At 60.1% G+C, this 115,343-nt stretch carries 99 protein-coding genes, 3 tRNA genes, 3 pseudogenes and 2 riboswitches (2 of these 107 only partly in view); of the genes and pseudogenes, 47 read left to right on the top strand and 58 right to left on the bottom strand.

Annotated features, from left to right (window positions below):
- Both KUA11_RS01735 and KUA11_RS01730 read left to right on the top strand, forming a co-directional pair.
- Positions 1-3,309, top strand: partial view of a hybrid sensor histidine kinase/response regulator gene (locus KUA11_RS01735; protein ID WP_217408886.1) — the 3' portion only. It extends 6 nt beyond the left edge of the window; the window shows 3,309 of its 3,315 coding nt (coding positions 7-3,315); its start codon lies beyond the left edge, outside the window; its stop codon occupies positions 3,307-3,309.
- Positions 3,306-4,190: a response regulator transcription factor gene (locus tag KUA11_RS01730; RefSeq protein ID WP_217408826.1), complete on the top strand. Its 885-nt coding sequence runs from the start codon at positions 3,306-3,308 to the stop codon at positions 4,188-4,190. The genes KUA11_RS01735 and KUA11_RS01730 overlap by 4 nt, the downstream gene beginning before the upstream one ends.
- On the opposite strand, the gene KUA11_RS01725 is transcribed toward KUA11_RS01730, so the two are convergent.
- The 11 genes from KUA11_RS01725 to KUA11_RS01670 all read right to left on the bottom strand — a co-directional run bounded on the left by KUA11_RS01725 (position 4,191) and on the right by KUA11_RS01670 (position 13,256).
- Positions 4,191-4,631, bottom strand: a complete 441-nt coding sequence (locus KUA11_RS01725) for a hypothetical protein (RefSeq protein WP_254454592.1) — start codon at positions 4,629-4,631, stop codon at positions 4,191-4,193. It lies immediately after the preceding gene.
- A gap of 67 nt (positions 4,632-4,698) precedes the next feature.
- On the bottom strand, positions 4,699-5,901 hold the full coding sequence (locus KUA11_RS01720; protein WP_254454593.1) for a porin: 1,203 nt from the start codon (positions 5,899-5,901) through the stop codon (positions 4,699-4,701).
- 147 nt (positions 5,902-6,048) lie between these two features.
- The gene (gene ureG / locus KUA11_RS01710) at positions 6,049-6,663 is read right to left on the bottom strand and encodes an urease accessory protein UreG (RefSeq protein ID WP_217408827.1); all 615 of its coding nucleotides are present in this window, start codon (positions 6,661-6,663) and stop codon (positions 6,049-6,051) included.
- On the bottom strand, positions 6,660-7,355 hold the full coding sequence (locus tag KUA11_RS01705; RefSeq protein WP_217408889.1) for an urease accessory protein UreF: 696 nt from the start codon (positions 7,353-7,355) through the stop codon (positions 6,660-6,662). The genes ureG and KUA11_RS01705 overlap by 4 nt, the downstream gene beginning before the upstream one ends.
- Positions 7,348-7,860: an urease accessory protein UreE gene (locus KUA11_RS01700; RefSeq protein ID WP_217408828.1), complete on the bottom strand. Its 513-nt coding sequence runs from the start codon at positions 7,858-7,860 to the stop codon at positions 7,348-7,350. The genes KUA11_RS01705 and KUA11_RS01700 overlap by 8 nt, the downstream gene beginning before the upstream one ends.
- The gene (gene ureC / locus KUA11_RS01695; protein ID WP_217408829.1) at positions 7,860-9,566 is read right to left on the bottom strand and encodes an urease subunit alpha; all 1,707 of its coding nucleotides are present in this window, start codon (positions 9,564-9,566) and stop codon (positions 7,860-7,862) included. Before ureC ends, KUA11_RS01700 begins: the two co-directional genes overlap by 1 nt.
- Positions 9,563-9,907: an urease subunit beta gene (locus KUA11_RS01690; RefSeq protein WP_217408830.1), complete on the bottom strand. Its 345-nt coding sequence runs from the start codon at positions 9,905-9,907 to the stop codon at positions 9,563-9,565. Before KUA11_RS01690 ends, ureC begins: the two co-directional genes overlap by 4 nt.
- Complete coding sequence (locus KUA11_RS01685) at positions 9,891-10,193, bottom strand: urease subunit gamma (RefSeq protein ID WP_166313397.1); 303 nt, start codon at positions 10,191-10,193, stop codon at positions 9,891-9,893. The genes KUA11_RS01690 and KUA11_RS01685 overlap by 17 nt, the downstream gene beginning before the upstream one ends.
- Positions 10,194-10,238: 45 nt before the next feature.
- Positions 10,239-11,063 carry an urease accessory protein UreD gene (locus KUA11_RS01680; protein ID WP_368040901.1) on the bottom strand — a complete coding sequence of 275 codons (825 nt, stop codon included), beginning with the start codon at positions 11,061-11,063 and terminating at the stop codon, positions 10,239-10,241.
- A 72-nt stretch (positions 11,064-11,135) separates the two neighbouring features.
- Positions 11,136-12,203, bottom strand: coding sequence for an agmatinase (gene speB, locus KUA11_RS01675; protein WP_217408831.1), 1,068 nt, complete (start codon positions 12,201-12,203; stop codon positions 11,136-11,138).
- A 132-nt stretch (positions 12,204-12,335) separates the two neighbouring features.
- Positions 12,336-13,256: a LysR family transcriptional regulator gene (locus KUA11_RS01670; protein WP_217408832.1), complete on the bottom strand. Its 921-nt coding sequence runs from the start codon at positions 13,254-13,256 to the stop codon at positions 12,336-12,338.
- A 195-nt stretch (positions 13,257-13,451) separates the two neighbouring features.
- Here KUA11_RS01670 and KUA11_RS01665 point away from each other — a divergent pair, with 195 nt between their 5' ends.
- Positions 13,452-15,107, top strand: coding sequence for a purine-cytosine permease family protein (locus KUA11_RS01665; protein ID WP_254454594.1), 1,656 nt, complete (start codon positions 13,452-13,454; stop codon positions 15,105-15,107).
- 344 nt (positions 15,108-15,451) lie between these two features.
- Here the strand turns inward: KUA11_RS01665 and KUA11_RS01660 are convergent, their stop codons facing one another.
- The 3 genes from KUA11_RS01660 to KUA11_RS01650 all read right to left on the bottom strand — a co-directional run bounded on the left by KUA11_RS01660 (position 15,452) and on the right by KUA11_RS01650 (position 18,985).
- On the bottom strand, positions 15,452-18,052 hold the full coding sequence (locus KUA11_RS01660; protein ID WP_217408833.1) for a cation:proton antiporter: 2,601 nt from the start codon (positions 18,050-18,052) through the stop codon (positions 15,452-15,454).
- A 289-nt stretch (positions 18,053-18,341) separates the two neighbouring features.
- Entirely contained in the window at positions 18,342-18,734 is a 393-nt protein-coding gene (locus tag KUA11_RS01655; RefSeq protein WP_217408834.1) for a hypothetical protein, read from the bottom strand.
- 50 nt (positions 18,735-18,784) lie between these two features.
- The gene (locus KUA11_RS01650; RefSeq protein ID WP_254454595.1) at positions 18,785-18,985 is read right to left on the bottom strand and encodes an entericidin A/B family lipoprotein; all 201 of its coding nucleotides are present in this window, start codon (positions 18,983-18,985) and stop codon (positions 18,785-18,787) included.
- A gap of 211 nt (positions 18,986-19,196) precedes the next feature.
- On the opposite strand from KUA11_RS01650, the gene KUA11_RS01645 reads away from it, so the two are divergent.
- The 4 genes from KUA11_RS01645 to KUA11_RS01630 are packed head-to-tail and all read left to right on the top strand — an operon-like array spanning position 19,197 to position 22,221.
- The gene (locus KUA11_RS01645; protein WP_166313391.1) at positions 19,197-19,409 is read left to right on the top strand and encodes a hypothetical protein; all 213 of its coding nucleotides are present in this window, start codon (positions 19,197-19,199) and stop codon (positions 19,407-19,409) included.
- The gene (gene dcd / locus KUA11_RS01640; protein WP_217408835.1) at positions 19,409-19,963 is read left to right on the top strand and encodes a dCTP deaminase; all 555 of its coding nucleotides are present in this window, start codon (positions 19,409-19,411) and stop codon (positions 19,961-19,963) included. Before KUA11_RS01645 ends, dcd begins: the two co-directional genes overlap by 1 nt.
- A 3-nt stretch (positions 19,964-19,966) precedes the next feature.
- Entirely contained in the window at positions 19,967-21,229 is a 1,263-nt protein-coding gene (murA, locus tag KUA11_RS01635) for a UDP-N-acetylglucosamine 1-carboxyvinyltransferase (protein WP_217408836.1), read from the top strand.
- A 32-nt stretch (positions 21,230-21,261) separates the two neighbouring features.
- A complete protein-coding gene (locus KUA11_RS01630; RefSeq protein ID WP_254454596.1) occupies positions 21,262-22,221 on the top strand; it encodes an alpha/beta hydrolase in 960 nt (319 codons plus the stop codon).
- A 16-nt stretch (positions 22,222-22,237) separates the two neighbouring features.
- Here the strand turns inward: KUA11_RS01630 and KUA11_RS01625 are convergent, their stop codons facing one another.
- Positions 22,238-22,813, bottom strand: coding sequence for a hypothetical protein (locus KUA11_RS01625; protein WP_408744132.1), 576 nt, complete (start codon positions 22,811-22,813; stop codon positions 22,238-22,240).
- 145 nt (positions 22,814-22,958) lie between these two features.
- Between KUA11_RS01625 and KUA11_RS01620 the strand changes: the two genes are divergently transcribed.
- Positions 22,959-23,174: a DUF1653 domain-containing protein gene (locus KUA11_RS01620; RefSeq protein ID WP_254454598.1), complete on the top strand. Its 216-nt coding sequence runs from the start codon at positions 22,959-22,961 to the stop codon at positions 23,172-23,174.
- Positions 23,175-23,249: 75 nt separating this feature from the next.
- Here the strand turns inward: KUA11_RS01620 and KUA11_RS01615 are convergent, their stop codons facing one another.
- The 5 genes from KUA11_RS01615 to KUA11_RS01595 form a co-directional block, all read right to left on the bottom strand.
- Positions 23,250-23,669, bottom strand: a complete 420-nt coding sequence (locus tag KUA11_RS01615; RefSeq protein ID WP_217408839.1) for an alcohol dehydrogenase — start codon at positions 23,667-23,669, stop codon at positions 23,250-23,252.
- 133 nt (positions 23,670-23,802) lie between these two features.
- A tRNA-Gly gene (locus tag KUA11_RS01610) sits at positions 23,803-23,876 on the bottom strand.
- Between the two features lie 72 nt (positions 23,877-23,948).
- A complete protein-coding gene (locus tag KUA11_RS01605; RefSeq protein ID WP_254454599.1) occupies positions 23,949-25,460 on the bottom strand; it encodes an efflux transporter outer membrane subunit in 1,512 nt (503 codons plus the stop codon).
- The gene (locus tag KUA11_RS01600) at positions 25,460-28,618 is read right to left on the bottom strand and encodes an efflux RND transporter permease subunit (protein WP_217408840.1); all 3,159 of its coding nucleotides are present in this window, start codon (positions 28,616-28,618) and stop codon (positions 25,460-25,462) included. The genes KUA11_RS01605 and KUA11_RS01600 overlap by 1 nt, the downstream gene beginning before the upstream one ends.
- A gap of 5 nt (positions 28,619-28,623) precedes the next feature.
- On the bottom strand, positions 28,624-29,793 hold the full coding sequence (locus tag KUA11_RS01595; protein WP_408744129.1) for an efflux RND transporter periplasmic adaptor subunit: 1,170 nt from the start codon (positions 29,791-29,793) through the stop codon (positions 28,624-28,626).
- 195 nt (positions 29,794-29,988) lie between these two features.
- Here KUA11_RS01595 and KUA11_RS01590 point away from each other — a divergent pair, with 195 nt between their 5' ends.
- The 8 genes from KUA11_RS01590 to KUA11_RS01555 all read left to right on the top strand — a co-directional run bounded on the left by KUA11_RS01590 (position 29,989) and on the right by KUA11_RS01555 (position 38,136).
- Positions 29,989-30,663: a TetR/AcrR family transcriptional regulator gene (locus KUA11_RS01590; RefSeq protein ID WP_217408841.1), complete on the top strand. Its 675-nt coding sequence runs from the start codon at positions 29,989-29,991 to the stop codon at positions 30,661-30,663.
- A gap of 65 nt (positions 30,664-30,728) precedes the next feature.
- On the top strand, positions 30,729-32,588 hold the full coding sequence (locus tag KUA11_RS17800) for an AsmA family protein (RefSeq protein ID WP_217408842.1): 1,860 nt from the start codon (positions 30,729-30,731) through the stop codon (positions 32,586-32,588).
- Between the two features lie 77 nt (positions 32,589-32,665).
- Positions 32,666-32,745, top strand: a riboswitch (SAM riboswitch).
- 108 nt (positions 32,746-32,853) lie between these two features.
- Positions 32,854-34,095, top strand: a complete 1,242-nt coding sequence (metZ, locus tag KUA11_RS01580) for an O-succinylhomoserine sulfhydrylase (RefSeq protein ID WP_217408843.1) — start codon at positions 32,854-32,856, stop codon at positions 34,093-34,095.
- A gap of 33 nt (positions 34,096-34,128) precedes the next feature.
- Positions 34,129-34,605: a Co2+/Mg2+ efflux protein ApaG gene (gene apaG, locus KUA11_RS01575; RefSeq protein WP_166313380.1), complete on the top strand. Its 477-nt coding sequence runs from the start codon at positions 34,129-34,131 to the stop codon at positions 34,603-34,605.
- A gap of 41 nt (positions 34,606-34,646) precedes the next feature.
- Positions 34,647-35,258 (top strand): GTP cyclohydrolase I FolE, encoded by a 612-nt coding sequence (gene folE / locus KUA11_RS01570; protein ID WP_217408844.1) that lies wholly within the window; start codon positions 34,647-34,649, stop codon positions 35,256-35,258.
- A gap of 46 nt (positions 35,259-35,304) precedes the next feature.
- Positions 35,305-36,714 carry a tetratricopeptide repeat protein gene (locus KUA11_RS01565; RefSeq protein WP_217408845.1) on the top strand — a complete coding sequence of 470 codons (1,410 nt, stop codon included), beginning with the start codon at positions 35,305-35,307 and terminating at the stop codon, positions 36,712-36,714.
- Positions 36,715-36,736: 22 nt separating this feature from the next.
- Positions 36,737-37,177: a glycosyltransferase family 61 protein gene (locus KUA11_RS01560; protein WP_217408846.1), complete on the top strand. Its 441-nt coding sequence runs from the start codon at positions 36,737-36,739 to the stop codon at positions 37,175-37,177.
- A complete protein-coding gene (locus KUA11_RS01555) occupies positions 37,162-38,136 on the top strand; it encodes a glycosyltransferase family 61 protein (RefSeq protein WP_217408896.1) in 975 nt (324 codons plus the stop codon). Before KUA11_RS01560 ends, KUA11_RS01555 begins: the two co-directional genes overlap by 16 nt.
- Positions 38,137-38,249: 113 nt before the next feature.
- Here the strand turns inward: KUA11_RS01555 and KUA11_RS01550 are convergent.
- From KUA11_RS01550 to KUA11_RS01540, 3 genes and pseudogenes are all read right to left on the bottom strand, one after another.
- Positions 38,250-38,863: pseudogene (locus KUA11_RS01550) on the bottom strand (IS5 family transposase).
- A gap of 391 nt (positions 38,864-39,254) precedes the next feature.
- A complete protein-coding gene (gene parE / locus KUA11_RS01545) occupies positions 39,255-41,279 on the bottom strand; it encodes a DNA topoisomerase IV subunit B (protein WP_217408847.1) in 2,025 nt (674 codons plus the stop codon).
- Positions 41,280-41,357: 78 nt separating this feature from the next.
- Positions 41,358-41,888, bottom strand: coding sequence for a hypothetical protein (locus KUA11_RS01540; RefSeq protein WP_217408848.1), 531 nt, complete (start codon positions 41,886-41,888; stop codon positions 41,358-41,360).
- 347 nt (positions 41,889-42,235) lie between these two features.
- Between KUA11_RS01540 and KUA11_RS01535 the strand changes: the two genes are divergently transcribed.
- Positions 42,236-42,784, top strand: coding sequence for a hypothetical protein (locus tag KUA11_RS01535; protein WP_217408897.1), 549 nt, complete (start codon positions 42,236-42,238; stop codon positions 42,782-42,784).
- A gap of 66 nt (positions 42,785-42,850) precedes the next feature.
- On the opposite strand, the gene KUA11_RS01530 is transcribed toward KUA11_RS01535, so the two are convergent.
- The gene (locus KUA11_RS01530) at positions 42,851-43,300 is read right to left on the bottom strand and encodes an RrF2 family transcriptional regulator (RefSeq protein WP_217408849.1); all 450 of its coding nucleotides are present in this window, start codon (positions 43,298-43,300) and stop codon (positions 42,851-42,853) included.
- Positions 43,301-43,490: 190 nt separating this feature from the next.
- Here KUA11_RS01530 and cysK (KUA11_RS01525) point away from each other — a divergent pair, with 190 nt between their 5' ends.
- On the top strand, positions 43,491-44,480 hold the full coding sequence (gene cysK / locus KUA11_RS01525; protein ID WP_302480860.1) for a cysteine synthase A: 990 nt from the start codon (positions 43,491-43,493) through the stop codon (positions 44,478-44,480).
- 69 nt (positions 44,481-44,549) lie between these two features.
- On the opposite strand, the gene KUA11_RS01520 is transcribed toward cysK (KUA11_RS01525), so the two are convergent.
- The 12 genes from KUA11_RS01520 to KUA11_RS01465 all read right to left on the bottom strand — a co-directional run bounded on the left by KUA11_RS01520 (position 44,550) and on the right by KUA11_RS01465 (position 59,982).
- Positions 44,550-45,698, bottom strand: a complete 1,149-nt coding sequence (locus tag KUA11_RS01520; RefSeq protein ID WP_217408899.1) for an OmpA family protein — start codon at positions 45,696-45,698, stop codon at positions 44,550-44,552.
- 254 nt (positions 45,699-45,952) lie between these two features.
- Positions 45,953-46,306 (bottom strand): DUF1491 family protein, encoded by a 354-nt coding sequence (locus KUA11_RS01515; RefSeq protein ID WP_217408850.1) that lies wholly within the window; start codon positions 46,304-46,306, stop codon positions 45,953-45,955.
- On the bottom strand, positions 46,303-48,006 hold the full coding sequence (locus tag KUA11_RS01510; RefSeq protein WP_254454600.1) for a S41 family peptidase: 1,704 nt from the start codon (positions 48,004-48,006) through the stop codon (positions 46,303-46,305). The genes KUA11_RS01515 and KUA11_RS01510 overlap by 4 nt, the downstream gene beginning before the upstream one ends.
- A gap of 228 nt (positions 48,007-48,234) precedes the next feature.
- The gene (locus tag KUA11_RS01505) at positions 48,235-49,944 is read right to left on the bottom strand and encodes an RNB domain-containing ribonuclease (protein ID WP_217408852.1); all 1,710 of its coding nucleotides are present in this window, start codon (positions 49,942-49,944) and stop codon (positions 48,235-48,237) included.
- Between the two features lie 18 nt (positions 49,945-49,962).
- The gene (topA, locus tag KUA11_RS01500; RefSeq protein ID WP_217408853.1) at positions 49,963-52,674 is read right to left on the bottom strand and encodes a type I DNA topoisomerase; all 2,712 of its coding nucleotides are present in this window, start codon (positions 52,672-52,674) and stop codon (positions 49,963-49,965) included.
- 36 nt (positions 52,675-52,710) lie between these two features.
- On the bottom strand, positions 52,711-53,856 hold the full coding sequence (gene dprA, locus KUA11_RS01495) for a DNA-processing protein DprA (protein WP_368040902.1): 1,146 nt from the start codon (positions 53,854-53,856) through the stop codon (positions 52,711-52,713).
- A gap of 25 nt (positions 53,857-53,881) precedes the next feature.
- Positions 53,882-54,520 (bottom strand): glycerol-3-phosphate 1-O-acyltransferase PlsY, encoded by a 639-nt coding sequence (gene plsY, locus KUA11_RS01490; protein ID WP_217408854.1) that lies wholly within the window; start codon positions 54,518-54,520, stop codon positions 53,882-53,884.
- Complete coding sequence (locus KUA11_RS01485) at positions 54,517-55,812, bottom strand: dihydroorotase (protein ID WP_217408855.1); 1,296 nt, start codon at positions 55,810-55,812, stop codon at positions 54,517-54,519. The genes plsY (KUA11_RS01490) and KUA11_RS01485 overlap by 4 nt, the downstream gene beginning before the upstream one ends.
- Positions 55,809-56,777, bottom strand: coding sequence for an aspartate carbamoyltransferase catalytic subunit (locus tag KUA11_RS01480; protein WP_217408856.1), 969 nt, complete (start codon positions 56,775-56,777; stop codon positions 55,809-55,811). The genes KUA11_RS01485 and KUA11_RS01480 overlap by 4 nt, the downstream gene beginning before the upstream one ends.
- Entirely contained in the window at positions 56,770-58,173 is a 1,404-nt protein-coding gene (gene gltX, locus KUA11_RS01475; protein WP_217408857.1) for a glutamate--tRNA ligase, read from the bottom strand. Before gltX (KUA11_RS01475) ends, KUA11_RS01480 begins: the two co-directional genes overlap by 8 nt.
- A 142-nt stretch (positions 58,174-58,315) precedes the next feature.
- The gene (locus KUA11_RS01470; protein WP_217408858.1) at positions 58,316-59,806 is read right to left on the bottom strand and encodes a sodium:solute symporter family protein; all 1,491 of its coding nucleotides are present in this window, start codon (positions 59,804-59,806) and stop codon (positions 58,316-58,318) included.
- Positions 59,803-59,982, bottom strand: coding sequence for a DUF3311 domain-containing protein (locus KUA11_RS01465; protein ID WP_166313363.1), 180 nt, complete (start codon positions 59,980-59,982; stop codon positions 59,803-59,805). The genes KUA11_RS01470 and KUA11_RS01465 overlap by 4 nt, the downstream gene beginning before the upstream one ends.
- Positions 59,983-60,081: 99 nt before the next feature.
- Between KUA11_RS01465 and KUA11_RS01460 the strand changes: the two genes are divergently transcribed.
- The 3 genes from KUA11_RS01460 to KUA11_RS01450 all read left to right on the top strand — a co-directional run bounded on the left by KUA11_RS01460 (position 60,082) and on the right by KUA11_RS01450 (position 65,306).
- A complete protein-coding gene (locus KUA11_RS01460; protein ID WP_217408859.1) occupies positions 60,082-61,521 on the top strand; it encodes a protein adenylyltransferase SelO in 1,440 nt (479 codons plus the stop codon).
- Positions 61,522-61,703: 182 nt separating this feature from the next.
- Positions 61,704-64,550, top strand: coding sequence for a DNA translocase FtsK (locus KUA11_RS01455; RefSeq protein WP_217408860.1), 2,847 nt, complete (start codon positions 61,704-61,706; stop codon positions 64,548-64,550).
- Positions 64,551-64,556: 6 nt separating this feature from the next.
- Positions 64,557-65,306, top strand: a complete 750-nt coding sequence (locus KUA11_RS01450) for an RluA family pseudouridine synthase (protein WP_217408861.1) — start codon at positions 64,557-64,559, stop codon at positions 65,304-65,306.
- Positions 65,307-65,319: 13 nt separating this feature from the next.
- Here the strand turns inward: KUA11_RS01450 and KUA11_RS01445 are convergent, their stop codons facing one another.
- Positions 65,320-66,459, bottom strand: a complete 1,140-nt coding sequence (locus tag KUA11_RS01445) for a glycosyltransferase family 32 protein (RefSeq protein ID WP_217408862.1) — start codon at positions 66,457-66,459, stop codon at positions 65,320-65,322.
- A 160-nt stretch (positions 66,460-66,619) separates the two neighbouring features.
- Between KUA11_RS01445 and thiO (KUA11_RS01440) the strand changes: the two genes are divergently transcribed.
- The 5 genes from thiO (KUA11_RS01440) to KUA11_RS01420 all read left to right on the top strand — a co-directional run bounded on the left by thiO (KUA11_RS01440) (position 66,620) and on the right by KUA11_RS01420 (position 69,887).
- Positions 66,620-67,582, top strand: coding sequence for a glycine oxidase ThiO (gene thiO, locus KUA11_RS01440; RefSeq protein WP_217408863.1), 963 nt, complete (start codon positions 66,620-66,622; stop codon positions 67,580-67,582).
- An 84-nt stretch (positions 67,583-67,666) separates the two neighbouring features.
- Positions 67,667-67,864 carry a sulfur carrier protein ThiS gene (thiS, locus tag KUA11_RS01435; RefSeq protein ID WP_166313357.1) on the top strand — a complete coding sequence of 66 codons (198 nt, stop codon included), beginning with the start codon at positions 67,667-67,669 and terminating at the stop codon, positions 67,862-67,864.
- Positions 67,865-67,871: 7 nt separating this feature from the next.
- Positions 67,872-68,642: a thiazole synthase gene (locus KUA11_RS01430; protein WP_217408864.1), complete on the top strand. Its 771-nt coding sequence runs from the start codon at positions 67,872-67,874 to the stop codon at positions 68,640-68,642.
- Positions 68,639-69,256 (top strand): thiamine phosphate synthase, encoded by a 618-nt coding sequence (locus KUA11_RS01425; protein WP_217408865.1) that lies wholly within the window; start codon positions 68,639-68,641, stop codon positions 69,254-69,256. Before KUA11_RS01430 ends, KUA11_RS01425 begins: the two co-directional genes overlap by 4 nt.
- Positions 69,257-69,371: 115 nt before the next feature.
- Positions 69,372-69,887, top strand: coding sequence for a hypothetical protein (locus KUA11_RS01420; protein ID WP_217408866.1), 516 nt, complete (start codon positions 69,372-69,374; stop codon positions 69,885-69,887).
- On the opposite strand, the gene KUA11_RS01415 is transcribed toward KUA11_RS01420, so the two are convergent.
- Entirely contained in the window at positions 69,888-70,706 is an 819-nt protein-coding gene (locus KUA11_RS01415; RefSeq protein WP_217408867.1) for an N-formylglutamate amidohydrolase, read from the bottom strand.
- A gap of 176 nt (positions 70,707-70,882) precedes the next feature.
- On the opposite strand from KUA11_RS01415, the gene KUA11_RS01410 reads away from it, so the two are divergent.
- A tRNA-Val gene (locus tag KUA11_RS01410) sits at positions 70,883-70,957 on the top strand.
- A 610-nt stretch (positions 70,958-71,567) separates the two neighbouring features.
- Here the strand turns inward: KUA11_RS01410 and KUA11_RS01400 are convergent.
- A pseudogene (locus KUA11_RS01400) lies at positions 71,568-72,110 on the bottom strand (transposase); the annotation flags it as partial.
- A 269-nt stretch (positions 72,111-72,379) separates the two neighbouring features.
- Positions 72,380-72,454 (bottom strand) — tRNA-Val (locus tag KUA11_RS01395).
- A gap of 176 nt (positions 72,455-72,630) precedes the next feature.
- Here KUA11_RS01395 and KUA11_RS01390 point away from each other — a divergent pair.
- A complete protein-coding gene (locus tag KUA11_RS01390) occupies positions 72,631-73,449 on the top strand; it encodes an N-formylglutamate amidohydrolase (protein ID WP_217408867.1) in 819 nt (272 codons plus the stop codon).
- On the opposite strand, the gene KUA11_RS01385 is transcribed toward KUA11_RS01390, so the two are convergent.
- The 5 genes from KUA11_RS01385 to thiO (KUA11_RS01365) form a co-directional block, all read right to left on the bottom strand.
- Positions 73,450-73,965 (bottom strand): hypothetical protein, encoded by a 516-nt coding sequence (locus tag KUA11_RS01385; RefSeq protein WP_217408866.1) that lies wholly within the window; start codon positions 73,963-73,965, stop codon positions 73,450-73,452.
- Positions 73,966-74,080: 115 nt separating this feature from the next.
- Complete coding sequence (locus KUA11_RS01380; protein ID WP_217408865.1) at positions 74,081-74,698, bottom strand: thiamine phosphate synthase; 618 nt, start codon at positions 74,696-74,698, stop codon at positions 74,081-74,083.
- Positions 74,695-75,465, bottom strand: coding sequence for a thiazole synthase (locus tag KUA11_RS01375; protein ID WP_217408864.1), 771 nt, complete (start codon positions 75,463-75,465; stop codon positions 74,695-74,697). The genes KUA11_RS01380 and KUA11_RS01375 overlap by 4 nt, the downstream gene beginning before the upstream one ends.
- Positions 75,466-75,472: 7 nt before the next feature.
- Positions 75,473-75,670: a sulfur carrier protein ThiS gene (thiS, locus tag KUA11_RS01370; protein WP_166313357.1), complete on the bottom strand. Its 198-nt coding sequence runs from the start codon at positions 75,668-75,670 to the stop codon at positions 75,473-75,475.
- Between the two features lie 84 nt (positions 75,671-75,754).
- A complete protein-coding gene (thiO, locus tag KUA11_RS01365; protein ID WP_217408863.1) occupies positions 75,755-76,717 on the bottom strand; it encodes a glycine oxidase ThiO in 963 nt (320 codons plus the stop codon).
- A 160-nt stretch (positions 76,718-76,877) separates the two neighbouring features.
- Here thiO (KUA11_RS01365) and KUA11_RS01360 point away from each other — a divergent pair, with 160 nt between their 5' ends.
- Complete coding sequence (locus KUA11_RS01360; RefSeq protein ID WP_217408862.1) at positions 76,878-78,017, top strand: glycosyltransferase family 32 protein; 1,140 nt, start codon at positions 76,878-76,880, stop codon at positions 78,015-78,017.
- Between the two features lie 13 nt (positions 78,018-78,030).
- Here KUA11_RS01360 and KUA11_RS01355 read toward each other — a convergent pair whose 3' ends face one another.
- The 3 genes from KUA11_RS01355 to KUA11_RS01345 all read right to left on the bottom strand — a co-directional run bounded on the left by KUA11_RS01355 (position 78,031) and on the right by KUA11_RS01345 (position 83,255).
- The gene (locus KUA11_RS01355) at positions 78,031-78,780 is read right to left on the bottom strand and encodes an RluA family pseudouridine synthase (RefSeq protein WP_217408861.1); all 750 of its coding nucleotides are present in this window, start codon (positions 78,778-78,780) and stop codon (positions 78,031-78,033) included.
- A gap of 6 nt (positions 78,781-78,786) precedes the next feature.
- Complete coding sequence (locus KUA11_RS01350; RefSeq protein ID WP_217408860.1) at positions 78,787-81,633, bottom strand: DNA translocase FtsK; 2,847 nt, start codon at positions 81,631-81,633, stop codon at positions 78,787-78,789.
- Positions 81,634-81,815: 182 nt separating this feature from the next.
- The gene (locus KUA11_RS01345) at positions 81,816-83,255 is read right to left on the bottom strand and encodes a protein adenylyltransferase SelO (protein WP_217408859.1); all 1,440 of its coding nucleotides are present in this window, start codon (positions 83,253-83,255) and stop codon (positions 81,816-81,818) included.
- 99 nt (positions 83,256-83,354) lie between these two features.
- Between KUA11_RS01345 and KUA11_RS01340 the strand changes: the two genes are divergently transcribed.
- The 12 genes from KUA11_RS01340 (at position 83,355) to KUA11_RS01285 (ending at position 98,787) form a co-directional block, all read left to right on the top strand.
- Positions 83,355-83,534 carry a DUF3311 domain-containing protein gene (locus KUA11_RS01340; protein ID WP_166313363.1) on the top strand — a complete coding sequence of 60 codons (180 nt, stop codon included), beginning with the start codon at positions 83,355-83,357 and terminating at the stop codon, positions 83,532-83,534.
- The gene (locus KUA11_RS01335; protein WP_217408858.1) at positions 83,531-85,021 is read left to right on the top strand and encodes a sodium:solute symporter family protein; all 1,491 of its coding nucleotides are present in this window, start codon (positions 83,531-83,533) and stop codon (positions 85,019-85,021) included. The genes KUA11_RS01340 and KUA11_RS01335 overlap by 4 nt, the downstream gene beginning before the upstream one ends.
- 142 nt (positions 85,022-85,163) lie before the next feature.
- On the top strand, positions 85,164-86,567 hold the full coding sequence (gene gltX / locus KUA11_RS01330; RefSeq protein WP_217408857.1) for a glutamate--tRNA ligase: 1,404 nt from the start codon (positions 85,164-85,166) through the stop codon (positions 86,565-86,567).
- A complete protein-coding gene (locus tag KUA11_RS01325) occupies positions 86,560-87,528 on the top strand; it encodes an aspartate carbamoyltransferase catalytic subunit (RefSeq protein WP_217408856.1) in 969 nt (322 codons plus the stop codon). Before gltX (KUA11_RS01330) ends, KUA11_RS01325 begins: the two co-directional genes overlap by 8 nt.
- A complete protein-coding gene (locus tag KUA11_RS01320; RefSeq protein WP_217408855.1) occupies positions 87,525-88,820 on the top strand; it encodes a dihydroorotase in 1,296 nt (431 codons plus the stop codon). Before KUA11_RS01325 ends, KUA11_RS01320 begins: the two co-directional genes overlap by 4 nt.
- Positions 88,817-89,455 carry a glycerol-3-phosphate 1-O-acyltransferase PlsY gene (gene plsY / locus KUA11_RS01315; RefSeq protein WP_217408854.1) on the top strand — a complete coding sequence of 213 codons (639 nt, stop codon included), beginning with the start codon at positions 88,817-88,819 and terminating at the stop codon, positions 89,453-89,455. The genes KUA11_RS01320 and plsY (KUA11_RS01315) overlap by 4 nt, the downstream gene beginning before the upstream one ends.
- 25 nt (positions 89,456-89,480) lie before the next feature.
- Positions 89,481-90,626, top strand: coding sequence for a DNA-processing protein DprA (gene dprA, locus KUA11_RS01310; RefSeq protein ID WP_368040902.1), 1,146 nt, complete (start codon positions 89,481-89,483; stop codon positions 90,624-90,626).
- A gap of 36 nt (positions 90,627-90,662) precedes the next feature.
- Positions 90,663-93,374, top strand: coding sequence for a type I DNA topoisomerase (topA, locus tag KUA11_RS01305; RefSeq protein ID WP_217408853.1), 2,712 nt, complete (start codon positions 90,663-90,665; stop codon positions 93,372-93,374).
- A gap of 18 nt (positions 93,375-93,392) precedes the next feature.
- Positions 93,393-95,102 (top strand): RNB domain-containing ribonuclease, encoded by a 1,710-nt coding sequence (locus KUA11_RS01300; RefSeq protein ID WP_217408852.1) that lies wholly within the window; start codon positions 93,393-93,395, stop codon positions 95,100-95,102.
- Between the two features lie 228 nt (positions 95,103-95,330).
- A complete protein-coding gene (locus KUA11_RS01295; protein ID WP_254454600.1) occupies positions 95,331-97,034 on the top strand; it encodes a S41 family peptidase in 1,704 nt (567 codons plus the stop codon).
- A complete protein-coding gene (locus KUA11_RS01290; protein ID WP_217408850.1) occupies positions 97,031-97,384 on the top strand; it encodes a DUF1491 family protein in 354 nt (117 codons plus the stop codon). The genes KUA11_RS01295 and KUA11_RS01290 overlap by 4 nt, the downstream gene beginning before the upstream one ends.
- A 254-nt stretch (positions 97,385-97,638) precedes the next feature.
- Complete coding sequence (locus KUA11_RS01285; RefSeq protein WP_217408899.1) at positions 97,639-98,787, top strand: OmpA family protein; 1,149 nt, start codon at positions 97,639-97,641, stop codon at positions 98,785-98,787.
- 69 nt (positions 98,788-98,856) lie between these two features.
- Here KUA11_RS01285 and cysK (KUA11_RS01280) read toward each other — a convergent pair whose 3' ends face one another.
- On the bottom strand, positions 98,857-99,846 hold the full coding sequence (cysK, locus tag KUA11_RS01280) for a cysteine synthase A (RefSeq protein ID WP_302480860.1): 990 nt from the start codon (positions 99,844-99,846) through the stop codon (positions 98,857-98,859).
- 190 nt (positions 99,847-100,036) lie between these two features.
- Between cysK (KUA11_RS01280) and KUA11_RS01275 the strand changes: the two genes are divergently transcribed.
- Positions 100,037-100,486 (top strand): RrF2 family transcriptional regulator, encoded by a 450-nt coding sequence (locus KUA11_RS01275; RefSeq protein WP_217408849.1) that lies wholly within the window; start codon positions 100,037-100,039, stop codon positions 100,484-100,486.
- Between the two features lie 66 nt (positions 100,487-100,552).
- On the opposite strand, the gene KUA11_RS01270 is transcribed toward KUA11_RS01275, so the two are convergent.
- Complete coding sequence (locus KUA11_RS01270) at positions 100,553-101,101, bottom strand: hypothetical protein (protein ID WP_217408897.1); 549 nt, start codon at positions 101,099-101,101, stop codon at positions 100,553-100,555.
- 347 nt (positions 101,102-101,448) lie between these two features.
- Here KUA11_RS01270 and KUA11_RS01265 point away from each other — a divergent pair, with 347 nt between their 5' ends.
- The 3 genes and pseudogenes from KUA11_RS01265 (at position 101,449) to KUA11_RS01255 (ending at position 105,087) form a co-directional block, all read left to right on the top strand.
- Positions 101,449-101,979 (top strand): hypothetical protein, encoded by a 531-nt coding sequence (locus KUA11_RS01265; RefSeq protein WP_217408848.1) that lies wholly within the window; start codon positions 101,449-101,451, stop codon positions 101,977-101,979.
- Positions 101,980-102,057: 78 nt separating this feature from the next.
- The gene (gene parE, locus KUA11_RS01260) at positions 102,058-104,082 is read left to right on the top strand and encodes a DNA topoisomerase IV subunit B (protein WP_217408847.1); all 2,025 of its coding nucleotides are present in this window, start codon (positions 102,058-102,060) and stop codon (positions 104,080-104,082) included.
- 391 nt (positions 104,083-104,473) lie between these two features.
- Positions 104,474-105,087 (top strand): annotated as a pseudogene (locus KUA11_RS01255) (IS5 family transposase).
- 113 nt (positions 105,088-105,200) lie between these two features.
- Here the strand turns inward: KUA11_RS01255 and KUA11_RS01250 are convergent.
- The 8 genes from KUA11_RS01250 to KUA11_RS01215 all read right to left on the bottom strand — a co-directional run bounded on the left by KUA11_RS01250 (position 105,201) and on the right by KUA11_RS01215 (position 113,348).
- Positions 105,201-106,103 (bottom strand): glycosyltransferase 61 family protein, encoded by a 903-nt coding sequence (locus KUA11_RS01250; protein ID WP_368040906.1) that lies wholly within the window; start codon positions 106,101-106,103, stop codon positions 105,201-105,203.
- Between the two features lie 56 nt (positions 106,104-106,159).
- Positions 106,160-106,600, bottom strand: coding sequence for a glycosyltransferase family 61 protein (locus KUA11_RS01245; protein WP_217408846.1), 441 nt, complete (start codon positions 106,598-106,600; stop codon positions 106,160-106,162).
- A gap of 22 nt (positions 106,601-106,622) precedes the next feature.
- Positions 106,623-108,032 (bottom strand): tetratricopeptide repeat protein, encoded by a 1,410-nt coding sequence (locus tag KUA11_RS01240; protein WP_217408845.1) that lies wholly within the window; start codon positions 108,030-108,032, stop codon positions 106,623-106,625.
- 46 nt (positions 108,033-108,078) lie between these two features.
- Positions 108,079-108,690: a GTP cyclohydrolase I FolE gene (folE, locus tag KUA11_RS01235; protein ID WP_217408844.1), complete on the bottom strand. Its 612-nt coding sequence runs from the start codon at positions 108,688-108,690 to the stop codon at positions 108,079-108,081.
- Positions 108,691-108,731: 41 nt separating this feature from the next.
- On the bottom strand, positions 108,732-109,208 hold the full coding sequence (apaG, locus tag KUA11_RS01230; RefSeq protein ID WP_166313380.1) for a Co2+/Mg2+ efflux protein ApaG: 477 nt from the start codon (positions 109,206-109,208) through the stop codon (positions 108,732-108,734).
- Between the two features lie 33 nt (positions 109,209-109,241).
- Positions 109,242-110,483 carry an O-succinylhomoserine sulfhydrylase gene (gene metZ / locus KUA11_RS01225; protein ID WP_217408843.1) on the bottom strand — a complete coding sequence of 414 codons (1,242 nt, stop codon included), beginning with the start codon at positions 110,481-110,483 and terminating at the stop codon, positions 109,242-109,244.
- A 108-nt stretch (positions 110,484-110,591) separates the two neighbouring features.
- Positions 110,592-110,671, bottom strand: a riboswitch (SAM riboswitch).
- Between the two features lie 77 nt (positions 110,672-110,748).
- On the bottom strand, positions 110,749-112,608 hold the full coding sequence (locus tag KUA11_RS17795; RefSeq protein WP_217408842.1) for an AsmA family protein: 1,860 nt from the start codon (positions 112,606-112,608) through the stop codon (positions 110,749-110,751).
- Positions 112,609-112,673: 65 nt separating this feature from the next.
- Positions 112,674-113,348 (bottom strand): TetR/AcrR family transcriptional regulator, encoded by a 675-nt coding sequence (locus KUA11_RS01215; protein WP_217408841.1) that lies wholly within the window; start codon positions 113,346-113,348, stop codon positions 112,674-112,676.
- A gap of 195 nt (positions 113,349-113,543) precedes the next feature.
- Here KUA11_RS01215 and KUA11_RS01210 point away from each other — a divergent pair, with 195 nt between their 5' ends.
- Together KUA11_RS01210 and KUA11_RS01205 are read left to right on the top strand one after the other, a co-directional pair.
- Positions 113,544-114,713, top strand: coding sequence for an efflux RND transporter periplasmic adaptor subunit (locus KUA11_RS01210; RefSeq protein WP_408744129.1), 1,170 nt, complete (start codon positions 113,544-113,546; stop codon positions 114,711-114,713).
- A gap of 5 nt (positions 114,714-114,718) precedes the next feature.
- A protein-coding gene (locus KUA11_RS01205) for an efflux RND transporter permease subunit (protein WP_217408840.1) crosses the window boundary here: on the top strand, positions 114,719-115,343 show its start. The gene runs 2,534 nt beyond the window's last position; 625 of the gene's 3,159 nt are visible here — the first part of the coding sequence; its start codon is at positions 114,719-114,721; the stop codon falls past the right edge of the window.

Genomic DNA, 115,343 nt, shown 5'->3' with positions numbered 1-115,343 from the left:
ACCGACACCAGCCGTCTGCGCATCGTGCGCACCCGCCGGGCCTACAGCCGCTGGGCCGCCGACCAGACCTTCGAAGACTACGCCCTGCGCTTCACGGCACGGCGTGCCCGTACGGTCACCCCCATGCGGGCCGCCCTGACCGCGCTGGGGTCCATCTCTTTTCTGGCGCTCGAAGCGATGGGCGGCACGCTGACTCTCGCCTTCGGTTTCACCAACACGGCACTGGCCATTCTTCTCGTCACCATCGTCATTTTCTGCGTGAGCCTTCCTCTCTCCGCCACAGCAGCCCGCGCGGGACTGGATATCGACCTCCTTACGCGGGGCACGGGTTTCGGCTATATCGGCTCAACCATTACCTCCCTGCTCTACGCCAGCTTCACTTTCATTTTCTTCGGACTTGAAGCCGCCATATTGGCCGGCACGCTCCACGCTCTGTTGGGTGTTCCGCTCTGGCTGGCCTATCTCCTCTGCGCCGCCATCATCATTCCGCTGGTGACGTGGGGCATCACCTTCATCGCCCGCTTCCAGATCGCGACCCAGCCGCTCTGGCTCTTCCTCAATCTGGTGCCCCTTGCCGTGCTCCTGATCCTTCATCCGGACGCTCTCCCTGCATGGACGCATTTTCCGGGTCTGGAGCCGCTTTTTCCGCACATCGATCCCATCGCCATCGGAAGCGCCGCATCCGTCATGGTCGTGCTGGTCTGCCAGAGCGCGGAACAGATCGACTTTCTGCGTTTTCTTCCTCCACTCACCGCGGCCAATCGACGACAATGGTGGACCGCCCTCGTGCTTGGCGGCCCGGGCTGGGTGCTGTTCGATGCGTTTAAGCTGCTGGCAGGCTCCTTTCTCGCGTGGATGGTCTTGAACGCAGGATTCACGCCGGCACAGGCGGTGCAACCGGGACTGATGTACTGGCTGGCGTGGGGAACCTTCGCACCGACACCCGTCGCAACCTTTCTGACCGTCATGCTGGTCGCGCTGGCACAGGTGAAGATCAACATCACCAACGCCTATGCCGGCTCTTTAGCGTGGTCGAACTTCTTTTCCCGCCTGACACACACGCATCCAGGACGTGTGTTCTACGTTATCTTCAATGTCACCATAGCACTTTTACTGATGGAAGCCGGTCTGGTCAGCACGATCCAGACGGGCCTGACGCTCTATGCCGTACTGGCCTGTGCATGGATCGGGGCCATTCTGGGTGACATCGTCTTTTGCAAGCCGCTGGGCTTCAGTCCCCCTTTCGTGGAGTTCAAACGCGCCCTGTTGCCAGACCTCAACATCGTGGGACTGGGCGCGTGGGGGCTTGCCGCAACCTTGGGCATTGCAGCACTGTGGGGCGCACTTGGCGAACACACCGCAGCCTTCGCGCCTTTCATGACATTGGGAGTGGCCTGTTTGACGGCCCCGATCCTTGCGTGGATCACAGGCGGACGCACCTATCTTGCCCGCCAGCAGCCCGCTGGATGGAATGCGCGTCCCGCCATGGCATGCGTAATCTGCGAACACAGTTTCGAGGCCGAAGACATGGCTGAATGCCCGGCCTATGGCGGCACCATCTGCTCGCTGTGCTGCTCTCTCGACGGGCGCTGCCGGGATCGCTGCAAACCCGTTTCCACGCGCATGGCGTCTCAACTCGCCACGCCGTTGCGTGCATTGCCTACACGCATCCGCCGCCTTCTGCTCACACCCGGAGGCCGCTTTGTGCTCATTATGACGGGTGTCACCGTTGTACTGGCCGTTCTGTCATGGCAAACGGGGCGCGCATGGAACGGTCTGTTCCTGATAGTGTTCCTTGCCTGCGCGGTGGGCGCGTGGCTGCTGGTGATGGCGCAGGAAGGGCGCCGGACCGCCACACGCGAGACGCTGCACCAGACCCGGCTACTGATGAACGAAATCCGCGCTCGCCGCCGCACCGACCGCGCGCTGAAAATCGCCCGTGAGAAGGCTGAAGCCGCAAGTCTTGCCAAGACACGCTACATCAGCGGCATCAGCCACGAAATCCGCTCTCCGCTGAATGCCATCATGGGCTACATCCAGCTTCTCCAGCACGACCCGCGCGTTCCGTCCGAACGACACCGTGCTCTCGACATCATGCGCGAAAGTGGTGAGCACATCACGAGCATTCTCTCCGGTCTGCTCGACATATCCCGCATCGAAGCGGGACGGATCGAACTGCATTCGGACATCGTAGCGCTGCCCATCTTTCTGGAATCCGTCGCTCAGATGATCCGCCCGCAGGCATTGGCCAAAGGGCTACGCTTCGTCTGGAAACCCGGTCATCTGCCCGCCGTCGTCACATGCGACGAGCATCGCCTGCGTCAGATCCTGCTCAACCTGCTCTCCAATGCCGTGAAGTTCACGTCCCGCGGCAGCGTGACTTTCTCAGCACGCTGGCAGGGACAGATCGCCGAATTCGTCATTGAGGACACTGGTGCAGGGATCGCACCGGAAGATCACAACCGTATCTTCGAGCCGTTCGAACGTGCCGCCGCCACATCCAGCGTGCCGGGAACGGGACTGGGACTGACCATTACAAAACTGCTCACCGAAATCCTCGGCGGCGAACTGACATTTACCAGCACACCCGGACAAGGCTCTCGCTTTAGAGTGAGGCTGATGCTGCCGGACCGGCAGGTGGAACTCCTACCGCGTCTGCCCGCCTTTCCCTGTGGATATGAGGGACCACATCGCACAATCCTCGTCGTAGACGACGACAGACAGCACCGTCAGATCATGCGCGAGATTCTGGAACGATGCAGCTTCACCGTCGAAGAAGCCGAAAACGCCGTAACATGTCTCGACACGCTACCTCATGTTCAGCCGGACCTGCTGCTGCTCGATCTTTCAATGCCCGGCATGGACGGGCGCGATCTTGCTTTGCGCATACGACAGGGACCGTTTGCTTATCTACCGCTGATGTTTCTCACAGGAAATCTGGTGGAAAGCGCAAACCGACATGTGCCCTCGCTCGATGACTGCCCGGTTCTGGGAAAACCGGTGAACCTGACGCTTCTGATTGAAGAAATCGGGCGTATACTGAAGTTGGAGTGGGTCTTTCCCGAGACTGTCAGTCCTTCCCTCATCCCAACACCTGTGAGTCCATCCACCGCCGAACTTTCTGCTGCGGAACGGAAGACGCTTCTCTCCTCTCTGAATGGCGGCAACCTCAAACAGCTTCGCGAACACTTGGCGACCATGCAGCAAAACCGGCCGGAACTGGAACCGGCTCTTGCTCCGCTCCTGAAACTGGTCACGTCCTATCAACTTGAAGCCCTGCGCCACCATCTGGAGGCTCCCCTTCCATGACAAACGCTCCCACTCGCAAGACCGTCCTTGTCATTGATGACGACCCCGCTGTTCTTGGCCTGATGGATGAACATCTTACCCATGGCGGTTATGACGTGCTGCTCGCGCAGTCGGGACCGGCCGCGCTTGAAGTTGTGGCCCGATGTGTGCCCGATCTGGTTCTGGTGGACGCGCTGATGCCCGGCATGACAGGGTGGGACGTGTGTGAGGCTCTGCGCCACGACACACGGCTGGTCCACACGCCCATCATTTTCATGACCGGCCTGACCGAGACCGAACACGTGATCCGCGCTTTCGAGCTGGGGGCTGCGGACTACGTCACAAAACCCCTGCGGCTGGAAGAAGTTCTGGCGCGCATCGGCGTGCGGATCGAAGCAGCCTCCCGCATCCGTGCGGCCCATGGCGCTCTGGACAGCGCGGGGCGTTTTCTTCTCGCTGTCAGCCGCGCGGGCGATATGCTGTGGACCACGCCCCATGCCGCACAGCTTTTGGACAAAATCCCCGATGGAGCGCTTGCCGCCCTCCTGCGAGGAACGAGCCTGCCGCCCCCCGGCTCGGTAATGCTACGCGAAAGCACGAGCGAGGACGAACTGACACTCACTTTTGTCGGCGCCATTAATGACGACGAACTGCTCCTGCGTCTGGCCAGTCACTCCCTCCATCCGGAGCGACTGCTTCAGGCGCGACTGGGACTGAGCGGGCGGGAAGCCGAAGTGCTGCTGTGGATCTCACGGGGCAAGACCAGCCGCGACATCGCGGACATCCTCACCGTCAGCCCGCGCACGATCGATAAACACATCGAACAAATCTACAACAAGACCGGTCTTAGCTCGCGGGCCGCAGCAGCGGCCACGGCCTCGCGCCTGCTTGGAGAAAGGTAATTACTGCCCGCGCACCTGATCGTCGAGGATGGTGGTGCGTTTCTCCGCAGGAGAGCCCACTTCCGGGCACAACTTGTTCTGCTCCACATGGCGCACCGAGAGCAACCGCGCCTGCAGGGCGTCGCGTCCCATCTCGTTGGTATCCTGACGGATGGGCTTGCCCGCTGGAGAGAGGGTCATTCCCTTCATGATGCCGACACCCGGCACGGGATCGAACTTTACGTAAAATCCCTGATCTTCCTCAGCCGTGCCGGCCGCCACATCCGCCGCCTCTTTCCGTTTTACCACGTCCAACTGATCGGATAACCGCACGTCCTCGACAAACAGATGGCGGCAATCGAGAGTGTCGAGAGGAGGTTCCACCGCATGCGCCGCGCTTCCGGCGACACCGCAGGTGAGAAAAACCAGTCCGCACATGATCCGGGGCTTCAAGATCAACATTCCAATGTCTCCCGGCGGCTGTCCGCATCAGCACGCCTGTCAAGTGATGTCCTCGGGTCGGTTGGCGTCAGTACTGGAACTGCATGCCCAGAAGAAAGGCGTTCGAGGCCCGCGTGCCCATCGGCTTGTAGCGCACGTAATCGAAGGTAAAGCGCAGATTGTGACCATCCATCACATAGTTCGCGCCGGCATCGAACTGTGTGGTTTTCGGATGCCCCGCCCCGTACATATCCTTCTTGAAACGGAACTGCTGATAACGCACCAGCGGCTGGATGCGCCCCCAGCCAAGCTTGTAGGGGATCAGGTAGGCCGTACTGGCCAGAAACGCCGTGCCGTCGTTAATGCCGCCGACATTGCCATAATCGGGAGAACGCTGCCCGTGGCCCGCCGCGATGTCTTTCACGCCGTCGGTGTAATACTGGTAATACGCACCTTCCAGAGTATAGACACCGTAGCGCGCGTCAGGACCGATTTTCTTCTCGAACAGACCGTCGATGTTCCAGGCTTTGTAGTCACCCTTCTGCTGCGCCGTACCTACGCCATCGGTTTCGTACTGACCGGCCAGACCGATCGCAAGAATGTCGGCTTTTCCGTAATAGGTGCTGGCCGTGTAATAGGCAGGTGACGGTTCGGGATCGAGAAAATTGTATTCCAGACGGGCTGCAAACAAAGGATGCTCGCCTCGGTTGGACGCATCGCGCTGCCAGTTATGGCCCCGATAGACACCCGCAACGTAGCGAAAATGATCCTTCATCAGCTTGCCCCACACCGCAAGACCATCGTCACGGCCGGACCATGCGCCGGGATACTGGGACACGATGGGAAAAGCATAGGTGCTGAGAAAGTATGGCCCGTCGAGATTGGAGCGATCACTCGGAGTCAGCATCCGACCGCCCCAGACATTGAAAGCTTTCCACGGTTCGACCTGAAGGATGCCGTCGAGCACGTTCCAGTTGCCATCGCGCAGCCGCTCGAGATTGAGCGTCGCCTTGACGTATTTGTGGAACTGCGCACCCATATAGACACGAAAATCGCTTGCGCTCGCAGCGCTCGAATTACTCGGCGTCGCGGCCGGATCCTTGCTGAGATACTGGGCTCTCACACCGACACCCAGTGTGAAGAACTGGTCCTTGCCAAAATTGACCGTCACAGCAGCGCGTGACTCTGTGGGAGCCAACGCGCTGAACGCGGCACAAATCGACAGAATACTTCCGCACCTGAGCAGGTTTTCTTTTCGGCTCATCGAGAACCGCGACGCAAGCGCAATCATGAACATCCTCCCGTGGCCGCAGTCACCAGTTGGCGACAGGAGAAACATTACGAAAACGAATCGTAATCGCGGGATGCGTGAAATTACTTAGAGACGGACATTTCTCCGCTGACGTGATGAAAACACCCCATCACTCCAACGAATGTTTCAGAGCCCGCCTTGCTCAATGATGAACTGGGCAATGTCTTCCACGCCCTCACCTGCGCGGATGTTGGAGAACACGAAGGGCCGCTCCCCACGCATGCGGCGGCTGTCACGGTCCATCACGCCAAGATCGGCCCCGACATAGGGCGCAAGATCGATCTTGTTGATGACCAGAAGATCGCTGCGCGTAATCCCCGGTCCACCCTTGCGCGGGATTTTGTCGCCTGCCGAAACATCTATGACATAAATGGTTAGATCGGCAAGTTCGGGGCTGAAAGTGGCCGCAAGATTATCACCGCCGCTCTCCACCAGCACGATATCCAGCCCCTCGAACCGATCCGTCAGTTCCGCAATACCCGCAAGGTTGATGCTTGCATCCTCACGGATCGCCGTGTGCGGACATCCTCCCGTCTCGATGCCCATGATGCGCTCGGGCGGCAGCGACCCGGCGCGTGTGAGGAACTCCGCGTCCTCACGTGTGTAAATATCGTTGGTGATGGCCGCAATATTGTAATCATCGCGGAACCGGCGACACAGCGCATCCATCAGCGCCGTCTTTCCGGTGCCTACTGGTCCCCCAATACCCACACGCAGTGGACCGTGCTTTGCCTTTGTCATGTCCTGAACAGCCTCGTTTCCTGAGTTTCATGATGCATGGCCGCGAGATCGGAACAAAAGCACGCGCTTCCCACGTCTTCCAATGTCCGGGTCAGCGCGTCCTGTGCCGCTTCCAGCAGCACATCTTCCAACCGCGCAAGTGCGCGCAATCCATCCGTCTGCCCCAGCGGCACCAGTCGCACGGCGGCAGAAACAAGGGCCGCCACTGCGGCATACCCACCCGACAGCAGCGCCTGCTTACACGCCACCGCCCCACGACGAAACACGAGCCCCTGCACGACCGGCAACGGCCACCGTACACCGGCAAGTTCGGCTTTTGTCGGGACTACGTCCCACACATCCGACGCCTTCAGAAAAGCCTCACCCTGATAAACCGTCTCTTCATAGCGTTCCCGCGAAGACGCACAGGCGCAGGCAAAATCGGCAATAGGACGCAACGCCGTCATGTCATGCGCCGCCTCCCACGCCACACGCAGGAAAATCAGGTCATTACCGATACTTCCATGCCGAAGCAGCGCACTCACCCACGCAATCAGCGTGTCCACATCGCGCACATCGCCCTGCTCAACCGCCCATTCCAGCCCATGGCTATAGGCATACCCCCCTGTGGGAAAAGCAGGAGAAACCCATGACAGAAGACGCAGGAAATCCGCCCCGTCCGTCGAACCGGTCCCGCCATGTCTGTCAGTCATGGGAATGCGAATGACCGTGCCCATGATGGTGATAATGCTCTCCACCATGAGTGTGATCGTGGGAAGCCGCACGCGCCGTATAAGCCCCGCTTTCTGGATCGAACGGCGCCTCGACCTCATGCACATGGCCACCCAGTCCACGGATCATGTCGGCGATCACATGATCCTGCCGCACGAGGATACGATGCGCATAGATCGCCGCCGGAAGATGCCGGTTTCCCAGATGCCATGCCAATCGCATCAGATGCAGCGGATCATGCGCCGTCACTTCCATCAGCTTTTCCGGCAACGCTTCCACCCGCACGATGCGTCCATCGTCGAGCTTCAATCCGTCACCGGCCTGAAGCAGGCGCGCATGTTCAAGCTCCAGCAGCACCTTCTCGCCTGAACGCAAACCCAGCATCATGCGCCTACGATGCCGTCCTTCGTAATCGGCGGCGAACACATCCACCGCCTGCGCAACATCCCAGCTTCCTGCTGGTAGAATCTCGATCACACGGGTCATCAAAACAGGAAATACCTCTGGGCCATGGGCAGGATTTCGGCAGGTTCGCAGGTCAGCAGCACGCCGTCCGCACGGACTTCGTACGTCTCGGGATCGACCTCGATATGCGGCATCGCGTCGTTGTGGATCATGCTGCGTTTGCCAATGCCGCCACGCACGTTGGACACGGCCGACAGAGGCTTTCTCAGCCCAAGCTTCTGCCCAATGTCATCTTCAAGTGCCGCCTGTGAGACAAAAGTCAGACTGGTGTGCGTCAGCGCCCCGCCATAACCCCCGAACATCATGCGCCCATGCACAGGCTGCGGCGTCGGAATGGAGGCGTTCGGATCGCCCATCATGGCATAGACAATAGCCCCTCCCTTGATGACCAGATCGGGCTTTACACCGAAAAACGCGGGTTCCCACAAGACAAGATCAGCAAGCTTGCCCACTTCGATCGAACCGACCTCATGCGACAGGCCATGCGAGATGGCCGGATTGATCGTGTATTTCGCGATGTAGCGTTTCACGCGGGCGTTATCCGCCGCGCCATCGCCCGGCAACGCGCCGCGCTGAAGCTTCATCTTGTGCGCCGTCTGCCACGTTCGCAACGGCACCTCACCCACACGCCCCATGGCCTGACTGTCTGAGGACATCATCGACAGCACGCCCATGTCGTGAAAGATGTCCTCCGCCGCGATGGTCTCGCGCCGGATGCGGCTCTCCGCAAACGCAATGTCCTCAGGCACCTGTGGGTCAAGATGATGACACACCATGAGCATGTCGAGATGCTCATCCAGCGTGTTGATCGTATAGGGCCGCGTCGGGTTGGTGGAGGACGGCAGCACGTTCGGTAGCCCCGCCACACGGATGATGTCGGGCGCATGACCACCGCCCGCGCCCTCCGTGTGAAACGCATGGATTGTGCGCCCCTTGAACGCGGCGATGGTGTCCTCCACGAAGCCACTCTCGTTGAGCGTGTCGGTGTGGATCATCACCTGCACATCCATGCGATCCGCCACGCTCAGACAATTGTCGATGGCCGCAGGGGTCGAGCCCCAGTCCTCATGCAGTTTCAGGCAGCACGCTCCCGCGCGCACCATTTCCTCCAGCCCATCCGGGCGCGAAGCATTGCCCTTGCCCGCAAACGCCAGATTGACCGGAAACGCCTCCACTGCCTGCAACATCCGCGCCAAATGCCAAGGGCCCGGCGTGCAGGTGGTCGCCGCCGTGCCGGTGGCCGGCCCCGTGCCGCCGCCCAGCATGGTGGTGACGCCTGAAGCCAGCGCCTCCTCGATCTGTTGAGGGCAGATGAAATGAATGTGGCTGTCGATACCCCCCGCCGTAAGGATCTTCCCCTCACCCGCGATGATTTCCGTGCCCGGCCCGATGATGATGTCCACACCCGGCTGAATATCCGGATTGCCCGCCTTGCCAATGGCCGCGATCCGCCCGTCCCGCAACGCCACGTCCGCCTTGACGATACCCCAGTGGTCAATGATCAGCGCATTGGTGACGACAGTGTCCGCCGCCCCATCCGCGCGCGTGACCTGCGATTGCCCCATGCCGTCACGGATGGTCTTTCCGCCACCAAAGCGCACTTCTTCTCCATAAATGGTGAAATCTTTCTCCACCTCCACCAGAAGCGCCGTATCGGCCAGACGCACCCGATCTCCGGTCGTGGGGCCGAACTGGCCTGCGTAATCATGCCGGGAAAGCCGCGTCATTTATCCACACTCCCCATGACATCACCCCGAAAGCCGACCGCCCGCCGCAAGCCCCGGAACGGCACCAGCGTGACCTCACGTTCCTGTCCCGGCTCGAAACGAATGGCCCCACCGGAGGGCACATCCAGACGCCAGCCCAGCGCCTGCTCACGGTCGAACAGAAGCGCTGGATTCACCTCGGCGAAATGATAGTGGCTGCCCACCTGCACAGGCCGGTCACCCGAATTGACCACGCGCAACGTGCGGCGTGGCTGGCCTTCGTTGAGAGCGATATCGCCCTCTGCCACGAGGATTTCCCCCGGCACCGCGCCATCGGGAAGAGGATCAGCGTATCGGGTCATGCACCGTCACCAGCTTTGTGCCATCGGGAAACGTCGCTTCCACCTGCACATCGTGAATCATCTCGGCCACACCGGCCATGACCTGCTCGCGTGTCAGCACACGACCACCGCTGGCCATGAGTTCCGCCACGCTCAATCCGTCACGCGCACCTTCCACAACATGATCGGTGATGAGCGCCACGGCTTCGGGGTAGTTCAGGCGGACACCGCGCTCCAGTCTCCGACGCGCCACCATCGCCGCCATGGAGATAAGCAGCTTGTCCTTTTCCCGGGGAGTAAGCTTCATGACCCGATACAATCCCTTCCGCTCAGTTTCATTGTGCCTATACCCTCACGACCGCCATGTGGAAGGCGGGGCGCGTCCTTCCCGCAAAAGCGGCAGAATATGACGCAACGCCACGTCCAACGCCCAGCCACCGGCCGCAAGTCCGCGCAGCACCAGCATCCCGTTCCAGGCGGAGGCCGCGAAACCGGCACATTCCGGTTCGCGAAGTCGCGCGCGTACGGCATCAAGAAGCGTCATGGCGTCTGGCGCGATTAGCACGACCGTCGCCACGGCCACATTACCGCCCGCGACCGCCGCCTGCTTCAGCAGCGCGGTGACATCATCACTCTCCAGCTTGAGCGTATCTTCAAGAATCAACCGCCCATCTCTGCGCACGGAAAGACGGTCACGCACCGACAGTCGCGTGAGATGCTCACCCGAACCCGTACGACCAAAAATGCGGCTTTCCAGAAAGAGGAATGAGGAAGAGGGCGCCATCTCCACCGTCATGTGGCGGTGCAACTGGCTGCCATCGAAAAAGATGGTACCATGCGGCAGCCATTCCAGCCGCGCGTCCGGCGCGATGCGACAGGCAACCTCAACTTCCGAAGACCCGTCATCGGGGCGGGCGCGATAAATCCGCTCTGCTGCCTGTGATGTGACCAGAAGGTCCGTCCCCTCACCACATATGAGACGACCTTCAATGCGATCCCCCGCCGCCATGCCGCCGGAAATGTTGACGGTGGCGGCTTCCATGCCCGCGCCCGTGATGCGCGGAAACAGCAGGCGACAGCAGCCTCTCTGCTCCAGATCGGCCATGCGCGTACGGCTGCCGTCAGCCTTGACCTCCAGCCCGAACCGTCCTCGTGCGCGCTGGAGTGTTGTCGTCACTGGTTCAGATGTCCTGTCTGCGGTGGCCGCACCCAGCCTACAACCGGAAGCGGCTGCCACCGTTGCGTAAAATCACGTAGTGGGCGCGTGATCCCTACGGGCCGCCGGGAAACGTCCGGCAACCAGGCTGAAGAGTTCAAACAGCACCTGCGCGCCCGCCTGCGCTGTGTTCGTTGTGGTGTCGTATTGCGGTGCGACTTCCACCACATCTCCACCCACAATGTTCAGCCCATCCAGACCGCGCAGAAGCTCCAGCGCCTCCCGGGTGGTGAGGCCGCCCACTTCCGGCGTGCCTGTACCGGGCGCGAAAGCGGGGTCCAGACAGTCTACATCGAAGGTGACATAGACCGGCCCTTCGCCCACCACGCGACGCACCGTCTCAATGATCGCCTTTGGCCCGAGATGCGGCACCTCTTCGCCATGGATCACGGTCATGCCGGAATCTTTGGAAAACTCCCATAGATATTCCGAAGACCCGCGTATGCCGATCTGCACACATCGCGCCGGATCCAGCACACCTTCCAGCACGGCATGACGGAACGGGCCGCCATGATGGAATTTCGCGCCTTCGTAATCTCCACTCGTGTCGCAATGGGCATCGAAATGCACCATGCCAACCGGACGCTCTGCGCCCACAGCCCTGAGAATGGAATAGCTGATGGAATGATCGCCACCGACGGACAGCGGAATGACGCCCGCCTGCACAAGCGGCTTATAGAACGCCTGAATATCCTCATGGGACTGTTCCAGACTGAAGCGGCTGCGGAATGGCACATCGCCAATATCCGCCGCCTTGCACAGCGCGGCAGGCTGGCGGTGCAGCACATGCTCGTACGGACCGATCCGCTCGATATCGCGAACAGCGCGTGGTCCGAAGCGTGAACCGGAACGGTTGGTCACGCCCAGATCCATCGGCACACCCACCACGGCCACATCCAACCCGTCGAAGTCCGGCGAGGACGCAGCGTTGGGCATATAAGGCAACCCAAGAAAGGTCTGCACGCCGGAATAGGGCTTGGAGCGCCCGCGGCCAGCAGAGAACTGCCCTTCCGCTACGGCGCGGAACTCGGGATCGAAGATCTGGCTACCGGACGCTCCACCATACTTCCTGCGCAGTTCGGCAAGTTTCGTCTCGTTCATAGCACCGTATCTCCAGATGAGAGGTGAGCGGATGAGCGTCGGGAAACGCCCTCATTCTTATTCATTCCACCACAGCAACACATCGGGAAAAATCCGCACGTATGGAAGTTCAGTTCGATTCCGATCAACGTATCAGGCGGAAACCACAGGTGGGGTCTCTAGATGCACCATGGCGAGATCATCCAGAAAGGCACGCGCGATCTCGCTGACATGTCGCCTCTGACGAGTCACCACCGAAAACGTCACTTCATAATGCAACTGCCGAGGTGCCAGAGGCGCCATCAATCCCTGCCGAACATAGGTCTGCGCGAAATGCTGAGGCAGGAACGCAAGATGATGCCCTGAGAGCACCAGCATCGCCAGTGCCTCCATATTGTCCGCAATCGCCGTGACGTGACGCGGAGGCGCGGAAAACAATGAGTCTGGCAATGGGTAACTGCGCCAGGCCCACTCACACTCCCACGCTTCGTCCATTGTCACGCTGTCTGCCCGCCCAAACAGTGGGTGCTTACTGCCGCAATAGGCCACCTGCCGCTCCAAAAACAGCGGCGTGAAATGCAGATTGGCGCTCCGGTTCCAGAAATAGCCGATGGCGATGTCCAGTTCGCCATTCATCAATTGCTCTTCCATCGCACCGGGTGAGCACACGGTCACGATCATCCGCACAGCCTGATCGCGCTTGCGGAAACGGGCGATGGCATGGCTGATGCGGCTGTTTTCACTGAACGGCGTGTGCCCGATCATGCCGATGCGCAGATTGCCCACCAGCTTGCGGTCCATGTTGCGGGCCTGCATCCCGAACTCTTCCACCGCACCGATCAGATCCCGCGCCAGCGCCTCGAACCGCTCCCCCTTGGCAGTAAGTCGAAAGCCGCTGCGCCCCCGCTCGCACAACCGGAATCCCAGCCGTGTTTCCAGCGTGGCAAGCTGAGTGCTGATTGTGGATTGCCCAACATTGAGTGTGCCTTGCGCCATGGAGATGCCACCAGCGTCCACAATGGCCAGAAAAACGCGGATCAGCCGCAGATCAAGATCGCTCAGAGCGCCCAGCATTGGCCTTCAACATCGATTGAGATCAATGCAAGGATCATAGATTCGACATTCTTTCTGTCAACGCGAAGCCCCTACCGTCGCACGACACAAGGAACACGTTCTCGGATTATGACACATCAGCGCCAGTATGCCCGATTTGTCGTTGCGACATCGCAATATGGTGAGGCATCATGATGCTTTCTCCACGGACATGTCATGACACGGGAGATGACCATGGGCCGCCCGCTCGCTTTTCACATGACACAGCGCAACCTGGGCACCCCCGCACGCCCCGAAACATCGATCCGGGTCGATCCGTTGTCACCCGATGCGGGTGATCCGTTCCTTTTTCATGACGCGCCAACCGCGGAGACCCTTAGTATGACCACCGCCAGCGCAGAGCGTGACCGCAGCGCTTCCCTCGGATTGAGCAGCATAGAAGCCCGCTCCATCGATTATGTCCCCGAAAGCGAGCGGCATGGTCGTGTCGCCGATCAGGGGCCTTTCTGGTTTCTCGGCAACTTTCAGTTCTTCACCATTGCCATCGGTTTTGTCGGTCCCAGCATGGGCCTATCACTGGGCTACACCGCACTGGCGGCGGTCATCGGCATTTTGTTCGGCACGCTGTTCATGGCGTTCCATGCCTCGCAGGGCGCGGAACTCGGCCTGCCCCAGATGATCCAGTCCCGCGCCCAGTTCGGCTATCGTGGTGTGACGCTGGTGCTTTTGGGCACACTCGTCACGTTCCTTGGCTTCAACGTGGTGGATGTCGTGCTCGTTTCAGGCGGGCTGCACGGCATTTTCGGATGGAACGCAACCGTTGTGGGTCTTGTCCTGACCGTGACCGCCACACTTCTCGCCATCTACGGTCATGACTGGCTGCACCGGATCTTCAAGCTCTGCTTCATCGCCTGTCTGCCGCTCTACACCATTCTTACCATCGCCATCCTCACCGGCCACGCAGGCGGCACGACACCCACTCTGGGCGGATTTTCATGGGTGGCGTTCGTCGGCCAGATCGCCGCCAGTGCAAGCTACAACATCACCTACGCGCCCTATGTTTCGGACTATTCGCGTTATCTCCCACGCAACACACGGCCTGCTTCCATCATCATGGCGGTGATGTTCGGCGCTTCCAGTTCCGCCATCTGGCTCATCATTCTTGGCGCTTGGCTGGCCACCCGCATGGGCGCGTCCGACGGTCTGGTGGCTCTGCACGATGCCGGAAACGCCATCCTGCCCGGTTTTGGCGCACTCATGGCGCTCGGCTCCATCAGTGCAATGATCGCAACGATGGGCCTGAACGCCTATAGCTGCATGCTGACCGTGCTGACGGGCGTGGATGCCTTTTTCCCGCTGCGCCCCACACGCAGCGCGCGCATCGTCACCCTTGTGATCCTTGCCGTGGCATGGACGTGGATTTCGCTGCTCTGTCCGGACAATGCCATCGACCTTCTCTTCGCCACACTGACCATCATGCTCTACCTGCTGGTGCCGTGGACAGCCGTGAATCTCGTGGACTATTTCCTGGTCCGTCGCGGGCATTACGCCATCACCAACCTGTTCATTCCCGGCGGCATTTACGGAAACTGGGAATGGCGCGGGATTGCGGCCTATGTGCTCGGCTTTCTCGCCACTGTGCCGTTCTTTGTGCTGCCCGGTCTCTACACAGGTCCAATCGCCAAAGCCCTTGGGGACGTGGATATCGGCTGGCTGGTCGGACTGGTCGTGGCGGGCACCGCCTATGCGCTGATGAGCCGCTCCATTGACTTGCAAGCCGAGAAAACTGCCATCGTCCAAAGTGAGGCCGATCTACGCACTCTGCCATTACACGAGGCTCTTCCCGAAGAGATGGCTCTACCTGTCGGGTAAACCGGACACGAGATCTGTGGCGCTTTACCTTATGAAGAGCGTCACAGATGCTTTGCTTCTTTTTGTCTAAGACAATCAGCGTGGCTCGGTGAGGCTTGTGCCAACCAGTCGGTCGCTCCCACCATCTCTTTCCGACTAACCGTCAATGCGTGGCACGTTACTCACCTGCGGGTTGGAAGCGCGTCTTGCACTTCCGCCCGTGGCCTCATGTTTTTCATCGGCACATGGTCATGAAGGAAGACGTATTATCTTCCCTCTGCTCACAAATTTTCAGAAAAATCTGAAATCCAGTGATGCGACATTTTCACCTAAATGATCCCCCCATCCCTCACCACACAGGGAGCTTACTCTCTCCCAACCTGTGACAGGTTGCTGTCGAGCATGATGGAAGCATCCGCAGCCTCCTCATCGGTCCCGTCCATATTCTCCGGATCGGGTTCCTTTTCCTCCGCCTGAAAACGCAGCTTTTGCAGGTTTGCGCGGACAACCGGATAATCCTCGATCAATCGGGCAAAGCGCGCCGCCGAGATCACCAGCATATGGCTGAAACGCAGAGCGCGCACGCTCCCCGGCATGGGACGATTTTCCATCGCCTCGGTCGCACCGATCAGATCGCCCGCCCCATATCGGATGTCCTGTTCGGGCAGATGCATCTCCGCCAGACCGGCGCTCACAAAAAAGACCGAATGAACTTTGTGCCCGCGTTTGAGAATGACCTGCCCCGGCGAAGGAAAACGCAACGAGGTGGTCATCGCAAGATCGTGCAGGGCCGCAGTCGGCAGCCCCTCGAAAACCGCAGCATGGCGAAGACGTGCCTCGACATTGTTGCGCAGATTGAACGTCATCGGGCGATCCAGCCGCTGACGACGACGCTCCACATCACGATGCAGTTCTCGGAACAACTCATCACTGATGAGAGATTCCGAGTGCAACGTGTCGAACTCCTGATTCTCCAGCCGCAGCACAATCTGGCGAAAAATCCGGTTCTCAAGCGCTTCGGCATAACCCGGATAATGCAGACGCAAGGTGGACAGTGCCTCGTTGAGCATCTTGCGCTGCCGAGCTAGAATCTCAACCACGATCTCGCTCACACGGGAACCGAGCATCGGCTCCATCCGTTCCTGCAGAAAACGGTTGAGCGAGATGGACACGAGATGCGCCACCATCAGCATTTCGAACCGTTCCGCCATGCAACTCATCAGCGGACGGTCGTAATGGAAGCGATTGTGGATTTCCTGCGCGATACGGAACTTCAGCGACGGCTGAAGGCGGCGACGCAAAGCCTTCGTGTAACCGAACCGCCCTTCCAGCCGCGCGCCATCTACCATCGCATCCGCCGTGCGCAGAAGGTTTTCCATCACCGCTCGCGACAGTCCCTGAATCCGGAACAGATCCAGCAGGATCGAGCGCTCCTGATTGGCAATCGTGATGAGCGCGAGCGTGATGCGCTGGCGGTCCCCCAGATCGGTGTCGAAGGTGTTGACCGACTGCTCCTCGTGACTGCGCACTTCCAGCGCATCCACCACCGAGCGCGTCGCATCCGCAGAAAAGCCGAGTTCCTCACCCGCTTCCTTCGCCTTTCCCGCCACCTTCTCAAGCGCGATGCTGAGAATCTGATGACGCTGGGCCTGATCCATGGGCGAAAGCTGGTCGAGCCGGAAGAACAGAACCACCGAGCGCAGCGTCGTGCCGTTGACCAGCAGCGTGATGAGCACGAATCCCGTCGCGATGATGCCGATGAAGTGCGCGACCGGGGTGGAAACGTGCTGGTTCTCGGTCACGGCCAGAGCCAGAGCGAGCGTGATCGCGCCGCGCAAACCACCCCACACCATTGTCACCTTGAAGGGCGTGGGCACCGGCGGGGCAAGCCGCGTCATGGCGAGGATAGGAAGCAGGCCGAACACGACCATGCCACGCGCCACAAGCCCGGCCACGCTGGCGATCAAGATCAGCACGATGTCCCAGCGCGTCATGCCCACCAGCAGACGCGGAATCAGCATCGACGCCAACACGAACACCAGCGACCCGGCCCAGAACACCAGTTGCTGCCACAGTTCATTGAGGAACCGCCATGTTTGCGGCCGAAACGTGGAGGGGCCGTAAAGAGACAGCGTCAGACCGGCCGCTGCTGTCGCCACGACGCCGGAAATGCCGATCACCTCGTCACAGAGAATGTACACAATGTAGGGCAGCGCCACTGTCAGCGTGGTTTCGGCGGCGGGAGCATTTCCCAGCACAGCGATCATGTAGAGCATCAGCCGCGCGCCTGCGATGCCCACCAGAATCGCACCCACGAAGGAAATGACGAAAGACAACGCCACGCTGCCGACATGGATGGTCTGGTGCGATGTCACCGCATCCAGCAGCACCGCGAAAATGGAAATGGCAGCGGCATCGTTCAGAAGGGCTTCGCCTTCCACCAGACGGGTCAGGCGAGCCGACGCCCCGATATCGCGGAAGATGCCCGCCACCGCGGACGGATCGGTCGTCGCCACGATGGAGCCGAGAAGCAGACATACGATCAGCGGCATCTGGGCAAAGGGCAGCAGCGCCAGCCCGATAGTGGCGGTCGAGACAATGACCGCCACGACTGCGAGCAGAAGCACGGTTGCCGCCTCATCCGCCAGACGGCGCACGTCAATGACCAGCGCCCCCTGAAAGACAAGGACAGGCAGGAACACCAGAAGGAAGACTTCGCTGCTGACAGGAAAATCGAGCAGCGTCTCCGCTACACCGTTGATTGCGCTGCCTGCCACCCCGGCCAGCCGATCCGTGTAGGTGCTGCGGATGACAAGATCCGCGCCGCCGCCGATCACGATGCCGACAAGCGCCAGAAGAACCGTTTCCGAGACCTCCAGCCGGCGGGCCACCGGCTGGACAGCACTGACGATCACCAGCAGCAGCGCTGTCGCAAGCAGTACTGCCGCCAGACCCGTCACTTCCATTCGGTCGCCCCTTTCCGTCTCCCACCGCGATTCGCCATTACGAAACCGCAACGCCCGCCTTTGAGCATATCATTCTGAAGATATGGATTCATTCAGGCAGTCTTGTGGCATTTCCCCCTTTGAGAAACCAGCCCGGAAAGCCGGAAAACCCCGCTTTCATGCCATTCTCAAAAGTCAGAAATGGGTGACCGCTCTCCTCACCGCTCCAATGCCCGAACGTCACCCCCATGCGACAAAACAGACAGCACCGACGTCCCGCAAAAACAGCATTCGCTGCATATCCGATGGCTTACCGGACGGAAGGAAGAGCGGGATAAGCCTGAGAAGGATAATACAGCGCCCCGTGATAGGAATTGCTTCCAGCGACCGGTTTCGGAGCGACTGTGGGTGACTGCGCAGGCAGACTGCCGATCGAAGCCGGTTGCCCCTGATTTTCCAGTTGCACGGGATGAGCTGGAGGAATGGGCTGCCCCGGATAATACACCGGCCCCTTATAGGCAGTGCCGATCTGGGCGGTATTCAGACGATCGACTTCCGCTTCCTCTGCGTCCTGAGCGGCAACAGTGTGCACCGAAAACGGCGGAGCCGCCTGTGCAGAGGTCGTCTGGACAAAAAAGCCTCCCAAGACCGCCACAGTTGGCATCAAGCTCTTGATCCACCCGCGCATTCCACTTTCTCCCACACCGTCCACTCCTTCATTCAAAAAATGGCTGAGCGGAAGCGTTAAGCCCCTCAGTGCGTCGAACTACCTGTGGCATTCGAAATACCCTGCTGCGTCGCCGTTGCGCCACGCGACACGTTATGACCGACGGAACTCACATCCCGTCCGGCTCCGGCGACAGTGTTGCAGCCCGCCAACCCCAGCATCATGGCGGATGCCAGCATCGCTCCTGCAACCCGCTTGATGCCACGCATACCTGAACCGTTCCCCATGTCACTCTTACCTTTTACAAACTCGATACGCAGTCCAAACGCATGTATCTGTTCAGAGTTTCACGCCTCACACCCTTCTGGCCGCGCGTTCAGGAAGCAATTGCGCCGAGCATGCTGGCAGTCCTGCCGCGGGTGTTATAAGAACCGCCTCCACTGATGACATGTTTCGGAGCGGCTCTCCCAACGCCGCCCTCTCACACGGGAATCTGGAATGCCGCCCGCCGGTGACGACCGCACAGCCCAAGACCGCACCCATTCGCCTTCCCTGACGCCTGCGGCCGAAGCTGCACTGCAACAGAGACGAGCGGATGAGGCCGCCGCTCTGCGGGCCAACCTGAAACGCCGCAAGGAACAGGCCCGCGCGCGTCAAGCCGACACAGCACCTTCCCCTACGCCAGCCTCTCACGCCCCGGAGACACCCTGATGCCCATCATGCCTGACACATGGATCCGTGAGAGAGCACTCAAAGACAACATGATCGAACCGTTTGTGGAGTGCCAGAAACGCGACGGCGTAATCTCCTATGGCCTGTCTTCTTATGGCTACGACGCCCGCGTGGCGGATGATTTCCGCATCTTCACCGACGTCAACGGCGCGATCGTGGACCCCAAATGCTTCAGTCCCGACAGCTTCGTGTCGCGCAAGGGCGATGTCTGCGTCATCCCACCCAACAGCTTCGTACTGGCACACACCATCGAATATTTCCGCATTCCGCGCGATACGCTGGTCGTCTGCCTTGGCAAGTCCACCTATGCCCGCTGCGGCATCATCGTGAACGTGACGCCGCTGGAGCCGGAATGGGAAGGACAGGTGACGATCGAAATCAGCAACACCACTCCTTTGCCCGCGCGCATTTACGCAAATGAAGGTATCTGTCAGTTCCTCTTCTTTCAGGGCGCATCGCCCTGCGAAACCAGCTACGCCGACCGCGCGGGCAAATATATGCGCCAGCACGGCGTGACGACACCGAGGCTCTGACGCATGGACCGTTTCATCATTCGGGGTGGAAAGCCCCTTCACGGCGAGATCACCATTGGCGGCGCGAAGAACGCGGGCCTAAAGCTCATGGTGGCGGGCCTGCTCACCAATGACCGCCTGATCCTGACCAACGTCCCACGCATTGCCGACATTGTCACCATGCGGGCCCTGCTCCTCAAGCTCGGCATAAACGTGGAAGACCTCAACGGCGACGGCAGCGCCTATGCCATTGGCGGCTCTATCACCAGTACGGAGGCGCCCTACGACATCGTCTCCAAGATGCGTGCGTCCATCCTCGTCCTCGGCCCCTTGCTCGCCCGATGCGGAGAAGCTCGCGTCTCGCTGCCCGGAGGCTGCGCCATCGGCACGCGCCCGGTGGACATGCACCTCAAGGGGCTGGAGGCTCTGGGAGCGAAAATCCGGCTGGAAGGTGGCTACATCAACGCCACAGCCCCCAAGGGGCTGACAGGCGATCGCATTGTCCTGCCATTCGCGTCCGTGGGCGCCACTGAAAATCTGCTCATGGCCGCGACACTGGCCAAGGGGCGCACCGAGATCGTCAACGCGGCCCGCGAACCGGAAATCGGTGATCTGGTGGCGTGTCTCAACAGCATGGGCGCACGCATTACAGGCTCGGGCACCGGTACCCTCGTCATCGATGGCGTGGAAGCGCTGCACGGTGCGGAACACCGGATCATGCCGGACCGCATCGAATGCGGCACCTATGCCTGCGCCGCCGGCATCACGGGGGGCGACCTGAAACTCCTCGGCGGCCGCGTGGACGATCTGGGCGCCGTGGTGCGCGCGCTGGAGGAAACCGGCGTGGAAGTCACGCAGGAATCCTACGGCATGCGTGTGCGCCGTACGGGTGCGCTGCGCGGTATCGACATCATGACCGAGCCGTATCCGGGTTTCCCAACCGACATGCAGGCACAGTTCATGGCGCTTCTTGCCGTGGCCGAAGGCGCGTCGATGATCACCGAGACCATCTTCGAGAACCGCTTCATGCACGTGCCGGAACTCAACCGCATGGGCGCACGCATCAATGTTCATGGCTCGTCGGCCATCATTCGTGGTGTGCACACTCTGTCCGGTGCCCCCGTCATGGCGACCGATCTGCGCGCCTCCTTCTCGCTCATTCTCGCAGGCCTTGCCGCCCGGGGCGAGACGATCCTCAGCCGCGTCTATCACCTCGACCGTGGTTATGAAGCCGTCGAAAAGAAGCTTGCGGCCTGTGGCGCGAACATCGAACGTGTGAAGGACTGAGCTTCACACGAGATTACGGCAGGAGGACTTCCATGACGATCAGCACGCGCTCTCTCGTGGACCCGGACCTTCTGCCGCTTCTGGACCGGCTCGACCCGCCGGAAATCCTGAACGATGACACGCTTGAGGCCGCGCGTGCCCGCCGTGTTCCGCCGCCCATGCAACGGGACACTCTTTCCGTCACAACCGAAGTGCGGCAGGCTCCGGGACTGGCCGATGACCCGGCTGTGCGCGTGCTGGTGTCTCGCCCAACCGCCCCCCCCGCGCTTTCTCCACGACCGGCCATCCTTCACATTCATGGTGGCGGTTTTGTCATGGGCACGCCGGAGGCCATGCTGCCTTTGCTGCGTCGCTGGGCACACGAACTCGATTGCGTGGTGATCTCGGTCGATTACCGGCTTGCCCCTGAAGCCGCTTTTCCCGCGCCGCTGGATGACTGCTATGCTGCCCTGAAATGGGCTGCAGACAACGCCGAGACGCTTGGCATCGATCCCGCCCGCATTGGCGTGGCCGGGGAAAGTGCTGGCGGTGGATTGGCTGCGGGGATGACCCTTCTGGTCCGTCAGCGCGGCGGCCCAACACTGGCCTTCCAGAACCTGCAATACCCCATGTTGGATGACCGCACGGTCACAGCCACCTCCCCAAATCCCGTGACCGGCGAGTTTCTCTGGACACGGGAGAAAAACCATTTCGGGTGGCGCTGTTATCTTGGGCAGGAACCGGGAGGTACGGCTCTCTCGCCTTTCGCCGCTCCTTCACGCGCCAGCAGTCTGGCCGATCTGCCGCCTGCCTATATCGGTGTGGGCACGCTCGATCTGTTCCTCGATGAAGACCTCGATTACGCGCTGCGGCTGATCCGGGCGCGCGTTTCGGTGGAACTGGATGTCTTTCCCGGCGCGTTTCACGCCTTCGAGCTTCAAACCGGAGCGGCCATCACCAAGCGCTCGATGAGCCGCCGCATCGAGGCGATGCGGCAGGCCATGTATCCCTGACGAACGCCGGTGCTGCTCAGTGACCTTTGGTCGAACTTTTATGAGCTGACTTCTGTTCCTGGAACTGCTCGATCTCTCCGCGGAGATTGCCGATCGGCGCGGCCCCGATCGTGTCCTGATAGGTCGAGCCGTCCCAGACCCACTTGTCCGTGCCATCGATCATCAGGTCATGCATGCCCCGATGACTGGTGGGTAGCACGGAAATCTCGCCACTCACGGAATCAAGTATCTTCACCCACTCCCCCTTCTGGCGAAGATAGACATCCGCCGAACAACCGGCCGAGCCGCACAGTGCTGCCGACTGCAATTCCACAAACAGGGCAGCGGATTCCCCCTTGCGCGTGGAAAGAGAGGCCGAGCCGATCAGGACCAGCGGCTCTTCCTTGTGACGACGTGACGTCGCGATATCCTCGGCATTGAGCAGACGCGCCTGCTTGTCGAGTTCCGTGCCCGGTTGGGAGGTCAGGATCACCGGATTACCGGACGCCGAAGCCGCCGTCGTCGCATGCCGATGCGTGGCGCGATGATGCGTGGTCGCTGTCGCGGCCTGCGCGGGCGGCAGCGTGAATGTCACCAGTCCGAGCATTCCCATGATGGCACAGGCGGCACGCGATACCGGAGTGGACGGCAGGACGGCAGAACGGGAAATGAACGGGGACAGAGACAAAACCGGAAAACTCCTGTGCATTCATTGGCCAATGCGCGAAAAGAACGCGCCATCCAGCGAAAGGACCACCATGACATCCGATGCTCCCCCTGCCCTGCCACCGGGTCTGTACCGGCATTACAAGGGCGGGCTGTATACGGTCCTGCATCTGGCCCGTCACAGCGAGACGGAAGAATGGCTGGTCGTTTATCGCAGCGAAACCCATCAGACGCTATGGGTGCGCCCACTTTCCATGTGGCTGGAAAGCGTCGGAGACCAACAGCGATTTGCCCCTGTGGCCGAATAGCCGCAGTTTCCGGCCAGACAAAAAGGCCCCGGAACGACTGCTCCGGAGCCTTTTCACACAGATTGAAATCCGAACTTACTGGATCGTCTTCGCGCGTGTCAGCACGGCGCCACAGACACGGCCCTGCGCGTCGGGCTCAAGTGACGTGATGGTGGAGCGCTGGCCATTGATTTCGAACTGCCCCGATGAGCCGACAGCGTAGTCCATGTTGCCACGCTGGTCGGTGGGCACGGCATTGGTCTTCTCGTTGACCGTCGTCTGCAATGCATCGCCATCTTCATGCGAAATATGGTCCGTCATGATGCAGTAATTCAGCAGACCAGCCAGATTGGCGGGCGAGACAGCCGCCACATCACTTGCCGAAGCCACGGCCGACGGCGGGTTGCCAGCCGTCGGAGCCGGCGGCTCGGCAGCATTGGCCGCCGTGAACGAGAAAGACGACGCACCAGCAATCGCTGTGGCAACGGCAAGGGCGCGAAGGGAAAAACGGATCATCGAAAGCTCCTGATTGCTTTGCCCGCATGTTGCTCCAAGCAATCCCGCCACGCAACGCACTGCAGGGCATGGAGCCATTCCACAGGGGATGAACAGGAGGTCACAATTTAGAGAGGACTTCGTAATAAGGCGCTGGAGCGGGTGAAGGGAATCGAACCCTTGTATGCAGCTTGGGAAGCTGCCGTTCTACCATTGAACTACACCCGCATGGCTTCGCTTATAAGCCTCCCGGCTCAAGCTGACAATCGGCCCCCTCTCTCCTTCTGTGCGTCCTCAACTTCAAAGTTTCGCGGGAACACGAGGCGAGCGGAGGGTTTTCTCGCTCCATCCGCCTCCGAGTGCCCGATAGAAAGTGACAAGATTTTCATAGCGCGCCACCAGCACCGCGACACGGGATTGCTCCGCCTGAAGCAGCGTCCTCTGCGCAACGAGCTGATTGAGATAGGAATCCGTTCCCGCCTCATAGCGCATCCGCGAAAGTCGGTAGGACTCCGAGGAAGCATGAACCAGATCGTCCATGCGATGCGCTTCTTCCATATAGGTCGGGCGCGCCACCAAGGTATCGGACACTTCCTTGAACGCTGTCTGAATGGCCTTTTCGTAAGCCGCCACCCTCACGTCACGCTCGGCTTTCGCGACTTCAAGATTCCCGCGGTTTTGTCCCCAAGTGAAAATCGGGATCGTGATGTTGGGCTGAAGCCCCCATGTGGTCGCAGGCGCGGTAAACAGCCGATGCCACATCAGACTGCTCAGGCCATCGGTTGCCGTAAGCGTGAATTTCGGAAAGAATGCCGCCCGCGCCGCACCGATATTGGCATTGGCGGATAACAGGTCGTGTTCTGCCGCGATGATATCGGGCCTGCGATACAACAGATCGGAGGGAAGACCTTCCGGCACATCGGCCATCAGCGTCTGTTCACCCAACGGACGCGGTGGCGGGAGAGTGTCGGGAATGGGCGCGCCGATCAACAGCGTGATCGCGTTTTCGTCCTGCGCCACCAAACGCATCTGCTGCGCCCGGAGTTGAGCAGCCTGATCCACCTGAGTCTGCGCCTGCTGCACGGTCAGGAGATTTTCTTCTCCATGGTCGTAACGCAGACGAATCAAGCGCAGATTTTCTTCAAGATTGGCTACAGCCTCATTGGCGATCTGCAACACTTCCCGATCACCCAGCCACGCCAGATAGGCATTCGCCACCTGTGAGACGATGCTGATCCGCAACGCGCGCTCGGTTGCCACCTGCTTGAGAGCAGCTTCCGCAGACGCATGCGAGAGACTGCGGATGCGACCGAACACATCGATCTCATAGGACGAAAAACCGATACCGGCCGTGTAATAACGGAAAGTCGAGATGTTTTCACCGACACCCGGCGCAAAGCTGAAACCGGCAGTCTGCGATGGCTGCATGTACATCGCCGCTCCCGTCGCCCCAATCGCGGGGAACAGAGAGGCATGTTGCACATCGTACTGGCCAGCCGCCTGCGCGATACTGGCGACGGCCGAGCGCAGATCACGGTTCTCCCGCATCGCGATCCCAATCAACGCCTTCAGGCGCGGATCCGTGAAAAAATCCTGCCAGCCGATATCGGAAGCGGGCGTCTGCAGCGCAGCGTCTGTCTTGGCGCTCGCATCCTTGGTGCCCATGTCGGGCGCCTTGGGAAAGGTCTTTGCCAGCGGTGGTGCCGGACGATGATAGGTGGGCTCCATCGTGCAACCCGCCAGCAGGACGCCCGCGAGCGCCACCATCGCCCCGCATCCCGGACGACGGTGCTTCTTCATGACCACGTTCATCAACTCGCCTCCGGGGCCGCAACGGGCGGATGTCCGCCACCATCTCCACGCTCCGACATCCGCGTCACACGGAACAGGCGCAGCACCAGCACGAAGAACAGCGGCACGAAATAGACGGCCAGAAAAGTGGCCGTGAGCATGCCGCCCACAACGGCCGTGCCGATGGCTTCACGCGCCGCCGATCCGGCGCCGCTGGCAATGGCGAGCGGAAAGACACCCAGCACGAAGGCGATGGACGTCATGAGGATCGGTCGCAGACGCTCACGACCGGCATTGAGCACTGCCTCTTCCAGCGATTGTCCACCCTCGAAATTGGCCTTGGCGAACTCCACGATCAGGATCGCGTTTTTCACCGCCAGTCCCACGGTGGTGAGCAGCCCGACCTGGAAATACACGTCGTTGTCCATGTCGCGCCACAGGGTTGCGGCAATAGCACCGAGGACGCCCAACGGAATGACGAGAATCACCGCAATGGGAATGGCCCAGCTTTCATAAAGAGCGGCGAGACAGAGCAGAATGACCGTTGCTGCCAGCGCATAGAGCGGACCGGTTGAAGAACCGGATGCCATCTGTTCGAAGGACAGACCCGTCCATTCATACCCGATCCCCTCCGGCAGTTTTGCCAGAATGCTCTCGATCGCTGTGATGGAATCGCCCGAACTGTAACCGCTGGACGGCTGTCCAAGGATCTCGAAGGCGTTGAGGCCGTTATAATCCTCCACCTTCTGCGGACCCGTGATCCAGTGACCGCTCGCAATGGCGTTGAAGGGCACCATCGTGCCGCTGGTATTGCGCAGATACCATGCGTTGAGATCGATCGGCAGCATACGCGCCGATGGCTCACCCTGAATGTAGACCTGCTTTACACGGTCGTCGCGCATGAACTGGTTCACATAAATCGAGCCAAGCGCCCCTTCGACGAGTGTGTTGATGTCCGCCACCGACACGCCCAGCGCATTGGCCTTTTCGCGGTCGATATCGAGGTGATATTGCGGCGCGTCTTCCATGCCATTCGGACGCACCGCCATCAGGCGCTTGTCCTTGGCGGCCAGACCGAGAACCATGTTGCGCGCGGCAAGTAGCTTCTCATGACCGACATGCCCGCGATCTTCCAGTTCGAGATCGAAACCCGTGGCATTGCCCAGTTCGAGCACGGCGGGCGGATTGATGGCGAAAATCTGCGCCTCCGGGTCTCCCCAGAAATGCATCATGACGCGGTTGGCAATGGCAGTTGACGCCTGACTCGCCTTCGGACGCACCTCCCAATCCTTGAGCTTGACGAAGAACGCGCCCGCGCTCTGTCCCTGCCCGGCGAAGTTGAACCCGTTCATCACATAGACGGACTCGACGTTGTCGCCTTCGGTCTTGAGAATGTAGTCGGAGACCTTCTTCGTGACCTTCGCCGTCTGCTCCTGCGTCGATCCGGGCGGCAACGTCACCTGACCGAAGATCAGCCCCTGATCCTCATCGGGCAGAAATCCACCCGGCAGTCGCATGAACAGGAACACCACGCATCCTGTCAGCGCGGCGAACGCCACCAATGACACGAGCCTGTGGCCAATGACGAACTGCACGCCATGCAGATAGCCTTTCGTCAGGCGTGTGAACTGCCGGTTGAACCATCCGGGCAGCCCCTTGGTCTTTTCGTGCTGTCCCGGCTTGAGCATCGTCGCGCACAACGCTGGTGTCATCACCATGGCCACCAGCACCGATAGCCACATGGCTGCGACAATGGTGATGGAGAACTGGCGATAAATCACGCCTGTGGAGCCTGAGAACGCTGCCATAGGCAGGAACACGGCGGTCAGCACCAGCACGATCCCCACCAGTGCGCCCGATATCTCGTCCATCGAGACGCGCGCCGCTTCATGCGGAGACAATCCCTTTTCCGTCATCACACGTTCGACGTTTTCCACCACCACGATGGCGTCATCGACCAGAAGGCCCACGGCCAGCACCATGGCCAGCATGGTCAAAGTGTTGATGGAGAACCCGAGTGCGGAAAGGATGCCGAACGTGCCCAACAGAACCACCGGCACGGCGATGGTCGGAATGAGTGTTGCACGAAAATTCTGCAGGAAGATCAGCATCACGAGAAAGACGAGACCGATCGCCTCTGCCAGCGTGATGACCACTTCCTCAATTGACAGCACGATGAACGGCTTGGTGTCGAGCGGATAGACCGTCTTGAGCCCTGGTGGGTAGAACTTCTCAAGCTGCGCGATTTCCGCGCGCACCGCCGCTTCCGTGGTCAACTGGTTGGCGCCCGGCGTCAGTTTGAGCGCCATACCCGCGGCTGGCTGACCATTATAAAGTGAGCTGAAGTTGTAGCTCTGCGCCCCGAACTCGATCTTGCCGACATCACGCACACGCACCTGCGCACCATCGGGCATGACTTTCAGTAGGATATTGCCGAATTCCTCGGGCGAAGTCAGACGTGTGGGACCGATAATGGTCGCATCCAGACGCGCTCCAGCCTTGGCTGGTAGACCACCGAGTTCACCCGATGACACCTGAAGATTCTGCGCCTCGATGGCGGTCTGCACATCCCCTACCGCCAGGCCGTAGCTGTACAGTTTCTGCGGGCTGAGCCAGATACGCATGGCGTATTCGGAGCCAAACAGCGTGTGGTCGCCCACACCCGACACACGCGAGAGCGGATCGGACACGTTGGACGCCACGTAATCCGCAATGTCCTGCGCCGTCATGGACCCATCGGTTGAGATGAAGGCCACGACCATCATGAAGTTTTTCACGGCCTTGGCCACCGTGATGCCCTGCGCCGTCACTTCAGTGGGCAGACGTGGCTCGGCAAGCTGGAGCTTGTTCTGCACCTGTACCTGCGCGATGTCGGGATCGGTGCCCTGCGCAAAAGTGAGATCGATCTCCATCTGCCCGGACGCATAAGACTGCGCCGAGATGTATTCGAGGTGATCGAGCCCGAACATCTGCTGGAGGATCGGACGGACCACCGTGTTGTTGACCGTCTCGGCCGACGCTCCCGGATAGGTCACCGAAATGGCAACCTGCGGCGGTGCAATGGACGGATACTGGGCAATGGGCATCCGGAAGATGGCCACACCGCCGACGAGCATGATGATCAGGCCGATCACCCATGCGAAAACCGGCCTGTCGATGAAAAAGCGCGAGAGAGACATGGGCCTTACTTCGCTCCGCTGGCCGGAGCCGCATCAGAGAAAGGCACGGGCGACACTTTCTGGCCCGGATGAATCTTTTGCAGACCCACGACCACGACGCGATCACCGGCCTTCAGCCCGGATGTCACCACCCAGTCCGTCCCCTGTGTCGCCCCTGTCGTGATGGGACGCTGTGCCACCTTGTCGTCCGCATCCAGCACCACGACCTGCGGATCCCCGTGACTGTTGCGGGTCACAGCCTGCTGGGGAACCAGAATGGCCGCCGGGTCCGTGCCCTCATCGAGCGTGGCATGCACATACATGCCCGGCAGCAACAGTCGGTCAGGATTGGGGAAGAGGGCGCGCACAACGACCGTGGAGGTGTCCTGATCCACGTTCACTTCGCTGAACTGCATCTTGCCGGGAGATTCGTAGGTTGAACCGTCCTCCATCTGGAGCGTCACCGGCACGGAATGATCGGGATTCGTGTGAATCCGCCCCGAGGCCACCTCACGGCGGATGCGCAGCAGCGAAATCGCCGGCAGGTTCACGTCCACGTAAATCGGGTCCAGCTTTGTGACGACTGCCAGATTGGACGTCTGCCCCACCGTCGCCAACGCGCCAACCGTCAGCAGAGAGCGACCGATACGCCCGTCGATGGGAGAATTGACGCGCGTGTAGCGCAGATTGACGGCGGCGGCCTCTACCTGCCCTTTCGCGACGAGAATCTGAGCGTCGGCTGCGCGGGAAGACGCCAGCGCGTCATCATATTCCTGCTTACTGACGGCATGCGCCTTCATGAGCGGCCCATAACGTTCCAGCTTGGCCCGCGCCGTCACGGCATTGGCTTTCGCCTGCGCAAGCTGTCCGGTCGCACTGTCATAGACAGCCTGATAAGCACTGGGATCGATCTGGTAGAGCTGCTGCCCCGCCTTCACATCCGTGCCTTCGACGAAATAGCGCTTGAGGATCACGCCGTTGACCTGCGGGCGCACCATGGCGATCTCGAAGGCCGAGATACGACCGGGCAACTGGGTGTGAACCTGCACCGATTGCGGTTGCAGGGTTAGCACCTCCACCTTCTGCGGCGGAGCGGCGGCTGGTGGAGGTGCCTTGCGCCCGCAGGCTCCCAGCAAAAACAGGCTCGCGATCGAAACACATGTGGCCGAAGCGCGAAGACAGACAGGTCTTTTCACGAGCACATCCCGGGCAACCAAAGGAGAGAAAAGCCGAACCCGCGCCGGATTCTCCGACACGTCTGAGAACCTCGCCACGAATCCGGCTGCATGATGAAATTAAAACTACATAGTTTCCAAAACTACGGTCAAGATGGCAGCGTCGCATTGTCTCATCTGGACAGGGTCATTCCGATGGCGCACACGAAAGATGACATGAACGCGCGCATCCCTCATGAAACCGACTGCTGCGCCGCCGCACGCGGGCCGGGGCGTCCGCCCGAGATGGCGGAATGCGAACGTCGCGAGAAGATTCTCGGCGCGGCCGACAAAGTGTTGCAGACATATGGTTACCAGGCCGCTTCCATGGACAAGGTGGCCCAATGTTCGGGTATGTCCAAGCGCACGCTCTATCAGCTTTTCCCTTCCAAACAGGAACTCTTTCACGCCCTTATCGGAGCCCGCCTGTTCTGCTTTTCTCCTTGCGTGCGTGTCGATGCGGCCACACCCGAGGATGAACTGATCGGACTTTTACAGGATATCGCCGCACGGCTGATCCGTCCCGAGGCCATTGAGCTGATTCGCGCCATCATCGCCAGTGCCTCCGAGTCCGAAGATATCCGTCACATCATGCTGTCGCTCAAGGATGGCGGGGAGACGAATGTCTTCAAACGCTGGCTGCGTGACTATTGCGCCGCTCAGGGACACCCTGAAACCGACATTGAACAGCGTGCGCGTCAGTTGTTTGGCATGACCGTGGGCGAACTCATGCTCAACGCACTGGTCATCAAGAACATCAATGAAGACGACTCACGCGCCTATATCACTTCCGGCGCCCAGCTCTTCCTGAGCGCACTCCACGCCGAATGGAACACTCGGCAATCTGTCTGACAGGGGTTTCGTGTTTTGCCGTCTGACGGCAAGAAGCACATCCCTTTAACAGGCAGGTAGTCGCCGTGCGCCGATCCACTCGTATCGCTCTCATTACTCTCGGCCTCGGCCTTGCCGCCGCGACAACAACCACGCTCGCCCTATGGCAGGTGGACCTGAGGACATTTGCGACACGCAAACTTGCCGCAGCAACAGGACGTGCGGTGCATATCGGCGCGCTCCATGTCACCCCCGGGCAATGGCTGACAGTGGACATGGACGACGTCTCCATCGGCAACATTCCCCACGGCAGCCGCCCCGAAATGATCACGCTCGGTCATCTGCACGGGCATATCCGCCTGACCTCACTGCTGCATGGTCCGATCGAAACACGCGACCTCATCATCACGCGCTTCTCGGGCCTGTTCGAGCGCACGCCCGACCGCACGCCCAACTGGCGTTTCGGCCCGCCTTCTTCTCACCCTGATACGGCTTCCAAATCCTCGGGCATGAGCGGATTTCCCGGCCTGCGTCAGGCCACCATTCATGAGAGCGAGGTCATCTACCGTTCCGCGAAAGGACACTCCTATCGCATCGGACTGGACAACGTGACGCTCGTATCGTCTGACGATCACGCGCCGCTGCGGATGAACGTATCCGGTTCTTACAACGCCGCCCCCATCGTCCTGACTGCGCAACTCGGGCCTATAACGACGCTGCGACAGAGCAATCGCCCCGCCACACTCGATCTACACGCCACGTCCGGCGATCTGACGCTCGATCTCAACGGCACCGCCACAGATCTGCTCAATTTCGACGGCGTGGATGGCGCGCTCAGGCTGAACACCCCCACATCGGCGCCCCTGATGGCGTTTGCGGGAGAAAAGCCTGATACCTTTCCCCTCGCCCTCGCTCTGGACGGCCACTTCATCCACACGGGCGATGACTGGAAGCTGAGCCATACGCATGGTCATCTGGGTGACAGTCCGATCACGGATGCCGATGTGACCTTCTCGGAAGGCAGCAAAGGTGCACCCGACCGCATCAGCGGCACGATGGATTTTTCCCGGCTGGATCTCAACGCTCTCATTTCGCCCACGAAGTCGGCGCAACCGTCTCGCCCGGACACGGACATTCCTTTTCTTGCGCCCGCCAAACCCGATCCCCTGCTGAACGTGCGGCTCTCCGCCAAGAATGTGCGTTACAATGCCCTCACCTTCACCGATGCGTCCGTCGCACTCGTGCAGAAACCCGGACTGGTGGACGTTCCTTCCCTCGTCTTTGACTGGCTGGGTGGTCACATCGCGGCTTCGGGCATCATCCGCACGGCCGCGCGCGGATCGGACATTCAGGCCAATGTGGATGTCACCCGCGCGGACATCGACCGTTTCCGCAAGCAGGCCGGTTTTGCGCCCATACCCATCAACGGGAGCCTTTCCCTGCGCGCCGCAGTCACCGCGCAAGGCGTGCGCACACTCAATCAGGCCACCCGGATCGCCGATCTTCAGGCGGTTGCCGGAATGAACGAAGGTGCCATCGCGCAGGAAGTCATCGGCGTCGCCTCCACCGATATCGGCCTGCTTTTCCGCCGCAAGGGTGGCACGACACCCGTTACCTGTCTGCTCGGCGCCCTCACCCTACATCAGGGGAACGGCACGGTGATGCCCCTGCGTATCCGCACGGGTATCGGCTCCATTGTGGGCGCGGCCCGCTTCGACCTTGTCGCCCGTCGCTTCGATCTTGCGTTTCAGAGTCGGGCAGCGGCAGCACTCGCACTCGATATTCCCATTCGGGTCAGCGGTCCGTTCGATCGTCCCGCCATTGGACTGGCCGGCTGGTCAGACGGCGGACGGGCGCTGCTCAAATCGGCAAACACGATCACAACGCTGCCTCCCGCGCTCGTCAGCTTCTCAACCGGCCGCGCCTGTCTGCGCCCTGTGCCCTGAGCACGCAACCGCCCCGACCGTCGCGCAGTTGACGCCGACCCCGCTCTTCCGCGATAACGCCTTTTCCGTCGCCCGAAAGGGACGGACCTCGTGATTTGTATGGCCGGCTTGCGGCGAGGTTAAAGAAACGCGCTAAAGAGGCTCTGGCATGGATCGGCGCATCCGCCAGGTTTCCACGGTCGATTACCCTCGCACGGGGGCGCGCTTCGATCCGTCACATCCGGGTCACGTGCTTCCTGCGGGCAGAACGGAACCGAGATCATCCATGACTGACACGACCGTCCCGTCCAATACGTCCGACATCTCCCGTTCATGGCGTTCCGCCACCCGCCTAATCCATGGTGGGGTCGAGCGCACGCCTTACGGCGAGACGAGTGAGGCCATTTTCCTCACCTCCGGCTTTGCTTATGACAGCGCCGAGCAGGCCGCCGCCACCTTCACCGGCGAAGCCACGCATTATCAATATTCCCGTTTCGGCAATCCTACGGTGGACGCTCTTCAGCGTCGTCTGGCCGAAATCGAGGGCGCGGAAGCCTGCGTTGCCACGGCCACGGGCATGGGCGCCGTCTCATCCGCCCTGCTCGCGCAGGTAAAAGCGGGAGACCGTGTCGTCGCATCCCGCGCGCTGTTCGGCTCATGCCACTGGATCATCGCCAACCTGCTCCCCCGCTACGGTGTGGAGACAGTGTTCGTGGACGGCGGCGATCTGAACGCATGGGCTGAAGCTCTGAGCAAGCTCACAGCCGCCGTACTGCTGGAAAGCCCGTCAAACCCCATGCTCGATGTGCTCGATCTGCGCGCCATCAGCGATCTTGCGCATAAGGCCGGCGCCATCGTCGTGGTGGACAACGCCTTTGCGTCTCCCGTCTATCAGAAGCCCCTCGAACTGGGGGCGGATGTGGTGGTGTATTCCTGCACCAAACACATCGACGGTCAGGGCCGCGTGCTTGGCGGGGCCATCCTTGGCCGCAAGGAATGGATCGACGAGACCGTGCTGCCGTTCACACGCAACACTGGCAATGCACTCTCCCCCTTCAATGCGTGGGTGATGCTCAAAGGGCTGGAAACGCTGAACCTGCGCGTGGACGCCATGACCCGCAACGCCGCCATCGTGGCCGACTGGCTGGCGCAGGCGCCGGGCATCGTCAGCGTCCGCTATCCGGGCCGGGCCGACCATCCCCAGCACGAACTGGCCAAAAAGCAGATGAGCGGCTTCGGTTCGCTGGTTGCGTTCGAGGTCGCGGGCGGCCAAGCGGGTGCGTTCGCGTTTCTCGATGCGCTGCGCGTGATCCTGATCTCCAATAATCTTGGAGACGCGCGTTCATTGGCCACACACCCCGCCACCACCACCCATATGAAGATCGGCCCTGAGGAACGCGCCCGTCTGGGCATTTCCGATGGCGCGATCCGCCTGTCCGTGGGACTGGAAGATTCCGCCGATCTGATAGACGATCTGGCGCGTGGCGCGGCCGCTCTCACGGCGCGCGGTTTCGCGCCCGCGCGCTGACACATCCGTTTACGGAAAAGGAAACGATCCGACATGTCCTCACGGCCACCAATGCCGCCGAAACTCTTCACCGATCCTGAAGAGGCGCTGAACGAAGCGATCGCGGCGCTGCCGGCCTATGAGGACACCACGGAGAACATCCATGTCGTCGTCCGGCCGTTCTGGCTGGATGACCAGTCCCAGCCGGACGAACAGTCCTATTGCTGGGGCTACCGCATCCGCATCGAGAATCTGGGCGACCACCCCGTTCAGCTTCTCGAGCGCATGTGGGAAATCATCGACGCGCAGGGACAAATCGAACGTATCCGTGGTGAAGGCGTGGTGGGCGAACAGCCCCTGATCGAACCGGGGAACGCCTTCGAATACACCTCCGGCGCCTCCCTCGACACACCCAGCGGCATCATGCGCGGCAGCTACCGCATGGAGGACGCGACGACCGGACGCCATTTCGACATCCGCATTCCGCCCTTCAGCCTCGACTGCCCTTATCACGCCGGTCTCGTGCACTGAGCGCGCCCCGGATTCCAGTTCCGATCAGCCAGAGAGCTTTCATGACCACATCCGTCCCGCCGTCCCGCCCCTCCCGTGAGGAGGCCGAGGAAGCCGTTCGCGTTCTCCTCAGTTGGGCCGGTGAGGATCCCCAACGAGAGGGTCTTCTGGACACGCCCTCTCGTGTGGTGCGTTCCTATGATGAGTTCTTCGAGGGCTACCAGATCAATCCCGAAGAGTTGCTGGCGCGCACCTTCTCGGAAGTGGAGGATTACGACGAGATCGTCCTCCTGCGCGATATCCGCATCGAGAGCCACTGCGAACACCACATGGTGCCCATCATCGGACGCGCGCATGTGGCCTATCTGCCGCGCCGTCGCGTGGTGGGCATCTCCAAACTGGCCCGCGTGGTGGACGCCTATTCCCGGCGCTTCCAGATTCAGGAGCGCCTGACGGCCCAGATCGCCAACACGATCAACACGGTGCTGGAACCTTATGGCACCGCCGTCATCATCGAGGCCGGACACCAGTGCATGACCACACGCGGCGTGCATCGTCCCGGTGTGTCGATGGTGACAAGCCGGATGCTCGGCGTTTTCCGCGAAAACTCCGACACACGGCGCGAACTTCTCTCGATGCTCAACCGTCCCGCACTGGGCGATCAGTTCACCTGAGCGCCACGCTCACCGCTTCTTAAACCGGTCGTGCCACCGTCAGAACATGACACGCACGACCGCCGATTCCACCGTCTCAGAACACCCTCCCGAAACCGGAGAAGCGCTTCAGCTTGCCGGACGTTTTCCTGAAGCCGAGGCGGATTACCGGGCCCGTCTCTCAGCCAATCCCGACGACGCGCGAACACTCAGTAATTACGGTGGCCTCCTCTGCTCTCTCGGCGTCTTCGAACCGGCCCTGCAAAAGCTGACCCGTGCCGTGACACTGGATCCGAAGTTAGCGGATGCGTGGTCCAATCTCGGCAATGCGCTTCAGTCGCTCCAGCGTCATGACGAGGCGATCACCGCCTATTCCAACTGTCTGCGCCTTAATCCGGGACAAGCGTTGGCCCTGAGCAACCTCGGTGTCGCGCTGGATTGTCGTGGGCAACATGAACTGGCCCAGAAGTTTCACAAGGCTGCCGTCAATCTTGCCCCCGAGAACGCCGAAAATCGCACGAACCATGCCATCTCGCTGCTTGCCAGCGGAAATTACAAAGATGGGTTCGAGGAATACGAATGGCGCTGGAAAACCCGAACCACGAAGTGGCACGGGATCGAGGGGCCGTTGTGGAATGGGGAAGCCTTTCCTGACAAGACGCTTCTCATTCACACCGAGGGCGGCTTTGGAGACATGATCCAGTTTGCCCGGTTCCTTCCTCTGGCGGCCAAACGCGGTGGCCATGTGATCGTGCGCATGCGCCCGGAACTGCATACCCTGTTGTCACATTCCTTTCCCGCTCTCACATTCGTGACGGAAAACGACCCAATTCCTCCGCACGATCTACAATGCCCGATCCTGTCTCTCCCACGCGCTCTGGGAATCACATTGGACACATTGCCTTCTTCCGAAGGCTTTCTTCATTCCGATCCAGAGAAGGTCCGTTTCTGGGCAGAGCGGTTGACACAGGACACGCCCGGTCAACGCCCTCTGCGCATCGGTCTCGTGTGGGCTGGTGCGCCGCACAGGGAAATTCGTGAAGCAGAAATCGCCGATCGCAGGCGTTCCACCACACTCGCCACACTCGCACCTCTGGTCCGGAGTGCCCCGGAAGCCGTGTTTTACAGCCTGCAGATCGGTGAACAGGCGTTTCAGGCCAAAACACCGCCTGTCGGCATGCGGCTTATCGATCACACAGCCGATCTGCACGATTTTGAAGACACGGCGGCCCTGATCTCCAACCTTGATCTCGTGATTGCCGTGGACACCTCCACAGCCCATGTAGCGGCGGGACTTGGTAAACCCGTCTGGCTCCTGTCGCGCTACGACCAGTGCTGGCGCTGGCTCTCCGGCCGAACCGACTCACCTTGGTATGACACGGTAAAAATCTATCAGCAGGATCGACCGCTGGACTGGTCGGGACCACTGAAAATTTTAAAAAATAATTTAGAAATTTTATATAAATCTTTCAAATAAAATGAATTAAAGGGATAATAAAGTGAAATATCAACAAGCAAATACAGACCTTTTTGGGCTAAAAGTAATAGACGAAGAGCCAGAAACAAATATATATAGAAATATTTTATACATACCAAGATCAAAACTAAACACAGATAAAGACGTGGAATATGGAATATATGATCAATTTGGAAGATTGATAACCAATGCTTCTACAAGAAGGGGATGGCCAAACCATTCTGTTGGACAATCCACTTCTTCTTGCATCAATCCATTAGGAGATCATAATCGAGCTGAAGATTATATTTATTTTTATGGAGGCCACATATCAAACCATTTTGGACATTTTATTACAGAGACATTGCCTAGATTTTGGTGTCAACCACACATATATCAAAATAAAAAAATTTTAATACATAGCGCTTTTGACTTAAATTATCTTTTTTCATTAGCTTGGGTTAAAAAATTTTTTCCTTTTTAGATCTAAAGAAGGAAAATTTCATTATTTTCAATCACGCAACAAAGATACATAATTTAATTGTTTCTGCCGCGTCTTTTGAAGAAAATCATTTTTCTCACAAAATTTTTGCAACTTTTTGCAATTCTCTTGGGCATCTTCATGGTCAATCTTATGAAACAACAAAACCGATTTATCTTTCTAGATCTCGTTTTTCAGGTATGCGCAAATTTAAAAACGAAGAAAAAATTGAAGAGCACCTCTCAAAAATGGGATTTGATATTGTTCACCCACAAGAACATAGCATTGAAATTCAATTAGGCATTTTTAATCCCGCAAGACCCGTCTGCGGATTTATTGGCTCTGCGTTTCACAATAGCATTTTTTCCTACTCACCAAAAGGAATCGCTCTTTGTCATGGTGATCGGTATTCTTCCAATTTTTATTTAATGGACAAAATAAATAATGCAAAAATATCCTATGTACAAACACCAAGTTTACAGAAAAATAGCGATCATTATGGTGATATGGTTATCAAAGATCCAGAACACTTAAGTCTTTTCATTTATGATTTAATAAAATCTAGAATATGGGAAAACTCAAATTCTCAAAAAACAGAACATAACCACGGTGTTATTGAGAAATATAAATTAATTAGTATCCATAATAAATTTCTTCTAGTAGAAAAACGCACTGGAATCGTAACATCCAAGAATGAAAAAACAGATGACTATGAATATTTATACGTAAATTTCACAGATAAAAACAATGCGTTTATAGAATCAGAAAGCAAAATATGCTTAACACTACAAGGTGAATCACGATGCCTTCGGAAAATTAAATATGATATTTACAGAGATGGTAATTTTGTATCATTTTTAAATAAAACTCAAAATAGATTTCTCTCATCATCACCGGACGGAAAATTAATGTGTGACAGAAAAGAATTGCACGAATGGGAATTATTTAAATTGGTAAAGTAAAAATTAATTATGTAAACAGAAAGAACTACATAATGACATAAATATATAAATTATTGATATGTCATATGAAAAAACGCATCACCCCGGTTAGCTCTCAAAATCTTTTTGGAAATTCAAGGATGAGCGTTTCGGCGTAGCATGATGTTTCCCATAGCAATGTGGAGCATGGCTTCTGCGACATCGATTCACTGTTCGTAGTCCTTTACCAGGCGACGCCAGCGGATAACATCAAGGATCATCTGACCGCCTGCGCTGTCTGAAATATCGGCAGGAGTGAGCCTGACCAGAAGAAGCCGGCCATCCGTATCAACCGCGATGTGGCACTTGCGACCAACGATCTTCTTGCCTGCGTCAGAACCCCGGCCTGCCACATGGGCGCCTTGATGCTTTGGCTGTCGATAACACCGCCTGAGGGACTGGCCTCGCGTTCAGCTGCCTCCCGATCCAGCATTAGACAGACATCATGAATGGTCTGAAACAGAAAACGGCGCATCAACCTGCAGAACCACCAGTAAACCGTCTGCCATGGACCGAAGTGAACCGGCAGCATCTCCCACCCGCAGCCTGGACGAACACGATAACGTAGCGCATTGATGATCTCACGGAAATCCGTTGTCCGCTTCCGGCCACGCCGGTGCACAGGCGACATCAGAAGTGTTACGCTCTCCCATTCCTTATCGGTCAGGTTAGACGAATAGCGTCTCGTTTTGCGCGTGATCCCGGCCACCCCGCCTCGCTACTCTGGCGTCCACATTCGTAGCTTGAATCACGCGCCGCACTTCTTAAAAACCCGGTATATCAAATTTCCAAAAAAGGCTCTTACAATCTCCCCCCTTCACAGGGCAACCCAATCCGACAGGCTGCTAATGGCCTGTACAATATAATAGAGTTTCACGGCAGGATCTCCATTTTCTTCGAACCGAATATGAATAGTGCTTCAATCACCATTCCCTTAGCAAAGGTCGACCTCCCCTTGCATGATGGGGCAACTTCCTGTTCGAGAAGCTTTACTTAATCTTCTTATCTATTCCCGCCTTTAATATGTTTTATTCTCTATGTTAAATAAAAACCCTTCTTTACTACTACTATTATAAAATAAAATGAATTACCCATAGATTTCAGATATCCAGCGTGTCCACAGACTGAGACTGGGCGTGCTCCTGAATGAACGCGAACCGCAGTTCGGGTTTGCGCCCCATCAGGCTCTCCACCCGCTCGCGCGTTTCCATCCGGTCTTCAGGCCGCGCCACGACACGCAAAAGCGTGCGCCGTGACGGGTCCATGGTTGTTTCCTTCAGATCCTTGGGCGGCATCTCGCCCAACCCTTTGAAGCGCGAAACTTCAACCTTGGCGTTGGCCTTGAACCCTGAACGTATCTTTCGCTCACGATCGGCGTCATCCATCGCATAGATCGTCTTCGCTCCTTGCGTGAGACGGTAGAGCGGCGGTTGCGCGAGGTAGAGGCGTCCGGCCCGGATCAACTCAGGCAGTTCGCGATAGAAAAAGGTCATAAGCAACGACGCGATATGGGCACCATCCACATCGGCATCCGTCATGATGATGACGCGACCGTAGCGCAGCTTGGTGAGTTCGAAGCGATCTCCCACTCCACACCCCAGAGCCTCGACCAGATCGCTCAGTTCCTGATTACCTCGTAGCTTTTCTGCCGACGCGCTGGCCACGTTCAGTATCTTTCCTCGCAGTGGCAACACTGCTTGAGTCTCACGGTTGCGGGCCTGCTTGGCGGAGCCGCCAGCGGAATCGCCCTCCACCAGAAATATCTCGGTTTCCGCTGCCCGCTCGCGCGTGCAGTCCGTCAGCTTGCCCGGCAAACGCAAGCGCCGGGTCGCGCTCTTGCGCGGCGTCTCTTTCTGCTCACGACGACGCAGACGATCTTCCGCTCGCTCAACCACGAAGGCCAGTAGAGAATCGGCCTGCGTCGGGTTGGCCGAGAGCCAGTGATCGAAACGATCCCGCAATGCGGTCTCGACCAGTTTTGAAGCTCCCGCGCTGGTCAGCTTTTCCTTGGTCTGCCCCTGAAACTGCGGGTCACGAATGAATACGGAGAGCTGCGCTGCGACAACACCAAGAATGTCCTCCGCCGTGACGATGCTCGCCCGCTTGTTAGAGCGTTGCTCACCCCACACACGGAAACCCTTCACGAGAGCCGTGCGGCACCCTGCCTCGTGCGTTCCTCCCTGCGGCGTGGGGATGGTGTTGCAGAACGAGAGGAAACTAGAGGTACCGGATTCGAGGAAGGCGATAGCCCATTCCACCCGACCGCCGTCATCCGGCAACGCCGCCTCACCAGCCCATAGCGGTGCCAGAAGCAGCGCATTGGGACCAAGTTCGTCCGAGAGACTATCCGCCAGACCACCCGGGAAATGAAGGACTGCCTCGACGGGCGTCGTGTCTCCCGCCTTGATCAGCGTAGGATCGCAGGCCCAGCGGATCGTCACCCCACGAAACAGGAACGCCTTGGAGCGGCACAGACGGTACAGGCGAGCAGGTTGAAAAACGTGGGAGCCGAAGATTTCGGGATCCGGCCGAAAGCGGATCTGGGTGCCACGCCTGTTGGGCACGGCTCCTACCTTTTCCAGCGGTGTCTGCGGGATTCCGCGTGCATAAGTCTGACGCCACAACACCCGGTCTCTCGCCACCTCCACCTCAAAGCCTGAGGTCAATGCGTTGACTACGGACGATCCCACACCATGCAGACCACCCGATGTGGCGTAGGACTTTCCGGAGAACTTGCCGCCCGCATGAAGCGTGGTGAGAATGACTTCCAGCGCCGAACGGTCGGGAAAACGCGGGTGCGCATCGACAGGAATGCCGCGTCCATTGTCGCGGATGGTCAGCCAGTTGTCGCGCTCAAGCGTGACGTCGATGGTCGTCGCATGGCCCGCGACAGCCTCATCCATCGAATTGTCCAGAACTTCGGCGGCGAGATGATGCAGGGACGTTTCATCGGTGCCACCGATATACATGCCCGGACGACGCCGTACAGGCTCCAGCCCTTCCAGCACCTCAATGGCGCTGGCATCGTAGTTCCCACCGGACGAAGCCAGCGACTGGGAAGGAGAAGCGGAAGGCTCGGTCTTCTTGGGCGAGGAAGAACCGGCACTCGAGAAGAGATCGCTCATGCCGGGTCTGTCCCTCTTCACGTCTGATTCGTCAAGAACGCCCACACACGGATCGTGACCCGGGCGACGAAATCTCGATCAGATCTTGCGCACCGCGCGGCGGGTTGTACGGCGTGTCCGCGTACTCTTCTCGACAGCAGGAGCCGCACAGGTCTCATAGACCGCTGGCTGCATGATGTCTTTGGCCTGCGCGTAATTGGACAGATCGTGCGCATTATCGAGTGCTGCGACTTCATCGAACATGCCCAGACGCTGCTCACAGAAGATCGTGCCTGACTGTAATCCCCGCTCGGATTGAACATTGGCAAGCTGGGTGATGTAATCGTCATGCTCACGCTGGGCGCTTTTTCCATACATCTTGCGGAAATAGCTATTCAGCTCGGACTCTTCCGCCAGAAGCGTGCTGCGAAACTTGCCAACAAAAGCGTTGTAACGGTCCTGCACCTTGCATGAGAGCGCCGTCACCATCAGCTCGCTCTTGAGACCCTGCACATCGAAGGCTTCGCGCGCCGGGGAACGGCCACAACTGGCGGCCGAGGCTGCGGAACCGAACGAAAGGCCGAGAAAAACCGTTCCGGCAACGGCAAGACGAAGAAAGGCAGAGGCCATGATCGAAGTCTCTCCAGAGAATGAGCGCGGCCGAGATATGCACACGTGGCGCGCCGGTGGCGAGTGTCTTTGTGAAAGTGTGATATCAGGTAATTCTGTCAGATGGCTGTTTTATCGGAGAAATGGCCATACACAAGGGGCCAGCATGCCAGTCATGCAGCCCGAAAGCCGTTTTCGTGCCTGCTTTCCGCCCGCTGACGGAAATACGCGCCTCTTGCATGTGCGGACGGTGGCTTTCAACCACTGCGCGGATGCTCTAGAGCGTGTCGCGATAGCGTTGGATGGCGGAGTCGCCGCCAGACAGCGTGCAGGAAACGATATTCGGCAACCAAGGCGGAGTCTCCGACGTGCGATTGCGAATTCTGGCCATGCCCGTCATGGCCGCCGGCTTTCTGGCCGGATGTACTCATGGTCCCGCTCCGGTCGGTGTTCACGGCACGCCCGATCCTTACCGCAACGTCCGCAATTCGGCCGTTTGCCAGACCACGCCTCCGGTCGCGGGACCGAATGGTGCGCTGGTCAGCACCATGACCGTCCGCAGTGACGATGGACGCTGCGTGCTCTCGGTCACACCGCCCGATGGAGGAGCTTACGCTTCCTTCGGCGTGTCGCCCGAGCCCGAACATGGCAAAGCTTTTCTGTATGGTCTCGATGGACACACACAGATCGCCTACACACCGACACTCGGCTATGCGGGCAACGACACCTTCACGACCATCCTGATCCGTGGCCCCGGTCAGAAGCGTGATACTCTCATCGTGAACGCTACGGTGGACGCCACAGGTGTCGCCGTTCCCAAGCCGGCCGTCACAGCGCCGGAGACCAAGAAGGTCGAAACCAAGGCGAAGACCACCACTCGTCGCCGGGTCACGAGCGCCGCGCGCCGTCGCCGCTAAAGCACAACGACGGGACATTGTGGTCACGACAAACGGGAGGGCTTCGAGCCCTCCCGTTTTGTATTCTCAGATCGAAAACATAATCGGCTCGGCCATCGGCCGGCGCAGCCCCGCGGCTTCTGCCTTGCGCACCAGATCATCCAGCGTCAGGTCTCTGAAGCGCTCCACAATCTTCTGATCTTCTTCACGCCAGAAAGGATCCAGAACCTTGGTGAACAGATCACCGGTTGATCCTTCTTCTCCTTCGCTGTCGGGAGCAATGATCGTGGAGACGATATCCGCAAGACTGATGTCCCGACGGGGCCTGCCCAGCCGATAGCCACCACGTGGTCCGCGCACACTTTCCAGCAAGGAGGACCTCGAAAGAGTTTGAAGCAGCGGCTCGATCCCACGGCGCGCAAGCCCGGCTCGGGTAGCGATGTCTGCCGCATTCACAGTCCCGCTTCGACCAGCATGAAATGCCACATCCAGCATGATCAATATCCCGGTCATCGCGCGATCACGTCGCAGCAGCATGCCGCCTCTCCTCTCTCGGTCTTTTTCACGATGATACCCGACAAAATGACGTCTTGCGACATATGCCGTCCAAGAAAGTGAAAAATCCCCTCCCAGACATTATCCACGTCAATCCGCCGTGCTATCGTCCCTGTCTTTGAGGGGGAAATCCCCATTTTCCTTTTCCACCCAGAAACAGGAAGGCTCCCGCATGGCCGCACATGACCTTTCCCCCGACATGATTTTCTCACTCGCGCCCCCACGCGGACGCGTATTCGACTCCATTGTCGATGTGGTGGGAGGAACGCCCCTTGTCGCCCTGCCCCGTATGACAGCGGAAGATGGTCTTACAGCCCGCGTTCTGCTCAAGCTGGAGTTTTTCAATCCACTCGGCTCGGTGAAGGATCGCATCGGCGCCGCCATGGTTCTGGCGGCTGAGCGCGAAGGCATCATCACACCGGGACGCAGCGTTCTGGTGGAGCCAACCTCCGGCAACACAGGCATCTCCCTCGCCTTTGTGGCGGCCTCCCGAGGATACCGCCTGATTGTGACGATGCCCGAAGGCGCTTCCATCGAACGACGCAAAATGCTGCGTCTGATGGACGCACAGGTGGAGCTCACTCCTTCGCGGCTCGGCATGGCTGGCGCCATTGCCCGGGCGCGCGAGATTCTGGACACCACGCCCGACGCATGGATGCCGGGCCAGTTCGACAATCCGGCCAATCCTCTGGTGCATGAGGAAACCACGGCCGAGGAAATCTGGCAGGACACAGCAGGCAGCGTGGACATCGTCGTCGCCGGGGTCGGGACTGGCGGCACGGCCTCGGGTGTGGCGCATGCGCTCAAACGTCGGAAAAAAGGGGTGGAAGTCTTTGCTGTCGAGCCGGTCGAAAGCGCTGTTCTAAACGGCGACGAGCCGGGACCGCACGGCATTCAGGGCATTGGGCCGGGTTTCTGCCCCGCCACGCTGGACGTGCAGGCGCTGGACGGCGTGATCGCCGTTTCGGAACGTGAAGCTATTGCCGCCGCGCGCCGCTGTGCCCGCATGGATGGCATCCCTATCGGCATTTCCTCGGGCGCTGCACTGCATGCCGCCACGCAGTTGGCGAAACGTCCCGAAAATGCGGGCAAGACGATCGTGAGCATCGCTCCATCATTTGCAGAGCGCTATCTGTCCACGCCGTTGTTCAACGGTCTGTAGGAAAAGAAAGGCCCGACCAGCATTCCTGCGGTCGGGCCTCGCCCCTCATCAATGAAACCGTAACGCTTCTCAGCGCAGTATGATTTCCACACGTCGGTTCTGCGGCTCCCGCGTGTTGTCACCCGTCGGCACCAGAGGATGCGTCTGTCCGAACCCCTGAACCTGAATCAGCGATCCCGCCACGCCGTCGCGCACCAGTTCCGCCTTCACCACGTTCGCACGCCGCAGCGACAGTTCCATGTTGTAGCGCTCGCCCCGCTTGCCGGGATGAGCGGCGGAAGTGTCGGTGTAGCCTGACACCTCGATCCGCGTGAGCGCCGTGTGGGACGTGGCCTGCGCGGCTACGGCCACGATCGCACGCGCACGATCGGTCAAATCACTATGATCCCAGTCAAAGAAAACGAGATAGGTCCGGGCGCTGGCAGGCACCGGCACCAGCGGCTCCGTCTGAGGCGGTGGCGGAGGAGGAGCCGGATTGAACTCGTAACGCAGGCCCAGCATCAGTGAATGGTTGAAGTCGGTCTTGGTGTCGTGATGTCCACCCGCCAGACCTTCTTCCTTGGGCAGATTGGTGCTTCCTCCGACATTGCCATATGCAACGGCATTGTAGGATTGCGGCGCGAGCATGGTCCAGAAGCGATATTCCGCCGTGGCGGACAGACCCACAACCCACGGCACCGGGAACGACAGCCCGAACATGCCCTGATAGGTGAAGCCGCCAAAGGTGCCGCGCATGCTCTCCTGAATGTTCCGCCCCGGCGACATGGAGCGGAAACTCGCATCCATATGACTCCACCCATAGCCAATGCCAGCACCGAAATAGGGGAACAGCCAAGGCTTACCGATATCGAGATCGAACAGCGCATTGGCCATGAAACCATAGGTCTGACGTCGCCCGTCGCCTTTGGTTTTCATCGTGGCCGTGCCCAGATCGCGATAATCCGAATTGCGGTAGTTGCCTTCCATCTCGACACGGAAACCGTTGCCGAGACCATACCCAACCGAACCCAGTCCGACCGCGCCGGTTTTCCAGCGGTCACGACCATAAGGCAGAGAGCGACTCATACGAACCTGCTGGTCCTGATTGAACGTCGCACCGCCTTCGCCTGCGATGTACCATCCCTGCACAGGCTGTGCATGGGCTGCGGAAGCAAGAAGACCGAGGATGAGCGGCGCCGACAGGACAGACCCTGCAAGAAACCCTTTACGCAGCTTCATCACCTTCTCCTCATGTCCGCTTCGCCGATCCATTTCCTGCGGATCGTAAGCGACGCGACCGGCACCCATACCCATTCGTCCCGCCCTGTTTTGCTGAAACCCGTTGTTCGTGCAACTCGCAAAGAGATGTATCCGCCCTGCACACACGCCTGCGCGCCGCTCCGTTACGTGACAATCAGCCCCTAAAAGGTCGGACAGTTCCGCTTCGCCAAAGCAAAGCCACGCAAGGTGTAACTTTTCCGCAACATGTATTGTCAATCCTGTAGCACCTGTGCCTCAAAAGGCGGTTCAAGATCCTCTGTCTCGAACTCCAGCACCCACAAATCCGGATCGCGCCGGACTTGTCGGTCCACATAAGCTGCGGCCTCTTCTTCAGAAACGGGAGCGATTCCCGTGCCTCTTATCCATGCGCGGCGACCTTCTCCCGTGATCGTGCGCGTCAACACCACGGCCTGTCGCGCACGGTTCACGAGGATCGCAAGCACCCCGCCCGCATCCTCGTCTCCCTTGCGCAGACGCACGGCTCCCCGCCCGCTCATGTTCGCCTGACGTAACACAGCGGACACCCACAGCCCTGTCTTCAGACGTGGCTCGTCATGCTCTCTCATTCTGCGGCAGCTTCTTCCAATCCGGTGTCTTCGGGCATCATGGCCAGCGCCGCGGAATAAGCCGTATGATTTTCGATAAGGGAACGCGCCAGTTCGAGATCGAGATCGCTGCCAAGGGCCGCAGGACACGCCTTGCGAATGTCGAGAATACGCGACACCCCCACCGGATAGCGCACATTGCGGGACGCGAGAACAGCGGAAGAATCGGCCGCCTTGCCCGCCTCCAGCGCTTTGAGCTGCCGCTCTGAGTCCAGCGCCCCCCGACTCGTACACAATTGCGGCATCACGCCCAATCCCTGCAAAGGCCACCCCAAAGGCGCGATCACCCGGCTCCACGTCACAAACAGTTCTCCGCGATCCGGCAACTGCGCCACAGTCTGCACCAGCCCCTTGCCCAGAGTGGAACTCCCCACCACCACCGCACGCCGGTGATCGGCCAGAGCTGCCGCCAGAATCTCGGCGGCACTTGCGGTCCGCCCGTCCACCAGCACCACGACAGGCAGATGATTGAGCATGTCACCGCCCTGCACAGCCCAGACATGATTGGCTTGCGGATCCCGTCCCTTCGTGATGGCGGCCACGCCATTGTCGAGAAGAAGAGCCGCAGCCGTAACCGCCTGTTGTAGAACCCCACCCCGGTTACCGCGCAGATCCAGCACCACGCCACGTAGATGCCGGTCCTGTGTCGCCTGATCGAGATATTGGCTCATCTCCTCCGCCGTTTCGGATGAAAAGGACGTCAGGCGAAGAATAACCATGGAACCGGAACTGAACGCGAAAACCGTCTCGGGCGGCACACGGGCGCGTTGAAACGTCAATGTCCGCATTCTGTGAGACACAGGAGAGAAGAAGCGCACGGATACCCGGCTGCCTTCTTCTCCCTCCAGCATGTCGCGAACTTCCGTCGCACTGCGCCCCGTCACACTACGTCCGTTCACCGCCAGGATATGGTCTCCCACATCCACGCCTGCGGGCCATGCCGGCCCGTTGGTGTTGACAGCACTGACCACGAACGCACGTCCGCTTCGGGTCCGTCCCCCGGAATGAGACGGCATTTCTACGGTGCTTTCGGTCACCGCCAGTCCAAGGCCAGCCTGTGCGCCGCTGCGCCGCGTCCGATCCGTCTCGGCAGGTGCCGGTGCTACATACCGGGAATAGGGGTCGAGATGATTGAAGATTTCATCGAAGACACTCTGCGTAAGCCCTGTTTGTCCGGCCGTCCTGAGAGTGTCCGAATGTTGCCATGCCGCGGCAAGCAGATCGGTCACGACATCCGCCCATGCCCCGACATCCGTCTCCAGCGGCACAGGGCGACGGATGAGAACATCCTGTCCCTGCATGAGCACAAGACCGTCCGGTCCTTCCGCCACATGCAGCGCTGGATCCAGCGCACCGATCCCCCCCAGTCCCCACAGCGAAAACTGCCGGGCTGTGTGGGGTTGAAGCGTACGGGGAGAGAGAAACTCCATGGCCGTCATAAACACAGAATGCAAAAGTGTCGTGTCCGGCCCCATACCTACCGCCACAGGCGCATCAGTCGTGGCAGATGCGGAACCCTGTGTTGCGGGAGCAATGCTCTCCGTGGCGGGCGCAACAGCAGCTTGCGCACAGGCAGCCGTCACCAGCAACCAGACCACCAGAAGAAGAACCGATGAGGTCAATCGGGCGTAACCACGCCGCAAGCGGACGCAGGCAGACATAAAACTCTGCCGCCGAAGGCGTTCCACCATCCTCAATGCGTGACGACCAGGCGGACAGTTCCTTACAGAAGGATCAAGCCGTCTCGGACGTCTCCGAAAAACGGGCGACATCGTACTGTCAGCTTCTCGGGAGAAGACGCTATTGCGGCCGAACACGCCCACTCTCCCTCACCCGATTCCCCGTTGATCCACTTTCGAAAAACAGCAGACCGGTTGTTCTCTCATCCGTCAACGCGACCTGCTGCCGGACGGGGTCGCATTCGTAACATGGCCGCCACGTTCTGCAACCTCGCCACACCATGTCAGCAGTCGCGCGGATGACACAGCCGCCACGCAAGCCGCCCGCCCCTCCGTTGCCGCCAGATGGACGGCAAGCGCTGCGCGATCCTCTTCGAGCTCTTCCACACCATCGAACAGGCTGCGATGACACAGCAGATCGGCGTACCGGCGGATAGGACTGGTGACATGCGTATACACATCCAGCGCCAGTGCGTGATGGGGAGCCGGGCATGGAGATGCAAACGCAGGCAGGCGACTGGGGTTCACTCCCTGTCCTTTGGGATGGACACGGAACAGCCCCGCATGAGGCGCATTGCGCATGAGTCGAGCCGCCGCATGATTGGCCATCACCATGAACCGCTCGATCATCCGGTGACTGGCCAAAGACACATCGCAGTAAGGAATGGGCTGCCCGTTTTCCCAACGGAATTGCGGAACCGCTTGCGTATCCTCACAGCGGGTTACGCCGCGCCGCACCTCTACTGCAGCAAGAGCCCGATCGACCGCACGTAACGCCCCGATCATGGCAGGCGGAATACGTTGCGGAGGTTTCTCCTTCCCGTCGAGCACGGCCTGCATCCGCTCATAGGTCAGGCGCGCGTGACTGCGCATGAATCCACGGCGCAGTTCAGCACCTTCCAACTCTCCACCTGCCGAGAGGCGTAGATCGAAGAGAACACAGGGCCGGCCCTCATTCGGGCGCAAAGAACACAGATCTTCGGACAGGCGTGGCGGCAGCATCGGCACCACCCGGTCCGGCAGATAAACCGAATGCCCACGACGCCGCGCCTCACGATCGAGGGCCGAATCTTTGGTGACATAATGCGCGACATCGGCAATGGCGACGACGAGGCGCAATCCTGTCTCCATCTCTCCGGCCCAGACCGCATCGTCAAAGTCACGAGCGTCCACGCCATCGATGGTCAGCAGTGGTAACTCACGCACATCCAGACGACTCTGTTTTCTGGCCGTCGCCTCATCCATCGGCTGGCAGGCTGCGGCTTCGCGCAACACCTCATCGGGAAAAACTTCAGGAAGTCCGGCTTCAAGCTGACATGCCAGCATGAGCGTTGCAGGCTGGTCCTGAGTGCCCAGAACGCGACGGATACGCCCATCGGGCGCGCGCATCACCACACTGCCCGTGCCCTCCATCGCGGATGGATCGGTCAAATCCACCCCTTCCGGGGCGCAACAACCATCCACCGTGCGCAAGACGCCTATGGTTTCGCCCCCATCCGCATCCAGAAGGCGCAGCACACGCCCGGCAAAGCGCCCCGGCCCCAAGGAAGTAAGGCGGGCCAGCACCCGGCTTGCCAGACGCGGGCGCACAAAATGGACAGCATCTGTACGCAAAAAGACGACTGGCGGAATCGCGCCTGCCAAGGGTGGAGCTTTTGCAAACCACGCGATCAATCCACCGTGGCGGTCCTGCCCCGTCACCACCAACTCCGCCACGCGCGGAAGATCACGCATCCCGCGCAACTGCCCGGCCAGTGCGGGATCGCAGAACACACCCTCCAGCGTCATTTCCCGCAGCAGCGCCTTCAATGCGCCCTTGGCGGAAGGAGCAAGTCCCAGACGCCGCAGGATTTCTAGAGGCGTGAGGGGTTCCTCAGCCTGACGCAAAAGACAAAGAAGCGCATCCCGGTCCAGAGACATGCGCTTCCTGTCCCCCCGTCATTCAGCCTCGGGAGCGGCCTTCTTCTTCGCCGGAGACTTGCGGGCTGCGGGCTTCTTGGCAGCCGTGGTTTTCTTTGCTGGTGTCTTACGCGGTGCCGCTTTCTTCGTAGGCTTCTCCTCATCTCCCTCCGCTGCAACCTTCTTGGAAGACGCTTTTTTCGTCGTCGCCTTCTTCTTGGTGGCCGCTTTACCCTTTGCCTTGAGCGGCTTGCCCTTCTCGGCCAGCAGCGCGAGCGCGCCGTCGAGTGTCACATCGTCCATGCTCTCGCCGCGCGGCAGGTTGGCCACCACCTGACCGTGCTGCACATACGGTCCGAACCGCCCCTTGCGCACCATCACCGGCTCACCATCCTTGGGATGCGCCCCCAGCGTGCGGATGGAGGCCATCTTCTTGGCCAGAGCATCAACTGCGCGGTTCAGGCCCACGGTCAGAACGTCGTCGTCCTTATCTAGGGAGCCGTAAATCGCTCCCATCTTCACATACGGCCCGAAACGTCCGAGACCGGCCTCGATCGGCTCCTTGAACTCAGGGTGAATGCCCACGATGCGCGGCAGGCTGAGCAGCCCCACGGCTTGATCCAGCGTCAAACTCTCAGCGGTGAGACCACGCGGCAGGGAGGCTCGCTTGGGTTTGGCTTTCTTGTCCTCAGGGTTGGGTTCTCCCTGCTGAACATAAAGCCCCCACGGCCCACGCTTGAGTGTGATGTCCTCGCCCGTCACCGGATGCTGGCCCAACAGCTTCATGCCATCCTTGAGGCCATCCGCGCCATCGCCCTCTCCGCCTTCGACGGCCAGTTTGCGGGTGTACTGGCACTCCGGATAGTTCGAACAACCGATAAACGCGCCAAACCGCCCAAGCTTCAGCCCGAGCCGACCGGTGCCGCAGGACGTACACCGACGCGGATCGGAGCCGTCATCGGTCGGCGGGAAGAAGTGCGAACCGAGATCCTGATCCAGCGCGTCGATCACCTCCGTGATCGTCAGATCCTTTGTCTGCGCGACAGCAGCCGAGAATGCCTGCCAGAACGCGCTCATCACCGCGCGCCAGTCGGCCCGGCCACCCGAGATGTCATCGAGCTGTTCTTCAAGGCCGGCCGTAAACTGCGTGTCCACATAGCGCTCGAAGAACGAGACGAGGAACGCCGTCACCAGTCGCCCGCGATCCTCGGGAACGAAACGCCGACTCTCGAGCCGCACGTAATTGCGATCCCGCAGCACACCGAGAATGGAGGCATAGGTGGAAGGACGACCGATGCCGATCTCTTCCATCTTCTTGACGAGCGAAGCTTCAGAATAACGCGGCGGCGGCTGGGTGAAATGCTGCTCCGTGTCCACTTTCTCGCGCTTGAGCGGGTCGCGCTCGTTCATCGGCGGCAACATGCGGCTCTCATCGTCCGCTGCCTTGTCGGTTTCGTCACGCCCCTCAGAATAGAGCTTGAGAAAACCGTCGAATGCGATGATCGAGCCATTGGCTCGCAGCACGGTGCGACCCGGCTGATCGGCGACATCGACCGCCACCTGATCCAGTTCCGCCGACTGCATCTGACTGGCCACTGCGCGCTTCCACACCAGTTCATAAAGCCGACGCTGATCGTCCGTCAGATGGCGCGCAACAGACGCGGGCGTGCGGCTGACATCCGTAGGCCGGATCGCTTCATGCGCTTCCTGTGCGTTCTTGGCTTTGGTGGTGTAGATTCGCGGCTGCGGCGGCACGTAATTCGCACCGAAATCCTTACCGATGTGACGGCGGATATCGGTAATCGCCTCTCCCGCCATCGTGACGCCATCGGTTCGCATATAGGTGATGAGACCGACTGTCTCGCCACCCAAATCGATACCTTCGTAAAGCTGCTGCGCCGTACGCATCGTGTTCTGCGCGCCCATGCCCAGCTTGCGCGAAGCTTCCTGCTGCATGGTGGACGTCGTGAACGGTGGCGGCGGATTGCGCTTGACCTTCTTGCGCTCGACCGACTTGACCGCGAACGTACCGCCGAGCACGGCGTCGCGGGCGGCGTGCGCCCGTTCCTCATTGTTCAGGTCGAACTGATCAAGCTTCTTGCCGTCCAGATGCGTCAGACGTGCAGTAAAAGGCGCGTTGCTTGGCGTCAGGAACGTCGCGGTGACAGTCCAGTATTCACGCGGCTTGAAAACCTCAATCTCGGCTTCCCGCTCACAGATCAGGCGCAGCGCCACCGACTGCACGCGCCCCGCGCTCTTCGAGCCGGGCAGCTTGCGCCACAGCACCGGCGAGAGCGTGAAGCCCACCAGGTAGTCCAGCGCACGACGGGCGAGATACGCCTCGATCAGCGGCATATCGAGATCGCGCGGGTGCGCCATCGCCTCGCGGATCGCGCCCTTGGTGATCTCATTGAAGGTGACACGCCGGACTTCGACGCCCTTGAGCGCCTTCTTCTCTTCCAGCATGGCGCGGACATGCCACGAGATCGCCTCACCTTCACGATCCGGGTCAGTGGCGAGGTAGAGCGTATGTGCGCCCTTGAGCGCCTTTATTATGGCCGCTACCTGCTTCTGGCCACGCTCGTCGGACTGCCACTTCATGGCGAATCCCTCGTCGGGCAGCACGGAACCATCCTTGGGGGGCAGGTCACGCACATGCCCGAAGGAGGCCAGCACGGTGTAGCCATCACCAAGGTACTTGTTGATCGTTTTTGCCTTGGCAGGCGACTCAACCACGACGACGTCAGTCATGTTCTCTCCGGGCCCGCGTCGATCCGAAGCGTACGATCACTCCATTTCGGCAGGCAGCAACTGGACAACGGCTCCTCCGGGCAGCATCTCCACCCGGCCGGCAAGCTCCAGCTCGGTCAACACCGCAAGAACCGCCGAGACCGAGAACTGGCAGCGCCGAACCAGATCGTCAACCGGCACAGGTGTGAAGGACAGCAGCTCCTTCATTCGTGTCCGCACGATTTCCACGTCCTGCGCCGCCAAGCTGGGCGGTCCCCGCCATGCCGCCTGCTCCTCGGAAAAACCCTTTCCGAACAGATACCCTCCCGTCGTTTCAAGCCGAAGATAGGGCACAATATCGCTGATGTCCTCCACCAGATGCGCGTGCTTGCGCAACAGGTCATTGCTGCCCCGGCATCGCGGATCGAGCGGCGATCCCGGAACAGCAAACACAGCCCGACTGTAGCGATCCGCCAACTCCGCCGTGATGAGACTGCCCGAACGCAGCGCGGCTTCAACCACCACCGTGCCAAGTGTCAGCCCTGCGATCAGCCGGTTGCGACGGGGAAAATGCCGCGCCTGCGGCTGGGTGCCCAAAGGCGCTTCCGTGACGATGACACCCTTTCGGGCAATCAGCTCCTGCAGAGACGCGTGCTCAGGCGGATACACCACATCCAGACCACCCGCGATGGCCGCCACCGTGCTGCCCCACTGAGGAAAATCACCATGCAGCGCCCCCTTGTGCGCGGCACCATCAATCCCACGGGCAAGCCCCGAGACAACCGTGATTCCGGCATGAGACAATTCGGTCGCCAGACTTTCGGCCAGACGCATCCCTGCCGCTGAAGCGTTTCGCGCCCCCACCATGCCAATGCTGCGCTCAGCGTTCAGGCACGCCACATTGCCAAGCACGGAAATAATGGGGGGCGAATCCGGAACTTCCGCCAGAAGCGCGGGATAATCCGGGTCATGCAGCGTGAGTATCCGGCCACCGAGAGCCTGCGTTGCCTCGATCTCGCGCAGGATATCGGCCTCGTCCGCTATTTTCAGCGGCCCTTTCCGGCCACCACGCCGAGCCCGTTCCGGCACGGCGTCCAGCGCGCGCTCCGGACAACCATGCTCGGCCATCAGCCGCCGCCACGTCACCGGTCCGACATTCTCTGTGCGGGCCAGACGCAGCAGCGCTGGCAGATCAGGATTCACGCGAGACCTGTCTTGCGCGCGGTAATCATTTACCGGACTGCCCGATCCGCGGCTCGGTGCCCTTCAGAAGCCGCGCAATATTGGCGCCATGCCGAAGAATGACGACCAACGCGATGAACAGGCCCGCCAGAGGTTTCTGAGACTGAGTGAAGGAGTGCCCATACAGAAAGAACAGCATCAGCGGCATGCACGCGAACGCCAGCAACGCCCCGGCGGACGAAATACGCGTGATCTTTGCACCGACCAGCCAGATCAGGCAGCAGGCCAGCCCCACTACAGGGGACATCGCCAGCACCACACCCAGACCCGTCGCCACACCTTTGCCGCCGCGAAACCCCAGCCATACTGGATAACAGTGGCCCATTACCGCGAAAATCGCTGCGACCGCCATGGCTCGGTCGCCCAGTTCCGGTGGCGTCATCACCCACGCCACCAGCACCGCGAACGCGCCTTTGAAGCCGTCTAGAAACAGCGTCAACGCCGCAAGTTTCTTGTTGCCCGTGCGCAGAACATTGGTCGCGCCAATATTGCCAGACCCGATCTGGCGAATATCGCCCTGACCGGAAAGCGCTGTCAGCACCAGCCCGAACGGCACGCTGCCAAGAAGGTAGGACAGGAAAGCAACACCGATCAGCAGCGTGACGGGCGATTCGATCAGATTCACGCCACGCCTCCGAACACGCGCCGCCCACGCTTCCACGTCCCGAGCACCTTGCCTTCCAGCGCGCGACCATCGAACGGTGTGTTCTGCGCATGACCGGGCAGTTCGCCCGCCACCACACGCCACGCGCGATCGGGCTCGAATAGGCAAAGGTCCGCAGCCGCCCCCTTTGCCAGCGTCCCCACCCCTTTCACACCCAGCAACACGGCCGGACGGCAGGTGAGATAGGCCAGAGCGTCCAGTAGTGACAGCGTGCCATCGTGATAGCGTGTGAGCGTGACGCCCAGCAGCGTAGCCAGCCCCGTACCACCGGCCGAAGCCTGAGCAAAAGGCAGACGCTTGTCGTCGGCGTCACGCGGCGCATGATCGGACGCGATGGCATCGATGGTGCCATCCGCCAGTGCCGCACAGATCGCCAAGCGGTCTTCCTCACGACGTAGCGGCGGAGAGAACTTGGCGTAGGTACGGAAGTCTCCGATCGCGGTCTCGTTCAGATCGAAATACTGCGGTGCCGTGTCGCAGGTGATGCGCAGACCGCGCGCCTTGGCCTGTCGGATCAGTTCCACGCCCTCACCCGTCGAGACATGGCCGAAATGCAGTCGTCCACCCGTCATCTCGGCAATACGGACATCGCGCGCGATCATGATCGCTTCTGCCGCCGTCGGAATGGCGGGCAGGCCCAGACGCAGCGCAAGCTGCCCTTCCGTGGCGCAACCGGACCCGGCCAGCGTCGGCTCTTCGGGATGCTGCACGACCATCGCGTCAAACGCGGAAGCATAGGTCAGAGCCTGTTTCATCAACCGTGCGGTCTCAATCGCCCGTGAGCCGTCTGTGAACGCCACAGCGCCCGCTTCCGCCAGCAGGCCGATCTCCGCCAGTTCACCGCCCTGACAACCCTTGGTCAGCGCGCCATAGGGCAGGATCGAAACATGTTCTGGCTCTTCACCGCGCCAGCGCAGCATCCGTACCATGGCCGGATCGTCGATGGCGGGAGAACCGGTGGGAAGAACGGCCACCGTTGTCACGCCGCCAGCAAAGGCCGCACGGGAAGCGGACTTCACGGTCTCACGATATTCGTGCCCCGGTTCACCGATCTCAACGCGCATGTCCACAAGGCCGGGACACAGCACAGCGCCCTGCCCATCCACAACGTGGACACCCTCTGGCGTGCCTTCGGCTTCGGGCAGATCATGCCCCGCAATAACGCCGTCACGCACCAGCAAACGACCCGGCCGGTCCAGTTTGGTCGCCGGATCGATCAGGCGCACGTTCTCGAAAAGAATGTCCGCGCTCATGATCGGCTGCTCCGCTTGCTGCGCGAAAGAAGGTCCAGCACCGCCATGCGGACGGCCACGCCCATTTCGACCTGCTCACGGATCACGCTCTGATCGGAATCCGCAATCTGGCTATCGATCTCCACACCGCGATTCATCGGCCCCGGATGCATCACCAATGCGCCGGGCTTCGCCAGTTCAAGACGGCGGCGATCAAGGCCGTAGAAACGGAAATATTCACGTGCGCTGGGCACAAGACCGCCCGACATGCGCTCGCGTTGCAGACGCAGCATCATCACCACATCGACGTCGCGCAGACCGTCCTCCATGCGGTGATGCACCTCCACTCCAAGGCTTGCGAGAGAGCGCGGCACCAGCGTCGGCGGCCCGACCACGCGCACGCGGCAGGCCATGGAGGTCAGAAGATGGATATTGGAGCGGGCCACGCGCGAATGGGCCACGTCACCGCAGATCGCGACTGTCAGTCCCTCGATCCGCCCGAGATGACGACGGATGGTGAGCGCATCGAGCAGCGCCTGCGTGGGATGCTCGTGCGTGCCATCACCCGCATTAATGACGGACGCATCCACCTTCTGCGCCAGCAACGCGGGCGCACCGGACTGCGCATGGCGCACCACCAGAAGATCGGTCCGCATGGCGTTCAGTGTGGCGGCCGTGTCGAGCAGGGTCTCGCCTTTGTTCACGGAGGACTGGGCGACCGACATGTTCACCACGTCCGCGCCAAGCCGCTTGCCCGCAAGTTCAAAAGACGTGCGCGTGCGCGTGCTGTCCTCAAAGAACAGATTGATGATAGTCCGCCCACGCAGAAGGTCGCGCGGCGTCTTGCGCGAGCGGTTCATCAGGACATAGCTCTCCGCGAGATCGAGGATCGGCTCGATCCGGGAGGGGTGCATGCCCTGAATCCCGAGAAGATGGCGGTCCGAGGGACCGAAGAAACGGGAGCCCCCGGACTGCCCTTCAGCCATTCTGAACGGCTCCTATCCGCGCCAGAACCTCATCGCGTCCCAAAGCCGCCACGGTCGCATCGATACCGGGCGATGTCGTTGTGCCGCACAGGGCCGCGCGAAGAGGCTGCGCCACTTTACCTAGCTTCAGCTCATGCTTTTCCGCGAACACACGTAGCGCCGCATCCACATGCTCGGCGTCGAACGGATCGACCACAGCAAGATCACGCGCCAGTTCACCCAGCATGGCGCGGTTCTCAGGTGTGAGCTGCTTCTCGGCCTTGGCATCGAAGGACAGCGGCACCTGCCGTCCAAGGAACGCAGCGTTGTCGGCCAGTTCCACCAGCGTGCGGGCGCGCTCTTTCAGACCCGGCATCAGCGCACGGACGCGGGCACGGGTGATCTCGCCCGTATCCACGCCTTCGCGTCCATTGAGGCGTTCCATCACGTCATTGGTCAGACGGTCATCGTCCGCCTCACGCAGATAGACGGCATTGACGTGCTCAAGCTTGGTGTAATCCATCCGCGAGGCCGAACGCCCGACGCCCGAGAGATCGAACAGACGGATCTGCTCATCACGCGAGAGAATCTCGGCATCGCCATGGCCCCAGCCAAGACGCAGCAGATAGTTGCACAACGCTTCCGGCAGATAGCCCATTTCGCGGAACTCCACGACGGACTGCGCGCCATGGCGCTTGGAGAGCTTCGCGCCATCGGGACCATGGATGAGCGGCAGATGCGCGAAACGCGGAGCCTCCCAGCCCATCGCGCGGTAGATCATGAGCTGACGGAAGGTGTTGGTCAGGTGATCGTCGCCACGGATCACATGCGTGATCTCCATGTCGTGATCGTCCACCACCACGGCGTGCTGATAGGTCGGCGTGCCGTCGGAGCGCAGGATGATCATGTCATCCAGCTCTGCGTTGGCCACACGGACTTCACCCTGCACCAGATCCTCAATCACCGCCTCGCCTTCACGCGGGGCCTTGATGCGAATGGCATAAGGCGCGCCAGCGGGCGCTTCGGATGGATCGCGATCACGCCACATGCCGTTATAACGCGGCGGGCGGCCTTCAGCCTGCGCCGTCTCGCGCATCTCTTTCAGTTCTTCGGGGGTACAGAAGCACTTATAGGCCTTGCCCTCGGCCAGAAGCTGAAGGGCGACCTCACGATGACGCTCTTCCCGCGCGGACTGGAAAACGGGTTCTCCGTCCCAGGTGAGACCCATCCATTTCAGGCCGTCAAAGATCACGTCCACCGCTTTTTGCGTGGAGCGTTCCTTGTCCGTGTCCTCGATGCGCAGGACGAATTGTCCGCCACAATGGCGCGCATAGAGGAAATTGAAGAGGGCGGCCCGAGCGTTGCCGATATGCAGCAAGCCGGTCGGAGAAGGGGCAAAGCGCGTACGAACGGTCATGGACGGCTCCATATCACGGAGCCCGAAGGGCTGCCATGGGGAAGGAGATGAGGCAGGATTTCGATCCTGACACAACACGAAAACGTCCGCCCCCAAAGTTAAGGGCGGACGCTCAAGCAAACTCGGATGCTGTGAGAGTGGCTTACTCTGCCGCGACAGTCCGGGAGCGACCGAAGGCGAACACCGAACAGGCGCACACTACGACAATATTCACTACCAGCGCGATCAGCCCCGTGGACACCAGCATGGAATGCTCACCCATACCCAGCGCATGCACCGGCTTGAGACCATCCGCCCAGCACATGCTCAGCCCCACGATGTTGCCAACCACCCATCCCGCCAGCATGGCCGCCGATGAGAAACGCACCTTGAGCAACCCAAGGATCAGCGCCGGGAAAGTCTGTAGAATGATGACACCCCCAAGAAGCTGAAGATCGATGGCGAATTTCGCGTTGAGAAACAGCACGCACAAAAGTGCGCCCAGCTTCACACCGAAGGCCGCGATCTGAGACGTCCGCACCGATTCCAACCGCTTGGGCAGGATGTTATGCGTGAGCAGATTGGCCGCACCGATGGCCATGACCGCCGCAGGCACCAGCGCGCCGATGGCAATCGCCGCGAACGCGAAACCCGCAAACCAGTCCGGGAACAGCTTGAGAAAGAGATACGGCACGACCATCGAGCTGACTTTCGTGTCGATCCCCGCCACATGCGCCATCATGCCCAGCATGGCGATCAGGCCCAGCACGATCGTGTAGATCGGCAGAAACACCGCGTTCTGTTTCACCGTATCGGCGGACTTGGCGGCAAGAATGCCCGTCAACGTGTGCGGATAAAGGAACGCCGCGAGTGCCGAGGATAGAGCCAGAGTGGCATATGGCACCATCTGACCGGACGGCAGCACATGCGTGGCGTCGGGCAGAGGCACGAAGCTGTCCATGACCTCGAACATATGGCCATAGCCGCCAAGATGCATCGGGATCAGTGTCACAGCGGCGATGACGGCGATGTAGATCATCACGTCCTTGATAAAGGCCGTGAGCGCCGGGGCATGCAGACCACCAAGCCATGTGTAGGCTGCGAGCGAGAAGAACGCGATGATGAGCGGAGCATCGCCGGGCAGGCCGAGCGCCTGCACCACCGTGCGGATGCCGATCAGCTGAAGCGCGATATAGGGCATGACCGCAATCAGCCCCGAAAACGCCACCGCCAGTTCAAGCGTGCGGCTGCTGAACCGCGCGCGGATGATGTCCGCCGCCGTCGCATGACCGCCCTCATTGGCGATTTTCCATAGCTTGGGCATCACCAGAAAAATGAACGGATAGACGATGATGGTGTAGGGCAGCGCAAAGAAGCCGTAAGCCCCCACAGCATAGACCAGCGCTGGCACGGCGATGACGGTATAGGCCGTGTAGAAGTCACCGCCCACAAGGAACCACGTCACCCACGCACCGAAGCCGCGGCCGCCAAGACCCCAGTCCTCGGTGCCGTGATGCGCGTCCGCACTCTTTTTGGCGCTGCTGGAAAACCATTTTTTCCAGTGCGTGACCGTCGTGCCCGCGACGATCGTCACGCCGAAAAAGAGAACGAAGACAACCAGCGCCACCGTATCGGCCGAAGGAACGCCGTTCATGACTGCGCTCCTTTCTTCCAGGCCAGCCAGATCAACACCGACGTCACCGGCACCCAAGCGAACTGGTACCAGTAGAAGAACGGGAAGCCCAGCAGCACGGGCGTGCGGAAATTATAGAACGGCACCCACAGCAGGCCGACGAACGGCGCCAGCAGCAACACGTTGAAGATTTTCATGTAGCGCCCAGTTTTTATTATTTTGGTTTGGCGGACAGCTCCAGAGTGTGAAATGACCACACCGAAGTCAACAACACATGAGCGGGAGGAATGAGTCTGATGTCATTTTCGCCACAGTACAGCCCCGCCACCGATCACACCCGTCTAGGTGATCTGTTCTACGACGTCGTGGAGCCCGCCCGGTTCCCGCAGCACATCCTGCGCTATCGCAACCAGCGCGCCGCCGCGTCCGTGGGATTGGACACGCTGACAGATGAGGAATGGATCGAGCATTTCGGACGGTTCTCTCCCCTTCCCGGCTCGCTCCCTCATCCGCTGGCCCTGCGCTATCACGGCCACCAGTTCCGCCAGTACAACCCTGACCTAGGGGATGGGCGCGGCTTCCTGTTCGCACAACTGCGTGACACGAGCGGACGGCTGCTCGACCTTGGCACCAAAGGCAGCGGCCGCACCCCATGGTCACGCGGCGGTGACGGGCGGCTGACCCTCAAGGGCGGCGTCCGGGAAGTTCTCGCGGCGTCCATGCTGGAAGCTCTGGGCGCGGACACTTCCCGTGCCTTCAGCCTGATCGAGACGGGCGAAAAACTGGACCGACACGATGAACCCTCTCCCACCCGCTCGGCCGTTTTGGTCCGACTCGGGCATTCCCATATCCGCATCGGCACATTTCAGCGCCTCGCCGCCCATGCGGAGACAGCGGCCATCGGCAGGCTCATCACCTATGTTCTGGAAACCTATTATCCCGAACTGACCGTGCCGGAAGGCGACAGCGGGGCGCTCATGCTGTTCGAGGCGGTGTGCGAACGAGTGGCGCGCACCGGAGCGCAATGGATGGCCGCAGGCTTCGTCCACGGCGTTCTGAACACAGACAACATTGCCATCACGGGCGAGAGTTTCGATTACGGTCCATGGCGTTTCCTTCCGCGCTTCGAGCCGGGTTTCACCGCCGCCTATTTCGATCATCAGGGTCTTTACGCCTATGGCCGCCAGCCAGCGGCACTGGGATGGAATCTCGCCCGACTTGCGGAATGTCTGCTCGAATTCGCGCCCCATGCCGGATTGACGGAGATTCTTTCGCGTTTTCCAGCCCGTTACGAAGCGGAACTCGACGCGGCATGGATACGGCGACTGGGCGTTGCTCCGTGCGATGAACACTCCGATCGCACTCTGCGGCAGGCTGTCACATTGTTCATGGAGGAAAGCGGCATCCCCTTCGATGCGCTGCCGTTCGACTGGTTCGGCGGCGGCGCAAGCACGGAACGGGTAGCGGCCAGCCCGCGTGCGCCTTTTTACCAGCGTTCGGATTTTGCCCCCGTTCGGACAGTCCTCGAAAAGCGCACCCCTGCCGCAGGTGTCACGCTGGATCATCGCTATTTTGCCGGGAATACGCCCTGCACCATGCTGATCGACACAGTGGAATCCCTATGGACGCAACTGGCCGAGCACGACGACTGGGGCACATTGGAGGCGAAACTCGCCCAGATCGACGAGATGGCCGTCGCTCTTGGAAACCGCTCGCCTGCCCCATCTTCGCCCTGAAGCCGTCATCACTTCGCCTCCGCAGCCCGGGATTCAGACAGGAAATCTTTGCTTTCCGCCATTATTGACAGGCTTCGGGGCCGTTCCTGACCTTCAAGGAACGGGCGGTTCAGGCTATGGTCGCGCATCGCGGCCCGCGCCGCACTCCCCGAACACGAAACCGTAACGTCAGGACCAGTTACTTGGCGCGTCTCAGCCGCTTCCTTCCCGACACCCTGTCCTCTCCCGACACCCGCTCCACTCTGCGACGACGGGGAGATGAGCTTGGGGGCATCCTTCTGTGGATATTCGCGCTCACCTTCCTTCTCGCCTTCGGGAGCTACAACCCTCTCGATCCATCGCCTGACGTGTCCACGTCACGGGCCGCCACCAACCTTCTGGGGGCGCCCGGCGCATGGGTCGCGGATGTGCTGATTCAGGGGATTGGCCTCGCGACGGGTCTGCTGGTCATAGCGCTGGTGGCGTGGGGGTGGCGCATTTTCCGCCATCGCGGATTGAGCGTGTTCGTTCTGCGCGCGGTCGCGCTGATCTGCCTGCTGCTCGTCGCGGCGGCACTGTTGGCGGCCGTTCCCATCCTCGTCACGGCCATCCATCCGCCCGCATGGCCGTCCGACGCCGGGATCGGTGGTGGTATCGGCGCCAGTATCGCGCGGGAAGCCGTAGCGGCTGGCATGTCGGCCATCGGGCCGGCAGGCGGCGTCATCATCTGGGTTCTGGGGCTGATTCTGGCCCTGCTTCTCGGCGCCCTCGCCTTCGGTCTCGATCGCCGGGAATGGCATGTGATCGGCCGCACGACCGGACGCGGCCTGCTCATCGTCGGACGCCAGCCCGGACGTCTCGCCCGCATCATCATCGCGCGTCAGCGGCGCGGTCTGCCATCCGATGGCAGCACTGCGACCACGCCGCAAAATTACGAACCCGCCTCCGACAACGCATTCTCCAGCCCGGTCGCTGCGATCCGGCGCTCATGGATTCCACGCAGGGCGAAAGCTCCGGCTTCTCCGCAGCCCCCTATAGCCACCCGTCGCTATGAGGCTCCTGTCGCGCCTGCGAACATGTCGCCCATGCACCCCAATCCGCAGCCCACGGGACAGGAAGTGGCCCTGTCCGCTCCTTCTCCCCAGTCGCTGCCGGCAAATCGACCAATGGGGCGTCGCCCCTCACACTCCGGACAGGAAGAAGAAGACAAGCCCGTTATTTCCCTGCCGGGACCAGCACCCGATCAACCCGTGCGCGCCATGACCGCGATGGACACGGCACCTGCTTCCTCTGCGGTGCCATCGCGAGTGGAGCCGACACCGGAACCCGAGCCAGCCGCGCAGGTTCATCTCGCACCGCAGAGCGATCCTGCCCCCCACCCGCTGCAGGACACCGTGCCGCCCCACGCGCCTCGCGAACCTGTGGCCGACACCGGTCGCAAATCCTTTCTTTCGCGGCTTTTCCCCGGCAAGGACGAAAGCGCTGCTTCCGGCAAAGGAAATGCCAGCGCCCGGGCGGATGCGTCCGGCAATGGGCAGGGGTGGGTTTTGCCCCCCATCTCTCTTTTACGCGCACCGCCGCCTTCGCGCGCCGAGCAGATGCCCACGCGCGAACTGCTGGAAGCCAATGCCCGTCTTCTTGAGACGGTTCTGGCCGATTTCGGCGTGCAGGGACGCATCGTGGACCTTCACCCCGGTCCCGTCGTGACACTGTATGAACTGGAACCGGCGCCCGGCATCCGCTCCGCGCGGGTGATCGGGCTTGCCGATGACATCGCGCGCTCACTCTCTGTGCTCAGCGTGCGCATCGCCACTGTGCCCGGCCGCAACGTAATCGGCATCGAAGTGCCGAACGCCACGCGCCAGACGGTCTATCTTTCGGAACTGTTCAACCAGCCGGAATGGATCAACACCACAGGCAAGCTTGAACTGGCTCTCGGCAAGGACATCGCGGGCGAGGCCGTGTTCAGCGATCTGGCCCGTATGCCGCATCTGCTCGTAGCCGGCACCACAGGCTCGGGTAAGTCGGTGGGCATCAACGCCATGATTCTCTCGCTGCTCTTCCGTCATTCGCCGGATGAGTGCCGCCTGATCATGATCGATCCGAAGGTGCTGGAGCTTTCGATCTATGACGGCATCCCACATCTGCTGACGCCGGTGGTGACGGAACCCAACAAGGCCGTGACCGCCCTCAAATGGGTCGTGCGTGAGATGGACCGTCGCTATCGCGCGATGGCCCATCTTCAGGTGCGTAACATTGGCGGCTACAACGAACGCGCCGCACAGGTGCGCGAGCGCGGCGAGGAAATCACCCGCCGCGTCCAGACCGGCTACGATCCCGAAACCGGCAACCCGATCTTCGAGGAGCAGTCTCTCACGCTGGAGCCGCTGCCCTACATCGTCGTCATCATCGATGAGATGGCCGACCTGATGATGATGGCAGGCAAGGAAATCGACGCCGCTGTCCAGCGTCTGGCTCAGAAAGCGCGTGCGGCAGGCATTCACGTCATTATGGCCACCCAGCGCCCATCGGTGGATGTCATCACCGGCACCATCAAAGCCAACTTCCCTACACGTATTTCCTTTCAGGTCATCAGCAAGTTCGACAGCCGCACCATCCTTGGCGAACAGGGAGCGGAACAACTTCTGGGTCAGGGCGACATGCTGTTCATGCAGGGCGGTGGGCGCATCACCCGTGTCCACGGTCCCTTCGTGGCGGACGCGGAGGTGGAAGCCGTCACCGAGTTCCTGCGTGAACAGGGTGAACCGATCTATGACGAAGACGTCATTTCCGAACGTGAGGAAGAAGGTCCCGGTGCTGCTTTCGACACGGGAAGCGGCGATGGGGATTCGAGCCTCTACGACAAGGCCGTGGCCATCGTCATCCGAGAGGGCAAAGCCTCGACCTCTTTCGTGCAGCGCAACCTCTCCATTGGTTACAACCGCGCCGCTAAGCTGATCGAACAGATGGAGAAAAGCGGCATCGTCAGCGCCGCCGATCATGTGGGACGCCGCAAGATCCTCATCGGACGCGGTGCGGGAGAGGAATAGACGGGCATGAAACCCCGCTTCCCCCGCGCTCAGCCGAAAGAGAGGGTTGTGCCCTCCGGTGCCATCCTCCCCTTCCCCATCCTGTTTTCAAGCCCGCAGGCGCTTGTCATCGACAAACCCGCCGGATTGCCCGTGCATCCGGGACCGCGAGACGGTCCAAGCGTAGAGGACTGGTTTCCGCTCATGAGTCGCCGTCGGGACGGACCTTGGCTGGCACACCGACTGGACACGGACACCGCAGGCTGCCTCGCCATCGCCCTGCGCAAACAGACGCTGCTCGCGATGCAAACGTGCTTTGCCTCCGGTCAGGCGCGCAAGACGTACTGGGCTGTGGTGGAAGGCGTGCCGGATGAGAGCGGCGAAATCGACCAGCCACTGCGCAAGGTCAGTTCCCCGACCTCAGGCTGGAAAATGGAATTACACCCTTCCGGACAGGCCGCCCGCACAAGCTGGCGGCGGCTGGGAACGGATGGGCATATCTCATGGCTGGAGCTGACCCTGCACACCGGCCGCACCCATCAAGCCCGAGTGCACTGCGCGGCTCTCGGCACACCGATTCTGGGCGACCCGGTTTATGGAACCCGCACGCCCGACCTCAGCATGCTGCATCTTTTCAGCCGTCGGCTCGAACTGCCTCTGGCGGTTCCGATCGCAGCGACGGCTTCTCCACCTGCTCACATGCTGACGGCGCTGGCACGCTGCGGCTTCAGGGAAACACTGCAGCCTCAGAACGGAAGCCTTCTGGCTCCCTCCTGACAACTGCCGGGCGTCAGTTGCTGACGCCGTGCCAGGACTTGCCCTGGAATTTGTATTCTACATGCAGCTCTTCGATCACTTCCGAGAACACGTGGTTGTCGTAGGTAATCATGGAAGGAAGCGCGCGGGTGCGGTTGAAGTCCGCGTGGAAGGTGCGATTCAGGCCACGCTCAAAGGGGCCGGGACCGGTCTTGTAGGGAATGTACAGGCTGGGGAACAGGTAGCAGTTGCGGTACAGCGACAGCAGCACATCCCCCAAGATCGGACTGTTGGCCACGGAGCCGAAGAAATCGTTATGCACCACGCAATCATGCGTGAGCAGGAACACATGCGAATGATGCTGTGAGAGACGCCCGAAGAACACCTCTTCCGAACGAATGCGGATATCTGCGTCCAGCCACCAGCCACCCAGCGCCTGAATCACATGCACGCGCAGGAAATCTGCTGCTTCCGCCGGATGGCGCATCCCCATGAAAAGGTTCCGTGCCTCGACGCCATACACCTCGTAAAGCCACTGGGCGGCCTCGGCCTGATTGAAGGTCTTGACCTCCAGCCCCTTGAGAGAGCGGTGATATTCGAAATTGCGCTCAACCTCTTCGGGGGTCTCGTTATCCCAGTACATGTAGATTTTGCGTGGGATTAACGCGCTCGGCACGCGGACGTCCGCCACGCCATTGTGCATCTGCTCCTGATAGAGGCGGTTCACCACCTCCAGATAGAGCCGGTCGCACTCCTCGCCCGTATGGAACTCATCGTAGCAGTTACCCATCATGCGGGTCGCCTTGACGAGATCGCCCGTATTCCATGCGGTGCGAATGCCCGCGATGTAGTTGTAGAGGGGAATGGACAGTCCCTTAAGCGCTTCCATGTCCTCATCGCTCAGCGGCAGGCCCGCCTTGAGCTGGCAGAGCAGACTGACATGCAAGAGGATATGAGCGCCGGGATGCTGATCGGGCGACTTCGAATGAAGTTCATAGCCGATATGATAAACGCGCGCCGCTTCCGCCACACAGCGGTCGGTGTGCAGGATGTTGGCGAGATGAAACGCCGCCTCCACCGTCCCACAACCATGCTCATTGTAATAAGCTATGGCGCGCTCGTTATTTGCGAGATCGGAGGGGCTCAGTTGCGGTGACTGCACCGTGTCGGACATTCCATTCTCTCCGAAGTCGCTATGTTTTCACGTTTTCTCTACCAAATCCTGCCGTCATGACAACCTGCCATCTGACAGGATAGCCGGTGGAACGTAACTCTTAACAAAACGTCCGCCTGCCGCCATCGTGCGCCACGTTCAAGAAGGATGGGAGAAAGAGATGGCCAGCCCCCCGAAAGTTCTGGTCCGCGGCGCAGGTGTCGCCGGGCTGGTGACGGCCGTTACTCTCGCACTCCGGGGCGCGAAGGTCACGCTTATCGAGTCGGGGCCAAAAGTGGGATCGGGGGCGTCATGGATGGCGGGCGGAATGCTCACCCCATGGTGCGAGGCCGAATCCGCTCCTGCCGAAGTCACAGAACGCTCCGTCGATTCGCTCGGCTGGTGGCAGGCCAACGTGCCCGATGTGCAGGCTAATGGCAGCCTTGTTCTGGCCCCTCCCCGTGACACGGCGGAGATTGCCCGCTTTGGGCGACGCACCAGTCATTTCGAGACCATCGGTCCAGACGAGATTGCCAGACTGGAACCCGACCTCCAAGGACGGTTCGCCAAAGCCCTCTTCTTCCCCACGGAAGGCCACCTGGACCCACGCGAAGCTCTCCCAGCCCTCGCCAGCCGCCTCGTTGCCCTTGGTGGCATGCTGCTGACCGACAGTCTCGCTCCGCCGGATGAGAGTTTCGATTGGGATGTGGACTGCACCGGCCTCAACGCCCGCGCGCACCTCGACCATCTCCGTGGCGTGCGGGGAGAGATGATCCTGCTCCGCTGCGCTGACGTGACGCTTCATCGCCCTGTCCGCCTGCTGCATCCCCGTATTCCCATCTACATCGTCCCGCGCAGGAACCATCTCTTCATGGTGGGCGCCACAATGATCGAGAGCGAGAACGATGGTCCCATGACCCTGCGTTCCATGAGTGAACTTCTGAACGCCGCGTGGGTTCTTCATCCGGGCTTTGCGGAAGCCGAAATCCTTGACATGGGAACCGGGCTACGGCCGTCCTATCCCGACAACATGCCGCTCGTCACACAGGAAGGACGCCACATCTTCGTTAACGGCATGTATCGACATGGCTATCTGCTCTCGCCTTGGCTGGCCCAGCAGGTGGAACACATCGTCTTTGCGTGACATGCCTCCAGCTTGCGTCCCGGCCACGAACACCCCAAGTGTGGCGGGAACCAACCCAATCCTTCAAAGGGCGATGAGGTCAGCATGAACATTGTGGTCAATGACGAACCCAAGGTCGTGGCCGCCCGCACGCTCGCGACGCTGATCGGTGAACTCGGTCTGGCCGATGCTCGGATTGCAACGGCTGTGGATGGTGCATTCGTCCCCGCCTCCGGACGGGAGAATCTGGCACTGACGGACGGCATGAAGATCGAGATCGTGGCGCCAAGGCAGGGAGGCTGATCCTTCGATGCTCTTTTATGGCGTCTCGCTCGCCTCTCCCCTGATGCTGGGCACCGCCCAGTATCCTTCCCCAGAGATTCTGGCTTCCGCCGTGCGGGAGGCGCAGGCGGGCGTCATCACGGTCTCGCTTCGCCGCGAATCGGCCGGACAGAAAGCCGGGCAGGCATTCTGGTCTCTCATCCGCGAACTGAACGTGCCTGTTTTGCCCAACACGGCCGGCTGCCACACCGTCAAAGAAGCCGTAACGACGGCGCATATGGCGCGCGAAGTCTTCGAGACGGACTGGATCAAACTCGAAGTGATCGGGGATTCCGACACGCTTCAGCCAGATGTGTTCGGACTGGTGGAAGCGGCTCGCATTCTCTCGGAAGATGGGTTCAAGGTTTTTCCCTACACCACGGAAGATCTCGTCGTGGCCGAAAGGCTTCTGGCGGCGGGATGCGAAGTGCTGATGCCATGGGGGGCACCCATCGGCTCGGGACGCGGCCTGAACAACGTCTTCGGACTGCGGACTTTGCGTGCTCATTTTCCCGAGGTTCCGCTGGTGGTCGATGCGGGTATCGGTGTGCCCTCTCACGCCGCACAAGCTATGGAACTGGGCTATGACGCGGTGCTCATCAACACCGCCGTTGCCAAAGCCGGTGATCCGGCGGTCATGGCGCGGGCTTTCCGTCTGGCCGTGGAGGCCGGAAAGGCCGCCTTCGAAGCCGATCCGATGGAAGCGCGCGACATGGCCGCCCCCTCAACACCTCTTCTTGGAAGGCCCATGCTGGCATGACCACTTCCCGCCATTTGCCGCAACGTATCTACCCGGTTGTCGATCGCGCATCCTGGATTGACCGTCTTGGAAAGGCGGGCGCGCGCTTCATCCAGCTTCGCATCAAGGACAAAGCGGGCCCCGAATTGCTGGAAGAAATCCGCGAAGGGCTGAAAGCTGCGAAGACGCATGATGTCACGCTCGTCATCAATGATTTCTGGCGCGAAGCGCTCGAATGTGGCGCGACACATGTTCATCTCGGTCAGGAAGATCTCGATACGGCGGACATGAAGGCTCTGCGTGCGGCCGGGATTGGCGTGGGAATCAGCACTCATGATGTGCCTGAACTGGAACGCGCCCTCTCCTTCGCTCCGTGGTACGTAGCGCTTGGGCCGATCTGGCCCACAACGACCAAGGAAATGGCGTTCGGTCCGCAAGGAACGCAGCGTCTGACCGAATGGCGCGAGCGCATTGGTCCCGACATGCCGCTGGTGGCCATTGGCGGCATCACGCTGGAGCGTGCCCCCGCGTGTCTCACGGCTGGGGCCGATTCCGTTTCCGCCATTTCGGACTTCATCCGCCACGCCGATCCCGAAGGACAGGTCCGGAAATGGCTTGCTGCGACCCATTCCTGAACTTTTTGTTCCGGATTTAAATCTTCTTCAATCGCTGTCACCGATCATCCAATGCAGGTGATCGGATCGGGGTTCGGTGTCGGCAGTCCATGTCATTTCGAGAGCAGCACGGCTGTTGGCTGCCTTATGTATCGGCTACACCGTAACGGGAGACCTGCGGGTCGCGCGTGCGGAAGGTGCATTCAACACTCACGATCTCACCATCCTTGGAGAAACGCTGCATTTCATCGTGCCGCCACCTTCCGGCGTGGTTAAGGTCGCTATTGCCTTCGACCCCAATGTGCCCCAGTCCCGTCAGGAAGCGGAGCAGATCAAGGAGGCTTTTGGCGGAGACCTCTCGATTGCGGGGATGTCTCTTCAGCCTTTTTCCGTCAGTTTGTCCGCTCTCGAAGCCACACCTTTCGCTGTCGTCATCGCGACCGAGGGCACAGGAACCGCCATTCTTCAGCATGCCGTCGTCACCCATCACGCTGTGTGCGTGACCGGGCATCTCAGCGATGTGACGAATGGCACCTGCCAGATTTATCTGACGTCCCAACCCAGCGTGGACATCCGTCTCAATGAGGCCGCAACGGAAGCGGCTGACGTGCATTTCGCAACCGCTTTCCGCATCATGGTCCACACCCTCTGATTAGCTCCCACGCAGGCGATGACGCACTTCCTGTGCCGTTGCGGCAATGACACGATCCACACTGTCTACGATGCGGACATTGAGCCCGAACCCGCCACCGTTGCGTGGGTGCATGTAGAGCGTCCGGCAGATTTCCAATTGGATGGCCTGCATGCCTTCTCGGGGACGACCGTAATGCGTGGTGATGTACCCCCCCGCAAACGGATGATTACGTGCCACCTGAAACTTCTGCTCCCGCAAGACTGCAGCAATGACACGAGACATTTCCCGGTCGCAGGACGTTCCGTAACGATCCCCGATCACACAATCGGCACGCGATCCCTCCACACCGGGGGGCATGGAGTGAACATCCAGCAGGACACAAAAGCCGTAACGCTGCCTTTTGCTTTCAATAAGTTCGGAAAGCGTCTCATGATAGGGCCGCCAAAAACGCTGCAAGCGCTCGGTGACCTCTTCCATCGATAGTCGTGTCGCATAGAGCAACTGCCCTCCCGACACGACGCCAGGCACACTTCCCAGCCCCGCCAACCCACGAGACGTCGGCGCACATCCTGATTTGGACACATCACTGATCATGCGCGGGTCGATGTCCATACACGCCCGGTTCACATCGCAGACCACGCGAGGAAAGTTGGCGTGCAGCAGCGTCGCACCATGAGATGGCGCTGACGCCACCAAGGTATCGACGTGAAAATCTTCACTCGTCCGCAGAACATTTAGAGGAAGACGACACCGCTCAAGAAAAGCCGCTTCATAATCCCGCCCGGAATGAGGAGAGGACACAATGAGAGGCAGATCGCGGTCTGCAGGAGGCGACACGACAGAAACCGCCGATCGTCCTCCCCTTTCCACACTTTGGGCATCAGTAGAAAATGCTGGTTCTACGCCCTGCGCAGAAAGAATCGTCTCGCTCATGAATGCAGGATACACATCCTGCATCAAATGGGCTTGCACTCTCCAAAAAGCCGCTGTAGAAGCCACCTCACCGAGCAGATGGGCGCATAGCTCAGCGGTAGAGCACTACCTTGACATGGTAGGGGTCACAGGTTCAATCCCTGTTGCGCCCACCATCTGCTCGTTTTTATTCCCTAAAATTAAATAATGCCTCAAATAGAATTCTATCGATCCTTACTGCTGTTGTCTTGCGCGCGCTTCCCTTGGCACGAACCGACATGATGCGCAGCGGCATGATCCGTGCAAAATCTGTTCCGTCCTTTATGTTCCCCCTCGCGATAAGCGCGACTCCGCCGCAAATCCGCACGCCCCTTTCCACAAAGGTGGCCCTCCGTTTTTCGGCCAGAGGCGCAAGCTATAATCCGACCCAAAAGAGGGCGGACTTCTGGGCAAGGTTACGCGGAAACGGTATTCGGTGAGTTCAAATTGTGCATCGCGTTGGAGGCGATCCGGGGTGAGCAGGCGCTAGCGGAACTGGCGTCGAAGCACTGCGTGCATCAGACGATGGTTGCCCAATGGAAGCGCTAGGCGATCAAGGGTATGGCGAGAATGGGCTTGCGGGCGATCTGCTGGAAGCCGCGCATGACCGCGCCACACCCGGAGCATCGGAAATATCCGTATCTTTTGCAGGAACTGGTCATCAACCGGTCCAACTAAATGTGATGTTCCGACATCATTATATATCCCGATACGGAAGGGCTTTCTCTATCTGGTGGCGGTCATGGGTTGGCCCGTGTGCGAGGTGCTGTCCTGACGTCGTTTCAGGATTTCAGTGAACCGGAGCGTCGGGAATTGTGCTTCCTGGTCCGTATTGAAAATCTCCGGGGTGCTGTAGCGCACCCACGCATCCCAGAACACCTCGACACAGAACTCCGTATCCATCGTGTTGTTCGACAGACGTCAGGACAGCACCTCGCACACGGGCCAACCCATGACCGCCACCAGATAGAGAAAGCCCTTCCGTATCGGGATATATAATGATGTCGGAACATCACATTTAGTTGGACCGGTTGATGACCAGTTCCTGCAAAAGATACGGATATTTCCGATGCTCCGGGTGTGGCGCGGTCATGCGCGGCTTCCAGCAGATCGCCCGCAAGCCCATTCTCGCCATACCCTTGATCGCCTAGCGCTTCCATTGGGCAACCATCGTCTGATGCACGCAGTGCTTCGACGCCAGTTCCGCTAGCGCCTGCTCACCCCGGATCGCCTCCAACGCGATGCACAATTTGAACTCACCGAATACCGTTTCCGCGTAACCTTGCCCAGAAGTCCGCCCTCTTTTGGGTCGGATTATAGCTTGCGCCTCTGGCCGAAAAACGGAGGGCCACCTTTGTGGAAAGGGGCGTGCGGATTTGCGGCGGAGTCGCGCTTATCGCGAGGGGGAACATAAAGGACGGAACAGATTTTGCACGGATCATGCCGCTGCGCATCATGTCGGTTCGTGCCAAGGGAAGCGCGCGCAAGACAACAGCAGTAAGGATCGATAGAATTCTATTTGAGGCATTATTTAATTTTAGGGAATAAAAACGAGCAGATGGTGGGCGCAACAGGGATTGAACCTGTGACCCCTACCATGTCAAGGTAGTGCTCTACCGCTGAGCTATGCGCCCATCTGCTCGGTGAGGTGGCTTCTACAGCGGCTTTTTGGAGAGTGCAAGCCCATTTGATGCAGGATGTGTATCCTGCATTCATGAGCGAGACGATTCTTTCTGCGCAGGGCGTAGAACCAGCATTTTCTACTGATGCCCAAAGTGTGGAAAGGGGAGGACGATCGGCGGTTTCTGTCGTGTCGCCTCCTGCAGACCGCGATCTGCCTCTCATTGTGTCCTCTCCTCATTCCGGGCGGGATTATGAAGCGGCTTTTCTTGAGCGGTGTCGTCTTCCTCTAAATGTTCTGCGGACGAGTGAAGATTTTCACGTCGATACCTTGGTGGCGTCAGCGCCATCTCATGGTGCGACGCTGCTGCACGCCAACTTTCCTCGCGTGGTCTGCGATGTGAACCGGGCGTGTATGGACATCGACCCGCGCATGATCAGTGATGTGTCCAAATCAGGATGTGCGCCGACGTCTCGTGGGTTGGCGGGGCTGGGAAGTGTGCCTGGCGTCGTGTCGGGAGGGCAGTTGCTCTATGCGACACGACTATCGATGGAAGAGGTCACCGAGCGCTTGCAGCGTTTTTGGCGGCCCTATCATGAGACGCTTTCCGAACTTATTGAAAGCAAAAGGCAGCGTTACGGCTTTTGTGTCCTGCTGGATGTTCACTCCATGCCCCCCGGTGTGGAGGGATCGCGTGCCGATTGTGTGATCGGGGATCGTTACGGAACGTCCTGCGACCGGGAAATGTCTCGTGTCATTGCTGCAGTCTTGCGGGAGCAGAAGTTTCAGGTGGCACGTAATCATCCGTTTGCGGGGGGGTACATCACCACGCATTACGGTCGTCCCCGAGAAGGCATGCAGGCCATCCAATTGGAAATCTGCCGGACGCTCTACATGCACCCACGCAACGGTGGCGGGTTCGGGCTCAATGTCCGCATCGTAGACAGTGTGGATCGTGTCATTGCCGCAACGGCACAGGAAGTGCGTCATCGCCTGCGTGGGAGCTAATCAGAGGGTGTGGACCATGATGCGGAAAGCGGTTGCGAAATGCACGTCAGCCGCTTCCGTTGCGGCCTCATTGAGACGGATGTCCACGCTGGGTTGGGACGTCAGATAAATCTGGCAGGTGCCATTCGTCACATCGCTGAGATGCCCGGTCACGCACACAGCGTGATGGGTGACGACGGCATGCTGAAGAATGGCGGTTCCTGTGCCCTCGGTCGCGATGACGACAGCGAAAGGTGTGGCTTCGAGAGCGGACAAACTGACGGAAAAAGGCTGAAGAGACATCCCCGCAATCGAGAGGTCTCCGCCAAAAGCCTCCTTGATCTGCTCCGCTTCCTGACGGGACTGGGGCACATTGGGGTCGAAGGCAATAGCGACCTTAACCACGCCGGAAGGTGGCGGCACGATGAAATGCAGCGTTTCTCCAAGGATGGTGAGATCGTGAGTGTTGAATGCACCTTCCGCACGCGCGACCCGCAGGTCTCCCGTTACGGTGTAGCCGATACATAAGGCAGCCAACAGCCGTGCTGCTCTCGAAATGACATGGACTGCCGACACCGAACCCCGATCCGATCACCTGCATTGGATGATCGGTGACAGCGATTGAAGAAGATTTAAATCCGGAACAAAAAGTTCAGGAATGGGTCGCAGCAAGCCATTTCCGGACCTGTCCTTCGGGATCGGCGTGGCGGATGAAGTCCGAAATGGCGGAAACGGAATCGGCCCCAGCCGTGAGACACGCGGGGGCACGCTCCAGCGTGATGCCGCCAATGGCCACCAGCGGCATGTCGGGACCAATGCGCTCGCGCCATTCGGTCAGACGCTGCGTTCCTTGCGGACCGAACGCCATTTCCTTGGTCGTTGTGGGCCAGATCGGCCCAAGCGCTACGTACCACGGAGCGAAGGAGAGGGCGCGTTCCAGTTCAGGCACATCATGAGTGCTGATTCCCACGCCAATCCCGGCCGCACGCAGAGCCTTCATGTCCGCCGTATCGAGATCTTCCTGACCGAGATGAACATGTGTCGCGCCACATTCGAGCGCTTCGCGCCAGAAATCATTGATGACGAGCGTGACATCATGCGTCTTCGCAGCTTTCAGCCCTTCGCGGATTTCTTCCAGCAATTCGGGGCCCGCTTTGTCCTTGATGCGAAGCTGGATGAAGCGCGCGCCCGCCTTTCCAAGACGGTCAATCCAGGATGCGCGATCGACAACCGGGTAGATACGTTGCGGCAAATGGCGGGAAGTGGTCATGCCAGCATGGGCCTTCCAAGAAGAGGTGTTGAGGGGGCGGCCATGTCGCGCGCTTCCATCGGATCGGCTTCGAAGGCGGCCTTTCCGGCCTCCACGGCCAGACGGAAAGCCCGCGCCATGACCGCCGGATCACCGGCTTTGGCAACGGCGGTGTTGATGAGCACCGCGTCATAGCCCAGTTCCATAGCTTGTGCGGCGTGAGAGGGCACACCGATACCCGCATCGACCACCAGCGGAACCTCGGGAAAATGAGCACGCAAAGTCCGCAGTCCGAAGACGTTGTTCAGGCCGCGTCCCGAGCCGATGGGTGCCCCCCATGGCATCAGCACTTCGCATCCCGCCGCCAGAAGCCTTTCGGCCACGACGAGATCTTCCGTGGTGTAGGGAAAAACCTTGAACCCATCTTCCGAGAGAATGCGAGCCGCTTCCACCAGTCCGAACACATCTGGCTGAAGCGTGTCGGAATCCCCGATCACTTCGAGTTTGATCCAGTCCGTCTCGAAGACTTCGCGCGCCATATGCGCCGTCGTTACGGCTTCTTTGACGGTGTGGCAGCCGGCCGTGTTGGGCAAAACAGGCACGTTCAGTTCGCGGATGAGAGACCAGAATGCCTGCCCGGCTTTCTGTCCGGCCGATTCGCGGCGAAGCGAGACCGTGATGACGCCCGCCTGCGCCTCCCGCACGGCGGAAGCCAGAATCTCTGGGGAAGGATACTGGGCGGTGCCCAGCATCAGGGGAGAGGCGAGCGAGACGCCATAAAAGAGCATCGAAGGATCAGCCTCCCTGCCTTGGCGCCACGATCTCGATCTTCATGCCGTCCGTCAGTGCCAGATTCTCCCGTCCGGAGGCGGGGACGAATGCACCATCCACAGCCGTTGCAATCCGAGCATCGGCCAGACCGAGTTCACCGATCAGCGTCGCGAGCGTGCGGGCGGCCACGACCTTGGGTTCGTCATTGACCACAATGTTCATGCTGACCTCATCGCCCTTTGAAGGATTGGGTTGGTTCCCGCCACACTTGGGGTGTTCGTGGCCGGGACGCAAGCTGGAGGCATGTCACGCAAAGACGATGTGTTCCACCTGCTGGGCCAGCCAAGGCGAGAGCAGATAGCCATGTCGATACATGCCGTTAACGAAGATGTGGCGTCCTTCCTGTGTGACGAGCGGCATGTTGTCGGGATAGGACGGCCGTAGCCCGGTTCCCATGTCAAGGATTTCGGCTTCCGCAAAGCCCGGATGAAGAACCCACGCGGCGTTCAGAAGTTCACTCATGGAACGCAGGGTCATGGGACCATCGTTCTCGCTCTCGATCATTGTGGCGCCCACCATGAAGAGATGGTTCCTGCGCGGGACGATGTAGATGGGAATACGGGGATGCAGCAGGCGGACAGGGCGATGAAGCGTCACGTCAGCGCAGCGGAGCAGGATCATCTCTCCCCGCACGCCACGGAGATGGTCGAGGTGCGCGCGGGCGTTGAGGCCGGTGCAGTCCACATCCCAATCGAAACTCTCATCCGGCGGAGCGAGACTGTCGGTCAGCAGCATGCCACCAAGGGCAACGAGGCGGCTGGCGAGGGCTGGGAGAGCTTCGCGTGGGTCCAGGTGGCCTTCCGTGGGGAAGAAGAGGGCTTTGGCGAACCGTCCTTGGAGGTCGGGTTCCAGTCTGGCAATCTCGTCTGGACCGATGGTCTCGAAATGACTGGTGCGTCGCCCAAAGCGGGCAATCTCCGCCGTGTCACGGGGAGGGGCCAGAACAAGGCTGCCATTAGCCTGCACATCGGGCACGTTGGCCTGCCACCAGCCGAGCGAATCGACGGAGCGTTCTGTGACTTCGGCAGGAGCGGATTCGGCCTCGCACCATGGGGTGAGCATTCCGCCCGCCATCCATGACGCCCCCGATCCCACTTTTGGCCCCGACTCGATAAGCGTGACCTTCGCGCCCCGGAGTGCGAGAGTAACGGCCGTCACCAGCCCGGCGACACCTGCGCCGCGGACCAGAACTTTCGGGGGGCTGGCCATCTCTTTCTCCCATCCTTCTTGAACGTGGCGCACGATGGCGGCAGGCGGACGTTTTGTTAAGAGTTACGTTCCACCGGCTATCCTGTCAGATGGCAGGTTGTCATGACGGCAGGATTTGGTAGAGAAAACGTGAAAACATAGCGACTTCGGAGAGAATGGAATGTCCGACACGGTGCAGTCACCGCAACTGAGCCCCTCCGATCTCGCAAATAACGAGCGCGCCATAGCTTATTACAATGAGCATGGTTGTGGGACGGTGGAGGCGGCGTTTCATCTCGCCAACATCCTGCACACCGACCGCTGTGTGGCGGAAGCGGCGCGCGTTTATCATATCGGCTATGAACTTCATTCGAAGTCGCCCGATCAGCATCCCGGCGCTCATATCCTCTTGCATGTCAGTCTGCTCTGCCAGCTCAAGGCGGGCCTGCCGCTGAGCGATGAGGACATGGAAGCGCTTAAGGGACTGTCCATTCCCCTCTACAACTACATCGCGGGCATTCGCACCGCATGGAATACGGGCGATCTCGTCAAGGCGACCCGCATGATGGGTAACTGCTACGATGAGTTCCATACGGGCGAGGAGTGCGACCGGCTCTATCTGGAGGTGGTGAACCGCCTCTATCAGGAGCAGATGCACAATGGCGTGGCGGACGTCCGCGTGCCGAGCGCGTTAATCCCACGCAAAATCTACATGTACTGGGATAACGAGACCCCCGAAGAGGTTGAGCGCAATTTCGAATATCACCGCTCTCTCAAGGGGCTGGAGGTCAAGACCTTCAATCAGGCCGAGGCCGCCCAGTGGCTTTACGAGGTGTATGGCGTCGAGGCACGGAACCTTTTCATGGGGATGCGCCATCCGGCGGAAGCAGCAGATTTCCTGCGCGTGCATGTGATTCAGGCGCTGGGTGGCTGGTGGCTGGACGCAGATATCCGCATTCGTTCGGAAGAGGTGTTCTTCGGGCGTCTCTCACAGCATCATTCGCATGTGTTCCTGCTCACGCATGATTGCGTGGTGCATAACGATTTCTTCGGCTCCGTGGCCAACAGTCCGATCTTGGGGGATGTGCTGCTGTCGCTGTACCGCAACTGCTACCTGTTCCCCAGCCTGTACATTCCCTACAAGACCGGTCCCGGCCCCTTTGAGCGTGGCCTGAATCGCACCTTCCACGCGGACTTCAACCGCACCCGCGCGCTTCCTTCCATGATTACCTACGACAACCACGTGTTCTCGGAAGTGATCGAAGAGCTGCATGTAGAATACAAATTCCAGGGCAAGTCCTGGCACGGCGTCAGCAACTGACGCCCGGCAGTTGTCAGGAGGGAGCCAGAAGGCTTCCGTTCTGAGGCTGCAGTGTTTCCCTGAAGCCGCAGCGTGCCAGCGCCGTCAGCATGTGAGCAGGTGGAGAAGCCGTCGCTGCGATCGGAACCGCCAGAGGCAGTTCGAGCCGACGGCTGAAAAGATGCAGCATGCTGAGGTCGGGCGTGCGGGTTCCATAAACCGGGTCGCCCAGAATCGGTGTGCCGAGAGCCGCGCAGTGCACTCGGGCTTGATGGGTGCGGCCGGTGTGCAGGGTCAGCTCCAGCCATGAGATATGCCCATCCGTTCCCAGCCGCCGCCAGCTTGTGCGGGCGGCCTGTCCGGAAGGGTGTAATTCCATTTTCCAGCCTGAGGTCGGGGAACTGACCTTGCGCAGTGGCTGGTCGATTTCGCCGCTCTCATCCGGCACGCCTTCCACCACAGCCCAGTACGTCTTGCGCGCCTGACCGGAGGCAAAGCACGTTTGCATCGCGAGCAGCGTCTGTTTGCGCAGGGCGATGGCGAGGCAGCCTGCGGTGTCCGTGTCCAGTCGGTGTGCCAGCCAAGGTCCGTCCCGACGGCGACTCATGAGCGGAAACCAGTCCTCTACGCTTGGACCGTCTCGCGGTCCCGGATGCACGGGCAATCCGGCGGGTTTGTCGATGACAAGCGCCTGCGGGCTTGAAAACAGGATGGGGAAGGGGAGGATGGCACCGGAGGGCACAACCCTCTCTTTCGGCTGAGCGCGGGGGAAGCGGGGTTTCATGCCCGTCTATTCCTCTCCCGCACCGCGTCCGATGAGGATCTTGCGGCGTCCCACATGATCGGCGGCGCTGACGATGCCGCTTTTCTCCATCTGTTCGATCAGCTTAGCGGCGCGGTTGTAACCAATGGAGAGGTTGCGCTGCACGAAAGAGGTCGAGGCTTTGCCCTCTCGGATGACGATGGCCACGGCCTTGTCGTAGAGGCTCGAATCCCCATCGCCGCTTCCCGTGTCGAAAGCAGCACCGGGACCTTCTTCCTCACGTTCGGAAATGACGTCTTCGTCATAGATCGGTTCACCCTGTTCACGCAGGAACTCGGTGACGGCTTCCACCTCCGCGTCCGCCACGAAGGGACCGTGGACACGGGTGATGCGCCCACCGCCCTGCATGAACAGCATGTCGCCCTGACCCAGAAGTTGTTCCGCTCCCTGTTCGCCAAGGATGGTGCGGCTGTCGAACTTGCTGATGACCTGAAAGGAAATACGTGTAGGGAAGTTGGCTTTGATGGTGCCGGTGATGACATCCACCGATGGGCGCTGGGTGGCCATAATGACGTGAATGCCTGCCGCACGCGCTTTCTGAGCCAGACGCTGGACAGCGGCGTCGATTTCCTTGCCTGCCATCATCATCAGGTCGGCCATCTCATCGATGATGACGACGATGTAGGGCAGCGGCTCCAGCGTGAGAGACTGCTCCTCGAAGATCGGGTTGCCGGTTTCGGGATCGTAGCCGGTCTGGACGCGGCGGGTGATTTCCTCGCCGCGCTCGCGCACCTGTGCGGCGCGTTCGTTGTAGCCGCCAATGTTACGCACCTGAAGATGGGCCATCGCGCGATAGCGACGGTCCATCTCACGCACGACCCATTTGAGGGCGGTCACGGCCTTGTTGGGTTCCGTCACCACCGGCGTCAGCAGATGTGGGATGCCGTCATAGATCGAAAGCTCCAGCACCTTCGGATCGATCATGATCAGGCGGCACTCATCCGGCGAATGACGGAAGAGCAGCGAGAGAATCATGGCGTTGATGCCCACCGACTTACCCGAGCCTGTGGTGCCGGCTACGAGCAGATGCGGCATACGGGCCAGATCGCTGAACACGGCCTCGCCCGCGATGTCCTTGCCGAGAGCCAGTTCAAGCTTGCCTGTGGTGTTGATCCATTCCGGCTGGTTGAACAGTTCCGAAAGATAGACCGTCTGGCGCGTGGCGTTCGGCACTTCGATGCCGATTACGTTGCGGCCGGGCACAGTGGCGATGCGCACGCTGAGCACAGAGAGTGAGCGCGCGATGTCATCGGCAAGCCCGATCACCCGCGCGGAGCGGATGCCGGGCGCCGGTTCCAGTTCATACAGTGTCACGACGGGACCGGGGTGAAGGTCCACGATGCGTCCCTGCACGCCGAAATCGGCCAGAACCGTCTCAAGAAGACGGGCATTGGCTTCCAGCAGTTCGCGCGTGGGCATCTGCTCGGCGCGCGAAGGCGGCGGTGCGCGTAAAAGAGAGATGGGGGGCAAAACCCACCCCTGCCCATTGCCGGACGCATCCGCCCGGGCGCTGGCATTTCCTTTGCCGGAAGCAGCGCTTTCGTCCTTGCCGGGGAAAAGCCGCGAAAGAAAGGATTTGCGACCGGTGTCGGCCACAGGTTCGCGAGGCGCGTGGGGCGGCACGGTGTCCTGCAGCGGGTGGGGGGCAGGATCGCTCTGCGGTGCGAGATGAACCTGCGCGGCTGGCTCGGGTTCCGGTGTCGGCTCCACTCGCGATGGCACCGCAGAGGAAGCAGGTGCCGTGTCCATCGCGGTCATGGCGCGCACGGGTTGATCGGGTGCTGGTCCCGGCAGGGAAATAACGGGCTTGTCTTCTTCTTCCTGTCCGGAGTGTGAGGGGCGACGCCCCATTGGTCGATTTGCCGGCAGCGACTGGGGAGAAGGAGCGGACAGGGCCACTTCCTGTCCCGTGGGCTGCGGATTGGGGTGCATGGGCGACATGTTCGCAGGCGCGACAGGAGCCTCATAGCGACGGGTGGCTATAGGGGGCTGCGGAGAAGCCGGAGCTTTCGCCCTGCGTGGAATCCATGAGCGCCGGATCGCAGCGACCGGGCTGGAGAATGCGTTGTCGGAGGCGGGTTCGTAATTTTGCGGCGTGGTCGCAGTGCTGCCATCGGATGGCAGACCGCGCCGCTGACGCGCGATGATGATGCGGGCGAGACGTCCGGGCTGGCGTCCGACGATGAGCAGGCCGCGTCCGGTCGTGCGGCCGATCACATGCCATTCCCGGCGATCGAGACCGAAGGCGAGGGCGCCGAGAAGCAGGGCCAGAATCAGCCCCAGAACCCAGATGATGACGCCGCCTGCCGGCCCGATGGCCGACATGCCAGCCGCTACGGCTTCCCGCGCGATACTGGCGCCGATACCACCACCGATCCCGGCGTCGGACGGCCATGCGGGCGGATGGATGGCCGTGACGAGGATGGGAACGGCCGCCAACAGTGCCGCCGCGACGAGCAGCAGGCAGATCAGCGCGACCGCGCGCAGAACGAACACGCTCAATCCGCGATGGCGGAAAATGCGCCACCCCCACGCCACCAGCGCTATGACCAGCAGACCCGTCGCGAGGCCAATCCCCTGAATCAGCACATCCGCGACCCATGCGCCGGGCGCCCCCAGAAGGTTGGTGGCGGCCCGTGACGTGGACACGTCAGGCGATGGATCGAGAGGGTTGTAGCTCCCGAAGGCGAGAAGGAAGGTGAGCGCGAATATCCACAGAAGGATGCCCCCAAGCTCATCTCCCCGTCGTCGCAGAGTGGAGCGGGTGTCGGGAGAGGACAGGGTGTCGGGAAGGAAGCGGCTGAGACGCGCCAAGTAACTGGTCCTGACGTTACGGTTTCGTGTTCGGGGAGTGCGGCGCGGGCCGCGATGCGCGACCATAGCCTGAACCGCCCGTTCCTTGAAGGTCAGGAACGGCCCCGAAGCCTGTCAATAATGGCGGAAAGCAAAGATTTCCTGTCTGAATCCCGGGCTGCGGAGGCGAAGTGATGACGGCTTCAGGGCGAAGATGGGGCAGGCGAGCGGTTTCCAAGAGCGACGGCCATCTCGTCGATCTGGGCGAGTTTCGCCTCCAATGTGCCCCAGTCGTCGTGCTCGGCCAGTTGCGTCCATAGGGATTCCACTGTGTCGATCAGCATGGTGCAGGGCGTATTCCCGGCAAAATAGCGATGATCCAGCGTGACACCTGCGGCAGGGGTGCGCTTTTCGAGGACTGTCCGAACGGGGGCAAAATCCGAACGCTGGTAAAAAGGCGCACGCGGGCTGGCCGCTACCCGTTCCGTGCTTGCGCCGCCGCCGAACCAGTCGAACGGCAGCGCATCGAAGGGGATGCCGCTTTCCTCCATGAACAATGTGACAGCCTGCCGCAGAGTGCGATCGGAGTGTTCATCGCACGGAGCAACGCCCAGTCGCCGTATCCATGCCGCGTCGAGTTCCGCTTCGTAACGGGCTGGAAAACGCGAAAGAATCTCCGTCAATCCGGCATGGGGCGCGAATTCGAGCAGACATTCCGCAAGTCGGGCGAGATTCCATCCCAGTGCCGCTGGCTGGCGGCCATAGGCGTAAAGACCCTGATGATCGAAATAGGCGGCGGTGAAACCCGGCTCGAAGCGCGGAAGGAAACGCCATGGACCGTAATCGAAACTCTCGCCCGTGATGGCAATGTTGTCTGTGTTCAGAACGCCGTGGACGAAGCCTGCGGCCATCCATTGCGCTCCGGTGCGCGCCACTCGTTCGCACACCGCCTCGAACAGCATGAGCGCCCCGCTGTCGCCTTCCGGCACGGTCAGTTCGGGATAATAGGTTTCCAGAACATAGGTGATGAGCCTGCCGATGGCCGCTGTCTCCGCATGGGCGGCGAGGCGCTGAAATGTGCCGATGCGGATATGGGAATGCCCGAGTCGGACCAAAACGGCCGAGCGGGTGGGAGAGGGTTCATCGTGTCGGTCCAGTTTTTCGCCCGTCTCGATCAGGCTGAAGGCACGGGAAGTGTCCGCGCCCAGAGCTTCCAGCATGGACGCCGCGAGAACTTCCCGGACGCCGCCCTTGAGGGTCAGCCGCCCGTCACCGCCGCGTGACCATGGGGTGCGGCCGCTGCCTTTGGTGCCAAGGTCGAGCAGCCGTCCGCTCGTGTCACGCAGTTGTGCGAACAGGAAGCCGCGCCCATCCCCTAGGTCAGGGTTGTACTGGCGGAACTGGTGGCCGTGATAGCGCAGGGCCAGCGGATGAGGGAGCGAGCCGGGAAGGGGAGAGAACCGTCCGAAATGCTCGATCCATTCCTCATCTGTCAGCGTGTCCAATCCCACGGACGCGGCGGCGCGCTGGTTGCGATAGCGCAGGATGTGCTGCGGGAACCGGGCGGGCTCCACGACGTCGTAGAACAGATCACCTAGACGGGTGTGATCGGTGGCGGGGCTGTACTGTGGCGAAAATGACATCAGACTCATTCCTCCCGCTCATGTGTTGTTGACTTCGGTGTGGTCATTTCACACTCTGGAGCTGTCCGCCAAACCAAAATAATAAAAACTGGGCGCTACATGAAAATCTTCAACGTGTTGCTGCTGGCGCCGTTCGTCGGCCTGCTGTGGGTGCCGTTCTATAATTTCCGCACGCCCGTGCTGCTGGGCTTCCCGTTCTTCTACTGGTACCAGTTCGCTTGGGTGCCGGTGACGTCGGTGTTGATCTGGCTGGCCTGGAAGAAAGGAGCGCAGTCATGAACGGCGTTCCTTCGGCCGATACGGTGGCGCTGGTTGTCTTCGTTCTCTTTTTCGGCGTGACGATCGTCGCGGGCACGACGGTCACGCACTGGAAAAAATGGTTTTCCAGCAGCGCCAAAAAGAGTGCGGACGCGCATCACGGCACCGAGGACTGGGGTCTTGGCGGCCGCGGCTTCGGTGCGTGGGTGACGTGGTTCCTTGTGGGCGGTGACTTCTACACGGCCTATACCGTCATCGCCGTGCCAGCGCTGGTCTATGCTGTGGGGGCTTACGGCTTCTTTGCGCTGCCCTACACCATCATCGTCTATCCGTTCATTTTTCTGGTGATGCCCAAGCTATGGAAAATCGCCAATGAGGGCGGTCATGCGACGGCGGCGGACATCATCCGCGCGCGGTTCAGCAGCCGCACGCTTGAACTGGCGGTGGCGTTTTCGGGGCTGATTGCGGTCATGCCCTATATCGCGCTTCAGCTGATCGGCATCCGCACGGTGGTGCAGGCGCTCGGCCTGCCCGGCGATGCTCCGCTCATCATCGCGTTCTTCTCGCTCGCAGCCTACACATGGCTTGGTGGTCTGCATGCCCCGGCGCTCACGGCCTTTATCAAGGACGTGATGATCTACATCGCCGTCATCGCCGCTGTGACACTGATCCCGATGCATCTTGGCGGCTATGGCCATATGTTCGAGGTCATGGACAGCTTCGTGCCTCTGCCCGACGCCACGCATGTGCTGCCGTCCGGTCAGATGGTGCCATATGCCACTCTGGCTCTATCCTCGGCACTCGCGGCGTTCCTTTATCCGCACACGTTGACGGGCATTCTTGCCGCCAAGTCCGCCGATACGGTGAAACAGAACGCGGTGTTTCTGCCGATCTACACGATCGTGCTGGGCCTGATCGCCATGCTGGGCATGATGGCGCATGTGGCGGGGATCGACACGAAAGTCAGCTCGATGGTCGTGCCGTATCTCTTTCTCAAGCTGTTCCCGGACTGGTTTGCGGGTTTCGCGTTCGCGGCGATTGCCATCGGCGCGCTGGTGCCTGCGGCGGTCATGGCCATCGGTGCGGCCAATCTGCTCACGCATAACATCCTGCCCAAGCGGTTGGAATCGGTGCGGACGTCTCAGATCGCGGCCTTCGGTGTGAAGCTGGGCGCACTTTTGTGCGTGCTGTTTCTCAACGCGAAATTCGCCATCGATCTTCAGCTTCTTGGGGGTGTCATCATTCTACAGACTTTCCCGGCGCTGATCCTTGGGTTGCTCAAGGTGCGTTTCTCATCGGCGGCCATGCTGGCGGGATGGGTGGTTGGCAACATCGTGGGGCTGAGCATGTGCTGGGCGGATGGTCTCAAGCCGGTGCATGCGCTGGGTATGGGTGAGCATTCCATGCTGGTGTCCACGGGGCTGATCGCGCTGGTAGTGAATATTGTCGTAGTGTGCGCCTGTTCGGTGTTCGCCTTCGGTCGCTCCCGGACTGTCGCGGCAGAGTAAGCCACTCTCACAGCATCCGAGTTTGCTTGAGCGTCCGCCCTTAACTTTGGGGGCGGACGTTTTCGTGTTGTGTCAGGATCGAAATCCTGCCTCATCTCCTTCCCCATGGCAGCCCTTCGGGCTCCGTGATATGGAGCCGTCCATGACCGTTCGTACGCGCTTTGCCCCTTCTCCGACCGGCTTGCTGCATATCGGCAACGCTCGGGCCGCCCTCTTCAATTTCCTCTATGCGCGCCATTGTGGCGGACAATTCGTCCTGCGCATCGAGGACACGGACAAGGAACGCTCCACGCAAAAAGCGGTGGACGTGATCTTTGACGGCCTGAAATGGATGGGTCTCACCTGGGACGGAGAACCCGTTTTCCAGTCCGCGCGGGAAGAGCGTCATCGTGAGGTCGCCCTTCAGCTTCTGGCCGAGGGCAAGGCCTATAAGTGCTTCTGTACCCCCGAAGAACTGAAAGAGATGCGCGAGACGGCGCAGGCTGAAGGCCGCCCGCCGCGTTATAACGGCATGTGGCGTGATCGCGATCCATCCGAAGCGCCCGCTGGCGCGCCTTATGCCATTCGCATCAAGGCCCCGCGTGAAGGCGAGGCGGTGATTGAGGATCTGGTGCAGGGTGAAGTCCGTGTGGCCAACGCAGAGCTGGATGACATGATCATCCTGCGCTCCGACGGCACGCCGACCTATCAGCACGCCGTGGTGGTGGACGATCACGACATGGAGATCACGCATGTGATCCGTGGCGACGATCACCTGACCAACACCTTCCGTCAGCTCATGATCTACCGCGCGATGGGCTGGGAGGCTCCGCGTTTCGCGCATCTGCCGCTCATCCATGGTCCCGATGGCGCGAAGCTCTCCAAGCGCCATGGCGCGCAGTCCGTCGTGGAGTTCCGCGAAATGGGCTATCTGCCGGAAGCGTTGTGCAACTATCTGCTGCGTCTTGGCTGGGGCCATGGCGATGCCGAGATTCTCTCGCGTGATGAGCAGATCCGTCTGTTCGATCTCTCGGGCGTCGGGCGTTCGGCCTCGCGGATGGATTACACCAAGCTTGAGCACGTCAATGCCGTCTATCTGCGTGAGGCGGACGATGACCGTCTGACCAATGACGTGATGGAACGCCTCAATGGACGCGAAGGCGTGGATACGGGCGAGATCACCCGTGCCCGCGTCCGTGCGCTGATGCCGGGTCTGAAAGAGCGCGCCCGCACGCTGGTGGAACTGGCCGACAACGCTGCGTTCCTTGGACGGCAGGTGCCGCTGTCCTTCGATGCCAAGGCCGAGAAGCAGCTCACACCTGAGAACCGCGCCATGCTGGGTGAACTGGCGCGTGATCTTGCTGTGGTCGATCCGTTCGACGCCGAGCATGTGGATGCGGCGCTACGTGTGTTCGCGGAAAAGCATGAGCTGAAGCTAGGTAAAGTGGCGCAGCCTCTTCGCGCGGCCCTGTGCGGCACAACGACATCGCCCGGTATCGATGCGACCGTGGCGGCTTTGGGACGCGATGAGGTTCTGGCGCGGATAGGAGCCGTTCAGAATGGCTGAAGGGCAGTCCGGGGGCTCCCGTTTCTTCGGTCCCTCGGACCGCCATCTTCTCGGGATTCAGGGCATGCACCCCTCCCGGATCGAGCCGATCCTCGATCTCGCGGAGAGCTATGTCCTGATGAACCGCTCGCGCAAGACGCCGCGCGACCTTCTGCGTGGGCGGACTATCATCAATCTGTTCTTTGAGGACAGCACGCGCACGCGCACGTCTTTTGAACTTGCGGGCAAGCGGCTTGGCGCGGACGTGGTGAACATGTCGGTCGCCCAGTCCTCCGTGAACAAAGGCGAGACCCTGCTCGACACGGCCGCCACACTGAACGCCATGCGGACCGATCTTCTGGTGGTGCGCCATGCGCAGTCCGGTGCGCCCGCGTTGCTGGCGCAGAAGGTGGATGCGTCCGTCATTAATGCGGGTGATGGCACGCACGAGCATCCCACGCAGGCGCTGCTCGATGCGCTCACCATCCGTCGTCATCTCGGGCGGATCGAGGGACTGACAGTCGCGATCTGCGGTGACGTGGCCCATTCGCGCGTGGCCCGCTCCAATATCCATCTTCTGACCTCCATGGCCTGCCGCGTGCGCGTGGTCGGGCCGCCGACGCTGGTGCCGCGCTCTCTCGCAAGCCTTGGAGTGGAGGTGCATCACCGCATGGAGGACGGTCTGCGCGACGTCGATGTGGTGATGATGCTGCGTCTGCAACGCGAGCGCATGTCGGGCGGTCTTGTGCCCAGCGCACGTGAATATTTCCGTTTCTACGGCCTTGATCGCCGCCGTCTTGAACTGGCGAAGCCCGGCGCATTGGTGATGCATCCGGGGCCGATGAATCGCGGTGTGGAGATCGATAGCCAGATTGCGGATTCCGATCAGAGCGTGATCCGTGAGCAGGTCGAAATGGGCGTGGCCGTCCGCATGGCGGTGCTGGACCTTCTTTCGCGCAGCAAGCGGAGCAGCCGATCATGAGCGCGGACATTCTTTTCGAGAACGTGCGCCTGATCGATCCGGCGACCAAACTGGACCGGCCGGGTCGTTTGCTGGTGCGTGACGGCGTTATTGCGGGGCATGATCTGCCCGAAGCCGAAGGCACGCCAGAGGGTGTCCACGTTGTGGATGGGCAGGGCGCTGTGCTGTGTCCCGGCCTTGTGGACATGCGCGTTGAGATCGGTGAACCGGGGCACGAATATCGTGAGACCGTGAAGTCCGCTTCCCGTGCGGCCTTTGCTGGCGGCGTGACAACGGTGGCCGTTCTTCCCACCGGTTCTCCCGCCATCGACGATCCGGCCATGGTACGGATGCTGCGCTGGCGCGGTGAAGAGCCAGAACATGTTTCGATCCTGCCCTATGGCGCGCTGACCAAGGGTTGTCAGGGCGGTGAACTGGCGGAGATCGGCCTGCTGGCGGAAGCGGGCGCTGTGGCGTTCACAGACGGCTCACGGGCGATTGAGACCGCACGGTTGATGAAACAGGCTCTGACCTATGCTTCCGCGTTTGACGCGATGGTCGTGCAGCATCCCGAAGAGCCGACGCTGGCCGGGTCCGGTTGCGCCACGGAAGGGCAGCTTGCGCTGCGTCTGGGCCTGCCCGCCATTCCGACGGCGGCAGAAGCGATCATGATCGCGCGCGATGTCCGTATTGCCGAGATGACGGGTGGACGACTGCATTTCGGCCATGTCTCGACGGGTGAGGGCGTGGAACTGATCCGACAGGCCAAGGCGCGCGGTCTGCGCATCACCTGCGACACGGCACCGCAGTATTTCGATCTGAACGAGACCGCGATCGGAGACTTCCGTACCTACGCCAAGTTCTCTCCGCCGCTACGTCGTGAGGAAGACCGCTTGGCGATCTGTGCGGCACTGGCGGATGGCACCATCGATGCCATCGCGTCCGATCATGCGCCGCGTGACGCCGACGACAAGCGTCTGCCTTTTGCTCAGGCTTCGGCCGGTGGTACGGGGCTGGCTACGCTGCTGGGCGTCACGCTCACACGCTATCACGATGGCACGCTGTCACTACTGGACGCTCTGGCCTATCTCACCTGCCGTCCGGCCGTGTTGCTGGGTGTGAAAGGGGTGGGGACGCTGGCAAAGGGGGCGGCTGCGGACCTTTGCCTATTCGAGCCCGATCGCGCGTGGCGTGTGGTGGCGGGCGAACTGCCCGGTCATGCGCAGAACACACCGTTCGATGGTCGCGCGCTGGAAGGCAAGGTGCTCGGGACGTGGAAGCGTGGGCGGCGCGTGTTCGGAGGCGTGGCGTGAATCTGATCGAATCGCCCGTCACGCTGCTGATCGGTGTTGCTTTCCTGTCCTACCTTCTTGGCAGCGTGCCGTTCGGGCTGGTGCTGACAGCGCTTTCCGGTCAGGGCGATATTCGCCAGATCGGGTCTGGCAATATTGGCGCGACCAATGTTCTGCGCACGGGCAACAAGAAACTTGCGGCGTTGACGCTGTTTCTAGACGGCTTCAAAGGCGCGTTCGCGGTGCTGGTGGCGTGGGTGATGACGCCACCGGAACTGGGCGACCGAGCCATGGCGGTCGCAGCGATTTTCGCGGTAATGGGCCACTGTTATCCAGTATGGCTGGGGTTTCGCGGCGGCAAAGGTGTGGCGACGGGTCTGGGTGTGGTGCTGGCGATGTCCCCTGTAGTGGGGCTGGCCTGCTGCCTGATCTGGCTGGTCGGTGCAAAGATCACGCGTATTTCGTCCGCCGGGGCGTTGCTGGCGTTCGCGTGCATGCCGCTGATGCTGTTCTTTCTGTATGGGCACTCCTTCACTCAGTCTCAGAAACCTCTGGCGGGCCTGTTCATCGCGTTGGTCGTCATTCTTCGGCATGGCGCCAATATTGCGCGGCTTCTGAAGGGCACCGAGCCGCGGATCGGGCAGTCCGGTAAATGATTACCGCGCGCAAGACAGGTCTCGCGTGAATCCTGATCTGCCAGCGCTGCTGCGTCTGGCCCGCACAGAGAATGTCGGACCGGTGACGTGGCGGCGGCTGATGGCCGAGCATGGTTGTCCGGAGCGCGCGCTGGACGCCGTGCCGGAACGGGCTCGGCGTGGTGGCCGGAAAGGGCCGCTGAAAATAGCGGACGAGGCCGATATCCTGCGCGAGATCGAGGCAACGCAGGCTCTCGGTGGCCGGATACTCACGCTGCATGACCCGGATTATCCCGCGCTTCTGGCGGAAGTTCCGGATTCGCCCCCCATTATTTCCGTGCTTGGCAATGTGGCGTGCCTGAACGCTGAGCGCAGCATTGGCATGGTGGGGGCGCGAAACGCTTCAGCGGCAGGGATGCGTCTGGCCGAAAGTCTGGCGACCGAATTGTCTCATGCCGGAATCACGGTTGTCTCGGGGCTTGCCCGTGGGATTGATGGTGCCGCGCACAAGGGGGCGCTGCATGGTGATTTTCCTCAGTGGGGCAGCACGGTGGCGGCCATCGCGGGTGGTCTGGATGTGGTGTATCCGCCTGAGCACGCGTCTCTGCAGGAGCTGATTGCCCGAAAGGGTGTCATCGTCACGGAAGCGCCTTTGGGCACCCAGCCGCAGGCGCGGCATTTTCCCCGTCGCAACCGGCTGATCGCAGGGCTGACACTTGGCACGGTGGTGGTTGAAGCCGCGCTGCGTTCGGGCAGTCTCATCACGGCGGAGTTGGCGGATCGCTACAGTCGGGCTGTGTTTGCTGTTCCGGGATCGCCGCTCGATCCGCGATGCCGGGGCAGCAATGACCTGTTGCGCAAGCACGCGCATCTGGTGGAGGACATCAGCGATATTGTGCCCTATCTTCGGCTTGAAACGACGGGAGGGTATCTGTTCGGAAAGGGTTTTTCCGAGGAGCAGGCGGCATGGCGGGGACCGCCCAGCTTGGCGGCGCAGGACGTGGAAATCGTGCGGACACGAATGAAGGAGCTGCTGTCCTTCACACCTGTGCCGGTTGACGATCTGGTTCGGCGCTGCCAGTTCTCGGTCTCGGCGGTTCTTGCGGTGTTGACCGAGCTGGAGCTTGCCGGCCGGGTGGAGATGCTGCCCGGAGGAGCCGTTGTCCAGTTGCTGCCTGCCGAAATGGAGTGATCGTACGCTTCGGATCGACGCGGGCCCGGAGAGAACATGACTGACGTCGTCGTGGTTGAGTCGCCTGCCAAGGCAAAAACGATCAACAAGTACCTTGGTGATGGCTACACCGTGCTGGCCTCCTTCGGGCATGTGCGTGACCTGCCCCCCAAGGATGGTTCCGTGCTGCCCGACGAGGGATTCGCCATGAAGTGGCAGTCCGACGAGCGTGGCCAGAAGCAGGTAGCGGCCATAATAAAGGCGCTCAAGGGCGCACATACGCTCTACCTCGCCACTGACCCGGATCGTGAAGGTGAGGCGATCTCGTGGCATGTCCGCGCCATGCTGGAAGAGAAGAAGGCGCTCAAGGGCGTCGAAGTCCGGCGTGTCACCTTCAATGAGATCACCAAGGGCGCGATCCGCGAGGCGATGGCGCACCCGCGCGATCTCGATATGCCGCTGATCGAGGCGTATCTCGCCCGTCGTGCGCTGGACTACCTGGTGGGCTTCACGCTCTCGCCGGTGCTGTGGCGCAAGCTGCCCGGCTCGAAGAGCGCGGGGCGCGTGCAGTCGGTGGCGCTGCGCCTGATCTGTGAGCGGGAAGCCGAGATTGAGGTTTTCAAGCCGCGTGAATACTGGACTGTCACCGCGACGTTCCTGACGCCAAGCAACGCGCCTTTTACTGCACGTCTGACGCATCTGGACGGCAAGAAGCTTGATCAGTTCGACCTGAACAATGAGGAACGGGCGCACGCCGCCCGCGACGCCGTGCTCGGCGGTACGTTCGCGGTCAAGTCGGTCGAGCGCAAGAAGGTCAAGCGCAATCCGCCGCCACCGTTCACGACGTCCACCATGCAGCAGGAAGCTTCGCGCAAGCTGGGCATGGGCGCGCAGAACACGATGCGTACGGCGCAGCAGCTTTACGAAGGTATCGATTTGGGTGGCGAGACAGTCGGTCTCATCACCTATATGCGAACCGATGGCGTCACGATGGCGGGAGAGGCGATTACCGATATCCGCCGTCACATCGGTAAGGATTTCGGTGCGAATTACGTGCCGCCGCAGCCGCGAATCTACACCACCAAAGCCAAGAACGCACAGGAAGCGCATGAAGCGATCCGGCCTACGGATGTCAGCCGCACGCCCGCGTCTGTTGCGCGCCATCTGACGGACGATCAGCGTCGGCTTTATGAACTGGTGTGGAAGCGCGCAGTGGCCAGTCAGATGCAGTCGGCGGAACTGGATCAGGTGGCGGTCGATGTCGCCGATCAGCCGGGTCGCACCGTGCTGCGAGCCAATGGCTCGATCATCGCATTCGACGGTTTTCTCAAGCTCTATTCTGAGGGGCGTGACGAAACCGACAAGGCAGCGGACGATGAGAGCCGCATGTTGCCGCCGATGAACGAGCGCGACCCGCTCAAGCGCGAGAAAGTGGACACGGAGCAGCATTTCACCCAGCCGCCGCCGCGTTATTCTGAAGCTTCGCTCGTCAAGAAGATGGAAGAGATCGGCATCGGTCGTCCTTCCACCTATGCCTCCATTCTCGGTGTGCTGCGGGATCGCAATTACGTGCGGCTCGAGAGTCGGCGTTTCGTTCCCGAGGATCGCGGGCGACTGGTGACGGCGTTCCTCGTCTCGTTCTTCGAGCGCTATGTGGACACGCAGTTTACGGCCGGCCTTGAAGAACAGCTCGATGACATCTCGGGTGGCCGGGCCGACTGGCGCGCGGTGATGAGCGCGTTCTGGCAGGCATTCTCGGCTGCTGTCGCGCAGACAAAGGATCTGACGATCACGGAGGTGATCGACGCGCTGGATCAGGATCTCGGTTCGCACTTCTTCCCGCCGACCGATGACGGCTCCGATCCGCGTCGGTGTACGTCCTGCGGCACCGGTCGGCTCGGGCTGAAGCTTGGGCGGTTTGGCGCGTTTATCGGTTGTTCGAACTATCCGGAGTGCCAGTACACCCGCAAACTGGCCGTCGAAGGCGGAGAGGGCGATGGCGCGGATGGCCTCAAGGATGGCATGAAGCTGTTGGGCCAGCATCCGGTGACGGGCGAGGACATCACACTCAAGCGTGGGCCGTGGGGGCTTTATGTTCAGCAGGGAGAACCCAACCCTGAGGACAAGAAAGCCAAACCCAAGCGAGCCTCCCTGCCGCGTGGTCTCACCGCTGAGAGTTTGACGCTGGATCAAGCCGTGGGGCTGCTCAGCCTGCCGCGCATCGTGGGCATTCACCCTGAGTTCAAGGAGCCGATCGAGGCCGGTCTCGGACGTTTCGGGCCGTATGTGAAGATGGGAGCGATTTACGGCTCCCTAGATAAGGACGACGACGTTCTGACCGTGGGCCTGAACCGCGCAGTTGATGCTCTGGCCAAGAAGATGGCCTCCATCCGCACGCTGGGGGCGCATCCCAAGGATGGTGAGCCGGTGATGGTGCGCAAGGGGCGGTTCGGACCGTATGTGCAGCACGGTCAGGTGGTGGCCAACCTGCCGCGCGGCGAGAGCATGGACGATGTGACACTCGACGGCGCGCTCGCGCTGCTGGCCGAGAAGGGCAAGCCGCTCAAGGCAAAGGGTAAAGCGGCCACCAAGAAGAAGGCGACGACGAAAAAAGCGTCTTCCAAGAAGGTTGCAGCGGAGGGAGATGAGGAGAAGCCTACGAAGAAAGCGGCACCGCGTAAGACACCAGCAAAGAAAACCACGGCTGCCAAGAAGCCCGCAGCCCGCAAGTCTCCGGCGAAGAAGAAGGCCGCTCCCGAGGCTGAATGACGGGGGGACAGGAAGCGCATGTCTCTGGACCGGGATGCGCTTCTTTGTCTTTTGCGTCAGGCTGAGGAACCCCTCACGCCTCTAGAAATCCTGCGGCGTCTGGGACTTGCTCCTTCCGCCAAGGGCGCATTGAAGGCGCTGCTGCGGGAAATGACGCTGGAGGGTGTGTTCTGCGATCCCGCACTGGCCGGGCAGTTGCGCGGGATGCGTGATCTTCCGCGCGTGGCGGAGTTGGTGGTGACGGGGCAGGACCGCCACGGTGGATTGATCGCGTGGTTTGCAAAAGCTCCACCCTTGGCAGGCGCGATTCCGCCAGTCGTCTTTTTGCGTACAGATGCTGTCCATTTTGTGCGCCCGCGTCTGGCAAGCCGGGTGCTGGCCCGCCTTACTTCCTTGGGGCCGGGGCGCTTTGCCGGGCGTGTGCTGCGCCTTCTGGATGCGGATGGGGGCGAAACCATAGGCGTCTTGCGCACGGTGGATGGTTGTTGCGCCCCGGAAGGGGTGGATTTGACCGATCCATCCGCGATGGAGGGCACGGGCAGTGTGGTGATGCGCGCGCCCGATGGGCGTATCCGTCGCGTTCTGGGCACTCAGGACCAGCCTGCAACGCTCATGCTGGCATGTCAGCTTGAAGCCGGACTTCCTGAAGTTTTTCCCGATGAGGTGTTGCGCGAAGCCGCAGCCTGCCAGCCGATGGATGAGGCGACGGCCAGAAAACAGAGTCGTCTGGATGTGCGTGAGTTACCACTGCTGACCATCGATGGCGTGGACGCTCGTGACTTTGACGATGCGGTCTGGGCCGGAGAGATGGAGACAGGATTGCGCCTCGTCGTCGCCATTGCCGATGTCGCGCATTATGTCACCAAAGATTCGGCCCTCGATCGTGAGGCGCGGCGTCGTGGGCATTCGGTTTATCTGCCGGACCGGGTGGTGCCGATGCTGCCGCCACGCCTGTCCGAAGATCTGTGTTCTTTGCGCCCGAATGAGGGCCGGCCCTGTGTTCTCTTCGATCTACGCCTCTCGGCAGGTGGAGAGTTGGAAGGTGCTGAACTGCGCCGTGGATTCATGCGCAGTCACGCGCGCCTGACCTATGAGCGGATGCAGGCCGTGCTCGACGGGAAGGAGAAACCTCCGCAACGTATTCCGCCTGCCATGATCGGGGCGTTACGTGCGGTCGATCGGGCTCTTGCTGCAGTAGAGGTGCGGCGCGGCGTAACCCGCTGTGAGGATACGCAAGCGGTTCCGCAATTCCGTTGGGAAAACGGGCAGCCCATTCCTTACTGCGATGTGTCTTTGGCCAGTCACCGGATGATCGAGCGGTTCATGGTGATGGCCAATCATGCGGCGGCTCGACTCATGCGCAATGCGCCTCATGCGGGGCTGTTCCGTGTCCATCCCAAAGGACAGGGAGTGAACCCCAGTCGCCTGCCTGCGTTTGCATCTCCATGCCCGGCTCCCCATCACGCACTGGCGCTGGATGTGTATACGCATGTCACCAGTCCTATCCGCCGGTACGCCGATCTGCTGTGTCATCGCAGCCTGTTCGATGGTGTGGAAGAGCTCGAAGAGGATCGCGCAGCGCTTGCCGTCCATCTGGCGGCAACGGAGGGGCGGGCGGCTTGCGTGGCGGCTGTGTCATCCGCGCGACTGCTGACATGGTGTGGCGAGGTTGCAGAACGTGGCGGCCATGTTACGAATGCGACCCCGTCCGGCAGCAGGTCGCGTTGACGGATGAGAGAACAACCGGTCTGCTGTTTTTCGAAAGTGGATCAACGGGGAATCGGGTGAGGGAGAGTGGGCGTGTTCGGCCGCAATAGCGTCTTCTCCCGAGAAGCTGACAGTACGATGTCGCCCGTTTTTCGGAGACGTCCGAGACGGCTTGATCCTTCTGTAAGGAACTGTCCGCCTGGTCGTCACGCATTGAGGATGGTGGAACGCCTTCGGCGGCAGAGTTTTATGTCTGCCTGCGTCCGCTTGCGGCGTGGTTACGCCCGATTGACCTCATCGGTTCTTCTTCTGGTGGTCTGGTTGCTGGTGACGGCTGCCTGTGCGCAAGCTGCTGTTGCGCCCGCCACGGAGAGCATTGCTCCCGCAACACAGGGTTCCGCATCTGCCACGACTGATGCGCCTGTGGCGGTAGGTATGGGGCCGGACACGACACTTTTGCATTCTGTGTTTATGACGGCCATGGAGTTTCTCTCTCCCCGTACGCTTCAACCCCACACAGCCCGGCAGTTTTCGCTGTGGGGACTGGGGGGGATCGGTGCGCTGGATCCAGCGCTGCATGTGGCGGAAGGACCGGACGGTCTTGTGCTCATGCAGGGACAGGATGTTCTCATCCGTCGCCCTGTGCCGCTGGAGACGGATGTCGGGGCATGGGCGGATGTCGTGACCGATCTGCTTGCCGCGGCATGGCAACATTCGGACACTCTCAGGACGGCCGGACAAACAGGGCTTACGCAGAGTGTCTTCGATGAAATCTTCAATCATCTCGACCCCTATTCCCGGTATGTAGCACCGGCACCTGCCGAGACGGATCGGACGCGGCGCAGCGGCGCACAGGCTGGCCTTGGACTGGCGGTGACCGAAAGCACCGTAGAAATGCCGTCTCATTCCGGGGGACGGACCCGAAGCGGACGTGCGTTCGTGGTCAGTGCTGTCAACACCAACGGGCCGGCATGGCCCGCAGGCGTGGATGTGGGAGACCATATCCTGGCGGTGAACGGACGTAGTGTGACGGGGCGCAGTGCGACGGAAGTTCGCGACATGCTGGAGGGAGAAGAAGGCAGCCGGGTATCCGTGCGCTTCTTCTCTCCTGTGTCTCACAGAATGCGGACATTGACGTTTCAACGCGCCCGTGTGCCGCCCGAGACGGTTTTCGCGTTCAGTTCCGGTTCCATGGTTATTCTTCGCCTGACGTCCTTTTCATCCGAAACGGCGGAGGAGATGAGCCAATATCTCGATCAGGCGACACAGGACCGGCATCTACGTGGCGTGGTGCTGGATCTGCGCGGTAACCGGGGTGGGGTTCTACAACAGGCGGTTACGGCTGCGGCTCTTCTTCTCGACAATGGCGTGGCCGCCATCACGAAGGGACGGGATCCGCAAGCCAATCATGTCTGGGCTGTGCAGGGCGGTGACATGCTCAATCATCTGCCTGTCGTGGTGCTGGTGGACGGGCGGACCGCAAGTGCCGCCGAGATTCTGGCGGCAGCTCTGGCCGATCACCGGCGTGCGGTGGTGGTGGGGAGTTCCACTCTGGGCAAGGGGCTGGTGCAGACTGTGGCGCAGTTGCCGGATCGCGGAGAACTGTTTGTGACGTGGAGCCGGGTGATCGCGCCTTTGGGGTGGCCTTTGCAGGGATTGGGCGTGATGCCGCAATTGTGTACGAGTCGGGGGGCGCTGGACTCAGAGCGGCAGCTCAAAGCGCTGGAGGCGGGCAAGGCGGCCGATTCTTCCGCTGTTCTCGCGTCCCGCAATGTGCGCTATCCGGTGGGGGTGTCGCGTATTCTCGACATTCGCAAGGCGTGTCCTGCGGCCCTTGGCAGCGATCTCGATCTCGAACTGGCGCGTTCCCTTATCGAAAATCATACGGCTTATTCCGCGGCGCTGGCCATGATGCCCGAAGACACCGGATTGGAAGAAGCTGCCGCAGAATGAGAGAGCATGACGAGCCACGTCTGAAGACAGGGCTGTGGGTGTCCGCTGTGTTACGTCAGGCGAACATGAGCGGGCGGGGAGCCGTGCGTCTGCGCAAGGGAGACGAGGATGCGGGCGGGGTGCTTGCGATCCTCGTGAACCGTGCGCGACAGGCCGTGGTGTTGACGCGCACGATCACGGGAGAAGGTCGCCGCGCATGGATAAGAGGCACGGGAATCGCTCCCGTTTCTGAAGAAGAGGCCGCAGCTTATGTGGACCGACAAGTCCGGCGCGATCCGGATTTGTGGGTGCTGGAGTTCGAGACAGAGGATCTTGAACCGCCTTTTGAGGCACAGGTGCTACAGGATTGACAATACATGTTGCGGAAAAGTTACACCTTGCGTGGCTTTGCTTTGGCGAAGCGGAACTGTCCGACCTTTTAGGGGCTGATTGTCACGTAACGGAGCGGCGCGCAGGCGTGTGTGCAGGGCGGATACATCTCTTTGCGAGTTGCACGAACAACGGGTTTCAGCAAAACAGGGCGGGACGAATGGGTATGGGTGCCGGTCGCGTCGCTTACGATCCGCAGGAAATGGATCGGCGAAGCGGACATGAGGAGAAGGTGATGAAGCTGCGTAAAGGGTTTCTTGCAGGGTCTGTCCTGTCGGCGCCGCTCATCCTCGGTCTTCTTGCTTCCGCAGCCCATGCACAGCCTGTGCAGGGATGGTACATCGCAGGCGAAGGCGGTGCGACGTTCAATCAGGACCAGCAGGTTCGTATGAGTCGCTCTCTGCCTTATGGTCGTGACCGCTGGAAAACCGGCGCGGTCGGACTGGGTTCGGTTGGGTATGGTCTCGGCAACGGTTTCCGTGTCGAGATGGAAGGCAACTACCGCAATTCGGATTATCGCGATCTGGGCACGGCCACGATGAAAACCAAAGGCGACGGGCGACGTCAGACCTATGGTTTCATGGCCAATGCGCTGTTCGATCTCGATATCGGTAAGCCTTGGCTGTTCCCCTATTTCGGTGCTGGCATTGGCTATGGGTGGAGTCATATGGATGCGAGTTTCCGCTCCATGTCGCCGGGGCGGAACATTCAGGAGAGCATGCGCGGCACCTTTGGCGGCTTCACCTATCAGGGCATGTTCGGGCTGTCGTTCCCGGTGCCGTGGGTTGTGGGTCTGTCCGCCACGGCGGAATATCGCTTCTGGACCATGCTCGCGCCGCAATCCTACAATGCCGTTGCATATGGCAATGTCGGAGGAAGCACCAATCTGCCCAAGGAAGAAGGTCTGGCGGGTGGACATCACGACACCAAGACCGACTTCAACCATTCACTGATGCTGGGCCTGCGTTACGAGTTCAATCCGGCTCCTCCTCCGCCACCGCCTCAGACGGAGCCGCTGGTGCCGGTGCCTGCCAGCGCCCGGACCTATCTCGTTTTCTTTGACTGGGATCATAGTGATTTGACCGATCGTGCGCGTGCGATCGTGGCCGTAGCCGCGCAGGCCACGTCCCACACGGCGCTCACGCGGATCGAGGTGTCAGGCTACACCGACACTTCCGCCGCTCATCCCGGCAAGCGGGGCGAGCGCTACAACATGGAACTGTCGCTGCGGCGTGCGAACGTGGTGAAGGCGGAACTGGTGCGCGACGGCGTGGCGGGATCGCTGATTCAGGTTCAGGGGTTCGGACAGACGCATCCTCTGGTGCCGACGGGTGACAACACGCGGGAGCCGCAGAACCGACGTGTGGAAATCATACTGCGCTGAGAAGCGTTACGGTTTCATTGATGAGGGGCGAGGCCCGACCGCAGGAATGCTGGTCGGGCCTTTCTTTTCCTACAGACCGTTGAACAACGGCGTGGACAGATAGCGCTCTGCAAATGATGGAGCGATGCTCACGATCGTCTTGCCCGCATTTTCGGGACGTTTCGCCAACTGCGTGGCGGCATGCAGTGCAGCGCCCGAGGAAATGCCGATAGGGATGCCATCCATGCGGGCACAGCGGCGCGCGGCGGCAATAGCTTCACGTTCCGAAACGGCGATCACGCCGTCCAGCGCCTGCACGTCCAGCGTGGCGGGGCAGAAACCCGGCCCAATGCCCTGAATGCCGTGCGGTCCCGGCTCGTCGCCGTTTAGAACAGCGCTTTCGACCGGCTCGACAGCAAAGACTTCCACCCCTTTTTTCCGACGTTTGAGCGCATGCGCCACACCCGAGGCCGTGCCGCCAGTCCCGACCCCGGCGACGACGATGTCCACGCTGCCTGCTGTGTCCTGCCAGATTTCCTCGGCCGTGGTTTCCTCATGCACCAGAGGATTGGCCGGATTGTCGAACTGGCCCGGCATCCATGCGTCGGGCGTGGTGTCCAGAATCTCGCGCGCCCGGGCAATGGCGCCAGCCATGCCGAGCCGCGAAGGAGTGAGCTCCACCTGTGCGTCCATCAGACGCAGCATTTTGCGTCGTTCGATGGAAGCGCCTTCGGGCATCGTCACAATCAGGCGGTATCCTCGGGAGGCCGCCACAAAGGCGAGGGAGATGCCTGTGTTGCCGGAGGTTGGCTCCACCAGAACGCTGCGTCCCGGTGTGATGATGCCTTCGCGCTCAGCCGCCAGAACCATGGCGGCGCCGATGCGATCCTTCACCGAGCCGAGTGGATTGAAAAACTCCAGCTTGAGCAGAACGCGGGCTGTAAGACCATCTTCCGCTGTCATACGGGGCAGGGCGACAAGGGGCGTTCCTCCCACCACATCGACAATGGAGTCGAATACGCGTCCGCGTGGGGGCGCGAGTGAGAAAATCATGTCGGGGGAAAGGTCATGTGCGGCCATGCGGGAGCCTTCCTGTTTCTGGGTGGAAAAGGAAAATGGGGATTTCCCCCTCAAAGACAGGGACGATAGCACGGCGGATTGACGTGGATAATGTCTGGGAGGGGATTTTTCACTTTCTTGGACGGCATATGTCGCAAGACGTCATTTTGTCGGGTATCATCGTGAAAAAGACCGAGAGAGGAGAGGCGGCATGCTGCTGCGACGTGATCGCGCGATGACCGGGATATTGATCATGCTGGATGTGGCATTTCATGCTGGTCGAAGCGGGACTGTGAATGCGGCAGACATCGCTACCCGAGCCGGGCTTGCGCGCCGTGGGATCGAGCCGCTGCTTCAAACTCTTTCGAGGTCCTCCTTGCTGGAAAGTGTGCGCGGACCACGTGGTGGCTATCGGCTGGGCAGGCCCCGTCGGGACATCAGTCTTGCGGATATCGTCTCCACGATCATTGCTCCCGACAGCGAAGGAGAAGAAGGATCAACCGGTGATCTGTTCACCAAGGTTCTGGATCCTTTCTGGCGTGAAGAAGATCAGAAGATTGTGGAGCGCTTCAGAGACCTGACGCTGGATGATCTGGTGCGCAAGGCAGAAGCCGCGGGGCTGCGCCGGCCGATGGCCGAGCCGATTATGTTTTCGATCTGAGAATACAAAACGGGAGGGCTCGAAGCCCTCCCGTTTGTCGTGACCACAATGTCCCGTCGTTGTGCTTTAGCGGCGACGGCGCGCGGCGCTCGTGACCCGGCGACGAGTGGTGGTCTTCGCCTTGGTTTCGACCTTCTTGGTCTCCGGCGCTGTGACGGCCGGCTTGGGAACGGCGACACCTGTGGCGTCCACCGTAGCGTTCACGATGAGAGTATCACGCTTCTGACCGGGGCCACGGATCAGGATGGTCGTGAAGGTGTCGTTGCCCGCATAGCCGAGTGTCGGTGTGTAGGCGATCTGTGTGTGTCCATCGAGACCATACAGAAAAGCTTTGCCATGTTCGGGCTCGGGCGACACGCCGAAGGAAGCGTAAGCTCCTCCATCGGGCGGTGTGACCGAGAGCACGCAGCGTCCATCGTCACTGCGGACGGTCATGGTGCTGACCAGCGCACCATTCGGTCCCGCGACCGGAGGCGTGGTCTGGCAAACGGCCGAATTGCGGACGTTGCGGTAAGGATCGGGCGTGCCGTGAACACCGACCGGAGCGGGACCATGAGTACATCCGGCCAGAAAGCCGGCGGCCATGACGGGCATGGCCAGAATTCGCAATCGCACGTCGGAGACTCCGCCTTGGTTGCCGAATATCGTTTCCTGCACGCTGTCTGGCGGCGACTCCGCCATCCAACGCTATCGCGACACGCTCTAGAGCATCCGCGCAGTGGTTGAAAGCCACCGTCCGCACATGCAAGAGGCGCGTATTTCCGTCAGCGGGCGGAAAGCAGGCACGAAAACGGCTTTCGGGCTGCATGACTGGCATGCTGGCCCCTTGTGTATGGCCATTTCTCCGATAAAACAGCCATCTGACAGAATTACCTGATATCACACTTTCACAAAGACACTCGCCACCGGCGCGCCACGTGTGCATATCTCGGCCGCGCTCATTCTCTGGAGAGACTTCGATCATGGCCTCTGCCTTTCTTCGTCTTGCCGTTGCCGGAACGGTTTTTCTCGGCCTTTCGTTCGGTTCCGCAGCCTCGGCCGCCAGTTGTGGCCGTTCCCCGGCGCGCGAAGCCTTCGATGTGCAGGGTCTCAAGAGCGAGCTGATGGTGACGGCGCTCTCATGCAAGGTGCAGGACCGTTACAACGCTTTTGTTGGCAAGTTTCGCAGCACGCTTCTGGCGGAAGAGTCCGAGCTGAATAGCTATTTCCGCAAGATGTATGGAAAAAGCGCCCAGCGTGAGCATGACGATTACATCACCCAGCTTGCCAATGTTCAATCCGAGCGGGGATTACAGTCAGGCACGATCTTCTGTGAGCAGCGTCTGGGCATGTTCGATGAAGTCGCAGCACTCGATAATGCGCACGATCTGTCCAATTACGCGCAGGCCAAAGACATCATGCAGCCAGCGGTCTATGAGACCTGTGCGGCTCCTGCTGTCGAGAAGAGTACGCGGACACGCCGTACAACCCGCCGCGCGGTGCGCAAGATCTGATCGAGATTTCGTCGCCCGGGTCACGATCCGTGTGTGGGCGTTCTTGACGAATCAGACGTGAAGAGGGACAGACCCGGCATGAGCGATCTCTTCTCGAGTGCCGGTTCTTCCTCGCCCAAGAAGACCGAGCCTTCCGCTTCTCCTTCCCAGTCGCTGGCTTCGTCCGGTGGGAACTACGATGCCAGCGCCATTGAGGTGCTGGAAGGGCTGGAGCCTGTACGGCGTCGTCCGGGCATGTATATCGGTGGCACCGATGAAACGTCCCTGCATCATCTCGCCGCCGAAGTTCTGGACAATTCGATGGATGAGGCTGTCGCGGGCCATGCGACGACCATCGACGTCACGCTTGAGCGCGACAACTGGCTGACCATCCGCGACAATGGACGCGGCATTCCTGTCGATGCGCACCCGCGTTTTCCCGACCGTTCGGCGCTGGAAGTCATTCTCACCACGCTTCATGCGGGCGGCAAGTTCTCCGGAAAGTCCTACGCCACATCGGGTGGTCTGCATGGTGTGGGATCGTCCGTAGTCAACGCATTGACCTCAGGCTTTGAGGTGGAGGTGGCGAGAGACCGGGTGTTGTGGCGTCAGACTTATGCACGCGGAATCCCGCAGACACCGCTGGAAAAGGTAGGAGCCGTGCCCAACAGGCGTGGCACCCAGATCCGCTTTCGGCCGGATCCCGAAATCTTCGGCTCCCACGTTTTTCAACCTGCTCGCCTGTACCGTCTGTGCCGCTCCAAGGCGTTCCTGTTTCGTGGGGTGACGATCCGCTGGGCCTGCGATCCTACGCTGATCAAGGCGGGAGACACGACGCCCGTCGAGGCAGTCCTTCATTTCCCGGGTGGTCTGGCGGATAGTCTCTCGGACGAACTTGGTCCCAATGCGCTGCTTCTGGCACCGCTATGGGCTGGTGAGGCGGCGTTGCCGGATGACGGCGGTCGGGTGGAATGGGCTATCGCCTTCCTCGAATCCGGTACCTCTAGTTTCCTCTCGTTCTGCAACACCATCCCCACGCCGCAGGGAGGAACGCACGAGGCAGGGTGCCGCACGGCTCTCGTGAAGGGTTTCCGTGTGTGGGGTGAGCAACGCTCTAACAAGCGGGCGAGCATCGTCACGGCGGAGGACATTCTTGGTGTTGTCGCAGCGCAGCTCTCCGTATTCATTCGTGACCCGCAGTTTCAGGGGCAGACCAAGGAAAAGCTGACCAGCGCGGGAGCTTCAAAACTGGTCGAGACCGCATTGCGGGATCGTTTCGATCACTGGCTCTCGGCCAACCCGACGCAGGCCGATTCTCTACTGGCCTTCGTGGTTGAGCGAGCGGAAGATCGTCTGCGTCGTCGTGAGCAGAAAGAGACGCCGCGCAAGAGCGCGACCCGGCGCTTGCGTTTGCCGGGCAAGCTGACGGACTGCACGCGCGAGCGGGCAGCGGAAACCGAGATATTTCTGGTGGAGGGCGATTCCGCTGGCGGCTCCGCCAAGCAGGCCCGCAACCGTGAGACTCAAGCAGTGTTGCCACTGCGAGGAAAGATACTGAACGTGGCCAGCGCGTCGGCAGAAAAGCTACGAGGTAATCAGGAACTGAGCGATCTGGTCGAGGCTCTGGGGTGTGGAGTGGGAGATCGCTTCGAACTCACCAAGCTGCGCTACGGTCGCGTCATCATCATGACGGATGCCGATGTGGATGGTGCCCATATCGCGTCGTTGCTTATGACCTTTTTCTATCGCGAACTGCCTGAGTTGATCCGGGCCGGACGCCTCTACCTCGCGCAACCGCCGCTCTACCGTCTCACGCAAGGAGCGAAGACGATCTATGCGATGGATGACGCCGATCGTGAGCGAAAGATACGTTCAGGGTTCAAGGCCAACGCCAAGGTTGAAGTTTCGCGCTTCAAAGGGTTGGGCGAGATGCCGCCCAAGGATCTGAAGGAAACAACCATGGACCCGTCACGGCGCACGCTTTTGCGTGTCGTGGCGCGGCCTGAAGACCGGATGGAAACGCGCGAGCGGGTGGAGAGCCTGATGGGGCGCAAACCCGAACTGCGGTTCGCGTTCATTCAGGAGCACGCCCAGTCTCAGTCTGTGGACACGCTGGATATCTGAAATCTATGGGTAATTCATTTTATTTTATAATAGTAGTAGTAAAGAAGGGTTTTTATTTAACATAGAGAATAAAACATATTAAAGGCGGGAATAGATAAGAAGATTAAGTAAAGCTTCTCGAACAGGAAGTTGCCCCATCATGCAAGGGGAGGTCGACCTTTGCTAAGGGAATGGTGATTGAAGCACTATTCATATTCGGTTCGAAGAAAATGGAGATCCTGCCGTGAAACTCTATTATATTGTACAGGCCATTAGCAGCCTGTCGGATTGGGTTGCCCTGTGAAGGGGGGAGATTGTAAGAGCCTTTTTTGGAAATTTGATATACCGGGTTTTTAAGAAGTGCGGCGCGTGATTCAAGCTACGAATGTGGACGCCAGAGTAGCGAGGCGGGGTGGCCGGGATCACGCGCAAAACGAGACGCTATTCGTCTAACCTGACCGATAAGGAATGGGAGAGCGTAACACTTCTGATGTCGCCTGTGCACCGGCGTGGCCGGAAGCGGACAACGGATTTCCGTGAGATCATCAATGCGCTACGTTATCGTGTTCGTCCAGGCTGCGGGTGGGAGATGCTGCCGGTTCACTTCGGTCCATGGCAGACGGTTTACTGGTGGTTCTGCAGGTTGATGCGCCGTTTTCTGTTTCAGACCATTCATGATGTCTGTCTAATGCTGGATCGGGAGGCAGCTGAACGCGAGGCCAGTCCCTCAGGCGGTGTTATCGACAGCCAAAGCATCAAGGCGCCCATGTGGCAGGCCGGGGTTCTGACGCAGGCAAGAAGATCGTTGGTCGCAAGTGCCACATCGCGGTTGATACGGATGGCCGGCTTCTTCTGGTCAGGCTCACTCCTGCCGATATTTCAGACAGCGCAGGCGGTCAGATGATCCTTGATGTTATCCGCTGGCGTCGCCTGGTAAAGGACTACGAACAGTGAATCGATGTCGCAGAAGCCATGCTCCACATTGCTATGGGAAACATCATGCTACGCCGAAACGCTCATCCTTGAATTTCCAAAAAGATTTTGAGAGCTAACCGGGGTGATGCGTTTTTTCATATGACATATCAATAATTTATATATTTATGTCATTATGTAGTTCTTTCTGTTTACATAATTAATTTTTACTTTACCAATTTAAATAATTCCCATTCGTGCAATTCTTTTCTGTCACACATTAATTTTCCGTCCGGTGATGATGAGAGAAATCTATTTTGAGTTTTATTTAAAAATGATACAAAATTACCATCTCTGTAAATATCATATTTAATTTTCCGAAGGCATCGTGATTCACCTTGTAGTGTTAAGCATATTTTGCTTTCTGATTCTATAAACGCATTGTTTTTATCTGTGAAATTTACGTATAAATATTCATAGTCATCTGTTTTTTCATTCTTGGATGTTACGATTCCAGTGCGTTTTTCTACTAGAAGAAATTTATTATGGATACTAATTAATTTATATTTCTCAATAACACCGTGGTTATGTTCTGTTTTTTGAGAATTTGAGTTTTCCCATATTCTAGATTTTATTAAATCATAAATGAAAAGACTTAAGTGTTCTGGATCTTTGATAACCATATCACCATAATGATCGCTATTTTTCTGTAAACTTGGTGTTTGTACATAGGATATTTTTGCATTATTTATTTTGTCCATTAAATAAAAATTGGAAGAATACCGATCACCATGACAAAGAGCGATTCCTTTTGGTGAGTAGGAAAAAATGCTATTGTGAAACGCAGAGCCAATAAATCCGCAGACGGGTCTTGCGGGATTAAAAATGCCTAATTGAATTTCAATGCTATGTTCTTGTGGGTGAACAATATCAAATCCCATTTTTGAGAGGTGCTCTTCAATTTTTTCTTCGTTTTTAAATTTGCGCATACCTGAAAAACGAGATCTAGAAAGATAAATCGGTTTTGTTGTTTCATAAGATTGACCATGAAGATGCCCAAGAGAATTGCAAAAAGTTGCAAAAATTTTGTGAGAAAAATGATTTTCTTCAAAAGACGCGGCAGAAACAATTAAATTATGTATCTTTGTTGCGTGATTGAAAATAATGAAATTTTCCTTCTTTAGATCTAAAAAGGAAAAAATTTTTTAACCCAAGCTAATGAAAAAAGATAATTTAAGTCAAAAGCGCTATGTATTAAAATTTTTTTATTTTGATATATGTGTGGTTGACACCAAAATCTAGGCAATGTCTCTGTAATAAAATGTCCAAAATGGTTTGATATGTGGCCTCCATAAAAATAAATATAATCTTCAGCTCGATTATGATCTCCTAATGGATTGATGCAAGAAGAAGTGGATTGTCCAACAGAATGGTTTGGCCATCCCCTTCTTGTAGAAGCATTGGTTATCAATCTTCCAAATTGATCATATATTCCATATTCCACGTCTTTATCTGTGTTTAGTTTTGATCTTGGTATGTATAAAATATTTCTATATATATTTGTTTCTGGCTCTTCGTCTATTACTTTTAGCCCAAAAAGGTCTGTATTTGCTTGTTGATATTTCACTTTATTATCCCTTTAATTCATTTTATTTGAAAGATTTATATAAAATTTCTAAATTATTTTTTAAAATTTTCAGTGGTCCCGACCAGTCCAGCGGTCGATCCTGCTGATAGATTTTTACCGTGTCATACCAAGGTGAGTCGGTTCGGCCGGAGAGCCAGCGCCAGCACTGGTCGTAGCGCGACAGGAGCCAGACGGGTTTACCAAGTCCCGCCGCTACATGGGCTGTGGAGGTGTCCACGGCAATCACGAGATCAAGGTTGGAGATCAGGGCCGCCGTGTCTTCAAAATCGTGCAGATCGGCTGTGTGATCGATAAGCCGCATGCCGACAGGCGGTGTTTTGGCCTGAAACGCCTGTTCACCGATCTGCAGGCTGTAAAACACGGCTTCCGGGGCACTCCGGACCAGAGGTGCGAGTGTGGCGAGTGTGGTGGAACGCCTGCGATCGGCGATTTCTGCTTCACGAATTTCCCTGTGCGGCGCACCAGCCCACACGAGACCGATGCGCAGAGGGCGTTGACCGGGCGTGTCCTGTGTCAACCGCTCTGCCCAGAAACGGACCTTCTCTGGATCGGAATGAAGAAAGCCTTCGGAAGAAGGCAATGTGTCCAATGTGATTCCCAGAGCGCGTGGGAGAGACAGGATCGGGCATTGTAGATCGTGCGGAGGAATTGGGTCGTTTTCCGTCACGAATGTGAGAGCGGGAAAGGAATGTGACAACAGGGTATGCAGTTCCGGGCGCATGCGCACGATCACATGGCCACCGCGTTTGGCCGCCAGAGGAAGGAACCGGGCAAACTGGATCATGTCTCCAAAGCCGCCCTCGGTGTGAATGAGAAGCGTCTTGTCAGGAAAGGCTTCCCCATTCCACAACGGCCCCTCGATCCCGTGCCACTTCGTGGTTCGGGTTTTCCAGCGCCATTCGTATTCCTCGAACCCATCTTTGTAATTTCCGCTGGCAAGCAGCGAGATGGCATGGTTCGTGCGATTTTCGGCGTTCTCGGGGGCAAGATTGACGGCAGCCTTGTGAAACTTCTGGGCCAGTTCATGTTGCCCACGACAATCCAGCGCGACACCGAGGTTGCTCAGGGCCAACGCTTGTCCCGGATTAAGGCGCAGACAGTTGGAATAGGCGGTGATCGCCTCGTCATGACGCTGGAGCGACTGAAGCGCATTGCCGAGATTGGACCACGCATCCGCTAACTTCGGATCCAGTGTCACGGCACGGGTCAGCTTTTGCAGGGCCGGTTCGAAGACGCCGAGAGAGCAGAGGAGGCCACCGTAATTACTGAGTGTTCGCGCGTCGTCGGGATTGGCTGAGAGACGGGCCCGGTAATCCGCCTCGGCTTCAGGAAAACGTCCGGCAAGCTGAAGCGCTTCTCCGGTTTCGGGAGGGTGTTCTGAGACGGTGGAATCGGCGGTCGTGCGTGTCATGTTCTGACGGTGGCACGACCGGTTTAAGAAGCGGTGAGCGTGGCGCTCAGGTGAACTGATCGCCCAGTGCGGGACGGTTGAGCATCGAGAGAAGTTCGCGCCGTGTGTCGGAGTTTTCGCGGAAAACGCCGAGCATCCGGCTTGTCACCATCGACACACCGGGACGATGCACGCCGCGTGTGGTCATGCACTGGTGTCCGGCCTCGATGATGACGGCGGTGCCATAAGGTTCCAGCACCGTGTTGATCGTGTTGGCGATCTGGGCCGTCAGGCGCTCCTGAATCTGGAAGCGCCGGGAATAGGCGTCCACCACGCGGGCCAGTTTGGAGATGCCCACCACGCGACGGCGCGGCAGATAGGCCACATGCGCGCGTCCGATGATGGGCACCATGTGGTGTTCGCAGTGGCTCTCGATGCGGATATCGCGCAGGAGGACGATCTCGTCGTAATCCTCCACTTCCGAGAAGGTGCGCGCCAGCAACTCTTCGGGATTGATCTGGTAGCCCTCGAAGAACTCATCATAGGAACGCACCACACGAGAGGGCGTGTCCAGAAGACCCTCTCGTTGGGGATCCTCACCGGCCCAACTGAGGAGAACGCGAACGGCTTCCTCGGCCTCCTCACGGGAGGGGCGGGACGGCGGGACGGATGTGGTCATGAAAGCTCTCTGGCTGATCGGAACTGGAATCCGGGGCGCGCTCAGTGCACGAGACCGGCGTGATAAGGGCAGTCGAGGCTGAAGGGCGGAATGCGGATGTCGAAATGGCGTCCGGTCGTCGCGTCCTCCATGCGGTAGCTGCCGCGCATGATGCCGCTGGGTGTGTCGAGGGAGGCGCCGGAGGTGTATTCGAAGGCGTTCCCCGGTTCGATCAGGGGCTGTTCGCCCACCACGCCTTCACCACGGATACGTTCGATTTGTCCCTGCGCGTCGATGATTTCCCACATGCGCTCGAGAAGCTGAACGGGGTGGTCGCCCAGATTCTCGATGCGGATGCGGTAGCCCCAGCAATAGGACTGTTCGTCCGGCTGGGACTGGTCATCCAGCCAGAACGGCCGGACGACGACATGGATGTTCTCCGTGGTGTCCTCATAGGCCGGCAGCGCCGCGATCGCTTCGTTCAGCGCCTCTTCAGGATCGGTGAAGAGTTTCGGCGGCATTGGTGGCCGTGAGGACATGTCGGATCGTTTCCTTTTCCGTAAACGGATGTGTCAGCGCGCGGGCGCGAAACCGCGCGCCGTGAGAGCGGCCGCGCCACGCGCCAGATCGTCTATCAGATCGGCGGAATCTTCCAGTCCCACGGACAGGCGGATCGCGCCATCGGAAATGCCCAGACGGGCGCGTTCCTCAGGGCCGATCTTCATATGGGTGGTGGTGGCGGGGTGTGTGGCCAATGAACGCGCGTCTCCAAGATTATTGGAGATCAGGATCACGCGCAGCGCATCGAGAAACGCGAACGCACCCGCTTGGCCGCCCGCGACCTCGAACGCAACCAGCGAACCGAAGCCGCTCATCTGCTTTTTGGCCAGTTCGTGCTGGGGATGGTCGGCCCGGCCCGGATAGCGGACGCTGACGATGCCCGGCGCCTGCGCCAGCCAGTCGGCCACGATGGCGGCGTTGCGGGTCATGGCGTCCACGCGCAGGTTCAGCGTTTCCAGCCCTTTGAGCATCACCCACGCATTGAAGGGGGAGAGTGCATTGCCAGTGTTGCGTGTGAACGGCAGCACGGTCTCGTCGATCCATTCCTTGCGGCCAAGGATGGCCCCGCCAAGCACGCGGCCCTGACCGTCGATGTGTTTGGTGCAGGAATACACCACCACATCCGCCCCCAGTTCGAGGGGCTTCTGATAGACGGGAGACGCAAAGGCGTTGTCCACCACGACGATGGCGCCGGCCTTATGCGCAAGATCGCTGATGGCGCGCAGATCGAGCACATCGAGCATGGGGTTTGACGGGCTTTCCAGCAGTACGGCGGCTGTGAGCTTGCTCAGAGCTTCAGCCCATGCGTTCAGATCGCCGCCGTCCACGAACACTGTCTCCACACCGTAGCGGGGGAGCAGGTTGGCGATGATCCAGTGGCATGAGCCGAACAGCGCGCGGGATGCGACGACACGGTCTCCCGCTTTTACCTGCGCGAGCAGGGCGGATGAGACGGCGCCCATGCCCGTGGCCGTGGCAACGCAGGCTTCCGCGCCCTCGATTTCGGCCAGACGACGCTGAAGAGCGTCCACCGTAGGATTGCCGAAACGGGAATATTGATAATGCGTGGCTTCGCCGGTGAAGGTGGCGGCGGCCTGCTCGGCGCTGTCATAAGCAAAGCCGGAGGTGAGGAAAATGGCCTCACTCGTCTCGCCGTAAGGCGTGCGCTCGACCCCACCATGGATTAGGCGGGTGGCGGAACGCCATGAACGGGAGATGTCGGACGTATTGGACGGGACGGTCGTGTCAGTCATGGATGATCTCGGTTCCGTTCTGCCCGCAGGAAGCACGTGACCCGGATGTGACGGATCGAAGCGCGCCCCCGTGCGAGGGTAATCGACCGTGGAAACCTGGCGGATGCGCCGATCCATGCCAGAGCCTCTTTAGCGCGTTTCTTTAACCTCGCCGCAAGCCGGCCATACAAATCACGAGGTCCGTCCCTTTCGGGCGACGGAAAAGGCGTTATCGCGGAAGAGCGGGGTCGGCGTCAACTGCGCGACGGTCGGGGCGGTTGCGTGCTCAGGGCACAGGGCGCAGACAGGCGCGGCCGGTTGAGAAGCTGACGAGCGCGGGAGGCAGCGTTGTGATCGTGTTTGCCGATTTGAGCAGCGCCCGTCCGCCGTCTGACCAGCCGGCCAGTCCAATGGCGGGACGATCGAACGGACCGCTGACCCGAATGGGAATATCGAGTGCGAGTGCTGCCGCTGCCCGACTCTGAAACGCAAGATCGAAGCGACGGGCGACAAGGTCGAAGCGGGCCGCGCCCACAATGGAGCCGATACCCGTGCGGATACGCAGGGGCATCACCGTGCCGTTCCCCTGATGTAGGGTGAGGGCGCCGAGCAGACAGGTAACGGGTGTCGTGCCACCCTTGCGGCGGAAAAGCAGGCCGATATCGGTGGAGGCGACGCCGATGACTTCCTGCGCGATGGCACCTTCGTTCATTCCGGCAACCGCCTGAAGATCGGCGATCCGGGTGGCCTGATTGAGTGTGCGCACGCCTTGCGCGGTGACTGCGGCGCGCAGGGAAAGGCTCCCGTTGATGGGTATGGGCGCAAAACCGGCCTGCTTGCGGAAACGGTCGATGTCCGCGCGGGTGACATCCACATTGGCCTGAATGTCCGATCCGCGCGCGGCCGTGCGGATGATGCCCGAAGCCGCGATGTGACCACCCAGCCAGTCAAAGACGAGGGAAGGAACGTCCACCAGTCCGGGTTTCTGCACGAGTGCGACGGACGCATCGGTGAAGGTGAGGGCATTGTAACGCACATTCTTGGCGGAGAGCCGCACGTTCAGCAGGGGATCGGGTTTGGCGGGCGCAAGAAAAGGAATGTCCGTGTCCGGGCGAGACGGTTGCGCCGACTTCGTGGGCGAAATGAGAGCGTTGAGATCCAGCCGGGAAAAATCCATCGTGCCGCTGATGCGGTCGGGTGCACCTTTGCTGCCTTCCGAGAAGGTCACATCGGCATCCGTGATCGGACTGTCACCCAGATGACCATGCGTATGGCTCAGCTTCCAGTCATCGCCCGTGTGGATGAAGTGGCCGTCCAGAGCGAGGGCGAGGGGAAAGGTATCAGGCTTTTCTCCCGCAAACGCCATCAGGGGCGCCGATGTGGGGGTGTTCAGCCTGAGCGCGCCATCCACGCCGTCGAAATTGAGCAGATCTGTGGCGGTGCCGTTGAGATCGAGCGTCAGATCGCCGGACGTGGCGTGTAGATCGAGTGTGGCGGGGCGATTGCTCTGTCGCAGCGTCGTTATAGGCCCGAGTTGCGCAGTCAGGACGATGGGGGCGGCGTTGTAAGAACCGGATACGTTCATCCGCAGCGGCGCGTGATCGTCAGACGATACGAGCGTCACGTTGTCCAGTCCGATGCGATAGGAGTGTCCTTTCGCGGAACGGTAGATGACCTCGCTCTCATGAATGGTGGCCTGACGCAGGCCGGGAAATCCGCTCATGCCCGAGGATTTGGAAGCCGTATCAGGGTGAGAAGAAGGCGGGCCGAAACGCCAGTTGGGCGTGCGGTCGGGCGTGCGCTCGAACAGGCCCGAGAAGCGCGTGATGATGAGGTCGCGTGTTTCGATCGGACCATGCAGCAGTGAGGTCAGGCGGATATGCCCGTGCAGATGACCGAGCGTGATCATTTCGGGGCGGCTGCCGTGGGGAATGTTGCCGATGGAGACGTCGTCCATGTCCACTGTCAGCCATTGCCCGGGGGTGACATGGAGCGCGCCGATATGCACCGCACGTCCTGTTGCTGCGGCAAGTTTGCGTGTCGCAAATGTCCTCAGGTCCACCTGCCATAGGGCGAGCGTGGTTGTTGTCGCGGCGGCAAGGCCGAGGCCGAGAGTAATGAGAGCGATACGAGTGGATCGGCGCACGGCGACTACCTGCCTGTTAAAGGGATGTGCTTCTTGCCGTCAGACGGCAAAACACGAAACCCCTGTCAGACAGATTGCCGAGTGTTCCATTCGGCGTGGAGTGCGCTCAGGAAGAGCTGGGCGCCGGAAGTGATATAGGCGCGTGAGTCGTCTTCATTGATGTTCTTGATGACCAGTGCGTTGAGCATGAGTTCGCCCACGGTCATGCCAAACAACTGACGCGCACGCTGTTCAATGTCGGTTTCAGGGTGTCCCTGAGCGGCGCAATAGTCACGCAGCCAGCGTTTGAAGACATTCGTCTCCCCGCCATCCTTGAGCGACAGCATGATGTGACGGATATCTTCGGACTCGGAGGCACTGGCGATGATGGCGCGAATCAGCTCAATGGCCTCGGGACGGATCAGCCGTGCGGCGATATCCTGTAAAAGTCCGATCAGTTCATCCTCGGGTGTGGCCGCATCGACACGCACGCAAGGAGAAAAGCAGAACAGGCGGGCTCCGATAAGGGCGTGAAAGAGTTCCTGTTTGGAAGGGAAAAGCTGATAGAGCGTGCGCTTGGACATACCCGAACATTGGGCCACCTTGTCCATGGAAGCGGCCTGGTAACCATATGTCTGCAACACTTTGTCGGCCGCGCCGAGAATCTTCTCGCGACGTTCGCATTCCGCCATCTCGGGCGGACGCCCCGGCCCGCGTGCGGCGGCGCAGCAGTCGGTTTCATGAGGGATGCGCGCGTTCATGTCATCTTTCGTGTGCGCCATCGGAATGACCCTGTCCAGATGAGACAATGCGACGCTGCCATCTTGACCGTAGTTTTGGAAACTATGTAGTTTTAATTTCATCATGCAGCCGGATTCGTGGCGAGGTTCTCAGACGTGTCGGAGAATCCGGCGCGGGTTCGGCTTTTCTCTCCTTTGGTTGCCCGGGATGTGCTCGTGAAAAGACCTGTCTGTCTTCGCGCTTCGGCCACATGTGTTTCGATCGCGAGCCTGTTTTTGCTGGGAGCCTGCGGGCGCAAGGCACCTCCACCAGCCGCCGCTCCGCCGCAGAAGGTGGAGGTGCTAACCCTGCAACCGCAATCGGTGCAGGTTCACACCCAGTTGCCCGGTCGTATCTCGGCCTTCGAGATCGCCATGGTGCGCCCGCAGGTCAACGGCGTGATCCTCAAGCGCTATTTCGTCGAAGGCACGGATGTGAAGGCGGGGCAGCAGCTCTACCAGATCGATCCCAGTGCTTATCAGGCTGTCTATGACAGTGCGACCGGACAGCTTGCGCAGGCGAAAGCCAATGCCGTGACGGCGCGGGCCAAGCTGGAACGTTATGGGCCGCTCATGAAGGCGCATGCCGTCAGTAAGCAGGAATATGATGACGCGCTGGCGTCTTCCCGCGCAGCCGACGCTCAGATTCTCGTCGCGAAAGGGCAGGTAGAGGCCGCCGCCGTCAATCTGCGCTACACGCGCGTCAATTCTCCCATCGACGGGCGTATCGGTCGCTCTCTGCTGACGGTTGGCGCGTTGGCGACGGTGGGGCAGACGTCCAATCTGGCAGTCGTCACAAAGCTGGACCCGATTTACGTGGACGTGAACCTGCCGGCGATTTCGCTGCTGCGCATCCGCCGTGAGGTGGCCTCGGGGCGGATTCACACGAATCCCGATCATTCCGTGCCGGTGACGCTCCAGATGGAGGACGGTTCAACCTACGAATCTCCCGGCAAGATGCAGTTCAGCGAAGTGAACGTGGATCAGGACACCTCCACGGTCGTTGTGCGCGCCCTCTTCCCCAATCCTGACCGACTGTTGCTGCCGGGCATGTATGTGCATGCCACGCTCGATGAGGGCACGGACCCGGCGGCCATTCTGGTTCCCCAGCAGGCTGTGACCCGCAACAGTCACGGGGATCCGCAGGTCGTGGTGCTGGATGCGGACGACAAGGTGGCACAGCGTCCCATCACGACAGGGGCGACACAGGGGACGGACTGGGTGGTGACATCCGGGCTGAAGGCCGGTGATCGCGTCGTGGTCGTGGGTCTGCAAAAGATTCATCCGGGCCAGAAAGTGTCGCCCGTGCCTTTCTCTGATGCGGCTCCGGCCAGCGGAGCGAAGTAAGGCCCATGTCTCTCTCGCGCTTTTTCATCGACAGGCCGGTTTTCGCATGGGTGATCGGCCTGATCATCATGCTCGTCGGCGGTGTGGCCATCTTCCGGATGCCCATTGCCCAGTATCCGTCCATTGCACCGCCGCAGGTTGCCATTTCGGTGACCTATCCGGGAGCGTCGGCCGAGACGGTCAACAACACGGTGGTCCGTCCGATCCTCCAGCAGATGTTCGGGCTCGATCACCTCGAATACATCTCGGCGCAGTCTTATGCGTCCGGGCAGATGGAGATCGATCTCACTTTTGCGCAGGGCACCGATCCCGACATCGCGCAGGTACAGGTGCAGAACAAGCTCCAGCTTGCCGAGCCACGTCTGCCCACTGAAGTGACGGCGCAGGGCATCACGGTGGCCAAGGCCGTGAAAAACTTCATGATGGTCGTGGCCTTCATCTCAACCGATGGGTCCATGACGGCGCAGGACATTGCGGATTACGTGGCGTCCAACGTGTCCGATCCGCTCTCGCGTGTGTCGGGTGTGGGCGACCACACGCTGTTTGGCTCCGAATACGCCATGCGTATCTGGCTCAGCCCGCAGAAACTGTACAGCTACGGCCTGGCGGTAGGGGATGTGCAGACCGCCA

It is taken from the genome of Acetobacter estunensis (genome assembly GCF_019083805.1).
Classification (GTDB): Bacteria; Pseudomonadota; Alphaproteobacteria; order Acetobacterales; family Acetobacteraceae; genus Acetobacter; species Acetobacter estunensis_A.
This window is presented reverse-complemented; position numbering and strand designations above follow the sequence as displayed.

What these genes read in the sequence shown, in the direction of transcription:
- KUA11_RS01730 (WP_217408826.1), top strand. Translation starts at nt 3,306, where the DNA reads ATGACAAACGCTCCCACTCGCAAGACCGTCCTTGTCATTGATGACGAC.
- KUA11_RS01725 (WP_254454592.1), bottom strand. Translation starts at nt 4,631, where the DNA reads ATGTTGATCTTGAAGCCCCGGATCATGTGCGGACTGGTTTTTCTCACC.
- KUA11_RS01720 (WP_254454593.1), bottom strand. Translation starts at nt 5,901, where the DNA reads ATGATTGCGCTTGCGTCGCGGTTCTCGATGAGCCGAAAAGAAAACCTG.
- ureG (WP_217408827.1), bottom strand. Translation starts at nt 6,663, where the DNA reads ATGACAAAGGCAAAGCACGGTCCACTGCGTGTGGGTATTGGGGGACCA.
- KUA11_RS01705 (WP_217408889.1), bottom strand. Translation starts at nt 7,355, where the DNA reads ATGACTGACAGACATGGCGGGACCGGTTCGACGGACGGGGCGGATTTC.
- KUA11_RS01700 (WP_217408828.1), bottom strand. Translation starts at nt 7,860, where the DNA reads ATGACCCGTGTGATCGAGATTCTACCAGCAGGAAGCTGGGATGTTGCG.
- ureC (WP_217408829.1), bottom strand. Translation starts at nt 9,566, where the DNA reads ATGACGCGGCTTTCCCGGCATGATTACGCAGGCCAGTTCGGCCCCACG.
- KUA11_RS01690 (WP_217408830.1), bottom strand. Translation starts at nt 9,907, where the DNA reads ATGACCCGATACGCTGATCCTCTTCCCGATGGCGCGGTGCCGGGGGAA.
- KUA11_RS01685 (WP_166313397.1), bottom strand. Translation starts at nt 10,193, where the DNA reads ATGAAGCTTACTCCCCGGGAAAAGGACAAGCTGCTTATCTCCATGGCG.
- speB (WP_217408831.1), bottom strand. Translation starts at nt 12,203, where the DNA reads ATGAACGAGACGAAACTTGCCGAACTGCGCAGGAAGTATGGTGGAGCG.
- KUA11_RS01670 (WP_217408832.1), bottom strand. Translation starts at nt 13,256, where the DNA reads ATGCTGGGCGCTCTGAGCGATCTTGATCTGCGGCTGATCCGCGTTTTT.
- KUA11_RS01665 (WP_254454594.1), top strand. Translation starts at nt 13,452, where the DNA reads ATGACACGGGAGATGACCATGGGCCGCCCGCTCGCTTTTCACATGACA.
- KUA11_RS01660 (WP_217408833.1), bottom strand. Translation starts at nt 18,052, where the DNA reads ATGGAAGTGACGGGTCTGGCGGCAGTACTGCTTGCGACAGCGCTGCTG.
- KUA11_RS01650 (WP_254454595.1), bottom strand. Translation starts at nt 18,985, where the DNA reads ATGGGGAACGGTTCAGGTATGCGTGGCATCAAGCGGGTTGCAGGAGCG.
- KUA11_RS01645 (WP_166313391.1), top strand. Translation starts at nt 19,197, where the DNA reads ATGCCGCCCGCCGGTGACGACCGCACAGCCCAAGACCGCACCCATTCG.
- dcd (WP_217408835.1), top strand. Translation starts at nt 19,409, where the DNA reads ATGCCCATCATGCCTGACACATGGATCCGTGAGAGAGCACTCAAAGAC.
- murA (WP_217408836.1), top strand. Translation starts at nt 19,967, where the DNA reads ATGGACCGTTTCATCATTCGGGGTGGAAAGCCCCTTCACGGCGAGATC.
- KUA11_RS01630 (WP_254454596.1), top strand. Translation starts at nt 21,262, where the DNA reads ATGACGATCAGCACGCGCTCTCTCGTGGACCCGGACCTTCTGCCGCTT.
- KUA11_RS01625 (WP_408744132.1), bottom strand. Translation starts at nt 22,813, where the DNA reads ATGGGAATGCTCGGACTGGTGACATTCACGCTGCCGCCCGCGCAGGCC.
- KUA11_RS01620 (WP_254454598.1), top strand. Translation starts at nt 22,959, where the DNA reads ATGACATCCGATGCTCCCCCTGCCCTGCCACCGGGTCTGTACCGGCAT.
- KUA11_RS01615 (WP_217408839.1), bottom strand. Translation starts at nt 23,669, where the DNA reads ATGATCCGTTTTTCCCTTCGCGCCCTTGCCGTTGCCACAGCGATTGCT.
- KUA11_RS01605 (WP_254454599.1), bottom strand. Translation starts at nt 25,460, where the DNA reads ATGAACGTGGTCATGAAGAAGCACCGTCGTCCGGGATGCGGGGCGATG.
- KUA11_RS01600 (WP_217408840.1), bottom strand. Translation starts at nt 28,618, where the DNA reads ATGTCTCTCTCGCGCTTTTTCATCGACAGGCCGGTTTTCGCATGGGTG.
- KUA11_RS01590 (WP_217408841.1), top strand. Translation starts at nt 29,989, where the DNA reads ATGAACGCGCGCATCCCTCATGAAACCGACTGCTGCGCCGCCGCACGC.
- metZ (WP_217408843.1), top strand. Translation starts at nt 32,854, where the DNA reads ATGACTGACACGACCGTCCCGTCCAATACGTCCGACATCTCCCGTTCA.
- apaG (WP_166313380.1), top strand. Translation starts at nt 34,129, where the DNA reads ATGTCCTCACGGCCACCAATGCCGCCGAAACTCTTCACCGATCCTGAA.
- folE (WP_217408844.1), top strand. Translation starts at nt 34,647, where the DNA reads ATGACCACATCCGTCCCGCCGTCCCGCCCCTCCCGTGAGGAGGCCGAG.
- KUA11_RS01565 (WP_217408845.1), top strand. Translation starts at nt 35,305, where the DNA reads ATGACACGCACGACCGCCGATTCCACCGTCTCAGAACACCCTCCCGAA.
- parE (WP_217408847.1), bottom strand. Translation starts at nt 41,279, where the DNA reads ATGAGCGATCTCTTCTCGAGTGCCGGTTCTTCCTCGCCCAAGAAGACC.
- KUA11_RS01540 (WP_217408848.1), bottom strand. Translation starts at nt 41,888, where the DNA reads ATGGCCTCTGCCTTTCTTCGTCTTGCCGTTGCCGGAACGGTTTTTCTC.
- KUA11_RS01530 (WP_217408849.1), bottom strand. Translation starts at nt 43,300, where the DNA reads ATGCTGCTGCGACGTGATCGCGCGATGACCGGGATATTGATCATGCTG.
- cysK (WP_302480860.1), top strand. Translation starts at nt 43,491, where the DNA reads ATGGCCGCACATGACCTTTCCCCCGACATGATTTTCTCACTCGCGCCC.
- KUA11_RS01520 (WP_217408899.1), bottom strand. Translation starts at nt 45,698, where the DNA reads ATGAAGCTGCGTAAAGGGTTTCTTGCAGGGTCTGTCCTGTCGGCGCCG.
- KUA11_RS01515 (WP_217408850.1), bottom strand. Translation starts at nt 46,306, where the DNA reads ATGAGAGAGCATGACGAGCCACGTCTGAAGACAGGGCTGTGGGTGTCC.
- KUA11_RS01510 (WP_254454600.1), bottom strand. Translation starts at nt 48,006, where the DNA reads ATGTCTGCCTGCGTCCGCTTGCGGCGTGGTTACGCCCGATTGACCTCA.
- KUA11_RS01505 (WP_217408852.1), bottom strand. Translation starts at nt 49,944, where the DNA reads ATGTCTCTGGACCGGGATGCGCTTCTTTGTCTTTTGCGTCAGGCTGAG.
- topA (WP_217408853.1), bottom strand. Translation starts at nt 52,674, where the DNA reads ATGACTGACGTCGTCGTGGTTGAGTCGCCTGCCAAGGCAAAAACGATC.
- KUA11_RS01485 (WP_217408855.1), bottom strand. Translation starts at nt 55,812, where the DNA reads ATGAGCGCGGACATTCTTTTCGAGAACGTGCGCCTGATCGATCCGGCG.
- KUA11_RS01480 (WP_217408856.1), bottom strand. Translation starts at nt 56,777, where the DNA reads ATGGCTGAAGGGCAGTCCGGGGGCTCCCGTTTCTTCGGTCCCTCGGAC.
- gltX (WP_217408857.1), bottom strand. Translation starts at nt 58,173, where the DNA reads ATGACCGTTCGTACGCGCTTTGCCCCTTCTCCGACCGGCTTGCTGCAT.
- KUA11_RS01470 (WP_217408858.1), bottom strand. Translation starts at nt 59,806, where the DNA reads ATGAACGGCGTTCCTTCGGCCGATACGGTGGCGCTGGTTGTCTTCGTT.
- KUA11_RS01465 (WP_166313363.1), bottom strand. Translation starts at nt 59,982, where the DNA reads ATGAAAATCTTCAACGTGTTGCTGCTGGCGCCGTTCGTCGGCCTGCTG.
- KUA11_RS01460 (WP_217408859.1), top strand. Translation starts at nt 60,082, where the DNA reads ATGTCATTTTCGCCACAGTACAGCCCCGCCACCGATCACACCCGTCTA.
- KUA11_RS01450 (WP_217408861.1), top strand. Translation starts at nt 64,557, where the DNA reads ATGAAACCCCGCTTCCCCCGCGCTCAGCCGAAAGAGAGGGTTGTGCCC.
- KUA11_RS01445 (WP_217408862.1), bottom strand. Translation starts at nt 66,459, where the DNA reads ATGTCCGACACGGTGCAGTCACCGCAACTGAGCCCCTCCGATCTCGCA.
- thiO (WP_217408863.1), top strand. Translation starts at nt 66,620, where the DNA reads ATGGCCAGCCCCCCGAAAGTTCTGGTCCGCGGCGCAGGTGTCGCCGGG.
- thiS (WP_166313357.1), top strand. Translation starts at nt 67,667, where the DNA reads ATGAACATTGTGGTCAATGACGAACCCAAGGTCGTGGCCGCCCGCACG.
- KUA11_RS01430 (WP_217408864.1), top strand. Translation starts at nt 67,872, where the DNA reads ATGCTCTTTTATGGCGTCTCGCTCGCCTCTCCCCTGATGCTGGGCACC.
- KUA11_RS01425 (WP_217408865.1), top strand. Translation starts at nt 68,639, where the DNA reads ATGACCACTTCCCGCCATTTGCCGCAACGTATCTACCCGGTTGTCGAT.
- KUA11_RS01380 (WP_217408865.1), bottom strand. Translation starts at nt 74,698, where the DNA reads ATGACCACTTCCCGCCATTTGCCGCAACGTATCTACCCGGTTGTCGAT.
- KUA11_RS01375 (WP_217408864.1), bottom strand. Translation starts at nt 75,465, where the DNA reads ATGCTCTTTTATGGCGTCTCGCTCGCCTCTCCCCTGATGCTGGGCACC.
- thiS (WP_166313357.1), bottom strand. Translation starts at nt 75,670, where the DNA reads ATGAACATTGTGGTCAATGACGAACCCAAGGTCGTGGCCGCCCGCACG.
- thiO (WP_217408863.1), bottom strand. Translation starts at nt 76,717, where the DNA reads ATGGCCAGCCCCCCGAAAGTTCTGGTCCGCGGCGCAGGTGTCGCCGGG.
- KUA11_RS01360 (WP_217408862.1), top strand. Translation starts at nt 76,878, where the DNA reads ATGTCCGACACGGTGCAGTCACCGCAACTGAGCCCCTCCGATCTCGCA.
- KUA11_RS01355 (WP_217408861.1), bottom strand. Translation starts at nt 78,780, where the DNA reads ATGAAACCCCGCTTCCCCCGCGCTCAGCCGAAAGAGAGGGTTGTGCCC.
- KUA11_RS01345 (WP_217408859.1), bottom strand. Translation starts at nt 83,255, where the DNA reads ATGTCATTTTCGCCACAGTACAGCCCCGCCACCGATCACACCCGTCTA.
- KUA11_RS01340 (WP_166313363.1), top strand. Translation starts at nt 83,355, where the DNA reads ATGAAAATCTTCAACGTGTTGCTGCTGGCGCCGTTCGTCGGCCTGCTG.
- KUA11_RS01335 (WP_217408858.1), top strand. Translation starts at nt 83,531, where the DNA reads ATGAACGGCGTTCCTTCGGCCGATACGGTGGCGCTGGTTGTCTTCGTT.
- gltX (WP_217408857.1), top strand. Translation starts at nt 85,164, where the DNA reads ATGACCGTTCGTACGCGCTTTGCCCCTTCTCCGACCGGCTTGCTGCAT.
- KUA11_RS01325 (WP_217408856.1), top strand. Translation starts at nt 86,560, where the DNA reads ATGGCTGAAGGGCAGTCCGGGGGCTCCCGTTTCTTCGGTCCCTCGGAC.
- KUA11_RS01320 (WP_217408855.1), top strand. Translation starts at nt 87,525, where the DNA reads ATGAGCGCGGACATTCTTTTCGAGAACGTGCGCCTGATCGATCCGGCG.
- topA (WP_217408853.1), top strand. Translation starts at nt 90,663, where the DNA reads ATGACTGACGTCGTCGTGGTTGAGTCGCCTGCCAAGGCAAAAACGATC.
- KUA11_RS01300 (WP_217408852.1), top strand. Translation starts at nt 93,393, where the DNA reads ATGTCTCTGGACCGGGATGCGCTTCTTTGTCTTTTGCGTCAGGCTGAG.
- KUA11_RS01295 (WP_254454600.1), top strand. Translation starts at nt 95,331, where the DNA reads ATGTCTGCCTGCGTCCGCTTGCGGCGTGGTTACGCCCGATTGACCTCA.
- KUA11_RS01290 (WP_217408850.1), top strand. Translation starts at nt 97,031, where the DNA reads ATGAGAGAGCATGACGAGCCACGTCTGAAGACAGGGCTGTGGGTGTCC.
- KUA11_RS01285 (WP_217408899.1), top strand. Translation starts at nt 97,639, where the DNA reads ATGAAGCTGCGTAAAGGGTTTCTTGCAGGGTCTGTCCTGTCGGCGCCG.
- cysK (WP_302480860.1), bottom strand. Translation starts at nt 99,846, where the DNA reads ATGGCCGCACATGACCTTTCCCCCGACATGATTTTCTCACTCGCGCCC.
- KUA11_RS01275 (WP_217408849.1), top strand. Translation starts at nt 100,037, where the DNA reads ATGCTGCTGCGACGTGATCGCGCGATGACCGGGATATTGATCATGCTG.
- KUA11_RS01265 (WP_217408848.1), top strand. Translation starts at nt 101,449, where the DNA reads ATGGCCTCTGCCTTTCTTCGTCTTGCCGTTGCCGGAACGGTTTTTCTC.
- parE (WP_217408847.1), top strand. Translation starts at nt 102,058, where the DNA reads ATGAGCGATCTCTTCTCGAGTGCCGGTTCTTCCTCGCCCAAGAAGACC.
- KUA11_RS01240 (WP_217408845.1), bottom strand. Translation starts at nt 108,032, where the DNA reads ATGACACGCACGACCGCCGATTCCACCGTCTCAGAACACCCTCCCGAA.
- folE (WP_217408844.1), bottom strand. Translation starts at nt 108,690, where the DNA reads ATGACCACATCCGTCCCGCCGTCCCGCCCCTCCCGTGAGGAGGCCGAG.
- apaG (WP_166313380.1), bottom strand. Translation starts at nt 109,208, where the DNA reads ATGTCCTCACGGCCACCAATGCCGCCGAAACTCTTCACCGATCCTGAA.
- metZ (WP_217408843.1), bottom strand. Translation starts at nt 110,483, where the DNA reads ATGACTGACACGACCGTCCCGTCCAATACGTCCGACATCTCCCGTTCA.
- KUA11_RS01215 (WP_217408841.1), bottom strand. Translation starts at nt 113,348, where the DNA reads ATGAACGCGCGCATCCCTCATGAAACCGACTGCTGCGCCGCCGCACGC.